This window comes from Stutzerimonas nitrititolerans, assembly GCF_003696285.1.
Lineage (GTDB): Bacteria > Pseudomonadota > Gammaproteobacteria > Pseudomonadales > Pseudomonadaceae > Stutzerimonas > Stutzerimonas nitrititolerans.
The window spans coordinates 55294-167290 of record NZ_RFFL01000008.1 but is presented as its reverse complement, the minus strand read 5'-3'; the positions used below and the strand labels follow the sequence as shown (position 1 = coordinate 167290).

The following is a 111997-nucleotide window of genomic DNA, read 5'->3' as shown; positions in this document are numbered from 1 at the left end:
TGAATATGCGAAAACTTCGCAACCCTCGCGGTGCAGCCCGGCCCGAAGAAGTTCGCCGCCCGCTTCGACCGTATTGCCGACCATCAGGATTTTCCTGGACGCCGACACCGGAGCGAATCGCCTTTCGCATGAATAGTTCATTGCACCTGTGAAACCGCTCAATGTGACCACCTTGCTACTGGCGTGCCCCGCCGAGATGACGTATCGGGCTTCGCAGAAGAAAAATAATTTAACTGCCCGGGAACTTGTGCCGCCCTTTCTGTCCAACCCGCTGGAACTATTCGAGTAACTGCGGCTGACACCCGAGAAAACTGCGCGCACGCTATCAAGCCCGTCTCGAAACTGCCCAATCAGTTCTTCTTAAATTAAATCAAGAGCACTCAGCCGACCTCAAAAGAGATCATTTGATATCTCTTGATTTAATCCATCCTCGCGCCCATGCCTAGACTGGCGGCACGCTAGAGCCGTGCCTGCAATATCAGCAGCGACGATCCGCCCTGGCCAAACAGAACTTCTGCTTACACCAGTGCGTCGGGCCCGCCCAGCCGCGCTAGAACCGGGACAACATCGTTCGCACATGTCTGGCAATTCGAAAGTTCATCATGGCCTACCCGCCCAAAGCCTGACTGTGTTGAAACCGCAGAAGCTTGGACGGCATCACCACAAGATTCCGCAGTTCATCAAGGAAACCACCAACAAGAATCCACGCTTGATAGGTGATTATTTCCTGCGCAACTACCGAATCAGCCTGGAGTTGAGCAAGGTGGATGTACAGGAGGCGAACAACAAGGCGCCGGACTGTATTTATCGCTCGCCCATGGGGAAAGTTGGTTTCTCCATCGATCGCGCGCTGCTCACCGAGGCACTGGAGTGTTATTACGGTGGCACGCTAGTGCCCAGCCAGGAAGCGCCGCCAATAAGCACGTCCGAACAACGGATGCGTAATCGCCTGGGCCTGGATCTGACTTATATATTCGCGCGCTCGATTCTGGGCGGCGAAACCTTCGGCGCACTCGAGCGCTATGAAAACGATTACGAAGAAACCGACTGGGAGTTCGTGGCCGAGTTCGAATACATCAGCCACCTCACCGACAGTCGCTCATCCGTCTTCATTCATCTGGATACCGATCTGGTCGATGAGCTCACCAACCATCTCGCCGGCCCACCGCCGGAGCGCCTGAGCGGCAATCCGGTCGATCACATCAAGCATCTGCCGGTGCGCCTGGACTGCGTCATCGCCTCGGTGCGGATGCCGCTGTCGCAGGTACTCGGCCTGCAGCTCGACGACATCCTCATGGTGCGTCCGCTGGACCGCTACGAGGTGCGCATCAACCAGCAGAAGCTCTTCCGGGGCACCGTCTTCGAAGAAGACGGTGCCTTGTTTCTCACTTCACTTGAAAGCGTGAAATCCCAATGACCGGCCAACTGTCCGAAAACGAATTCGAGAACCTCATCAACGAAGGCGACCTGAGCCTCGACGCAGCCGAAAAGCCAGTCGTCGAACCGACACCGCAGCTGCCATCGCCCCGCCAGGACCTGAGTTTCTTCGGCAAGATCCCGGTCAACGTGACGCTTGAAGTGGCTTCGGCCGAGATCTCGTTGAAAGAGCTGATGGAATGCGACACCAGCAGCGTCATCGTGCTCGACAAGGTCGCCGGCGAGCCACTGGATGTGAAGGTCAACGGTACCCTGTTCGCCAAGGCCGAGGTGGTGGTGATGAACGGCAGCTATGGCCTGCGCATCGTCGAGCTGTCCGGCAACGGCCTGGATGCGCTGACGCAATGAAACAGCGACGCGGGTTGCTGCTGGTCCTGTTGCTGGCCTGCCTGTTCCCCCTGGCCGCACAGGCGGCGGGAGGCGAGATCACCCTGTTCAGCCTGAACGATACCGAGAACGGCCAGGATTTCAGCGTCAAGCTGCAGATCCTGATCATCATGACGCTGCTCGGCTTCCTGCCGGCGATGCTGATGATGATGACCTGCTTCACGCGCTTCATCATCGTCCTGGCCATCCTGCGCCAGGCCATCGGCCTGCAGCAGAGCCCGCCCAACCAGGTGCTGATCGGCATCGCGCTGATCGTCACGCTGCTGGTAATGCGCCCGGTCTGGCAGGAAATTCACGACACGGCCTTCGAGCCTTTCCAGAACGACGAGATCAGCCTGGAGCAGGCGCTGGAGGTTTCCAAGGAGAGCCTTTCCGGCTTCATGCTGGCGCAGACCAACAAGTCTTCGTTGGAAACCATGGTGTCGCTTGCCGGCGAGGAGATTCCGGAGAACCTCGAGGAGCTGGATTTTTCGCTGCTGCTGCCTGCGTTCGTGCTGAGCGAGCTGAAAACCGCGTTTCAGCTGGGATTCATGATCTTCATGCCCTTCCTGGTGATCGATCTGGTGGTCGCCAGTGTGCTGATGGCGATGGGCATGATGATGCTGTCGCCGATGATGATTTCGCTGCCGTTCAAGTTGATGGTGTTCGTGTTGGTCGATGGCTGGGCGCTGTTGATGGGCACGCTGACTACCAGTATTCAGCCGTTCTAGGTGGCGAGATGAGTACGATTGCAGTGCGCCCCACCTGTAGGAGCGAGCTTGCTCGCGAAGCTTTTCCGGCACGGGCGGTTGCGTACGACGCAGCGTTTTCAGGTTGCGACTCACTTTTTTCAGCTTTCGTAGAGTGGAAAACTGCGAAGCATTTTCCACCTGTTGGGGCGCAGGCGACTATGTACGGCGCCACGCTTTCCTCGGCCCGAGCTACAGGTTTCGCCTTGCACGGCGACTCACTTTTTTCAGTCGCCGGTCGGCCGGCCCCAAAAAAAGTAAGCAAAAACGCTTGGCCCTGCATTCGGGTCTCACTGCGCGAGACTTCCCTCACTCCATCCACATTCCGGGGGCCGGCGTACAAGGGCCATCCATGTCCCTTTACGCCTCTCGCGGCATCCATGCCGCTCGCTCCCCTCCACGCGGACTCCGTTCGGCCTTCTGAAAGGGGCGATTCGGTGGCGTCTGCGGGGCCGTGCAGCAAATCATCTGTGTGGCTACGACGTAGGGTGGGTAACGCGAAGCTTACCCACCGATCCTGCCGAGCAAGCTTCGATGGCCGTGCTGATTGCGGTGGAAAATGCTTCGCAGTTTTCCACCCTACAAGCCCCCAGGCGACTCGGTCCTTGATCCCCTTCAGGAGGCCGAGCGCAGGCGTTGCGCAGGGGGGCTCGAGGCATGGATGCCGAGAGAGGCGTAAAGGGACATGGATGTCCCTTCGCGACGACCCCCGGAGCAACACCGGAGCGAGGGAAGTTTTGCGAAGCAAAACCCGGATGCAGGGGTGGCCTTCTTTTTGGTTACTTTTTCTTGGCCAAACAAGAAAAAGTGCCGCGCCGTGCAAGGCGCAACCTGTAGGCCGTGCCACGGAAAGCACGGCGACATATATGAGCGGCCGCGCGAGCACCGTTTCGCGAGCAAGGACTAGGCGCCCCCCTGCGCTCCTAAGAAAGCAAAAGCAAAAGCAGAAGCAAAAGCACGCCGCGTCGTTCAGCGGCGAGCACGGATTCACCTGCCAGGTGCCAAAATGCTGACCCCCGACACCGCCGTCCACCTCGTCTCCAACGCCATCCATGTCATTGTCCTGGTGGTCTGCGTGCTGGTGGTGCCGAGCCTGCTCGGCGGCCTGCTGATCAGCATCTTCCAGGCCGCCACCCAGATCAACGAACAGATGCTGAGCTTCCTTCCGCGCCTGCTGATCACCCTTGGCATGCTGGTCTTCGCCGGTCACTGGATTCTCGGCACCCTCAGCGACCTGTTCGTCGAGACCTTCCGCCAGGCCGGGCGGCTGGTTGGCTGAGCCATGGGCAACGAACCCATCATGCAGGCCGGTCAGTACCTGCAATCGCTGCTCGCCTACTGGTGGCCGTTCTGCCGGATCATGGCCGTGTTCAGCCTGGCGCCGCTGTTCAACCACAAGGCCCTCAGCGTGCGGGTGCGCGTGCTGCTGGCCATGGTACTGACGGGCGTGTTGACCGCCGCCCTGCCCGCCACCCCTGCCATGGATCCGCTGTCGCTCAAGGGTATCCTCACGGCCATCGAGCAGGTCGCCATGGGCCTGCTGCTGGGCCTGGCGCTGTTGCTGGTATTCACCGTGTTCACCCTGATCGGCGACATCGTCTCGACCCAGCTGGGCCTGTCCATGGCGGTGTTCAACGACCCCATGAATGGCGTGTCCTCGGCTTCGATCATCTATCAGGTGTATTTCATCCTGCTGGCACTGCTGTTCTTCGCCATCGACGGCCATCTGGTGACCATCACCATCATCTACCAGAGCTTCGTCTACTGGCCGATCGGCAGCGGCATTCACTTCGACGGCCTGCAGACCATCGCCTGGTCGCTGAGCTGGGTGATTTCCGCCGCGCTGCTGATCGCCCTGCCGATCGTCTTCTGCATGACGCTGGTGCAGTTCTGCTTCGGCCTGCTCAACCGGATTTCACCGGCGATGAACCTGTTTTCCCTGGGCTTCCCCATGGCGATCATCGCCGGGCTGACGCTGATCTACCTGACCCTGCCGAATCTCTCGGAAGCCTACCTGCACCTGACCCGCGAGCTGCTGGGCAACATCGGCGAGATCCTGCGGAGTGGCCGCGATGTCTGAGCAGAACAGCACCCAGGACAAGACCGAAGAGGCCTCCGAGCAGAAGCTCAAGAAGAGTCGCGACGATGGCCAGGTCACCCGCTCCAAGGACGTCGCCACCACAGTCTCGCTGCTGGCGACGCTGCTGGTACTCAAATTCAGCATCGGCTTCTTCTTCGACGGCATGCAGCAGTCGTTCAGCTACTCGTACATCAACTTTCATGAAAGCGAGATGAGCCTCGACGACCTGCAGCTGATCCTGACCCACAACCTGCTGGTCTTTATCAGCGTGCTGCTGCCGCTGCTGATCACGCCGATCCTGGTCATCGCCTTCGCGCTGGTGCCGGGTGGCTGGGTGTTCGCCTCGAAGAACTTCGCCCCCAAGTTCAGCAAGCTCAACCCGATCACGGGGCTGGGCCGGATGGTCGGCGCGCAGAACTGGACCGAGCTGCTCAAGTCGCTGCTGAAGATCGGCGCGCTGCTGGGCGTGGCCATCAGCCAGCTGTACTACGCGGCGCCGCAGCTGATCGCGCTGCAGCGCACCGACATCGCCAATGCCATCGGCAGCGCCTTCTCGCTGACCTTCAACCTGGCCATCTCGCTGTTGTTGGTATTCGTGCTGTTCTCGCTTATCGATGTCCCGCTGCAACGCTTCTTCTTCCTGAAAAAAATGCGCATGACCAAGCAGGAGCGCAAGGAAGAACACAAGAATCAGGAAGGCCGCCCCGAAGTGAAGGCGCGCATCAAGCAGCTGCAGCGCCAGCTGTCCCAGCGCCAGATCAGCCGGGTGATCAAGGACGCCGACGTGGTGATCGTCAACCCGACGCACTACGCAGTGGCCCTGAAATACGACCCGAAGAAGGCCGAGACGCCTTTCGTCATCGCCCGCGGCGTCGATGAAACGGCGCTGTACATGCGCAAGCTGGCTCAGGCCAAGGGGCTGGAAGTGGTCGAGCTGCCACCGCTGGCGCGCGCGATCTACTTCAGCACCCAGGTCAACCAGCAGATTCCCGCACCGCTCTACACCGCGGTCGCTCACGTGCTGACCTACGTCCTCCAGCTCAAGGCCTGGAAGCAGGGCCGGCGCGCCAGGCCCAGCCTGGCCAGTGATATCCACATTCCCGAAGAATTGTTCAACCGAGCCCGAACATGAGCCTGATACAGAAACTGACGCCGACTTTCAGCAGCGGACGGATAGGGATTCCACTGATCATCCTGTCGATCCTGGCGATGATCATCCTGCCGCTGCCCCCGCAGCTGCTGGATGCGTTGTTCACGTTCAATATCGCCATGTCGATCCTGGTGCTGCTGGTCAGCGTGTCATCGCGAAGTCCGCTGGACTTCTCGTTGTTCCCCACGGTAATTCTGATCACGACACTCATGCGCCTGTGCCTGAACGTCGCTTCGACACGGGTGGTGCTGCTCGAGGGGCATACCGGCACTGGCGCCGCGGGTAAGGTGATCGAGGCCTTCGGGGAAGTGGTGATCGGCGGCAACTTCATCGTCGGCCTGGTGGTGTTCGTTATCCTGATGATCATCAACTTCATCGTCATCACCAAGGGCGGCGAGCGGATCTCGGAAGTTACCGCGCGCTTCACCCTGGACGCCTTGCCCGGCAAGCAGATGGCCATCGATGCCGATCTCAACGCGGGGCTGGTAACCAACGAGGAAGCCAAGGCGCGACGTCAGGAAGTAGCCAAGGAAGCCGATTTCTATGGCGCCATGGACGGCGCGTCGAAGTTCGTTCGGGGTGACGCCATCGCCGGCATCCTGATCCTGCTGATCAACCTGTTCGGCGGCTTCGCCATCGGCGTCTTCGTCCATGGACTGGCCGCTGGCGAAGCCTTCAAGCTCTACGCCCTGCTAACCATCGGTGACGGCCTGGTAGCGCAGATTCCGGCGCTGCTGCTGGCCACTGCGGCAGCCATCATCGTTACCCGGATCAACGAGTCCAGCGATATCACCAGCCAGGTGCGCCGCCAGTTGCTGGCCAACCCCGCCTCGCTGTACACCGTGGCTGGCATCCTGTTCGTCATCGGCCTGGTTCCGGGCATGCCGCACCTGGCGTTCATCGGCTTCGCCGCGCTGATCGCTTTCATCGGCTGGCGTGTATCGAAGCATGAACCGCCGGCTACCGGCACCGACCTCAAGGAAATCCAGGCCATCGGCCAGGCGATGGACAAGGAACGCGCGCAGAGCCTGGCCTGGGAAGACATTCCGCTGGTCGAGCGCCTGTCCATCTCTCTCGGCTACAAGCTGGTCGGGCTGGTCAACGAAGCCTCGGGGGCGCCGTTGCCGGCGCGGGTGCGCGGGGTGCGCCAGACGCTGTCCGAACACCTGGGCTTCCTGCTGCCGGAAGTGCAGATCCGCGACAGCCTGCGGCTGAAGGCTTCGCAGTACGACATCTTCATCAATGGCGAGAAGATCGATGGCGCCGAGTTGCACGCCGACCGCCTGATGGCCATCCCGTCGCCGGAACTCTATGGCGAGATCGATGGCATTCTCGGTACCGATCCGGCCTATCGGATGCAGGTGGTGTGGATCCAGCCGGCGGACAAGTCGCGCGCGCTGAACCTCGGCTACCAGGTGATCGATTGCGCCAGCGTGATCGCCACGCACCTGAACAAGGTGGTGCGTGAACACCTGCCGGATCTGTTCAAGCACGACGACGTCGAGCACCTGATGCAACGCCTGACGCTGCAGGCGCCGAAGCTCGCCGAAAGTCTCAAGGGCGCGCTGACCTATACCCAGCAGATGCGCGTATACCGCCAGCTGTTGCAGGAAGAAGTACCGCTGCGGGATATCGAAACCATTGCCAGTACGCTGCTCGAATGCAGCGAGACCACCAAGGACCCGGTGCTGCTGGCCGCCGACGTGCGCTATGCGCTGCGTCGCAGCATCGTTTCGATGATTGCCGGAGATCGTCGTGAGCTGGCGGTATTCGTGCTGGAAAACGCGCTGGAAAACACCCTGCTCAATGCCCTGGCCATCGCCCAGCAAGCCGGCCAGGTCAGCCTGGACAACATCCCGGTGGAACCGAGTCTGCTCAACCAGTTGCAGAACAGCATGCCGGTGGTGAAGGAAAAGCTGCGCAAGGACGGTCACCCGCCGATCCTCACGGTGATGCCGCAGCTGCGTCCGCTACTGTCACGTTACGCGCGGGTGTTCAGCCCCGGTCTGCATGTGCTGTCGCAGAACGAGATTCCTGATCGGGTCGGTGTGAATATTCTCGGCACGCTGGGCTGACGCACCGCTCGCCAGTCAGCCAAGCGCCGGCTCAGCGGCGCTTGGGCAGCATCTCCGCAACCAGGTCGACAAAGGCCTGGCTCGGTCGGTCGAGGGCGAACCCCATCTCGAACGAGTCGCGGCGCGGAATCTTGCGGACCCACTGGCAGTTCACCACCACGTCCAGCGCACGCAGCTTGTCGCGGTGATCAGGCACGTGCAGGCACATCTCGTAGCATCCACCGACCTCCAGCGGCTGACTGGCGACCAGTCGCAGACCGCCCACGGACAGGTCGGCGACATACCCCAAGGGATCGCCGCTGAGTCGATTCGTCACCTGAATCCGGCTGAGATGGCGGAACGTCAGGCGGCTGTGTTGGCGCATTTCGGGTCCCCGCAGAAGAGTTTCCCCACCGCACCAGGCGCGAGTATTCGCCAAAGTGCCGATGGTGTTCCCCTGCAACAAGCGACCTGAAAGGAGTTTCCCTTAAGTGCCGCGCGGAACGGCGCTCTAACGCTCCGGCTTCTGCTTGCCGCGCTGGCGATCCCGCTGCGCGTCGTCCTCGCTGACCTCGTCGGCCATGCCGGGCGGTACGTTGTAGGCGCCACCCGGAACATCATGGCGATCACCGCCGGCGGCTTCGCCCTGGCTGGGTCCGCGCGGGCGCTCGGGGCGATCGTCGAGGGTTTCTTTGCCATCTTCTTGCTGCTTCATGCGGCCTCCCATTGCGGTTGCAGGCTAATTGCGGGCCGGCGGCGGCCCTTCAGGTAGGAAGGCGCACCTGCGCAGAAGTTGCAGCGAAGCGAGCGCGCAAGCCGGCCATTCGGCGGGCAGGCTGAACTAATCCTCGCGGCGGGCGGCCAAATTTCGTACTGGGGTTTTCCCGCTGTCATCCCGTGTGAACCATGCAATTGACCCGAAGCCTGCCAGCCGACGTCCGACCTGTTTCGCTCCTGGAGCCCACGGCGTCGAAGGATCTTTATTTCGCGCTGCTCGAAGAGCCGAAGCAGGACGCCGTGCGCCACCGAGCCGCGGATTATCTGCGTGACCAGTTGGAAGTTGCCGCCGATCTACCTTGTGATCTTCCGGCCGACCCGGCCGGGCTAGGCGACTGGCTGGGCGGGCATACCGAAAGGATCGGCCGGCAGTACCAGGCCTATCTGGACAGTCGGCGTGCCGGCGCGCCCCGACGCTATTTTTCCAGCAAGGCCCATGCACTGCATTTCCTGCGCGGGGTGGCGCCAACCAAGCTGGTCGACGGCGCCTGGCTCTACGGCCTGCTGCAGCGCTGGGACGAACCGCGTTTCCAGGCATTGATCCAGACCTATCTGGAAGAGCTCGGTGAGGGTCTGCCGGAAAAGAACCACGTGGTGCTCTACCGCAAGCTGCTCGCCAGCCAGGGCTGCGACGACTGGCAGGACCTGGACGAGGAGCACTTCGTGCAGGGTGCGATCCAGTTGGCCCTGGCCGAGTGCGCCGAGCAGTTCCTGCCGGAGGTGATCGGTTTCAACCTCGGCTACGAACAACTGCCGTTGCACCTGCTGATCACCGCCTACGAGCTGACCGAGTTGGGCATCGATCCCTATTACTTCACCCTGCACGTCACGGTCGACAACGCCGACAACGGCCATGCCAGGAAGGCCGTGCAAAGCCTGCAGGCCGCTTGGCCGCAGGTGGGCGACAGTGCCGAATTCTATCGTCGCGTCGGTAATGGCTATCGCCTCAACGAACTGGGCGCCAGCACCCTGTCGGTGATCGAGGGCTTCGATATCGACCGCGAGGTGCGACGCATCCTCGAGAAGAAGGCGGCCGTCGGGCAATTCGTCCATTCCGATTACTGCCGCTTCGAGGGCCGCACGGTGAACCAGTGGCTGGCGGCGCCGACGCTGATCGAGCAGTTTCTCGACATCATGCAGCGGCGCGGCTGGATCAAGCGCGGCCAGGACCCGCAGGCCAGCCGCTTCTGGCAATTGATCACCGGTGAGCAGGCACCAATGTTCGGCGTGTTCAGCTCCCACGAACAGCAGCTGATCCATGACTGGATCGCCGGCGACTGGCTGGCCGAGCAGTCGCCCAAAGCAGCCAGGCCGCCGCTCAGGCCGGCGCAGGGACAATGCGACGACCGGCACCCACAGCAGCGCCGTGCGGACAACGATTTCGACCAGGAGGCGCAGCTGCTGGAACAGCAACTGGCCAGACTGCCCAGCCGCGAGGCGCGCATGCGTCATCTGCTGCCGCTGCTGGCCCCCACCCTTCATCACAGCCACGCCGGCCTGCTGGCCACGCGGCTGTTTACCGGGCTATTCAACTGAAGGCGACATACGCCAGGGAATCCAATGATCTCGGAAAAAGCACAGGATCAGGCGCTGCTGCATCTGGCCCAGGCGCTGCGCGAGCGTGGCTACCACTTCATCACCCCCACGCCACTCACCCACGAGCGGGTCAATCAGCGGCCTGAGAATGCTCTGGCCGAGGACCTGCCCGACGTGTTCGGCTGGAGCCGGCCGTTCCAGCGCGAACTGCTGCCGCCGGCGATCTTCAGCCTGATGGAACAGGCCGGCGTGCTCGAAGCCTGCGGCTCGCGCTGGCGCAGCCGGGTACGGCTGTCGAGCCTCGACGGCCAGCTGTTCGTGCATTCGGCATTTCCCACCGAGGCAGCGGATGCGGTGTTCTTCGGCCCGGACACCTACCGTTTCGCCAGTGCCATCCAGGCGCACCTGAATCTTCATCGGGGCAACATCGGGCGCGCCGTAGACATTGGCTGTGGCTCCGGTGCGGGAGCCGTCCTCACCGCTCTGGCGCGACCCCAGGCCGAGGTACTGGCGGTGGACATCAACCCCGCCGCGCTGCGCCTGACCCAGGTGAATGCCGCGCTGGCCGCGGCGGACAACCTGCAAGCGCGGCACAGCAACCTGCTCGATGCCGTCGACGGCGAGTTCGACCTGATACTGGCCAACCCGCCCTATCTGGTCGATCCGACCGAGCGCGCCTACCGCCACGGCGGCGGCCCGCTGGGTGCCGGGCTGTCGCTGGCCATCCTGGAAAGCGCCATCACGCGCCTGGCGCCGTGCGGCAGTCTGCTGCTGTATACCGGTGTGGCGATGGTCGACAACAAGGACCCCTTCCGCCAGGAAGTCTGCCAGCGCCTCGAAGGTCGTCCCCTTGAATGGCGCTACCGCGAGGTGGACCCGGACGTGTTCGGCGAGGAACTGCTGGGAGGCGCCTACACCCGCTGCGACCGCATCGCCGCCGTGGTGCTGGAAGTGACGCGACCTGGGAGCTGACCTTGGGTTACGCGTGGATAAGCCTTCGGCATTATCCACCCTACGCTTGACCGAGCGTAGGGTGGAAAATCGCGAAGCGTTTTCCACGCGTACCAATCCCTCAAACCGGCAGCAGGTAGAGGCAGATCGACAGGGTAACCAGCGAACCCAGCGTCGACAGCAGCACCACCCGCGACACCCGCGAGCCTTCGCGGCCATAGAACTCCGCCAGCATGTAGGGCCCGGTGCCGGTGGGTAGCGCACTCAGCAGCAGGGCGGAGTAGACCCACAGCGGCTCCAGCTCGAACACCACCGCGGCGAAATACCAGGTCAGCGCCGGTTGCACGATCAGCTTCAGCAGCACCAGCGGCCAGACCCCGCGCACCGGGCCGCTGGGCTGCGGCTGGGCCAGAAACAGTCCGAGCGATACCAGGGCGCAGGGCGCCGCCGCAGCGCCGAGCAGGTCCAGCAGGGTTTTCGGCCCGCTGGGCAACTCGAGCCCGCCGAAGGCCCAGGCGCCGCCGAGCAGGGGCGCCAGCACCAACGGATTCATCGACAGCGAGCGACTCACCTTGGCCAGGGTCTTCGCTATGCCCTGCCCCGCGTGCAGCCCCATCTCGACGCAGGCCAGGGCGAGGGCGAACAGCACACAGACCACGATCAGGGAGGCGACCAGGGCCGGTTGCAGCCCCGCCTCGCCGAGAATCAGCAGGCACAGCGGAAAGCCGACATAGCCGGTATTGGCATAGGAGGCGCCCAGCGCATCGAGGCTCGCATCCACCAGCGGCTGTTTCTGCATTACGCGATACAGCAGGGTAAAGGCGAACACGCCGAGGCAGCCGATGGAAAAGGCGGCAATGAAGCCGGGCTGCCATACCTCGGCCCAGGTGGAGGTCGCCGTGATCTTGAACAACAGCGCCGGCAGCCCCAGCCAGACTACGAAGCGATTGAGTTCCGAGGCCGCAGAAGGCCCCAGGCGATTGGTGCGACGGCACAGATAGCCGAGAAAGATCAGCGCAAAGACAGGCAGGACGACGTTGACGACCGAGGACATGGAATCTCGACTGCAGCTTGAGCGACGCGCACGTGGAAAGGTGCAAGCGACCGAAACGGCCGCTCACCTTAGCAAAAAATCCGCTGCTCAAGTCCTGCGTTTCGCTGCCCGTAGGGCCGAATTCATTCGGCCACCTGTGCAGAGGCCGAACAAGTTCGGCCCTACGACAGCGGTCAGTGCAACGGCTGCGAATACCCGTTGGGCTCGGCGCGGGCGGCGGCGAACTCGGCCCCGACGCTGCCGCGCACCTGTTCCGGCCCGGCGGCAAAGCCACTGCGGTCGCTGTAATCCCACTCGGTCACCGGCACCCGTTCGGCATCCAGCGCCTTGGCGCAACTCAGGTCCAGCGCGGTGATGCCGGCCACCGCACCGGCTGCGATGGCGGCGTTGGCCGGTTCGCGCCCATGCTCGATGCTCCATCCGAGGCCGGCCAGGTCCAGCGCATCGCCGCCGACGCGGCCATAGATCCAGGGCTTGGGATCATCGGCCATGAGAATGCCGATTCCGGTGGCGATCTCGCGCACGCCGCAGGCGCGGATCATGCCTTCGGAGCCGGGCATGCCGATGAACCGCGACACCTGCCTGGGCGCCAGCAGCTGCACGACGCCCAGGCCGATGCTGAACCAGCCGAGCCCTCGCGCCAGCGAGCGCGCCGAGTGGTTGGGACGGGTGACTTGACGTGGAATGCTCATGAAATCTCCTCGCTTGACCGCCTCCACAAAAGCGGAGAACGGCATCTTGCAGGCCTTGTGAAAACGTAGCGAGCGAAGGTCAGGCAAGGCGCAACGACCAGCGGGAGTAACAGCCGAAGGCTGGCCCGAAGGGCGAACGCAGCGAGTCAAAACAGGCGAAAAAGCGGAGTTTACGGCTTGTAGATGAGCATTTTGAGCCTGTTCTTAACGCAGCATCACCGAGCGCAGTAGTTTTCACATGGTCTGTCGGTCAGGGTTTGAGAACTACCTTGATGCAACCGTCATGCTTGTCGCGGAAGGTCTTGTACATCTCCGGCCCCTGCTCGAGGCTGACGCTGTGGGTGATGACGAAGCTCGGGTCGATCTGGCCTTCCTGGATGCGCTTGAGCAGGTCGTCGGTCCAGCGGTTGACGTGGGTCTGGCCCATGCGGAAGGTCAGGCCCTTGTTCATCGCCGCGCCGAACGGAATCTTGTCGATCAGCCCGCCATACACACCGGGAATGGAAATGATTCCGGCCGGGCGGCAGACATAGATCATCTCGCGCAGCACGTGCGGGCGGTCCGACTCCAGCATCAGCGCCTGCTTGGCGCGGTCGTACATGGAGTCGATGGAGCGCGCCGCATGCGCCTCCATGCCCACCGAGTCGATGCACTTCTCCGGACCCTTGCCGCGGGTCAGCTCCTTGAGCCGATCGAGCACGCTTTCTTCATCGAAATTGATAGTGATGGCACCGCCAGCACGAGCCATAGACAGCCGCTCGGGCACGTTGTCGATGCAGATCACCTGTTCAGCGCCCATCATCACCGCGCTGCGGATGGCGAACTGGCCCACCGGCCCCGCGCCCCAGATCGCCACCGTGTCGGTGGGCTGGATGTCACACTGCGCCGCGGCCTGCCAGCCGGTAGGCAGGATGTCGCCGAGGAACAGCACCTGCTCGTCGGTCATGCCATCGGGAATCACCACCGGGCCGACGTCGGCGTAGGGCACGCGCACGTACTCGGCCTGACCGCCCGCGTAGCCGCCGGTGAGGTGGGTGTAGCCGTAGAGCCCGGCAGTGGTGTGGCCGAACAGTTTGTCGGCGATGTCCTTGTTGCGGTTGCTGCGCTCGCACACCGAGAAGTTGCCGCGCCGACACTGGTCGCACTCGCCACAGACGATGGTGAAGGGCACCACCACGCGGTCGCCGACTTTGAGCTTCTTGTTCGCCGAGCCGACCTCCATGACCTCGCCCATGAACTCGTGGCCCATGATGTCGCCGTGTTTCATGCCGGGCATGAAGCCGTCGTAGAGGTGCAGGTCCGAGCCGCAGATCGCGCAGGAACTGACCTTGACGATGGCGTCGCGCGGATCTTCGATGGAGGGGTCGGGTACGTGATTGTCGCAACGGATGTCGTGCTTGCCGTGCCAGCGAAGCGCTCTCATGGGGAATCTCCTGGTCGGGTGTCCGGAAACGCCGCCTGGTGTGCTCCCTCTGCCTCGCTGCTCCTGTGCCGGTCGGCGCTGCTGTCAGATTTTTAGTAAGCAGCGCCACACCATAGTTGCCTGCCTGCCGACGGGCTGCATCTGCTTCAGCGCCGCTCCAGCGCTACCCGCGCATAGCCGTCGCGGTAGCTGGGATACTTCGGCGCCCAGCCCAGCGCCCTGGCCCGCCCGTTGCTGCAACGCTTGCTGCCGGCGCGGCGGGTCATGGACTGTTCGGCCCAGTGCGTCACGCCCAGCCGTTCGCGCAGCCAGTCGACCACCTCGTGCAGCGGCGCCGGGTCGTTGTCCACGCCCAGGTAGCAATCATCCAGCGCCACGCCACGCAGGTCCGCCTGCAGCAGGAAGGCCAGCAGGCCGGCCGCATCGTCGCGGTGGATACGGTTGCTGTACTGCGGCGGCTCGCGGTCGACGCGCAGTCCGGCGCGTATCTGGTTCTGCAGCCAGGGCCTGGCGGGATCGTAGAGGCCGCCCATGCGCACCAGGGTGGCCGGCAAGCCGCTGTTCAGGGCCAGACGCTCGGCCTCCAGCATCACCTGGCCGGTGAAACCGTTCGGCTCGGTGGGCGAGGTTTCGTCGATCCACTCGCCCTGGTTCTGGCCATAGACACCGGTACTGGACAGGAACAGCAGGCGCTTCGGCCGTTGTCCGCGCTGCTCGAGCCAGCCCAGCACATTGCGCAGCCCCTCGACATACGCCTGACGGTAGCCCGGCTCGTCATGCTGGCTGGCCGAGGCGGCATAGACCAGATAGCTCAGTTCGGCATTCGGCCAGTTGCGCGGGCACTGGCCGACCAGCAGGTCGCCCGCCACCGGCAGGATCGGCACCGGCAATCCCGCCGCCTCGCGGCGCAGACCGTATACCGTCCAGCCAGCCCGGCTCATCTGCAGGCCAAAACGACTGCCGACGTCGCCGCAGCCGGCGATCAAGACCGAGGGACGATTATTCATGACGGTTACTCCTTAACCTGCAGACCGCCCAATCGGACCGCATGTTCGAAGTGTACAACCGCCACGATCGGCCGGGCGGAGGCAAGATGCGGTAACGAAAGCGCTGCCGGTTGGTTCGCAGACGAGCAAAGGCTATGCTAGCCCGCACTCTGATGGATACTCGCTATGACTCTGACCGAACTGCGCTATATCGTCACGCTCGCCCAGGAACAGCACTTTGGCCGCGCCGCCGAGCGCTGCCACGTCAGCCAGCCGACGCTCTCGGTGGGCGTGAAGAAGCTCGAGGATGAGCTCGGCGTGCTGATCTTCGAGCGCACCAAGAGCGCAGTGCGCCTGACGCCGGTGGGCGAAGGCATCGTCACCCAGGCGCAGAAGGTGCTGGAGCAGGCGCAGAGCATCCGCGAGCTGGCCCAGGTGGGCAAGAACCAGCTGGCCGCACCGCTCAAGGTCGGCGCCATCTATACCGTCGGTCCCTACATGTTTCCGCACCTGATCCCGCAGCTGCATCGCGTGGCGCCGGACATGCCGCTGTACATCGAAGAGAACTTCACCCATGTGCTGCGCGACAAGCTGCGCACCGGCGAGCTGGACGCGATCATCATCGCGCTGCCCTTCCAGGAAGCCGACGTGCTGACCAAGCCGCTCTACGACGAGCCCTTCTACGTACTGATGCCCGCCGAGCACCCCTGGGCCAAAAAAGAAACCATCGACAGCGAGATGCTCAACGACAAGAGCCTGCTGCTGCTCGGCGAAGGCCACTGCTTCCGCGACCAGGTGCTCGAAGCCTGCCCGACCACGCGCAAGGGCGAGGCGCCGAGCCACACCACGGTCGAGTCCAGCTCACTGGAAACCATCCGCCACATGGTCGCCTCGGGCCTGGGCGTGTCGATCCTGCCGCTCTCGGCGGTGGAGAGCCATCACTACACCCCCGGCGTCCTGGAGGTTCGCCCGCTGACGCCGCCGGTTCCGTTCCGTACCGTGGCCATCGCCTGGCGCGCCAGTTTCCCGCGGCCGAAGGCCATCGAAGTGCTGGCCGACTCCATCCGCCTGTGCTCGGTGGGCAAACCCCCGGCCATGAAAGACTGACGCATGAGCGAGCTGGCCGCGGTTCCGGTTACCGCGCTCAAGGGCGTTGGCGCCGCGCTGGCCGAGAAGCTTGCCCGGGTTGGCCTGGAAACCCTGCAGGACGTGCTCTTCCACCTGCCGCTGCGCTACCAGGATCGCACCCGCGTGGTGCCCATCGGCGCACTGCGTCCCGGTCAGGATGCCGTGATCGAAGGCATGGTGGTCGGCGCCGACGTGGTCATGGGCCGCCGGCGCAGCCTGCTGGTGCGCCTGCAGGATGGCAGCGGCACGCTCAGCCTGCGCTTCTACCACTTCAGCAATGCACAGAAGGAAGCGCTCAAGCGCGGCACCCAGCTGCGCTGCTTCGGCGAAGCCCGCCCGGGCGCCTCGGGGCTGGAAATCTACCACCCCGAATACCGTGCCCTGAACAGCGAGCCGGCGCCGGTCGAGCAGACCCTGACGCCCATCTACCCCACCACCGAAGGCCTGACCCAGCAGCGCCTGCGCCAGCTCACCCAGCAGACGCTGGCAAGGCTCGGCCCGCACAGCCTGCCGGACTGGCTGCCGGAAGAGCTGAGCCGCGACTATCAGCTGGGCGCGCTGGACGAGGCGATCCGCTACCTGCACCGTCCGCCGCCGGATGCCGATCTGGACGAACTCGCCGAAGGCCGTCACTGGGCGCAGCATCGCCTGGCCTTCGAAGAACTGCTCACCCATCAGCTGTCGCTGCAGCGCCTGCGCGAGAGCGTGCGTGCCCAGCAGGCACCGCAGCTGCCGTCGGCGCGCACGCTGCCGCAGCGCTATCTGAATAATCTGGGCTTCCAGCCCACCGGCGCACAGCAGCGGGTCGGTGCTGAGATCGCCTACGACCTGGCCCAGCCCGAACCCATGCTGCGCCTGGTGCAGGGCGATGTCGGCGCCGGCAAGACGGTGGTCGCCGCGCTGGCCGCGCTGCAGGCGCTGGAGGCCGGCTATCAGGTGGCGCTGATGGCACCCACCGAGATTCTCGCCGAGCAGCACTTCATCACCTTCTGCAAATGGCTCGAACCGCTGGGCATCGAAGTCGCCTGGCTGGCCGGCAAGCTCAAGGGCAAGGCCCGTACCGCCGCGCTGGAACGTATCGCCGGCGGCTGCCCGATGGTGGTCGGCACCCACGCGCTGTTCCAGGACGAAGTGCAATTCAAGCGCCTGGCGCTGGTGATCATCGACGAGCAGCATCGTTTCGGCGTACAGCAGCGCCTGGCACTGCGGCAGAAAGGCATCGACGGCCGGCTCTGCCCGCACCAGCTGATCATGACCGCCACGCCCATCCCGCGCACGCTGGCGATGAGCGCCTACGCCGATCTGGACACCTCGATCCTCGACGAGCTACCGCCGGGACGCACGCCGGTCAACACCCTGGTAATCGCCGACAGCCGCCGCCTGGAAGTCATCGAGCGAGTGCGCGCCGCCTGCAACGAAGGGCGCCAGGCCTACTGGGTCTGCACCCTGATCGAGGAATCCGAGGAGCTCACCTGCCAGGCCGCCGAAACCACCTTCGAAGACCTCTCGGCAGCGCTCGGCGGGCTCAACGTCGGCCTGATCCACGGCCGCATGAAGCCGGCGGAGAAGGCCGCGGTGATGCTGGAGTTCAAGGAAGGCCGGCTGCAACTGCTGGTCGCCACCACGGTGATCGAAGTCGGTGTCGACGTGCCCAACGCCAGCCTGATGATCATCGAGAACCCCGAGCGCCTGGGCCTGGCCCAGCTGCACCAATTGCGCGGACGGGTCGGCCGCGGCAGCGCCGCCAGCCACTGCGTGCTGCTCTATCACCCGCCGCTGTCACAGATCGGCCGCCAGCGCCTGGCGATCATGCGCGACACCAACGACGGCTTCGTCATCGCCGAGAAGGACCTGGAACTGCGTGGCCCCGGCGAAATGCTCGGCACCCGCCAGACCGGACTGCTGCAATTCAAGGTGGCCGACCTGATGCGCGACGCCGACCTGCTGCCGGCCGTGCGCGATGCCGCCCAGGCACTGCTGGAACGCTGGCCCCAGCATGTCAGCCCGCTGCTGGAGCGCTGGCTGCGCCACGGCCAGCAGTACGGCCAGGTCTGACGCTCGTCAGCAAAAACAAACCCCACCAGAGCTGAGGCTATACTGCGCGCAAGGAATAAGACGGGTCACGCCAATGAACGCCGCTGTAGAAACCGAGACTCAGCCAAGCATCCCTCCTCTGATCGCGCAGTTGCTGCAAAAGCTCGAACTGCCCTACGAGACCTGCCAGGACACGCCCGAACTCGCCCCGGCAAGCCGGGTCCAGGCGATATTGCTCGAAGACGCCGCCGGCGCGTTGCTGGTGCTCTTTCCCCGTGACCATCTGCTGGACCTGCCGCGCCTGGCCGAACTGACCGACCGCCACCTGGTGGCCGTGACGCCCGAGCGGCTGTCGCGCATGCTCGACAAGCACAACCTGCAGATACTGCCCGGCCTGCCGCCGCTGACCAGCTCGCCGTGCCTGTATGAAGAATGCCTGCTGGAACAGCCCAGCCTGCTGCTCGAATCCGGGCAGCCCGGCGTGCTGCTGAAGCTCGACGCGGCGCACTTCCGGGCGCTGCTGGGCAAGGCCAGTGCCGGCTGCTTCGCCGCACCCCTGAAGGACATCCAGCCAAACCTGGCCCGCCCCGACGACGACCCTCAGGAAATCACCCAGGCGGTGCAGACCTTCACCACCCGCCGCATCCAGCAGCGCCTGGAAGCCACCATCGAGATCCCGCCGCTGGCGCAGACCGCGCAGAAGGTCATCAAGCTGCGCGTCAGCCCCGATGCCACCGTGGACGACATCACCGGCGTGGTGGAAACCGATCCGGCACTGGCCGCCCAGGTGGTCAGCTGGGCGGCCTCGCCCTACTACGCGGCGCCCGGCAAGATCCGCTCGGTGGAAGATGCCATCGTGCGGGTGTTGGGCTTCGACCTGGTGATCAATCTCGCCCTCGGTCTCGCCCTCGGCAAGAGCCTGAGCCTGCCCAAGGACCATCCCCAGCACGCCACGCCCTACTGGCAGCAGGCGATCTACACCGCCGCGGTGATCGAAGGCCTTAACCGCGCCATTCCCCGTGCGCAGCGCCCCGAGGCAGGCATCTGCTATCTCGCCGGGCTGCTGCACAATTTCGGCTACCTGGTGCTGGCGCATGTCTTTCCGCCGCATTTCTCGCTGATCTGCCGTCATCTGGAGGTCAATCCGCACCTGACGCACAGCCAGGTCGAACATCATCTGCTGGGCATCACCCGCGAACAGATCGGCGCCTGGCTGATGCGTTACTGGGGCATGCCGGAAGAACTGTCCACCGCCCTGCGCTTCCAGCACGACCCGAACTACCGGGGTGAGCATGCCAGCCATGCCAACCTGGTGTGCCTGGCCACCCAGTTGCTACGCAACCGCGGAATCGGTTCCGGCCCACGCAGCGAGGTGCCCCAAAGCCTTTACGACCGCCTGGGCCTCAGCCGCGAGAAGGCCGAGAGTGCCGTAGAAAAGGTGCTCGAAGCCGAGGCGGCCTTGCGCGCGCTGGCGCTGCAGATCCAGCCCGCCGCCTGAACCGCAGCCCGCCGCAGCGTTGTGGACCGGATGCCGTTTCAACCGTTGGCGCGAAAGGTCACCCGGGCGTCGACCAAACCTTCACCGACCCGGCTGAGGCTGACCTCGGCCAGGCCGGCACCCGCGGCCTGCAATTCGTCGAACCAGCGCAACAGGACCGCGTAGGAGGCAGCGGGTAGCGACACCTGCAGATTGCCGTCGTTGCTATTGTCGAAGCTCTCGATCATCAGGCCCTGCTGTTGCGCGCTCTGGGTCACCAGGCCTTGCAACTGCTCCGGTGCCAGCGTCACGACGTTGCTGCGCGACATCTGCCGGGCCAGTTCGGTGTTCTGCTGCAGGTAGCTGTAGAGTTCACGTTCCTGCTGGAGCCAGGCACGCGCTTCGCCGACGCGCTGCTGCGCCGGCTGCCAGAGCAGCAGGTAGCACAGCGTGACCAGGAGAAAGGCGGCCAGCAGGCTCAGCGAAAGGCGTTCGCGCGGCTCCAGGCGCTGCCAGCGTTGCCACCAAGGCGATTCGGTCAGGCGGACGGTGAGTTGCTGGGCGAGCTTCATGCGCGACCTCCGATCAGGATGCGGGCGCTGACGGCATCGCCGTCACGGCTCGCCGAGCCCAGCTCCACGCCCAGGCCGGTCTCGCCCAGGCGCTGGCGCAGTTGTTCCAACGCGGCGAAATCATAGGCGCGCACCTGCAGCGCCAGGTCGCCACGCGCATCGATGTATTCGAGCTGGTCGATGGTGATCGGCAGCCCTTCGGCCATCACCCGCGCCACCTCGTCGAGCAGGCGCATGAATTGCGCCGACGCCGCGCCACCCTGGCCGATGTGCCCGTCGAACTGCGCGCGCAGGTTGACGATGCGTACGTCCTCGGGGAAAAGCTCGGTGTAGAGCGCACGGCTGGCCTCGGCGTACTGCTCGGCCTGGCGCTCCAGATACCAGGACTGCGCCAGGTTGAACCCCAGCTGCACCAGCAGCACCAGGCCGATCACCACGAACAGCGGCTTCCAGCGCCCTAGGCCCTCACCCGCCGCACGTACGGCGAAATCGCCCTGGGCCAGGTCGAGGGCCGCGCTACGCCCGGCGGCCAGGAACCGATAGGGATCGTCCAGCTGCTGGTAGTCGTCCAGCGGCGCAGGCGGCTCTGCCAGCGATCCCCTGGCGTGGACGGGCGGCGGGCATTGTGCGGCCAGTTGCGGCCACTGTGCGCTGGCGAACGCCAAGCGCGCCTCGGGGCTGCCGCCCAGCAGCGCGCGTTCACCGATGAACAGCAGTTGAGTGTCTTCGCGCGGCAGCAGGTCGGCATCGACGTGGATGGCGACGATGTTCAGGCCCAGGGCATCCAGGTCTTCCAACCAATCGGCGAGGGTCTGCCGGCGAATCGCGATGACCCGCCGACGGCCGTCCGCCAGGGCTTCGCCATGGGTCAGGTGCAGCTCATCGACGTTTTCCGCCAGCAGCTCCTCCACGGCGTAGGCCAGCGCCTGGCTGATCCAGCGCGCCTTGCGCGTCGGCAGGTTGACCGCGAAGTAGCTGCAGGCATCGGCCGGCAACACCAGGGTTACAGGCGCTGCGGCCTGCGCCGCGCAGTCACCCAGCGGCAGCCAGGCCCCGCTACCCTCGCGCGGCAGCCAGTAGACCTCGGTCGTGGCATCCAGCCGGGTACCGCTCTCGGCTGGCAGGAACAGGCAGTCCATCGGCTATCGTTCTCCCTCGTCGGATGGGCGGAGCAGCCGTGCGGGCTGCCCCAGGTTGCGCTGCAACACCCGGACTTCACCGTCGTCCTCGCGCTGCAGCAGGCTGACCAGCGCCAGGCGCCGGTCGCCCAGGCGCACATCGCTGACCGCCTGGAAATACTGACTGCTGACGGCCAGGCTGGTGCCCTTCAGGTCGATGCCGCTCATGGCCGGCTGCGCCAGAAACGTGGCGATTTCCCGAAAGCCGCCGCCCCCCCGCGCCTGCACCATCGCCTGGCCGATGCTCAGGCTGAGGTTGTCGCTCAGGGTGGAGAGCACCAATGCGCTGGCGGTATTGACGTTCAGCGGCACATCCGCCGGCAGGGCGCTGACGTAGGGCGCCAGGCGCTGGAAATCTTCCTCGCGCATGTCGAGCAGCAGACGCAATTCGGACAGGTCGCCCAGGCTCCGGCCGGCGGTGCGGTACGGCGGGTCGAGCAGCAGATAGGCATTGTCCTCGGCGCCCTGCTCGCCGCTGGGCTGCTGGTCGGCGTCGAGCCAGTCCACCAGCCGCTCGGCGTAGGGTTCGGTGATGTCCAGACGCAGCAACAGGCGGCGGAACTGCGCCTGGGCGGCGGCGTTGGGCTGCTGGTTCTGCACCAGGCTGTTGAGGTTGAAGCGCCCGGCCAGGTCCTCGATACGAATCTGGATGCGTCCCTGCTCGATCTCGAACGCCGGCTGCGGCAGTGCCCAGGGTTCGAACAGGTGGTCGACGGGGGCCTGCGCCGCGCCGCTCTCGCGGGTGGCGCGCAGGTCGCGGCGCAGGATCGACTGCGCCAGCGCCTCGCCGCCCAGCGCGTAGTGCCAGGCCTGACGAGCCTGCAGCTGGTTGGAGGTGGCGCGGATCGAGAGTTGCTGGCGGGCGATCATGCTGGCGCAAACGACCGTGACGACCGCTACCACGAGCAGCACCGTGATCAGCGCAACACCACGCTGCGCCTTCATTACAGGCTGCCCTCGTCGAACGGCTCGGGCCGGCCCATGGAGTCCGGCTGGATGAACTGCGCCGCCGGCTTCGGCCCATCGGGCAGGCGCAGCAGGCGTGTGAGGGTGCCGTAGCGCTCATGCACCAGCGTCAGCTCCACGGCCAGCGGCATGCGCTGCGCCTGCGCCTCGGGGTTGCCGCGTACCGGGTCGAACGGCGGCCATTCCTCATGCCAGGCACGCTCCTGATCGAGGTAGCGCAGCCGCAGTTCGAGCACGCCGTCAAGCACCCGCTGCACGCGCGGCGCGCTGTCGACATCACGGTCCAGCACGACCCAGTAGAGGCGCTCGAGATGATCGCCGGCATGCCGCCAGCGCACCCGCTGCAGGTTCGCCCGGTTCAGGCCGGTGGGGTTGCGCCAGCCGCTGCGGGTCAATTCGAACGCGACCTCATCCTCGACGCCGGACAACTGGCCGATGAACGCATTCTGCTCATCGCCGAAGCCGTCACGCACGGGCCGCGGGGTGGCCTGTTGCAGGTCGCGCTCGAGCGCCCACATGGCGCGGCCGATGTCGCGCAGCACCTGTTCCTGGGCGCGTACCGCCTCGTCGCTGCGCAGCACCGCCTCGAGCATGCGGTAAGTGCCGAGCCCCAGCAGCGCGAACAGGGCGATGGCGATCAGCAGTTCGAGCAGGGTGAAACCGGCGACCGCGCGGGCCCGCCGCCGGCTCATCGCGCCACCCCGACGAAGCCGTCCAGGCGGGTGACCGCCCGCTCCTGCAACTGTGCCTCGTTACGGCGCTGCTCGGCGGCGGCCACCCAAACGGTGATGCGCAGCAGACCGGGGTCGGCGCTGGCCTGGACTTCACTGAGGATCTGCCACGGGCGACCGGCATACTCCAGCTCGCGGGTCTCGCGTCCGATGGCCGGCGCGGGCTGTTGCAGCTGCAGCTCGGTGAGGCGGTTGTCGGCGATCCAGCCGGCCAGGGTCAGCGCTTCCAGGCGTGCCGCGTTGTTCAGACTGCGCCCCGCGGCAGTCAGCACCACGGCCGCGACGATGGCGAAGATGGCCAGCGCCACCAGCACTTCGAGCAGGGTGAAGCCACCTTCACGGCCCTCGCTATGAACCATCAGCGCCCTCCAGCGGTTCGGCCACGGGCATGCGGAAACCGTCACTGGACAGACGCCAGGCGACTCCTTCGGCGCCTCGGTCGGCAAGGGTCAGGCTGAACGGCGACAGCTCGCCGCTGGAAAGGATCAGCAGTTGTGGCTCCTCAGGCGGTGCACGCCGCTGCGCGCGCTCGCGGGCGTCGGACAGGCCGGCCGGGTCGTCCCGCTCGCGGACGGGGGTCACCAGCCGCAGCGGCGTGCCATCGAGCTCCAGTTGCAGCCGCATCCACTCCGGTACCCGATGCGCCTCGCGCCGATCGGCCTCGAGCCAGCGGCCACTGGCTTCCTCGTAGCGCAGCACCCGATAGCCCTTGTCGTCGATCAGCAGGCCGTATTCGCGGCCATCGAGCACGGCTTCGTCGGCCAACACGGTGATCAGCGCGGCGAGCCGTTGCGCTTCGTCGCGTACTTCACGTGACGAATGGCTGCTGCCGACGGACAGCACCGCCAGGCCGACCAGGCCGCCGAGGATGACGATCACCACCAGCAGCTCGATCAGCGTGAAGCCGCCACGACGCGCCCGCGTCATGGATCAGAGGTCCCAGTTGCCGATGTCCGCGTTCAGGTCGGTTCCGCCCTGCTTGCCGTCGGCGCCCAGGGAATAGAGATCGAACTGGCCCTGGGTGCCCGGTGACAGGTACTGGTAGTCGTTGCCCCAAGGGTCCTTGGGCACACGCTTGAGGTAGCCGTCGCGGTTCCAGTTCTTCGGTTGCGGGCTGCCGCTGGGTTTTTCCACCAGCGCATTGAGGCCCTGCTGGGTGCTGGGGTAGGAAAAGTTGTCCAGCTTGTACATGTCCAGCGCGGCGCCGATGGCCTTGATGTCGCCCTTGGCCACGGTCACCTTGGCCTGGTCCGGCCGGTTCATCACCTGCGGCACCACCAGCGCGGCAAGAATGCCGAGAATCACCACCACCACCATGATCTCGATGAGGGTGAAGCCCTTCTGTTTAGTTTCGTTGAACGTCATTGCGACTAGCCCACCAGTTGATTGAGAGAAAGAATCGGCAGCAGGATGGCCAGCACGATGACCAGCACCACCGCCCCCATGAACACCAGCATGAACGGCTCGAACAGCCCGACCAGCAGGGAAATCTGCGCGGCCAGGTCGTTCTCCTGATTGCGCGCGGTGCGCGCCAGCATCTGGTCGAGTTCGCCGGACTTCTCGCCGGCGGCGATCATGTGCAGCATCATCGGCGGGAATTCGCCGGTGGCCTCCAGCGCACGGGTCAGGCTGCCGCCTTCACGCACGCGTTGCGCCGCCTCGACCACGCGCTCACGAATGCGCAGGTTGCCGATCACCGCGGCGGCGATGCCCAGCGCATCCACCAGCGGTACGCCACTGCGGGTGAGGATCGCCAGGGTCGAGGCGAAGCGCGCGGTGTTGGTCGCCCGCACCAGCCGCCCGACCAGCGGCAGCCGCAGGATGAAGCTGTGCCAGCGCAGCTTGATGCTCGGGTCGCGCAATGCCTGGCGCATGCCGATGGCCAGCGCGACGATGCCCAGCATGATCAGCCAGCCCCAGCGCTGCACCACCTCGCTGACGGCGATCAGGCCGGTGGTCAGCGCTGGCAACTCCTGGCCGGTGTTGACGAAGACCTTGACCACGTCCGGCACCACATAGCCCAGCAGCAGCACCACGATGGCCAGCGAGGCCACCAGCAGGATCACCGGGTAGAGCAGCGCCAGCTGGATCTTCTGCCGCGACTGCTGGCGCTGGTCGGTGTAGTCGGCCAGCTGGTCGAGCACCAGCCCGAGGTGCCCGGCGTGCTCGCCGGCGGCCACCGTGGCGCGGTACAGCTCGGGAAAGGCCGAGGGGTATTCGCGCAGGGAAGCAGCCAGGCTGTGACCTTCCATGACCCGCCCACGCACCGCCAGCAGCATCGACTTGATCTTCTGCGAGCCGGATTGCGCCGCGGCAGCGCGCAGCGCTTCCTCGATCGGCAGCGCGGCCTGCACCAGCGTCGCCAGCTGGCGGGTGACCAGCGCCAGGTCGCGCGCCGAGAGGCCGCGACCGAAACTGAAACCGCCGGTGCCGCTGCTTTCCCTGGCACGGGCCTGCTTGACCTCCAGCGGCGACCATTGCTTGTCGCGCAGCAACTGGCGGGCCTGGCGCGGGCTGTCCGCCTCGATCAGGCCCTTCTGCTGTCGGCCGCGCGGATCCAGCGCGACATACTCAAAGGCCGCCATCAGGCCCGCTCCCACGCAGGGTGGCAAACGCCGAAGGCTTTCCCACCGGGGCTACCTCAAAGCAAAGGTGGAAGATCGCCGCGCGGGTTTTCCGCGCCGCGGCGGCACGCGCCCTATCGAGCGCCCCCCTGCCGGCCGTGCTCATCGGTCGGTGGCCCTGCGGTCACGGGCCGTGCCACGGCGATCGCCGCCCTGTCTGCGATCGCCCTGGCCGGAGCGTCGGTCATCGCTGGTCACACGCAGCACCTCTTCGATGGTGGTCACGCCTTCGAGCACCTTGCGCAGGCCATCGGCACGGATGCTCGGCCCCAGCTCGCGCGCGTGGCGGATCATTTCCTGCTCGGCCACCCGGGTATGAATCATGCTGCGCAGGCTGTCGTCGAACAGCACCAGCTCGTAGATGCCGGTCCGCCCGCGATAACCCAGCTGGCGGCACACATCGCAACCTTCGGCGTGGTAGAGCGTTGGCGCCTCGCTCAGGTCGATGCCGAACAGCGCACACTCGGCTTCGTCAGCGACATAGGCGCGTTTGCAGTCATTACACAGCACCCGCACGAGGCGCTGGGCCAGCACACCGAGCAGCGACGAGGAGATCAGGAAGGGCTCGACGCCCATGTCCACCAGCCGCGTCACCGCACCGATGGCGCTGTTGGTGTGCAGCGTGGAGAGCACCAGGTGGCCGGTGAGCGAGGCCTGCACCGCCATGTCGGCGGTCTCCTGGTCGCGGATCTCGCCGACCATCACCACGTCCGGGTCCTGGCGCAGGATGGCGCGCAGGCCGCGGGCGAAGGTCATGTCGACCTTGGTGTTGACCTGGGTCTGGCCAATGCCTTCGAGGTTGTATTCGATCGGATCCTCGACGGTGAGGATGTTGCGGGTGCGGTCATTGAGCGTGGTCAGGCTGGCGTACAAGGTGGTGGTCTTGCCCGAGCCGGTGGGACCGGTGACCAGGATGATGCCGTGGGGCCTCTTTACCGCCTGCTCCATTCGCTGGCGGTCGCGCTCGCTCATGCCCAGGTGCTGCAGGGTCAGGCGCCCGGCCTGCTTGTCGAGCAGGCGCAGCACCACCCGTTCGCCGTTGGCCGACGGCAGCGTCGATACGCGGATATCGACCTCGCGCCCACCGACCCGCAGGGAAATCCGCCCATCCTGAGGCACGCGCTTCTCGGCAATGTCCAGCCGCGCCATGACCTTGATCCGCGACACCAGCAGCGCCGCCAGTTCGCGCTTGGGCTGCACCACCTCGCGCAGGATGCCGTCGACCCGGAAGCGGATCACCAGCCGCTTCTCGAAGGTCTCGACATGGATGTCGGACGCGTTCTCCCTGATCGCCTCGCCCAGCAGCGCATTGATCAGGCGGATGATCGGCGCGTCGTCCTCCTGCTCCAGCAGGTCCTCGGTCTTCTCGATATGGTCGGCCAGGCTGTGCAGATCCATGTCCTTGCCCAACCCTTCGACCATCAGCATGGCGTCGGAAGAGTCGTGCTGATAGGCGTTGCCCAGCGCCTCGTCGAACGCCTCCGGCGTCAGCCACTGCATGGGCAGGGCGCCACCGGCCACGCGCTGCGCTTCCTGCAGCGCGGTCAGCGGCGCGCCTTCACGGGCGCACAGCCGCAGGCCGCTTTCGCCATCGCGCAGGAATACCCCGTGGCGTCTGGCGAAAGCGAAGGGCAGGCGGGCGGGCGTCAACGTACCTTCGAGGGATGACATAACGGCTTCCTGATTGGGCTCTGTCGGCGTTCGATGGTCACCGCATCGTTACGCCTCGCGTGACGGGCGCGATGTGCCGACACGGCTTCTCGACATCCGTTCCTGAACTGTGACAACAGGCACCGCCGCGGATTCTCCCAAGGATCGCGAAGAGCTTCGGCTCGGTCAGAGAGCCACCCCAGGCCCGCGCATTGGCATTCCGGCGAGCACAACGGCGCACAACAACCGGCAGGACCGACAGCCATGGACTACAAGGAATGCATGACCCCGGCCGGTGGGCTGCGTGCCCGCAGCCTCATCGCGGCACACCGGCACCAAGGTCGGAGATGGCCGGCACCGCTGACGAATACCGCATCGATGGCGGGTCATTCATGATTCGCGCGCCGTGTCGTCACGCTGCAACCTTGTGCCAGGCGCGAGGCCAAAGGTGGCGCCGTCTGCAGCGATACCCGACGGACCGATGGTCATGCTCTGACTATCACGTCGGAAGCAATCAATGATTTAAAACAGTTGTTTGATTTTTTACAGGCTTGCAGAATGCCGCGCCGTAGCAGGCTCTTTTCTGCAGTACGGAAGGCAGGCTTCGCGTTTCGACCCCGTTCATCGAAACGGCGAACGGGTGGAATAGCTCGCCAGGGCCGCGCTCGCCGCACCCTGGTAAAGATCACGCAGGAGAACAACTACAATGCATATCGGTGTTCCTCTCGAAACCCGACCCGGAGAAACGCGCGTTGCCGCGACTCCGGAAACCGTCAAGAAGCTGATCGGCCAAGGGCATCAGGTCACCGTGCAACGTGGCGCAGGCGTACAGGCCAGCGTCCCTGACAGCGCCTACGAGGCTGCTGGCGCGACCATCGGCGATGCCGCAGCGGCGTTCGCAGCAGAGATCCTGCTGAAGGTGAACGCACCGAACGAAACCGAACTGGCGCAGATGCAGCCAGGCACGGTGTTGATCGGCATGCTCAACCCCTTCGACAACGACAACATCGCACGCATGGCCGAACGCGGCATCACCGCCTTCGCCCTGGAGGCGGCGCCGCGTACCTCGCGCGCGCAGAGCCTCGACGTGCTGTCCTCGCAGGCCAACATCGCCGGCTACAAGGCCGTGATGCTCGCCGCAAACCAGTATCCGCGCTTCATGCCGATGCTGATGACCGCCGCCGGCACGGTGAAAGCCGCGCGGGTGCTGATCCTCGGCGCCGGCGTCGCCGGGCTGCAGGCCATCGCCACGGCCAAACGCCTGGGTGCGGTCATCGAAGCCTCGGACGTGCGTCCGGCGGTGAAAGAGCAGATCGAATCGCTCGGCGCCAAGTTCGTCGACGTGCCGTTCGAGACCGACGAGGAACGCGAATGCGCCGAAGGCGTCGGCGGTTACGCCCGGCCGATGCCCGCGTCCTGGATGGCGCGTCAGGCCCAGGCTGTGCACGAACGCGCCAAGCAGGCCGACATCATCATCACCACCGCATTGATCCCGGGCCGCAAGGCGCCAACGCTGCTGCAGGAAGAAACCGTACAGCAGATGAAGCCCGGCTCGGTGGTGATCGATCTGGCCGCCTCACAAGGCGGCAACTGCCCACTGACCGAAGCCGATCAGGTAGTGGTCAAGCACGGCGTGACCCTGGTTGGCTACACCAACCTGGCGACCCTCGTGCCGGCGGATGCTTCAGCGTTGTACGCACGCAACCTGCTGGACTTCCTCAAGCTGGTGATCGATGGCGATGCCCGATTCCAGCTCAACCTCGAAGACGACATCGTCGCCGCGTGCCTGATGTGCCGGGGCGGCAATGTCGTGCGCACCAACGGTTAAGGGAGCCTGAAAAATGGACCTGATTTCGGATGGCATCTACAACCTGATCATCTTCGTGCTGGCGATCTACGTCGGCTACCACGTGGTCTGGAACGTCACCCCCGCGCTGCACACGCCGCTGATGGCGGTCACCAACGCCATTTCGGCCATCGTCATCGTCGGCGCCATGCTCGCCGCCGCGCTGACCGTTACCCCGATGGGCAAGCTGATGGGCACCCTGGCTGTGACCCTGGCCGCGGTCAACGTCTTCGGTGGCTTCCTGGTCACCCGGCGCATGCTGGAGATGTTCAAGAAGAAGGAGCGCGCTGGCGCCAAGGCGGAGTCCAAGCCATGAGCATGAACCTGATCACCCTGCTCTACCTCATCGCTTCGGTGAGCTTCATCCAGGCCCTCAAGGGCCTGTCGCACCCGACAACCTCGCGCCGCGGCAACCTGTTCGGCATGATCGGCATGGCCATCGCCGTGGTCACCACGGTGTTCCTGGTGTTCAAGCTCGGCGCGCAGCTGGCCGAGAGCGCCAGCGCCTGGAGCGGCCTGGGCTTCATCGTCCTCGGCCTGCTGGTCGGTGGTGGCATCGGCACGCTGATGGCCAAGCGCGTCGAGATGACCAAGATGCCCGAGCTGGTCGCCTTCATGCACAGCATGATCGGCCTGGCCGCGGTGTTCATCGCCATCGCCGCGGTACTGGAGCCGCAATCGCTGGGCATCGTCCAGGCCATCGGCTATCCGATCCCGGTGGGCAACCGCCTGGAGCTGTTCCTCGGCGCGGCCATCGGCGCCATCACCTTCTCCGGGTCGGTGATCGCCTTCGGCAAGCTGTCGGGCAAGTACAAGTTCCGCCTGTTCCAGGGCGCGCCGGTGGTGTTCGCCAACCAGCACAAGCTGAACCTCGCTGTCGGCGTGGCGATTCTGGTGCTGGGCCTGATCTACACCTTCAGCGGCAACTTCACGGCGTTCATGATCCTGGTGGCGCTGGCCTTCGTGATCGGCGTGCTGATCATCATCCCCATCGGCGGCGCCGACATGCCGGTGGTGGTGTCGATGCTCAACAGCTACTCGGGCTGGGCGGCGGCGGGGATCGGTTTCTCGCTGAACAACTCGATGCTGATCATCGCCGGTTCGCTGGTGGGTTCGAGCGGCGCGATCCTCTCCTACATCATGTGCAAGGCGATGAACCGCTCGTTCTTCAACGTCATCCTCGGCGGCTTCGGCGCCGATGCCGATGCCGGCGCAGCGACGGCCAGCAAGGAGCAGCGCCCGGTGAAATCCGGCTCGTCCGATGACGCCGCCTTCCTGCTGACCAACGCCGACACCGTGATCATCGTTCCCGGCTACGGCCTGGCGGTGGCCCGCGCGCAGCATGCACTGATGGAACTGGCCGAGAAGCTGACCCACATGGGCGTGACCGTGAAGTACGCGATCCACCCGGTCGCGGGGCGCATGCCCGGCCATATGAACGTGCTGCTGGCCGAGGCCGAGGTGCCTTACGAGCAGGTGTTCGAGATGGAGGACATCAACTCCGAGTTCGGCCAGGCCGACGTGGTGCTGGTGCTCGGCGCCAACGACGTGGTCAACCCGGCGGCGAAGAACGATCCGAAGTCGCCGATTGCCGGCATGCCGATCCTCGAGGCGTACAAGGCCAAGACCGTGATCGTCAACAAGCGCTCCATGGCCAGCGGCTACGCCGGCCTGGACAACGAGCTGTTCTACATGGACAAGACCATGATGGTCTTCGGCGACGCCAAGAAGGTGGTCGAGGACATGGTCAAGGCCGTGGACTGAACCGCACCTGGCTGCACGACCAACCCCTTCCGGCATGCCGGGAGGGGTTTTTCTTTTCCGCTCAAGCCTCTCGCAGAAACACCTTGAAGGCCTGCCACAGTGGACTTCGGTAGCGCTGCGGATGCCATACCAGCGAAAAATATCGGGTCAACGGAAGATCGTTCTCCAACGCCACCAGCTCACCTCGAGCAACCTCTTCGGCCACGCACAGTTGCGACAGACAGCCGAGCCCCAATCCGGCACGTACCGCCTGCTTGATAGCTTCGTGTTGGTTTAGCGCCATGCGGACATGCAAGCGGGGCGTGCGCATACGGGCCGCCGCCTCGAAGATCGCCCGCGAGCCGGAGCCCGACTCGCGCAGGATCCAGGCCTCGCGGCGCAGGTCTTCATCACTCAACCGCCCGGTCACCGCGAGCGGATGCCCTGGTGCGCAAACCACGCACATGTGGTCCTCGCGCCAGACCTCGGCATTAAGTCGCGAGTCATTGCAGGGCCCCTCGATCAGGCCGAGGTCTGCCTCCAGATGCAGCAGGTCGGCAATTACCTCGTCAGAGTTTCGTAGCCGAGTCTGGATCTCCACGCCAGGGTTGCTCTCGGTAAAACGCCCCACGAGCGATGGCACAAGGTGAGTGCCGATGGTGGCGCTGGCGGCAAGCATCAGCTCGCCACGCAATACCCCCTCGGGCTCGCGGGCAGCTTCGACGAAGGTATCCAACTCGTCCAGCAGCCGTTCGGCACGCGGCAGCAGCCGGCGCCCCGCCTCGCTCAGTTGCAAGCGTTTACCAACGCGCTCGAACAACGGCACTTCCAGGCGACGCTCCAACTCGGCCAGCGAACCGCTACTCGCCGACTGCGACAGGCTGAGCTGCTCAGCCGCTCTCGCAAGCGTGCCGCCACGCGCCACAGCGACAAAAACCTGTAATTGACGAAAGCTCACCGCGGCTTGCATGTCGGTTTTTCCGTTTAGTTATATCGTTATAACCATTTTTACACCCTCGACACCTTGCCTCTAATCTGCGCCCATCACAAGCAAGGGCATTCGATCATGTGGCAAGGCCTTATCCTCAGCGCGGCGTTGAGTGTCATGGGTCATCTCGTTATCCAGATTCCCGGTATACGTGAATTGGGCATCAGCCCCTTGGTTGGCACATTGTTGCTGGGCTTTGCCGCCGGCAACTTGCCGGGAGCGGCCAGAGTGGCCACGAGCGCGCAAGCGGGTCTGAAATTTGCCACACGATGGCTGCTACGCGGTGGCATCGTGCTGTTCGGGCTGTCGCTGACATGGCAGCAGATCGCGATGCTGGGACCTCGCATTCTGCTACTCGACGTATTGATGGTCGCGATGGTGATGCTGATCGGCTATCAAATCGGCACCAGGATGCTCGGGCTGGATCGCGAAACGGCCTTGCTGACCTGTGCCGGTAGCGCGATCTGTGGCGCTGCCGCCGTGCTTGCTACCGAGGCGACCATTCGGGCGCGTGCGAGCTCGACGGCCATGGCAGTGGCCACGGTGGTGTTGTTCGGCAGCCTGGCCATGTTCATCTATCCGCTGCTCTATCCCTTGACCGGTTTCGATGAACAGCTGTTTGGTGCCTACATCGGCGCCACTGTGCATGAAGTTGCCCAGGTCGTCGCGGTGGGAGGTGCAGTCGGAGCGGATGCGCTGGACACGGCGGTCATCGTCAAGCTGGTTCGGGTGATGCTTCTGGTACCCTTCCTGCTCCTCGTCGCTCGCTGGTGGTCTTCGTGCAACGAGGACGATAGCCAGGCCATGCGCATCACCATTCCCTGGTTCGCCCTCGGCTTTCTCCTCATGGTGGTATTCAACAGCCTGGTTCGGCTGCCGGACGTGCTGCATCACAACCTGATTCTTGGGGGACAGATGGGCATGACCATGGCGATGGCCGCCCTGGGCTATGAAACCCGTTTTGACCGCCTGGCCGCCTTGGGTATACGGCCATTTATCCTCGCCCTATGCCTGTTCTTTCTGCTGACCGGCTTCGGCCTGATCGCAGTTCGTACGCTGTTGGGAAACTGAGACCCGCACAGTTGCCCGCGCAGTGGCCCGTACAATCGCCCACCTCCCGCCATCTGTACCGCCACGATCACTCGACCCTGTGGCTGTTGCGCGACGCCGCCAAGCGCGATCCTGAGTGACCCGAACGAGGCTATGCAGAACGGAGTGGCATTCATGGAGCGCATCATCACCCGGCCGCTGGCGGGCCCCCAGCCCGCAGAACATTGGCGCGAGCTACGGCTTCTGCTGCGTCTGTGGCGACAACGGAGCCGAACACGCCGGCAACTCGCGGCACTCGACGAACATCTGCTGGCCGATGCCGGCATCAGCAGCAGCGAGCGGACCGAGGAGCTGAACAAGCCGTTCTGGCGCTGACGGTCGTACCGCGCTTTGCAGCCCGCACGGCAGGCTCTATCCTGCATGCCCCTTCGCCTGCCGGGCCGTACTGGAAAGACCATGTTCAGACTCCTGCTTATCCTCACCACATCCGTCACCCTGCTGGCCGGCACCGCCTCGGCATCCAGTTTCATCGCTACCACCGACACCCTCGGCGCTTCGCTGATGAACACCGTGGAAGGCACCTCCGACCTGACCTCCTCCCTCAACGACGACAAGCTGGTGCTGGATGCACGTGACGACGCCGCACGTTTCGTCGCCAGCGCGGGCGAACAGCGAGGCGCGCGCCTGCAGGCCGCCCTGGCTCATATTCGCCATCAGGCGCCCTCCATCACGGCCAGCGACCTGGAGCTGGCACGGGCCATCCTGGCTCGCTGACAGCCTGACAGGGCGAAGAAGCTGGCCGTAGCGCTGGCGTTTCGCTAGCCTTGGCGCCGGATTTTTCTGGCGTCAGGATTGGCATGCGACGGTTCATCTTTGTATTCGCACTCTGTTGTGTCTGCGGCTCCGCCCAGGCGTTCGACACCACCACGGCCGGCGTCGTGGCCAGCGGCTATGTCACCAGCCAGCTGACCAGCCTGCCGTTCGAGAACAAACTGGTCGTCGAGGCCCGCGACGAAGCGGCGAGCTTCGTCGCCAGCGGCGGCCAGGTCCACGGTGTGCGGCTGGAAGCTGCCCTGCGCTGGTTGCGCCAGAGTCGGCCAGAGCTGACCGCCAGCGATCTGGAACTGGCCCAGGCCATTCTCGTCCAATAACGGCCCCATTGAACGAAAACCAACCATGCACAAGACAGTCACTGCCACAGCGGCCGCCCTGGCACTGTTGGCCAGCGCAACCCAGGCACAGACCCTGGTCGCCACCAGCAATATCGTCATCAATGCGGTGGATCGCAGCGTCAACTTCACTTCGGACGTGACCAGCCGGATCAGCGGCATGAAGCTCGTCCTCGACGCTCGTGACGAGGCCGCCAGCTTCGTCGCCAGCGCCGGCGAAATCCGCGGCGCACGCCTGGAAGCGGCCTTCGATTCCCTTCGCAACGAGTTCGCCGAGGCCCGCCAGGCAAGCGATCAGGCGCTGGCCGAAACCATTCTCGCCCTGTGAAAGCGGCCTACGCCTGGCTGCTGGCGACGATGCTGGCCAGCCTCGCCGGCCAGGCTGGCGCGGCGCTGCGGCTGACCCTGGAAAGCCAGGCGCTGCAACCCACCGAACGTGCCGCCTCCCAGATACTGCTCGACGAAGCCCTGGCCGCCCTGCCGCCACGCATGCTGCAACAGCTGGATCGCGACGTGCGCGTGCGCTGGCGGGACAACCTGCCGGAACATGCCTACGGCCGCACCGGCGGCGGCCTCATCGAACTCAACCGCGAACTGTTGCCAGCGCTGGCGGATGGCTCCGCCGCCAACCAGCGCACCGCGCGGGTACATGGCACGGTGCGCCAGGAACTGCTCGCCACGCTGATTCACGAACTGGCCCATCTCTACGACCGTGCCCGTCTGTGGTCGCCGCCGAACAATCGGTTATTGGCCTTCTGTGGCCAGCGCGCCGCCAGCCTCGGCCTGGTCGGCCTGCCGGATGTCTGTCGCGGGCAGACCCAACGCCGTTTCACGCTGAGCGACGATCCACGCTTGCTCGACCTGGCCGGCTGGCCACAACGTGTCGGCAGCCGCGGTGAGCGCGAAGCGCACAATGCGCAGGTCGCGCGCAGCCCGGACCCCTACGAGCTCACCAGCCCGCTGGAATTCGTCGCGGTGAACCTCGAGTACTTCCTGCTCGACCCCGACTACGCCTGCCGCCGCCCGTCCCTGCACCGCTACTTCCGCGAGCATTTCGGTTGGCAGCCCGCCGCCTCCCAAGTCTGTGCCGGGGGTTATCCGATCCTCAACGCCGGCAGCGACTTCGGCCGCACACCGCTGCTGCGCCTCGATCCCGAACGGGTCTACGAGGTGGACTATCTGTTCGCCGAGGCCAACGATGCCTGGGTCAGCCGCTGGGGCCATAGCATGCTGCGGCTGGTGATCTGCGCGCCGGGACGCCCGCGCGGCCCCGATTGCCGACTGGATCTGGACCAGCACCTAGTGCTGTCCTTCCGCGCCTTCGTCGGTGACGTGCAACTGTCCAGCTGGGACGGGCTGACCGGTGCCTACCCGTCGCGCTTGTTCGTCCTGCCGCTGGGCCAGGTGATCGACGAATACACCAAGGTCGAGCTGCGTAGCCTTGCCTCGATTCCGCTCAGGCTGGAACGCCGTGAGATCGAGATGCTGGTCGAGCGCAGCGCCGAGCTGCACTGGAGCTATGACGGCGACTATTACTTTCTGTCCAACAACTGCGCGGTGGAGACCCTGAAGCTGCTGCGCAGCGGCACTGATCGGGCAGAGCTGGCCGCACTCGACAGCATCCTGCCCAGCGGTCTGCTGGAGCTACTGATCGGCCGAGGTCTGGCCGATGCCAGCGTGCTCGACGATCCGCGTGAGGCCTTGCGCCTGGGATATCGCTTCGACTCCTACCGCGATCGCTATCAGGCGATGTTCACGGTGCTCAAGGAGCGCCTGGACCTGCCGCAGGACAAGGTCGAGCAATGGCTCGAGCTACCTGCCAGCGAGCGCCAGCCCTGGATCGCCACGGCCGACCTGCGTGCCAGCGCAGCGCTGCTACTGGTCGAACAGGCCGCCCTGCGCCAGCAATTGCTGCAGGCCCAGGAAGAACTGAAGAAACGCTACCTCAGCGGCCGCGAGCGCGGCGACGCCAGCCTGGCCAAGGCCGACGGTGCACTGCGCGAGATCCTCGCCAGCAGCGGCTACCTGAGCCGCCCGGCCGAACTGCTCGACGACCAGGGCTATGGACTGCCACAGGCCGGCGAATGGCAGCGCCTCGAACAGCAAAGCGGCGAACGCCAGGCGCACTTGAATCAACTCAGCGAGGAACTGGAGCGGGAGGTGCGCCTGCTATTGGGCCACGAACGGCGACTGGAACTGGACAGCATCGAGCGCAACCTGAAACAGATCGGCCAGCATCTACGCACGCTGCACAAGGCTGGCGGGGGGCTGGAGTTGCCGTAGACCGCTCTGCCTGTATGGCCTTAGAAAGCCAGTGTTAATCGAGCGTTGTTGAAATCAGCCCCCGGACCCTTTCGATTGCCCGGATTTCGATCAGCCTTGGGGTGCCGTGCTGGCTCCACGCCGATGAATGTTATCGAAATCGTCACCCCTGGGCGTCGCATGGATGCCCCTGGCCTCCTGGCTGCGGTAGTAGGCCTCGATGCTCAGGGCTGGATCGATCCTGGCGCGCAGGGTGCAGGGGTGTTGCTGCCAGGGATGGCTGGCCAGTTTCTCCCGCAGTTTCCTGGAAGCGGAGTTGCGCTTCCAGCCTTCGAGGGTACGGTCGCGCCAGTAGCGTTCGGGGCGGCCGATGGCGGCATCGTGGGCGGCAGTGACAGGATCGAGATGGCGGCTCTGCTCCAGCACGGGCAGGTCGGGTAACGGCTGCTCGACATCCATATAGCGCTGCAATGTATCCCAGAAGGCGTATAGGTTGGCTTTGTCGAGCCCGAGGCTGTGCATCTTCATGCCCAGGCAGACCTTGGTGTCGGTGTAGCGGTGATGCAGCCAGAGCACGTAGTCATGCCCCCCATGGGGTGTGACCTGCAGTTGCATGACCGGATCGAACTCGTAGAAGGGCGCGACGAAGGGGGAGCGGAAGCGCCTGCCGATGCGCACCATGCCGTCGCGCCGGTTGAAGCCGCTGCCGTCGTGGGTGTAGATCAGGGAATACAGGCCGATCAGCAGGTCGACGCCGATGACTGCCATAAAGAGTACGATCGCACCAAACCAGAATGCGGTTTGTTCGCTCCAATAGCCCCAGAGTGCTCCTTGATCCCAAGCAATGGCTCCGGCTGTGACGACTCCTAGTACTCCCCCGAAAATATAAGCCAGCCAAGGTCTTGATGTGCCATAGAGTATTAAGCTCGCGAACATTGCTATAACGCCCAATATCAGAACGGCATCGTTACTATCAAGAGTCATACTCACCTTGACAGTCCAAGGAACTGAAAATAGCGTTACACAACCAAGGTGCAATATGAACAGGAAGTGTAATAGCTTGCCACTGTTTTCAAAATTCCAGCGTTCAGAGTCACAATAAATCTGCTGTTTACGTTTCTCCCTGGTTTGGCTCTCATAGGCCAGATGATCCTCGCTCATAAGCTGGCCTTCGACTTCCGAGGCCGAATCCAGATTGGCGTAATGCCCCCATTTCAAGGCGGTATCGAACAACCCTTGTTTGTCACGAATCGGGGGCGGGAGAGCAGGCAGTGCACTGCCGCGATAGGCCGCGGGGCCATAGGGTTCTTCGGTCATACTTTGAATTCCACGGTTTCGACCTGCCAATAAGGCACTTCATCGGCCCTGGCGTTCAGTGCCGGAGGCTTGGCGAAGTCGGCTTGATAAGGTTGCCAGGTTTTCGGACTGGGCTGCGGCAACACCAGTTCGTCGGATTGGTCGGTCTCCTTGGCGAGACGGAACTGGCCGAAGACCTTGAGGCGCTGGGTGACCTTCTGCGCATGGCGTTGCAGCGGGCTCAATTCCATCACAGGGAACTGCCTCGGCAGGATATAGAGAATCGCACCGTCGTCCAGGGGCTGTGCAGCCAGCTTGGCCTCGCCGATCGGGCGCCGTTCGGTGCGTTCCGCATTGAAGGCGCCCGAGAGAGGCAGCACGCCCAGTTCCTCTCTGGCGTAGAACTGGAAATGCTGCGCATCGAACATGCTCAGCAGCGGCGAATGGATGCGTACCGCCCAGTCATCGCGCTCGAAGGGCTGAGCCGCAGCGCGGCGGCAGTCCAGGCTGGAGTTCATTGGGCGACGTTGCTGGTTGATGCTGCCGATACCTGCACGGACCCCCGGTGGTACCTGATCCAGCAAGTCGCCCAGGCGGCTGACCTGGATCATGGGCCTGCCGAGAATACCGATCAGTTGCTGGTAGGCGACATGCGGGTCGCTCAAATGGGCGAAACGTTGGTCGTCGCCGAATACTCTGTCGACCAGGTTGGTTTGGTTGTGACCCTTGCCAAATGGCCCGTTCTTCATCAGGGCCTCGATATCGCTGTCGACCAGCCAGCCGGCCAGGATACTGCCGCCGATAAATAGCACCGCTCCCGCCACCAGCACCACCGGGTTGATGCACATTCCCAGGGCATAAGCCGTCCAGGCCGCACCGCCCGACGCCGCTACGCCATAGGCCAGGGCTGCATCGCGGTCGCCCTGGTGCCAGGCGCGTTTGGCATCCCAGGCGGAAATAACAGTTGTCGCGAATATGGCCCACCCTGAGAAAGCACGCAGTATTGGTAGGCGGGAACTACCCGTCTGCTTGGCGAGATTAGTGGCCCAGCGGGTGGAGATTCTGGAAACATTGAAGCGAGGTTTATTCAGGGCCGTTACGAGTTGGTTTTCACCGCCAAGAATAAATTTGGACAGGTTGCCTGAGGCAACGCCGAGATCAGCCAGAGCGGAAAATTTACCGAAGGTATAGCGTGCCTCCCCATCCCCCGCTTCCCTTTGCAGACTCGCCATCTCAGCCTGCGCACTTAAGTTGTACATGGCGCAGGCCACTGCAACCAACGGAAGAGAGGGAGACTGCGCGGCAGTATCCAGCTTGCTGGCGACCGCATGCCTCCAAGCGCTGTACTTGACCACCTCGGGATGGTCGGCAGGTGCGGCCAAGATAACGCCACGGCCATGATTCGGCAGTCCCTGCCCCACCTGGCGCGGGCTGGTGGAGCCGACGATCCGCCCTTCAGGGTTGGTGACGTTCATGTACAGGTAGTTCTTGCGCGTGAGGGCCGCCCGCTCCGTGGCGGTCAGGCCGTTTCTCAATCCCTCGCCCTCGACGCCGATGATTCTCAGGTTCGATGCCTTGGCCTGGGCCTCGGTTACCAGTTGCACGCCGTGCCAGCTTGGCGAGAGCTTATCGAGCACGCCGAGTGTCGGTGCGAACAGGCGGTTGAACTGGATGGCCACCGTTACCTCGGCGACATTCAGGCGCTGAACCTGGGTCAGCACGGCCATGGAGAAGGTGGTCATGAAGTCGTCGATCAGCGCATGCAGGTTCTTGTAGACCAGACCCTTGTCCGTATCCTGCGGGTCGATGTCGGCGACATGCAGCAGGCTGCTCATGCCCATGTGTTCCGGGTCGGGTTCGCGCGCTTGCGCTGCCAGGGCGACGAGCCGTTGCACGACCTCGGGCAGGGCGCCATCCGCCTGTGCCAGGAATGGCCGGGTAATGGGATGGTGGCCGGTCAGGAGGCGCTCGCTCAGTTGGGCAATGCGGGGTAGCAGCGAATTGCTGGACCCGGCCTGGGACAGCGCATCGACGTGTTCTGGCAGTTTTCCCAACGTGGTGAATATGTCGCTGAACAGTTGATAGGGTTCTAACAGGCGCTCATCGTGAGTGTATTGCCAATCCCACAGACTCGCTGCCAGCGGCACGTCCGATAGAAGGCTGACGAGATGTTGAAGTTGCGTGGCGAGATGGTTTCGAACCAGGCTGCGTTCGCCTTCGAATACCGTGTCCTGCAGTTGTTCGAGATGCAAATGTTTCTTGAACTTGCCCAGAGGGCTGTTCACGCTTTGCATCACCGAACTATATAGCGCATGGGCGTATTGGCCGTTCGGACGATGCGGCACCAACGCATTGAGGGTAAGCAGGTAGGATTCCGCCAGGCGCGCTTGCGCACAGGCATGCCTGAGTGCGAACAGTGGGTCATCCAGCATCAACCCGACCAGCCTGGGATAGGCGCGCATATTGCGTTCTGCCAACACATCCTCGCCGGCTTCCAATGCTGGCAGTGGCTGCGGGGGTAGGCTCTGGGTTGCGGCCGCCAGCTCCTCCATGCGCATCTGCATGCGGCTGCTCATTTCGTTCGAGGGGATGCCACTCAGGCCGGGTGTGAACAGGGAGGGATCGCCCAGCAGGCTCTCGATGCTGAAGTCACGAGCTCTGTAACCTTCCGTCTGGGCGCTGATCACTACGGCAGGCATGGCTTGTGTGGGGCGCCATTGCCCTTGGCCGACAACGGCTGCCGACCAGGCGAACCCCACATTCTGCGCGCGGCTTTTAATTCGGTTCTGATCAGCCTCCAGCCATTGGATGTATTCCCACGTCCAGGGCTTTTCGCTGTAGGCCATCAGATAGTTGTTAGCGACGGATTGCCCCTGTACCAGGATGGGGAACAGCAGAACCTGCTGCTGTTTGCCTACGGGTTGACGATCATCGGCAGGTGCTCCGCTCTCGGCCTGTCTACGCCAATGAGCAAGATCGACATCCTTCATGTTGCCTTGGCCGTCGCATAGCACTTCGCGCCAGAGCTTTCCGCCCTGAAATACGTATATACGACCCGCGCGTGGCAACGCTCCCCTGGGTGCCTCGTTATAGACGTTATGACCTGGCAGCCTCGCCAACGGCATGATGGCCAAGAGCGTGTTCTGCTGAATATTTTCTTCTTCTTCATGGCTGCGCATGTCCACGGCGATGGGCAGAGAAAGTTCTCCGCCGTCTTCCCGTTCAATGCTCAGTGCAAGCCTCTTTCGTTGCGTATTCTCATAGTGGGTACGTTTGCGTACGCCTTGCTCGATGGGTTGATCCTTCAACTCGCTCATGCCTCGTCCTCCGGGTCAAGCAATTTGACTTGCCCGCCTTGTGCCGGATCGCCCCAGACGTCGACGATCAATTGCTCAGGCCCCTTAGCGCCTTTTTTTATTGGTGAGGACGGCAGGTTTAGGTTGGCAATACCGGTTTTCTCACCTATTGGCGCTGTATCTGCAGGTTTGGGTAAAACCGGAAAAATCGGAGCCGCTCCCGATCCCTTGCCCGGGCTCCCTCCCGAATTCACCTTGATCACCGGCCCCGCCATGGTCACGCCGCTGGCGTCGAGCTTCACGAAGCTGCCACCTGCCTTGAAGGTCAGTTCGCTGCCGGCTTCGAGGACGACCTTGAGGCCGCTGGAGAGATGGATTTCATTGCCGGCTTCGACGAACTGGCCAGTGCCGATCTTGACGTGCTGGCTATCGCCTATGGTGAGGTGGTCGTTGGCTCCGATTTCGGTCTTGCGGTCGCCGTGAGTGGTGCGGTGTTCTTCACCCTGGAATTCGCTGTAGGCGTTGGCTTCCACCGTATCGTGGCGCTCAAAGCCGACGCGGACCTTCTGGTCGTGCTGGATGTTCTGGTCCCAGTCGCGCTGGGCATGCACGTAGATCTGCTCGGCGCCCTTGCGGTCCTCGATGCGTAGTTCGTTATAGCCACCGCCACCGGGTGAGCTGAGGGTCTTGAAGACCGATTTCGTCTTGTTCGCCGGCAATTCGTAGGGTGGGACATGTTCGGCGTGGTACAGGCAGCCGGTCACCAGCGGTTGGTCGGGGTCGCCTTCGAGGAAGGTGACCAGTACCTCCATGCCGATCCGCGGGATGGCGATGCCGCCGTAGCGGTCGCCGGCCCAGCTCGAGCTGACGCGCAGCCAGCAGCTGGATTTGTCGTCTGCAAGGCCTTCACGGTCCCAGTGGAACTGGACCTTCACGCGACCATGTTTATCGCAGTGGATTTCCTCGCCGGCAGGGCCGGTGACCACAGCGGTCTGGCTGCCGAGGATGCGTGGCTTGGGATGCTGGAGGGGTGGATGGAAGGGATCGCTCCAGGGCGTGGCGGTGAATTGGTTGCGGTAGCCTTGGGTGAAGTTGTTATCCCCCTCTCCCCTATGCCGGGCGCCCCAACCCTCTCCCGCCAGGGGAGAGGGAGTTTGATTGTGCATAGTCGAGAGATTGGTGATGGACTCTTCCAGCACCTGCGGCTGTTTGCCTTGGTGGTGGATTTCGGTGAGCAGCCAGAGCTGATTCCAGTCGCTGCGTGGGTGCTCCACCAGCTCGAGGAAATGACCGCTGCACAGCCTTGGCTGGTCGCTTTCGCCTTCGGCCAGCTGGAAGTCGTGACGGTGGCGTTCCAGGGCGCGTTGCGCCAGGTGTTTGCCACGGCCGCGGTCGGTGAAGCGGCCGGGGTAGTCGTAGTCCTCAAGGTCCGGGGTGAACTCGCTGGTGAAGGCGCTTTCCAGCAGCAGGCGCGGTTTCTCGAAATCGTAGTCGCGACGCGTGACGCGGCTGGGACGGGTCTCTACTCGCAGGCCGAAGCGCTTGATCACCGGCTCGTCGGCAACCAAGCCGGAATCCTGCTGGTAAGGCACGGGCGCGAGCTTTGGAAAGACTGTCTGGTCGTCACCGAACACCAGCACATGGCCGGCTTCGCTGTGCTGGAAGTGATAGTGAATGCCCTCTTCCTCGCACAGCCGCTGGATGAAGTGCAGGTCGCTCTCGTCGTACTGCACGCAATAGTCGCGCTCGGGATAAATCACCGGCCCCAGCTCGAACCGATGTCCGAGCCCAGCCGGAATGCCATGCTCCTCCAGTATCTGGGCGATGATCTGCGGCACGCTGAGCTGCTGGAAGATGCGCTGGTTCAGCCGATGCGCCAAGTAGGCCAGCTCGGGTACCAGTGACAGGCTGTAACGCGTCAGGCGCTTGCCGGATTCACTCTGGGCGATGCGGTGGATCAACCCATGGATTCCCGTGCCCGCATGCCCGAGCGTGAGGAAGGCCGGCTGGTGCAGCAGGGTTTCGAGGTCAAGGTCGGAGCGTTCACTGACCAGCTCGAGATCGAATCGGTAGGGTTGGCTGATGGCTTCGCGGCCGCTGAATTCGAGCACCTTCAGGTCATGCTCGAGACCTTCGATGGCCAGCGTGAAGTGGGCCTGGTTGGCGGGGGCGAACATGCGTGTTCCTCTTGGATCAATCCATTGATCGGCGCGTGGCGCGGTGAGGGGTGTCGATGTACCACAGAGGCGCCGCTCTGGAATGCGCACTGTCCGCATTCCAGAGCGGCGTAACCCGTTTCTGGAGACTGCTTCGCAAAACGACTTCGGCCAGGCGTGCCCGGCCGAAATCGCTGATCACTCAGCCGGCGATCGGGGTACGCCAGTCATCGGAGCCGGAGGTGCCGGAGACTTCATGGGTCCAGACGATCTTGCGGTAGGTGAAGTACACGTCTTCCAGATGGGTGAAGTGGGACATGTTCGGGTCCTGGCAGTTGGGCATGCGCGACTGCACGTCGACGATCACCGCATCTTCCAGTTCGATGGTGTAGTAGTGCTCCTGGGTGCCGGTCGAGGAGGTGCGGTACCACTCCAGACGGCACTTGTTCAGGCGTTCGCCGGACGTCAGGGCATTGAAGATCAGCGGCGAGGACTTGTCGAAGACCTTGGTGATCATCAGCGGCTTGTGCACGCGCTGGCCGGTGGGCTGACCCGACTGCGGATCGCGCGGAATGATGACCTGGTGCTGGAATGCCTGCACCAGAATCTGATCTTCATGACCTTCCTGGAAGATATTGCCGACCGAGTCCTCGGTGAAGGTACCAGCGGTGATCAGACCTTGTTTGGTGCCTTCGAGGGAAAGATACGCGGGGGTTGGCATGAGTGCTCTCCTTTGCCTGGTTTATGCCGGAATGGCAGAGAAGACATAACAAGGAGCGTGCCAGGAATATTTATTCCTTATGAATCAATGGCTTGGCTAAAGCGACCCAGGCGGGGCAAGACCGCTTTGTGCGTAGCATCACAGAAAGCTGCGCAACTTCTTGCCCAGTGCAGTGCAGAAAGTTGCGCAATCAACGCCACGCCTTTGGTCATCCGCCTCGAAGCACGCTGTCCACAGGTTATCCACAGATATGCTGCGCAAGATACTGCGCAATCTACCGAAGATCGCATTCTTCCGTTCGAAGGAAGCCTTTCTCTCGCGGAACTTTTCTCCAGGCAAAAAAAACCTCGAACTTCGTTGGGGGAGGGGGAAGTTCGAGGTTGAATCCGGACCGCTAGGGCGAGGTCCAGAGATCTGCCAACACTTAACACAACAAGGAGCATCGAAGGGCTTTCACACCCTTCGTAGCCTAGGACTCGACCCTATAGCCGGAAGTTCAATACATCGCGAAAAAACTTCCGGATACCTCCATCCAACCCCGCGCGCCCTTCAGTGCGCCTCATCCCAGTTAGCGCCCACGCCGGTTTCCACCAACAGCGGCACGTCCAGCTCGGCGGCCTGACTCATCAGCGGGCTGATGGCGTCGCGTACCTGATCCAGCAGGTCCTCGCGCACCTCCAGCACCAGTTCATCGTGTACCTGCAGAATCACCCGGGCATCCAGGCCGCTCTCCTGCAGCCAGCCATCCACCGCGATCATGGCGCGCTTGATGATGTCCGCCGCGGTGCCCTGCATGGGTGCGTTGATCGCGGTGCGCTCGGCGCCCTTGCGCATGGCGCCGTTCTTGGAGTTGATCTCGGGCAGGTAGAGGCGACGGCCGAACAGCGTCTCGACGTAGCCCTGCTCGGCGGCCTGGGCGCGGGTGCGCTCCATATAGGCCAGCACGCCGGGATAACGGGCGAAGTAGCGATCGATGTATTCCTGCGCTTCCTTGCGGCCGACGTCGATCTGCTTGGCCAGGCCGAAAGCACTCATGCCGTAGATCAGACCGAAGTTGATCGCCTTGGCGCTGCGCCGCATGTCGGTGGTGACCTGCGCCAGCTCGACGCCGAAGACCTCGGCGGCAGTGGCGCGGTGGACGTCCAGGCCGTTCTGGAAGGCATGCAGCAGGCCCGCATCCTGCGCCAGGTGCGCCATGATGCGCAGCTCGATCTGCGAGTAGTCGGCCGCCAGCAGCTTGTAGCCGGGCGCGGCGACGAAGGCCTGGCGGATGCGCCGCCCTTCGGCCGTTCTGATCGGGATGTTCTGCAGGTTCGGGTCGGACGAGGACAGGCGCCCGGTCGCCGTCACCGCCTGGTGATAACTGGTGTGGATGCGCCCGGTGCGCGGGTTGATCTGCTGCGGCAACTTGTCGGTGTAGGTGCCCTTGAGCTTGCTCAAGCTACGGTGCTGCATGATCACTTTTGGCAGCGGATAATCACGATCGGCCAGTTCGGCCAGTACGCTTTCGGCCGTCGAGGGCTGGCCACCGGCGGTTTTCGACAATACCGGGCAGCCGAGCTTTTCATAGAGGATGGCGCAAAGCTGCTTGGGCGAGCCGAGGTTGAATTCCTCGCCGGCGAGTTCATAAGCCTCGCGCTCCAGAGCAACGAGCTTTTCGCCAAGTTCCACGCTCTGCTGGCCAAGCAGCTGTGCGTCGACCAAGGCGCCGTTGCGCTCGATGCGCGCCAGCACCGGCACCAGCGGCATCTCGATCTCGCGCAGAACCTCGAGTAGCGAGGGCGTCGCCTCCAGCTTGCCCAGCAACGTTTGATGCAGGCGCAGGGTGACGTCGGCATCCTCGGCCGCGTAAGGCCCGGCCTGCTCGATGGCGATCTGGTCGAAGGTCAGCTGCTTGGCGCCCTTGCCGGCGATGTCCTCGAAGCGGATGGTGCCGCGGCCGAGGTACTTCAGCGCCAGGCTGTCCATGTCGTGGCGGGTGGCGGTGGCGTCCAGCACGTAGGATTCGAGCATGGTGTCGTAGGCCTGGCCGCGCAGCTCGATGCCGTAGTGCATCAGCACGTTCATGTCGTATTTGCCGTGCTGGCAGATCTTCTGCTTGTTCGGATCTTCGAGTAGCGGCTTGAGCGCAGCGAGTACCGCATCGCGATCCAGCTGCTGCGGTACCCCCATGTAGGAATGACACAGCGGCACGTAGGCGGCCTTGCCGGTCTCGATGGCGAAGGAAACCCCCACCAGTTGCGCCTGCTGCGCGTCGATGCTGGTGGTCTCGGTATCGAAGGCGAAGCAATCGGCGGCCTGCAGACGGGCCAGCCACGCGTCGAACTCAGCCTGTTCGAGTATCGTGTCGTACTGCGCCTCGGCCTGGATCGAGCAATCCTCGGGGGCGACTTCGCAATTCTCGCCCGCCGCCTTGGCCTCGCGCAGCAGCTCGTCGAGCCACTGTTTGAACTCCAGTTCGCGGTAGAGCGCGATCAGCGCCTCGCGGTGCGGCTCGCCGGGCATCAGGTCGGCCACCTGCACATCCAGCGGCACATCGATCTTGATGGTCGCCAGCTCGTAGGACATGAAGGCCGCCTCGCGGTGCTCCTCCAGCTTGGCCCCCAGGGATTTGGCGCCACGAATCGGCAGCGCCGCGACCTGGTCGAGGTTGTCGTAGAGGCCCTTGAGTCCGCCGGAAATGCCGTTGAGCAGGCCGCAGGCGGTTTTTTCGCCGACGCCGGGCACGCCAGGAATGTTGTCGACCTTGTCGCCCATCAGCGCGAGGAAATCGATTATCAGCTCCGGCCCGACACCGAACTTGGTGCGTACGCCTTCGATGTCGTAGACGCTACCGGTCATGGTGTTGACCAGGGTAACGTGCGGGCAGACCAGCTGCGCCATGTCCTTGTCGCCGGTGGAAATCACCACGTCGCGCCCCAGCGCCGCGCATTGCCGCGCCAGGGTGCCGATCACGTCATCCGCCTCGACCCCCTCGACGCAGAGCAGCGGCAGGCCCAGCGCGCGCACGCTGGCATGCAGCGGCTCGATCTGGCCGCGCAGATCATCCGGCATCGGCGGGCGGTGGGATTTGTATTCGGCGAACAGCTCGTCGCGGAAGGTCGGGCCCTTGGCATCGAAGACCACGGCGAAGGGGCTGTCCGGATATTGCCGGCGCAGCGACAGCAGCATGTTCAACACGCCCTTCACCGCGCCGGTCGGTTTGCCGGTGGAGGTGGTCAGCGGCGGCAGGGCGTGGAAGGCGCGGTAAAGGTAGGACGAACCGTCCACCAGAACGAGGGGCGTTTGACTCATGAGCGGGATCAACCTTTTCGACGGGCCCCCAGCTAGAATGCACGGGACCGATCACTGGAAAAGGGACAAGGTTATCATGCGCGCTCTCAAACACCTGTTGCTCGCCAGCATGCTCACGGCCGTACCGCTGAGCGGTTTCGCCCAGGAGTCGGTGGATGGCGACCCGGACGTGACCATTCGCCAGGAAGGCGACCGTACGGTGGAGGAATACCGGGTCAATGGCTTCCTCTATGCTGTGAAGGTCACCCCCAAGCACGGCAAGCCCTATTTCCTTGTGCGCGCCGATGGCGACAGCAACTTCGTCCGCGCCGACAAACCGGACATGCTGATCCCCGCCTGGGAAATCTTCAGCTGGTAACAGCGCGCAATTCTTGAAGGAAGGCCACCATGTCGGTATTCACGCCGCTCGAGCGCCACGAACTGGAAGCCTTCCTGGCCCCCTACCGGCTGGGCCGTCTACGCGACTTCCAGGGCATCGTCGCCGGCACCGAGAACAGCAATTTCTTCGTCAGCCTGGAACAGGGCGAATACGTACTGACGCTGGTCGAGCGCGGGCCGGTGCAGGATCTGCCCTTCTTCATCGAACTGCTCGAGGTGCTGCACCAGGCCCGCTTGCCGGTGCCCTATGCGCTACCGACCGCCGAGGGGGAGGCACTGCGCTCGCTGGCCGGCAAGCCGGCACTGCTGCAACCGCGCCTGCCGGGCAAGCACGTCACCGCAGCGAATGCCGCCCACTGCGCCGAAGTCGGGCGACTGCTGGCGCGCATCCACCTGGCGACCCGCGAGCGGATCCTCGAACGCCCCAGCGACCGCGGGCTGGACTGGATGCAACGGGAAGGACCGAGCCTGGCGCTGCGCCTGCCCGAGGAGCAACTGCCGCTGCTGCGTGACGGGCTGGCGGAGATCGCCGAACTGCGCACGAAGATCCTCGCGCTGCCCAAGGCCAACCTGCATGCCGACCTCTTTCGTGACAACGTGCTGTTCGAAGGCAGCCACCTGACCGGCGTGATCGACTTCTATAACGCCTGCTCGGGGCCGATGCTCTACGACGTGGCGATCGCCGTGAACGACTGGTGTTCGCACCCCAACGGCGAGCTCGACCAGACCCGCAGCGAGGCCTTGCTGGCCGCCTATTCCAGCCTGCGCCGCTTCACCCCGGCGGAGGCCGAGTTATGGCAGCCCATGCTGCGTATCGCCTGCCTGCGCTTCTGGCTTTCGCGCCTGATCGCCGCGCAGGCGTTTGCCGGACAGGACGTGCTGATCAAGAATCCCGAGGAGTTCTGCCGCCTGTTGGCCGCGCGCCGGCAGGCGCACAGCGCTCTGCCATTTGCGCTGTAGCCTGATCCAGCGAGATAGCCTCCGGGCACGCCGTCTCGATGGCTTCGCTGAGCTGACGCAGGCAGATGTCCAGGGCCAGCTCCCGATGGCGGGTTTGCGACTTCGGGCTCTCGGCGAAAGCATCCAGCATATCCTGTGGGTCCTCGCTACCGACCAGCATGCCGTGCTGCACGGTAAAGGTGCGCCCCTCGAGCGAGAGCCTCACCGGGTCGCGCCCTACCAGCGATGCGCCACGCGCCAACAGACTATCGATATGCTCGCGCAAGGCGTGGTACTGGCGCTGATCCCGCTCATGACACGTCATCGCTTGTCTCGCTCCCTGGTGTTTGTCGTTCAGCGCCAAAATCAGACGGAACGCCGGCGAATTTCTTCGACTTCCAGCAGTTCGCCCGAATCCGGCAGCTTCACCTGGCCCACTACGTCGTCCCAGGCGAACAGCCGATGGTCATGACTAAGATGGCAATGCCCAGCGAAGTATTCGGGGTCCGAGACCCACACGCTTACCAGTTCCCGGGTGAGCTGCCCGTCGGCGCCGCGATGGCTGAACTCCATGTCGAACAACACCGGCGAATCGGCGGTTGCACCCGGTTCCGCGGCGCATCGTTCGCTCGGTTGAACGTCGGGTCCTTTGACAGCTGAAAGGTGGAAGCCTTGCGGTCCAAGAGGTCGGCCATTGATATCCAGGCCGTCCTGGGCGAGCAGATCGCGCATGGTTCTGGCTTCATCAAGATGGTGCCCGGCTTTCGCGATACGAAAGCGCTGGCGAGCGCGCTCCAGCAACGAGGCCGTGACCAGGGGGCCCACCGATCGAGACTGGTTTTTCATGACGCCCTCCATGGCATCGAATTCAAAAAAGCGCTTATCCCGCACGGGAGTTTGATATCGGAATGATATCAAACGTGATGCATTCATCATTCTTCATTTGACAGATGCGACACATCGACGCAGCCAGACTCAACGAGAAGCTCTGGCGCAAGGCCTCGAACGGAGGGCGAGACGTCGCCGCCGGCCGAGCGCGCCGCCAAATGGTCGAAACGTTCGATGAACCCAACGCCATTCGTGGTGTCTGTCAGCAGATGAAGTCGGCGGCTGGCTCGTGAGCCTTGGGTTTCATGGAGCACGGTGCCGGTCTTCCGGCCATCTTCCATGCATCACCGTCATTCCCGCCTTCGCTGCAACGGAGCCCGGTCAGAGGCTCGGCATCTGCTTGTCTTCACTTGTGATCTGTCCCTTATATGAAGAGCACCATGTTTTCCATTCATCACCTTTCTCAGCGTCTTTTTCGTTCCCGCTCGTTCCCGAACCGCGTATGGCAGCTGGCCCTTTGCACCGGTTTGCTCGGCTTCTTCGGCGCCGCTCAGGCACAGGAGACAGCCAGCAACGAACGCTGGGTCAGCGATAGCCTGAATACCTACGTACGCAGCGGTCCGACGGATGGCTACCGCATCGTTGGCACCCTGACCTCCGGTGAGAAGGTCGAGCTGCTGGGCACCCAGAACGACTACAGCCAGGTCCGTGGCGAGTCGGGCAGCGTCGTCTGGATCCCCAGCCGCGATCTGCAGGAGGTGCCCGGCCAGGCCGAACGCCTGCCGCAACTGGAGCAACAGGTGGCCGAGCTCAGCGAGCAACTGCGTACCATCGACGACAGCTGGAAGGCCCGCGTCCAGGGCATGCAGGAAACACTGGATTCGCGCAAGGCGCACATCGACGAGCTGGAAGCGCGCCGCCAGGCCCTGGATGCCGAACTGACCCAGGCGCAATCGGAGCTGCGTACCACCCAGGCGCGGCTCGGCGATGAGAACAACCAGCTCCTGATGCGCTACATGGTCTATGGCGGCAGCATCGCCGGAGCCGGGCTGCTGGCCGGCCTGATCCTTCCGGCCATGACGCGTGGACGCAAGCGCAACGATCGCTGGTTCTGATCCACGCCAGCGCCAACCCGCTCGCAAAAACGGCGACATGCAGGGCAACAGGCTTGCGGCGCAGCCTGCGTTTACGCCAAAGTCCGGGTCCGGCTGATAGCCGCCGACCCGGCCTTGTGACGTCACCGTCAGCCCTGGACCGACATCGAAAGGAATCGATGAATGCTCTCCATCTACCAGCTCAAGCCACGCTTTCAGAATCTGTTGCGCCCATTGGTGCGGCGTCTCCATGCACTCGGCATTACCGCCAACCAGGTCACCGTCGCTGCCCTGGTGCTGTCGCTGCTGGTCGCCGGCAGCGTCGCCCTGTGGGCGGAGCAGACCTGGCTTTTCGCATTGATCCCCCTCTGGATGCTGGCGCGCATGGCACTCAATGCCATCGATGGCATGCTGGCACGCGAATTCGGCCAGCAATCCAGACTGGGTGCCTATCTCAACGAGCTCTGCGACGTGGTCGCCGACAGCGCCCTGTATCTGCCCTTCGCCCTGCTGCCAGGCGTTTCGGCGATGACCGTGGTGCTGGTCGCCCTGCTCGCGCTGTTCAGTGAATACGCCGGCGTACTCGGCCCGATGGTCGGCGCGTCGCGCCGCTACGACGGCCCCATGGGCAAGAGCGATCGTGCCTTCGCCTTCGGCGTGCTGGCCACCGGCGTGGCCTGCGGCTGGTTGCCGGCAAGCTGGGTCAACGGCGCCTTGCTGCTGATAGCCGCCCTGGCGCTGTACACGCTGGTCAACCGTGTACGCCAAGGCCTGAACGAAACGCCGGCCTGACTCCTTGCAAAGATGTTCACGGCGCATGTCCCTGCGCCCCGTCAACCGCCGATACCCCGAGGAACCACCGATGATCGGCTATTTGTCCGCTTTCCTGCTCACCTCCGTGGCGCGTCTGCTCACCGGCGCGCGCAGCCTCTGGCTGGGCTGTGCACCGACCCGCACTCAGCGTATCTACTTCGCCAACCACACCAGCCACGGCGATTTCGTGCTGCTCTGGGCCTCCCTGCCACCCGCGCTGCGGAGGCGGACCCGACCGGTAGCCGGCGCGGATTACTGGCAGAAGGGACAGTTGCGCCGCTTCATCATCAACCGCGTGTTCCATGGCGTGCTGGTCGACCGTGAGCGCCGCGACCCTTCGGCCGATCCCTTGCAGCCCATGCTCGATGCGCTGGATGAAGGGCATTCGCTGATCATGTTTCCGGAGGGCACGCGCAATCTCGAAGAGGGTTTGCTGCCCTTCAAGGGCGGGCTCTACCGTCTCGGCCAGGCGCGCCCCACCGTGGAGCTGGTGCCGGTATGGATCGCCAACCTCAACCGCGTGATGCCGAAGGGCCGTTCGCTACCCTTGCCGCTGCTGTGCACGGTCAGTTTCGGCGCACCGCTGAGCATCGGCGAGAACGAAGACAAGGACGCCTTCCTGGCCCGCGCGCGTCAGGCGCTGCTGGAACTGGCACCGGAGGAAGCCTGACATGGATAACAACACTCTCATGCTGTTCGCCGGAATCGGCGCCCTCCTCGCCCTGGCATCGCTGATCGGCTTCGTGCTCAAGCGCCGCAGCGGCGATGCCGAAAACCCGGTGATCGACAACCTCAACGCGCGCATCAACGCCTGGTGGGTAATGGTCGCGGTGATCGGCATCGCCTTCTGGCTTGGCCATACGGCCGTGGTGATCCTCTTTTATCTGGTTTCTTTCTTCGCCCTGCGCGAATTCATGACCCTGGCACCGACCCGGCGCAGCGACTACCCGGCACTGGCCGCGGCGTTCTATTTCGTGCTGCCGATGCAATACCTGCTGGTCGGAATTGGCTGGTACGGCCTGTTCGCGATCTTCATTCCGGTGTACATCTTCCTGCTGCTGCCGATCCTCGCCTCGCTGGGCGGCGACACCACGCGCTATCTCGAGCGCGCCGCGAAAGTGCAATGGGGCCTGATGATCGCAGTGTTCTGCGTGTCTCATGTGCCGGCGCTGCTGACGCTGGAAATCGCCGGCTTCGAAGGCCGCAACCTGCTGCTGATCGCCTGGCTGGTGATGGTGGTGCAGCTCTCCGACGTGCTGCAGTACGTCTGCGGCAAGCTGGCCGGCAAGCGCAAGATCGCGCCCAACCTGTCGCCATCGAAAACCGTCGAAGGCTTCGTCGGCGGCATCGCGCTGGCAACGCTGATCGGCGCGGCACTGTTCTGGATCACGCCTTTCACCTTCTGGCAGGCGGCGCTGATCGCACTGGCGCTGAATCTGCTCGGCTTCTTCGGCGGGCTGGTGATGTCGGCGATCAAGCGCGACCGCGGCGTGAAGGACTGGGGACACATGATCGAAGGACACGGCGGCATGCTCGATCGACTCGACTCGGTGTGCTTCGCCGCGCCGATCTTTTTCCATACGCTGCGCTACTGGTGGGGATGAATTTCTATCCGCGCACCTGAGCGGCGCCGCCGCTTCCACGAATTACCGGCGCGTGCCGCTGTCTGTGTTCTGGCGGAGGCTTGCTTGGCGCAGCCGTACCTGTCATACGAGGCGGGGTAAGATGGCGAGCACGAACCATGCTTGCCATCCCGCCGCGCAGGCGAAAGGCCTGCCGAGCAGCGATCGACGCTTCACCATCCTGATGCACCGGCTTTGCGCCGTGCATTGTTTTCAGGGAACCCCTAATGATCTCAAGACCCGTAACCACCGCCTCGGTCAGCGCCAAAGGCAGCCTCGAAGCGCTTTCCCAGCGCGAAATGCACCAGCTCAGCGAGGCCGGTGCGAGCAGTGTCTACACGCTGTTCCGCCAGTGCGCCCTGGCCATCCTCAACACCGGCGCGCACATCGACAACGCCAAGACCATCCTCGAGGCCTACGAGGATTTCGAGGTACGCATCCATCAGCAGGATCGCGGCGTACGGCTGGAATTGATCAATGCACCGGCCGATGCCTTCGTCGATGGCGAGATGATCGCCAGCACCCGCGAGATGCTGTTCAGCGCGCTGCGCGACATCGTCTACACCGGCAGCGAGCTCGGTGCTCCGCGCATCGATCTGAGCAGTTCCCAAGGCATCACCGACTACGTATTCCATCTGCTGCGCAACGCCCGCACGCTGCGGCCCGGTGTGGAGCCGAACATGGTGGTGTGCTGGGGCGGGCATTCGATCAGCAGCGAGGAATACCAGTACAGCAAGCGGGTCGGCCATGAGCTGGGCCTGCGCAACCTGAATATCTGCACCGGTTGCGGTCCCGGCGTGATGAAGGGGCCGATGAAGGGCGCCACCATTGCCCACGCCAAGCAGCGGCTCATCGGCGGTCGTTACCTGGGCCTGACCGAACCCGGCATCATCGCCGCCGAGGCGCCCAACCCGATCGTCAACGAACTGGTGATCATGCCGGACATCGAAAAGCGCCTGGAAGCCTTCGTGCGCGTCGGTCACGGCATCATCATCTTCCCGGGCGGCGTCGGCACCGCCGAGGAGTTTCTCTACCTGCTCGGCATCCTGCTCCACCCGGACAACCAGGACCTGCCGTTCCCGGTGATTCTCACCGGCCCCAGGGACGCCGCCCCTTACCTGCAGCAGTTGCATGACTTCGTCGGCGCCACCCTGGGCAGCGATGCCCAGAGTCGCTACCAGGTCATCATCGACGATCCGGTGGCCGTGTCACGGCAAATGAATGCCGGCCTGAAAGAGGTCGGCCTTTTCCGCCGCGAACGCAACGATGCCTTCCACTTCAACTGGCTGCTGAAGATCGACGAGGGCTTCCAGCACCCCTTCGACCCCACCCACGAGAACATGGCGAACCTGAAGCTGAGCCGCGACGTACCGGCCCACCAGCTGGCCGCCAACCTGCGCTGTGCCTTTTCCGGCATCGTCTCGGGCAACGTGAAGGACAAGGGCATCCGCCGCATCGAGCAGTTCGGCCCTTATGAAATCCATGGCGATACGGCGATCATGCAGCCGCTGGATGAGTTGCTGAAGGCCTTCGTCGAGCAGCACCGCATGAAGCTGCCGGGCGGTCGCCCCTATGAGCCCTGCTATCGCGTGGTGACCTGAGTCCGCCCGCTCGACCGGCGACATGCCGGGAGAAATGGAAACGCCGCCACCGGCTGCAACCGGTGACGGCGTTTTCGTTGCGGCCTGATCAGCCGCGGATGTTGTAGATGTCCTTCTCGTTCAGCTCGGCATAGTCGTAAAGGCGCTTGAGATAGGCGCTCTGCTGCTCCCACACCTTGCTGGCCACCGGATCGGCGGCAGCGGAAGCATCGACCACCTCGGCCGCCACTTCCTTCAGACGCGCCAGCACCTCGTCAGGCAGGCGGCGTACTTCGACGCCCTGTTCGCGCAATTGCTCCAGCGCTTCCATGTTCTGCGCGTTGTAATCATCGAGCATGTCGCCGTTCACATCGCGGGCGGCGGCACGAACGATTGCCTGCAGATCGGCCGGCAGGGTTTCCCAGGCCTTGATGTTCACGTCCAGCTCGAAGGTCACGTTGGGCTCCTGCCAGCCCGGGGTGTAGTAGTACTTGGCCGCCTTGTGCAGCCCCAACGCCATGTCGTTGTATGGACCGATCCACTCGGTGGCATCGATGGCGCCGGTCTGCAGCGAGGTGAAGATCTCGCCCGCCGGCATGTTCACCACGGTACCGCCCATCTTGGTCAAGACTTCGCCGCCCAGGCCGGGCGTACGCATCTTCAGGCCACGGAAGTCCTCGACCGAGTTGATCTCCTTGTTGAACCAGCCCGCCGTCTGCACACCGCTGGCACCACAGGCCATTGGCAGCACGCCGAAAGGCTTGTAGACCTCTACCCAGAGCTCCATGCCACCACCGCGATGCAGCCAGGCGTTCATTTCCTGGGCATTGGGGCCGAAGGGCAGCGCACAGAAGAACTGAGCAGCCGGCACCTTGCCCTTCCAGTAGTAAGGTGCACCGTGGCCCATTTCAGCCGTGCCGCGCGAGACCGCGTCGAAGACTTCCAGTGCCGGAACCAGCTCGCCCGCGGCATAAACCTTGACCTTGAGCCGGCCGTTGCTCATCTCGTTGACCAGCCTGGCGAAACGCTCGGCGCCGACACCGACACCGGGAAAGTTCTTCGGCCAGGAGGTCACCATTTTCCAATTGAAGGTCTGCTGTTCCGCAGCCGGGTTGGCGCCTGCGGTTCCCGTGCTTTCCTCCTTGCATCCGGCAAGAGCCGTGGCTGCCAGGCCCACGCCTGCAGCCGCAAGAATGTCACGACGTTTCATGCTGTTACTCCTTGTTATTGTTTGTTATTTCGCAACGACCAAACGCTGTTGGTTAATCAACCCGACGCGCTGAACGACATCACGACAGCGACATAAACTGCGCCTTAAGAACCGACAAGGCAATCAGCAGACTTTGAAGCGATGATCAAAAGGCTCAACTGTCAGCTCGATTAACATTAGTGGCTCGGCCCGTTCAAGCCTAGCCCAGGCGACTAAAGTCGTAAGCCATTGCTGCGAGAACTCGCACCTGCATAAAATCCGACTCTCTCAACACTTAACAATAAGAAGGACGTACCAATGTCCGATACTCCCCCACCCTTGCTGCGCCTTGCCGGCATGGTCGATCGGCTGAACCTGCTGTTCGGCAAGGCCTGCGCCTGGTTAACCCTGTTCCTGGTTCTCGGTACTGCACTCGTCGTGATATTGCGCTATGGCTTCGGCATCGGTGCCACGGCGCTGCAAGAGGCCGTGCTTTATGCCCACGCGCTCGTATTCATGGGGGCAACCGCGTGGGTTCTGCAACGCAACGGTCATGTCCGCGTCGACATCTTCTATCAGAAGTTCGGGCCGCGTAGCCAAGCGCTCGTCGAGATGTTCGGCACGCTGTTCTTTCTGTTGCCGGTATGCCTGTTTCTCGGCTGGGCCAGTTGGGATTACGTGAGCAACTCCTGGGCGACACTGGAGGCATCCAGCGAAACGGGTGGCCTCAAGTTCGTATACCTGCAGAAGAGCATCATTCTGGTACTGGTCGTTTCCCTTGTACTGCAAGGAATCTCCGACTTGATCAAGTCCATCTATCGGCTCGCTGGTCGCCTGCCTACTTCCGAGGTGACGCATGGTTGAGTTGATGGCGATTCTGCTGTTCGTTTGTATCTGCGCCGCGCTGATGGCCGGTTACCCGGTCGCCTTCACGCTGGGCGGCGTATCGTTGCTCTTCGCCGGTATCGGCATACTCACCGGAACCTTCGACGGCGGTTACCTCAGCGCCCTGCCGAACCGTCTGTTCGGCATCATGAACAACCAGACGATGCTGGCGGTTCCGTTGTTCGTGTTCATGGGGGTGATGCTGGAGAAAAGCCGCGTCGCCGAAGACCTGCTCGAGTCCATGTCGCGCCTGTTCGGCACGCTGCGTGGCGGGCTGGCCATTTCCGTCTGCGTGGTCGGCGCGCTGCTGGCCGCCAGCACCGGGATCGTCGGCGCCACGGTAGTGACCATGGGACTGCTGGCGCTGCCCACCATGCTGCGCCGCGGTTACGATCCGGCGATCTCCACCGGTACTCTGGCCGCGACCGGTACGCTCGGACAGATCATCCCCCCTTCGATCGTGCTGGTGCTGCTGGGCGACGTGATGTCCAGCGCCTACCAGCAGGCGCAGTTGAAGATGGGCATCTTCTCGCCCAAGACCGTATCGGTCGGCGACCTGTTCGTCGGCGCCCTGCTGCCCGGACTGTTACTGGTCGGTCTCTACATCGTCTACATCATCACGATCGCGGTATTCCAACCGAAGAAGTTGCCAGCCCTGCCGCAGGAAGAACTCGGCCCCATCGAGTGGGGCAAACTCTCCTATGCGCTGGTGCCGCCGCTGCTGCTGATCGGCGCCGTGCTGGGCTCGATTCTCGCCGGCTACGCAACGCCCACCGAAGCTGCGGCACTCGGTGCACTCGGCGCCATGGTGCTGGCGCTGTACAAGGGCAAGCTGAACTTCACCCAGTTGCGCCAGGTGGCATTCGGCACCACCGAAATCACCGCCATGGTGTTCATGATCCTGATCGGTGCGTCGCTGTTCTCGCTGGTATTCCGTGGCTTCGGCGGCGAAGCCATGGTCGAGCACGTGTTCGATCAGTTACCCGGTGGCGTGCTCGGCGCATTCTTCCTGGTCATGCTGGTGATCTTCCTGCTCGGTTTCATCCTCGACTTCATCGAGATCATCTTCGTGGTGGTGCCGATTGTCGGTCCGGTACTGCTGGCCATGGGGCTGGACCCTATCTGGCTGGGCGTGATGATCGCCCTGAACCTGCAGACCTCCTTCCTGACGCCGCCATTCGGATTCGCGCTCTTCTACCTGCGTGGCGTCACGCCCCCATCGGTGCCGACCAGCACCATTTACAAAGGCGTGGTGCCCTTCATCCTGCTGCAGATATCGCTGCTGGTGATTGCGTATCTGTTTCCGGGGCTGATCACCTGGCTGCCTGAGCTGGTATACGGCAAGTAGCGACCGACCAACGCCCGTCTCCGACGGGCGTTTCGATTCATGCGCATGGCATCCGGCTACAATCGGCCCAGCCCGTACCCACCAGCCAAGCCAATGCCGACCTCGTCACCCCTTTGCGCACGTTTTCATGCCCTGGACGCCTTTCTCACCCGTCATCAGGCGCTCTGGCGGCCCCGCCCGTTCACCGAGCACTTCCTGCCCTGGGAGAGTACCCATCCTGAGCTGGCCGCCTGGCTGCGCCGCCGCTCGCTGGCCGACGCCGAAACCGCCCACAACCAGCCTGCAAGGCTTCCTGCACCCGCCCCCTTTCCGGAGCTGGCCGCCACCGCCACTCGCCTGAGCCGCATAGAGGAACTCCCCGCGAGCGAGCCTCCGCTGACCGACAGCCGCCAGAGCACCGACGTTCCAGGCCGCAAATGGCTACAGATCCAGGCGTTCGCCGCCTGCCTGCAGTTCAGGGAGAAACCTCGCCACTGGCTGGACTGGTGCGCGGGCAAGGGTCACCTCGGTCGCCAGCTGGCCCGCGGGGGCGCTGCACTGACCTGCCTGGAATGGGACCCGGCGCTGGTCGAGGACGGCGCCCGCCTGAGTGCGCGACTTGGCATCGCAGCCAACCACCAATGTCAGGACGTGCTCGCCGCAGACACCACCCAGCACCTGCAAACAGAACACACGCCCGTCGCCCTCCACGCCTGCGGCGACCTTCATGTGCGGCTGCTGCAGCTGGCCATCGACAAGCAATGCCGACAGCTCGCCATAGCACCCTGCTGCTATAACCGCACGCGTCTGGATCATTATCAGCCGCTGTCTCGCACCGCGCAGTCCTCGTCGCTGCGGCTGTCACGCGACGACCTCGGCCTGCCGCTGAGCGAAACCGTCACCGCCGGCGCCCGTGAAAAACGCAACCGCGACCAGTCGATGGCCTGGCGCCTGGGTTTCGACTTGCTCCAACGCAACCTGCGCGGGCAGGACGAATATCTATCAACGCCCTCGCTGCCTAGCGCCTGGCTGAAGAAGAGCTTCGAAGATTACTGCCGCGACCTGGCCGAGCTGAAACAGCTGCCCGCACCCGGCAGCGAAGACTGGCAGGCACTGGAACGCCAAGGCTGGCAACGCCTGGCCGAAGTGCGCAATCTGGAACTGCTGCGCAGCCTGTTCCGCCGCCCGTTGGAACTCTGGCTGCTGCTCGACCGCGCCCTGCTGCTGGAAGAACAGGGCTACCATGTCCGCCTCGGCAGCTTCTGCCCGAGCGAACTCACCCCCCGTAATCTGCTGCTGCTCGCCGAGCGGCCAGCCACCGCAGAAAACAGCCGCAAGTAACTGGCAACAAACGGTTTACTCGCCGCGAGCAATGGCTACCTACATGAGGAAAAAGCAGAGCACTTCAAAGATCGCCGAATACAAGCTCTGGAAGCACAACTTACAGAGCAATTGAAGCAGCTCGATACTCTCAAGAACGACAAAGAATTGAGCGAGAGATGGAGTTCGAGGAAAAACTACGGGCACTGATGGCCGAGTATGGTGTGAGCCTGCGCAGCCTCATTTCCATGCTCGATCCGCAGCCAAGCACAAGCGCCGCCTTGCCTGCCAGCCGTAGCGGAGCCAGGAAAGAACGCAAACTGAAAGTCTATAAACACCCCGAATCCGGCGAGATAGTAGAGACCAAGGGCGGTAACAACAAAGTGCTCAAAGCTTGGAAGGCAGAGTACGGATCGGATGTCGTTGAAGGCTGGCTGCAGCAGTAGAAGACACAACCCCCATGGCAGTCCGTACGCTATGTTTGAGAATAAACGACGATTCTCGTAGGGGCGGAACTGCCTTGGCTACACAATGAATTCGGTAGCCATATCATATAAAGCAGGGCAAAACGCTTCAAATCGCGGCCCGGCGGTGCTGCTGCATACGCTATAATCTGCGGGTTTCAATCTTCACCAATTTCCCATCTATAAAGCGCAGAAAATTGTGCGCCCCGTTATTCGGACCGTACACCCAAGTCTCTACCGTCACCGCTCCCCTTGGCAAATTACCATCAGGCTGGACTGTAGGGTTCACAACCTCCTTATCGGATGGCTCTCCGCACTTCGTCAACACCTCGTACGAACTCGCCCCTGTGGCAATTATTCCCTCGTTACACCTCATGGTTTCTGCGTAGGTTTGGCCTGCCCCCAAAAGCGCACTAATAAGAAATATAGGCGAAGCAAATTTCATCTCTTCCTCCTTACCTGCTTAGAAGGGGCAACCCCTTCTAAGCATTAGTCTATGCAATTAGGCTTAAAGTCAACCCGCAGTTTTTATGATTTGGAGCAAAACAGACTGTGGAGCCGATTCTGCAGAAACAACCGAAATCGTTGTATTCGCTCCTGCGGCAGAAACTGCCTGCTGTAAATTGTTAGAAGTTAACTGGGCGCCGTTGAATGTCGCTGAAAACATTTTACTATCCCCAGCAGCGTCAATTGCATCAAGCAGCTGAGCAATATTGGTCGCTTGCGCGGTATTTACCGATATCGTAGTTTTTGAGCCAGCATTATTCACCGCTTGAATCAGATTATCAGCTGTAGATTGTGCGCCATTGAAATCCGCACTGACAAATATGCCTTGAATAAGGCACATCAGGACCATTGCACGATCCTGATTAATAAATGTTGAGCCGAGTCTCATTTCCAGGCTGCTCCACTGCATTCACCGTCGAGGATAGTTCATCAAACTCGATAACCGAGCTTCTTTGCCCCTTGGTGAAACATTAGCATTTCAATGGCAACAATATTTGTTACCTATTGGAGAGGCTTCTCGAAACGCGCCGGCGCGGTGAGTAATTCAGTCGTGGCCTTTGTCGATCAACTCAAATGCCAGGCCTGCCGCGGTCGTATCTTGCAGATACTGAACAACAATCTCTGCGTTGGGATGAAATGCCTGGCCCAAGCGATACGCATCCCATCCTCCAGTGACTCCGATCGGAGGTGGCAGCTTTACAGGTCCCTTCGTCTGGTAGGGATCTCCCAGCAAATCTCGAACACCTGACTGATTCATTCGATGCGTGAACGGAGTGGGCAGCTCACCGGTGTATAGCTCGTCGCCTTGCACCAGTGCCGCCAAGGTGATGACCACCCTTTCCAGTTTTTTCGTCTCAGCCCAGAACCACAATTCGATACCTGGTGCCGGCTTGTGGATAAGGTCCTCGTTTCGCCCTTCAGTGAACAGGGGTACGGGTGAGCCTTGAATGAGGCTTTCGGAAACAAGCTCGTCATAGGTACGGCCGAGCCCTCTGGCCAAGCGATTGATTGTGACCGCATCCATCAGTACCACCCCTGCTCTTCGTTGATTTCGTGCATCCTCGCCCTGGCCACTTCCAAGTCTGCGCCTGCGAAACCCTCTTCAAGCATATAGGGCTTGATCGCGTTGAAGTTATTATCCAGAGCTGTACGGAGGTCATCAGCATCTTGTAGTTGCTTCGTCTCCGTGTTCCTGCCCCCGTAGGTTTCGCTGAATTTCTGGTGAACCCTTGCCGGGATTGCGACACCTGCGACTTTCTTCAAATACTCTTCCACCTGTTTCGCAGTCAAAGTCCTGAAGTTGTTCTGCAGGTAACGCCGAATGGCTGCCTGAGAGGGCATATGGTCCACGTGAAGACCATTGCGGGGCCTGCCGCTGAATGCGCCAAAAGTGTCCACCTCCAGCGGCTTGACTGCCGGCTTGGCAAATACGAGGTACAGAGGAGGCACGCCCGAATCAGCAGGGAAGGTGATGATCACGTCCTGCCAGGTCAGATCATCCTCGGCCGGGAACACCTCGATCTCGCTATCGGCGTCTTCCGCGATGGGGTGTACCAGAACGTTATCCAGCGCTTCAGTTACGCCTGGATATGTCGTAGGCGCACTCACGACCGGCCCCTCGTTTGGCGTCCAGATGATGGTTACGCCACCGAGCTGGGCTTCCATTGCTCGTTTGCCGTCGCTCCAGCGCGCGTCTACAACCGGAACGCTCCCGGTTTGGGTATGCAGACCGTAGGCCCGCACAATCCCATCTGTCCCTCGACGGAATTGAAAGCGTACGCGGGTTGACGCAGCGCTCAGCCCTCGCAGCTCATCTTCGCTGTAAAGAGTGCCGTCGCCCATGTTGGACGGCCACAGAGCCAGCAACAAAGTGCTGGCTGCCGTCCCGGCCGTCATCGCGGTGCCTCGAAGTCCCCAGCCCCCCAGCCCTTCGAATATGGACTGCCCAGCCACCCGCCCCAACGCCACCGTGCCGGCGGCGGCCGCGCCTCGATCGCTGGCGACCACGGAGCTCTTTTGCTCGACCGTGCCAAGCAAGGCGATACGCCCGAAGCTATCAGCAGGCTCTACGGTCGTGCCCGCTGTGGTGGATCCACGCGGCACACTGCAGGATTTGGCGAATACACATTGGCTCGAGGCAAGACCGCGCACAGCATGAGTGGGAATATCGGTGGTGAACTGATTGGTGTAGGTGCCTTCTCGGATCGCCCTGGCCCAAATCTCGGTTGCAGCCTCCGCCCGCACGGCTAAGTCCGGCGCGATACCAATCGAGCCTCCCGTGCCGGCGACAACACTCCCTTGGGTGGCGATCAGCCGATTACTTCCGAACGGACAGCCGCATTTGACAGCGTGCCCCTCGGTAGCCACGGCAAGGTGTTCGTCAATGACGGTAGGGTTGCCCTCGGCGATGAAGCCCATGCTCTTGCAGGCCGGGCACCATACGGGATCACTGATCCTGGCAGCTTTTCGGAACTCAACAGTGTGTGTGGAAGAGCCAGCCACCACGATACCGCCGGTGCTGGTGGGGTCACCTTCCCTGATGACTAAAGCCATGATCGTCCTTGAGGCCTTGGTAGGAAGGAACGAGCCTAGCAAGCGACATCGGGTAAAGCGCAGGGCAGGTTCACGATTCACGACCCGCTTGGCGGCGGAATGTCGGATTTTGTGATGGCAGCTTGACACCCCGACTTTCCTTTGCCACATTTCGCCCCGGAGGATTCGTGTGCCCCGTGACGTTTGGATGGGGACGGAGCCAACTGCTCAGGAGTGCGATACACCGAGAGCAGGAATGCAGAATTTTTGAGCGCATCGGTTTACAGGGCATAAGCAATCGCTATAATGGCGGCCCTTCTAAGCCGGTATAGCTCAGCTGGTAGAGCAACTGACTTGTAATCAGTAGGTCCCGGGTTCGACTCCTGGTGCCGGCACCATAGACACAACGACTCAGGCTCACCGAAAGGTGGGCCTTTTTCGTTTTCAGCGTCGCGTCATCGCTTCGGTGCTTCCTTTCTCAACGCGCCGAACGCTCATCCTGGCCTCAAGAGCCAAACCGCACACCGATGGCCGTGTCATCTGCTCTGCCATACTCTTCACGTCCCCTGCTAGTGTTAATCCAGTGGTTATGACACGACAGCCGCCGTGTCGGAGCCTTTCGCGATCTTTAACCGACAGGCTCGCTCGTTCATTCGTCGCCCTGCGGTTGCACCTGGTTGCACCTGCATTTGCGCCTCGGCTATCGTCGCGAATTCCGGTCATCTTCACGAGGACACATCCATGGCCACTACCACCCTCGGCGTCAAGCTGGACGAGGCGACTCGCGACCGTCTCAAGGAGGCTGCGCGCAAGATCGACCGCACCCCGCACTGGCTGATCAAGCAGGCGATTTTCAGCTACCTCGAAACCCTCGAGAACGGCACCCGCATGCCGGAGCTGAGCGCGCTGGCGCAGCGTATCGGCGAGGGTGACGAAGAGGCGCTGGAAGCCTTGGCCGAGCCGGCGTACCAGCCATTCCTCGAATTCGCTCAGAGCATCCTGCCGCAATCGGTGCTGCGCGCCGCGATCACCGCCGCTTATCGCCGCCCGGAGCCGGAGGTCGTGCCACTGATGCTGGAACAGGCGCGGCTCCCCGCCGAGCAAGCCAAGGCCAGCTACGACCTTGCCTATTGCCTGGCGGAAAACCTGCGCGAGCAGAAGGGCGCAACCGGGCGCGCCGGTCTGGTGCAGGGGCTGCTGCAGGAGTTTTCGCTGTCGTCCCAGGAAGGTGTGGCGCTGATGTGCCTGGCCGAGGCGCTGCTGCGCATCCCGGACAAGGGCACGCGCGATGCGCTGATCCGCGACAAGATCAGCACCGGCAACTGGCAGCAGCACCTGGGCCAGAGTTCGTCGATGTTCGTCAACGCGGCCTCCTGGGGCCTGCTGATCACCGGCAAGCTGGTTTCCACCCACAACGAGACCGGGCTTTCCAGCTCGCTCAATCGCCTGATCGGCAAGAGCGGCGAGCCGGTGATCCGCAAGGGCGTGGACATGGCCATGCGCCTGATGGGCGAGCAGTTCGTCACCGGCGAAACCATCGCCGAGGCTCTGGCCAACGCCAGCAAGCTCGAAGCCAAGGGCTTCCGCTATTCCTACGATATGCTCGGCGAAGCCGCGCTGACCGAGCTGGATGCACGCGCCTATCTGGCCTCCTACGAGCAGGCCATCCATGCCATCGGCAAGGCTTCCCACGGTCGTGGCATCTACGAAGGGCCGGGCATCTCGATCAAGCTTTCGGCGCTGCACCCGCGCTACAGCCGCGCCCAACACGAACGGGTGATGGACGAGCTGTACCCGCGCCTGCTGGAGCTGACCCGGCTGGCACGGCGTTACGACATCGGCCTGAATATCGACGCCGAGGAAGCCGACCGCCTGGAGCTGTCGCTGGACCTGCTCGAACGCCTGTGCTTCGAGCCCGAACTGCGCGGCTGGAACGGCATCGGTTTCGTCATCCAAGCTTACCAGAAGCGCTGCCCCGCCGTCATCGACTACCTGATCGACATGGCCCGCCGCAGCGGCCACCGCCTGATGATCCGCCTGGTCAAGGGCGCCTACTGGGACAGCGAGATCAAGCGCGCCCAGCTCGACGGCCTGGAAGGCTATCCGGTGTACACCCGCAAGATGTACACCGACATTTCCTACATCGCCTGCGCACGCAAGCTGCTGGCGGTGCCGGATGCCGTCTACCCGCAGTTCGCCACCCACAACGCCCATACACTGGCGACCATCTACCACCTGGCCGGCCCCAGCTATTACCCCGGCCAGTACGAGTTCCAATGCCTGCACGGCATGGGCGAGCCGTTGTACGAGCAGGTGGTGGGCAAGGTCTCGGAGGGCAAGCTCAACCGCCCCTGCCGCATCTACGCCCCGGTGGGCACCCATGAAACCCTGCTGGCCTACCTGGTGCGCCGCCTGCTGGAGAATGGTGCCAATACCTCCTTCGTCAACCGCATCGCCGACCAGTCGGTGTCCATCGCGCAACTGGTCGAGGACCCGGTGGTGAGCGTCGAGCAGGCCGCAGCCCGTGAAGGCAGCCTGGGACTACCGCATCCGCGCATCCCGCTGCCGATCGAGCTGTACGGCGAGGTGCGCACCAATTCCAGCGGCCTCGATCTGTCCAACGAGCACCGCCTGGCCTCGCTGTCCAGCGCGTTGCTCAGCCATCACGAGTGGAGCGCGCGGCCGATTCTGGCTGGTACCGAGAGCAGTGGCGACTGGGCCGAAGTGCGCAACCCGGCCGATCTGCGCGACCTGGTCGGCCGGGTACAGCAAGCCAGCCCCGAGGACGTCAGCCACGCACTGGACGCCGCCCAGGCCGCCGCACCGATCTGGCAGGCCACCCCGCCGGCCGAGCGTGCCGCCGTGCTGGAACGCGCCGCCGACCTGATGGAAGCGCAGCTCCAGCCGCTGATGGGCCTGCTCGCCCGCGAAGCCGGCAAGACCTTCAGCAACGGCATCGCCGAGGTGCGCGAGGCGGTGGACTTCCTGCGCTTCTACGCCATGCAGGCGCGCGAGGACTTCAGCAACGACAGCCATCGCCCGCTGGGGCCGGTGGTCTGCATCAGCCCCTGGAACTTCCCCATGGCGATCTTTACCGGCCAGGTGGCCGCCGCGCTGGCGGCGGGCAATACCGTGCTGGCCAAGCCCGCCGAGCAGACGCCGCTGATCGCCAGCCAGGCCGTGCACTTGCTGTTGCAGGCCGGCCTGCCGGAAGGCGTCCTGCAGCTGCTGCCCGGCGATGGCGGCGTGGTCGGCGATGCGCTGGTACGCGACGAGCGCATCCGCGGCGTGATGTTCACCGGCTCCACCGAGGTTGCCGCGATCATCGCGCGCAACCTCGCCGGGCGCCTGGATGCCCAGGGTCGACCGCTGCCGCTGATCGCCGAAACCGGCGGCCAGAACGCGATGATCGTCGACTCCTCGGCACTGACCGAACAGGTGGTGCTAGATGTCGTTTCCTCGGCCTTCGACAGCGCCGGCCAGCGCTGCTCGGCGCTGCGCGTGCTGTGCGTGCAGGAGGACGTGGCCGAGCGCGTGCTGACCATGCTCGAAGGCGCCATGGCCGAACACTGCGTCGGCAACCCGGACCACCTGGCCACCGACATCGGCCCGGTGATCGACCGCGAGGCCAAGGACAACATCGACAAGCACATCGCGGCCATGCGCGGCAAAGGCCGCCGCGTGGTGCAGAAGGCTCGCCATGCGCCGGATCAGCTGGCTCGCGGCACCTTCGTGGTGCCGACCCTGATCGAGCTGGAAAGCCTCGACGAGCTGCAGCGGGAAATCTTCGGCCCGGTCCTGCACGTGCTGCGCTACCCGCGCGAAGAACTCGACCAACTGCTCGACCAGATCAACGCCAGCGGCTACGGCTTAACCCTCGGCGTGCACACCCGCATCGACGAAACCATCGCCCAGGTGACCAGCAAGGCCCATGTCGGCAACCTCTACGTCAACCGCAACATCGTCGGCGCTGTGGTCGGGGTGCAGCCGTTCGGTGGCGAAGGCCTGTCCGGCACCGGACCCAAGGCCGGCGGGCCGCTGTATCTGTATCGCCTGTTGACCACCTGCCCGGCCGATGGCGCCGCCGCGACCTTCGCCCGCATGGATGCTCAGAGCAACATCGAACGCCAGGGCCAGGAGCGACCCGTTGCGGGCCATCGGGCCGCGCTGGATGCCTTCCGCCAGTGGGCCAAGGGCCGCAACGAGGGATTGAGCGAGGCCTGCGAGCGCTTCGCCGCGCTGTCGCAAAGCGGCGTGACCCGTGTGCTGGTCGGCCCGACCGGCGAGCGCAACAGCTACACCCTGCTGCCGCGCGAACGCGTGCTGTGCCTGGCCGATGACGAGCAGGATCGTCTCGTCCAGCTGGCGGCGCTGCTGGCCGTCGGCAGCAAGGCCGTCTGGCCCGATGACGAAAGCACCCGCGCGCTGCGCCTGCAGCTACCGGCGCCGGTGCAGAATCGCATCGAAAGCGTCGCCCAGTGGCAGGACGAAGGCATCGCCTTCGACGCCGTGCTGCATCACGGCGACAGCGATCAGCTGCGCGAAGTCTGTCGTCAGGTGGCGACGCGCCCCGGCCCCATCGTGGCGGTGCATGCCTATGATCGCGGCGATCGCGCGGTGCTGCTCGAGCGCCTGCTGGTGGAGCGCTCGCTGAGCGTCAACACCGCGGCGGCAGGTGGTAATGCGAGCCTGATGAGCATCGGCTGAGGCATTTCGCGGTCAGCCCGCGCGGCGGCTCGGAGTGGCCGCGCGGGCTGCGGATGAACGACCCTGGAGCAGCTCAGGATTGGCTGAGGCTCTCCAGGCTCACCACGTCCGGTTCGCCCGTCTCCTGGCGTGCCGCACCACTGCGCAGATACCAGAAATACGCCAGCTGCGCGCACCCCCAGCCCAGCAGCACGCCCAGCGTATTGGCGAGCATGTCACCCGCCGAAGCGGTACGGTGCGGCTGCAGACCTTGGGCGATTTCGATCGCCAGCGCGGCACTCAGGCTGGCCAGCACCGCCCAGAACAGGCGCCAGCGCGGAAACGCCAGGCGCAGGGTGAACATCAGCGCGGCGAAGCCGAGCAGATGGTGCAGCTTGTCCTGTTGCTCGAACACTTGTGGAACCGGCTCGGGTTTCAACCCACTGAACAGAATGACCGCCAGCACGGCGATGAAAGGCACTACGCGCAAGACATATAAGGGCAAATCGGAAACTCGCTATGGTTGCTCGGCTGAAAGCCCGGAAAACAGGGCGATGATACTGACGAGGCGGCGGGTGATCAGCCCCGCGCTCGCCTGCGTACCGACGGTGCCCGCTATTGAGGACGAATGCCCTCGATAGTTTCATCCCGGTGTCAGACACGCGACGAGCCGGCATCGGCGTTCACTGTGCTCGATGTAGCCAGGAATTGCCGGCACGCTGGCTTCTACGACGGGTCCAGCGATAATGCCGAGGAGCAGGCGGAGACACCCTCCTCGCTCCCTCATTCCACGCCCGACAAGCTTTAACCGAGTAGGACATTTCATGCCACGCACCGCCCTTCTCGTTCCCATCGCCCTGCTGGCGGTGGCCATGGTTTCGATCCAGAGCGGCGCCTCCCTGGCCAAAAACCTGTTCCCGCTTGTTGGCGCCGAAGGCACCACGGCCCTGCGCCTGGTGCTCGGTGCAATCATCCTGTCGCTGGTGATGCAACCCTGGCGTGCACGGCTGGACCTGCGCAAGTGCCGGTCCCTGCTGGCCTATGGCCTGGCGCTGGGTGGCATGAACCTGATGTTCTACATGTCGCTGCAGCGCATTCCCCTCGGCATTGCCGTCGCCCTCGAGTTCACCGGCCCGCTGGCCCTGGCGCTGTTTTCGTCGCGCCGCCTGCTGGATTTCGTCTGGGTCATTCTGGCCATAACCGGTTTGTGGATGCTGCTGCCAACCGGGGCCACGCAGCATGCCATCGACCCCGGCGGCGCGGCGCTGGCGCTCGGCGCCGGGGTTTGCTGGGCGCTATACATCGTCTTCGGGCAGAAAGCGGGCGCCGAGCATGGCCGTCATACCGTTGCCCTCGGCACCTGGGTCGCAGCCCTGCTGGTGCTGCCCATAGGGGTCTGGCATGCGGGTGGCGATCTGCTGTCGCTGGACCTGCTGCCCATCGCGCTGGGCGTCGCAGTGCTCTCCTCGGCCCTGCCCTATAGCCTGGAAATGGTCGCCCTGACCCGCCTGCCGGCACGCACCTTCAGCATCCTGATGAGCCTGGAGCCAGCCGTCGCCGCGCTCTGTGGCCTGGCGTTCCTCGGCGAGCGGCTGCTCTGGGGCCAATGGCTGGCCGTGGCCGCTATCATCGTTGCCTCCGCCGGCGCGGCCGCCACCATCAGGCCCAAGAAATGACCATCGCCCCTGCTCGATCGGCAATGCATGGGGCACGGCCTGCCGACTCCAGCAGGCTACAAAGCGCAACGACTCCCGCCCTGCCAAGCTGCTAGGATCAGCTCGACGCCTTCAGAGACCGCCCTTTCGATGCCGCAACCGCCTTCGCCACCCGGCCAGCTCCAGCGCCAGCCTGCAGACGCGGGACAGCCAGCGCGGCTGGCGATTCTCGGCGACTGGACCCTGGCGCACTACACCGCGCTCAAGCGCGAGGTCGAACGGGCCGCCGCGCCGCTCGACGGCGAACAGTCGATCGATCTCGACGGGCTGGGCGAGCTGGACACGGCCGGCGCGGGCTTGCTGGTGGAGTTGCTCGGCGTGCGGCGCGTCATGCAGCTGGGTTCGGCCCGCTTGCCGAGCGAACGCCTGGCACTGCTGCAGCTGGTAGCTGCGGCGCTGGACGGCCCGCCCACTCCGGCGGAGCCGAAAACCTCGGGGCTGGCCGACGTGCTGGCGGATATCGGCCGTACTCTGGTCAATCTGTGGAACCAGCAGAAAACCCTGCTCGGCTTCATCGGCCTGACCCTGCAGACGCTGTTCGTCACGCTCTGGCGCCCACGGCGCTGGCGGCTTACCTCGCTGGTGGCGCATATCGAGCGAACCGGCCTGGACGCCATGCCCATCGTCGCGCTGCTGACCTTTCTGGTCGGCGCGGTAGTGGCCTTTCTCGGCGCCACGGTGCTGGCCGACTTCGGCGCCAGCATCTACACGGTCAACCTGGTGGCCTTCGCCTTCCTGCGCGAATTCGGCGTGCTGCTGGCGGCGATCCTGCTGGCCGGGCGCACCGCCAGCGCCTTCGCCGCGCAGATCGGCGCGATGAAGGCCAACGAGGAAATCGATGCGATCCGCGCCCTCGGCCTGAACCCGGTGGAACTGCTGGTACTGCCACGGGTGCTGGCAATGCTGATCACCCTGCCGGTACTGACCTTCGTCGGGATGCTCTGCGGCATCGTCGGCGGGCTGGTGGTCTGCGCGCTGGCGCTGGATATCTCGCCGGCGATGTTCTTCACCATCCTGCAGCGCGACATTTCGCTGAACCATTTTCTGGTCGGCCTGGGCAAGGCGCCGCTTTTCGCCTTCCTGATCGCGGTGATCGGCTGCCTGGAAGGCTTCAAGGCCAGTGGCAGCGCGCAGTCGGTGGGCGAACACACCACCTCCAGCGTGGTGCAATCGATCTTCGTGGTGATCCTGCTGGATGCGATCGCCGCGCTGTTTTTCATGGAGATGGGCTGGTGAATGCGGCCGATGCGGTGATCGAAGTTCGCGGCCTGGCCAACCGCTTCGGTCGCCAGAGCGTGCACGAAAACCTCGACCTGGATATCCGTCGCGGCGAAATCCTCGGCGTGGTGGGCGGCTCGGGCTCGGGCAAGTCGGTGCTGCTGCGCAGCATCGTCGGCCTGCGCCGGCCCAATGCGGGCAGCGTGCGGGTGTTCGGCGAAAACCTGCTGGAGCTGCCGACCCGGCGCCGCTCGGAAATCGAGCGGCGCTTCGGTGTGCTGTTCCAGCGCGGCGCCCTGTTCACCTCGCTCAACCTGCAGGAGAACGTCGCCCTGCCGCTGATCGAACACGCCGGCCTGGCGCGCGACGACGCCGAATACCTGGCCCGGCAGAAACTGGCGCTGGCCGGCCTGCCCGCCGATGCCGCCTGCAAGTATCCCGATCAACTGTCCGGCGGCATGATCAAACGCGCCGCGCTGGCACGCGCCCTGGCGCTGGACCCGGAGGTGCTGTTTCTCGACGAGCCCACCGCCGGACTCGACCCCATCGGCGCCGCAGCCTTCGATCAGTTGCTGCTGACCCTGCGCGACGCGCTGGGCCTGAGCGTGTTTCTGGTCACCCATGACCTGGATACGCTCTACGCCATCTGCGACCGTGTCGCGGTGCTGGCGCAAAAGCGCGTGCTGGCGGTCGATACGCTGGCGGCCGTGGCCGCCACCGATGATCCCTGGATTCGCGAATACTTCCATGGCCCGCGTGGCCGCGCCGCGCAGGCAGCGCAGAAGCAGGAGAGGTTCTGATGGAAACCCGTGCCCATCACGTCCTGATCGGACTCTTCACCGTACTGGCGGTCGGCAGCGCGCTGCTGTTCGCGCTGTGGCTCGGCAAGTCCAGCATGGATCGTGAGTACAGCTACTACGAAGTCGGCTTCAACCAGGCGGTGAGCGGCCTGTCGCGCGGCAGCGCGGTGGAATACAGCGGCATCAAGGTCGGCGACGTCACCGACCTGTGGCTCGAGCCCGACGACCCACGCAAGGTTCGCGCGCGCATTCGCGTGTATGGCGGCACACCCATCCGGCAGGACACCCAGGCGCGCCTGGCGCTGGCCAACATCACCGGTAGCATGATCATCCAGCTGCACGGCGGCACACCGGACAGCCCGCGTCTGGAGGGCGATCGCCGCGATCCGCCACTGATCATCGCCGATCCGTCGCCGCTCGCCGCACTGCTGGAGAATGGCGAAGACCTGATGAGCAACATCAACAACCTGCTGGTCAGCGCCAACAAGATCTTTTCCGAGGAAAACACCACGCGGCTGAGCCAGACCCTGGCGCATCTCGAACAAGCCACCGGCGTGCTGTCCGACCAGCGCGGCGACCTCGCCGGTGCCTTGCGCCAGTTCAGCCAGCTGGGCGAACAGGCCAACAGGGTGCTCGCCGATATCAGCCAGCTGACCCGCAACACCAACGGTCTGCTGGACGAACAGGGCCGCAGCCTGCTCGACAGCGCCGAGCAATCCATGGCGGCGTTGGAGCGCGCCACTTTGCGCCTGGACGGTCTGCTGGCCGACAATCAGGGCGCGCTGAACAACGGCCTGCAAGGCTTCAACGAACTGGGCCCGGCGATCAACGAGTTGCGCACCACCCTGGGCGCGCTGCGCCGCGTGACCCAACGCCTGGAAGACAACCCGAGCGGCTTCCTGCTCGGTCGGGACAAGCTGCAGGAGTTCACCCCATGAGGGCATCTCTAAAAACTATCTACGTTGCCATCGCTGCGTTGAAAACGGGCTCAAAATGCTCATTTACAACACGTAAACTCCGCTTTCTCACCCGCTTTCGCCTTGCGCTGGCTGCCTCGCCTACGTTTTTGGAGGTGCCTATGAAATGCCTTGGTCCGCTTCGTCACCTCGCCGTGCTCGCCCTCGTCGGTAGCCTTGGCGCCTGTGCATTGCTGCCGGAAGGCGAGACCCTGCGGATCTTCCTGCTACCCGGCGAAGCGCGCACGGCCCCGCAAGGCGTCGCCGTACCGCTCGATCTGACGTTGCAGATCGCCACCCCGAACGCCAGCCGGGCGTTGTCCAGCGCCCGCATCGCGGTAGTGCCGCAGCCCAACCAGCTCAGCAGCTACCGCGGCGCGCGCTGGAGCGATGCGGCACCGCAACTGCTGCGCGACCGCCTGATCGAAGCCTTCCAGCAGGACGGCCGATTGCCTTCGGTGGTCAACGAGGACGCCAATCTGTATGCCGACCTCGGCCTTTTCAGCGATCTGCGTGCCTTCCAGAGCGAGTACGTCGACGGCGTTCCGCAGGTGGTGATCCAGTTGCAGGCCCGGCTGGTGAGCCGGCATGACCAACGCACCTTCAGCACCCGACGCTTCGAAGTGCGCCAGCCCAGCGCCGACTCGAGCGTGGAAAGCGTGGTCGAGGCGTTCGGCCGCGCCAGCGATGCGCTGAGCCGGGAGCTGATCGCCTGGACGATCGCCCAGGCGCGGCAACGCGACGCCGACTGACGGCGCCCTAATCGCGGCGGAATTGATCCAGGTAAACACGCGTTGGGCTTCAGCGGCCTAGGATTGCTTAACAGGCCGTTGAAAACCTGGCAGAGGCGGGTTTTTCAACAGCCTGCCAACGATCTCGGTTCGCAGGAGCAATTCCATGAGTCAGGCACACCGTTCAACGTTGCGCAGGATCCTGGTGATCACCGCCGTGCTCGCCGTCGTGGCGCTGCTGGCCTGGCTGGAAATGCGCCCGAGCGGCCTCGGCGAGGGCTTCGCCAGCGGCAACGGGCGGATCGAGGCCACCGAAATCGACGTGGCCACCAAGCTGGCCGGCCGAGTGGTCGAGATCAACGTCGACGAAGGCGATTTCGTTCAGCCCGGGCAGGTACTGGCGCGGATGGACACTGAAGTGCTGCAGGCGCAGCTCAAACAGGCCGAGGCCCAGGTGCGCCAGGCGGAAAACGCCATCCTCACCGCCCGCGCCCTGGTCGCCATGCGCGAGAGCGAAAAGGCCACCGCCGAGGCGGTCGTCCATCAGCGGCAGGCCGAGCTGACCGCCGCCACCAAGCGCCACCAGCGCACCGCGGTGCTGGTGGAACGCAACGCCATGGCTCGCCAGCAACTGGACGATGACGTTGCCGCCAAGCAGAGCGCCCAGGCCGCGCTGGCCGCCTCCCGCGCGCAGGTACTCAGCGCCGAGGCCGGCATCGCCGCGGCGAAATCCCAGGTGATCGAGGCCGAATCCGCGCTCGAGGCGGCCAGGGCCAGCGTTGCGCGGCTGCAGGCCGATATCGCCGATAGCCAGCTGAAGACCGACCGCGTGGCCCGCGTGCAGTATCGCGTGGCGCAGCCCGGCGAGGTGCTGGGTGCCGGCGGCAAGCTGCTCAACCTGGTCGACCTGGCCGACGTCTACATGACCTTCTTCCTGCCCGAGCGCCAGGCGGGCCGTGTCGCCATCGGCGCGGACGTGCATCTGGTGGTCGATGCGGCACCGCAGTACGTGATTCCGGCAAAGGTCAGCTATGTGGCCAGCGTCGCGCAGTTCACGCCCAAGACCGTGGAGACCGAGAGCGAACGGGAAAAGCTGATGTTCCGGGTCAAGGCGCGGATCGATCCGCAACTGCTGGAGAAGCACCTGGAGCAGGTCAAGACCGGCTTGCCGGGCATGGCCTACCTGAAGCTCGACGCCGCGGCCGAGTGGCCTGAACACCTGCAGATCAACGTCACGCCATGAGCGATTCCCCGTCTGCGGTGGTGCACGTCAGCGAGCTGACGCTGCGCTACGGTGCCACCTGTGCACTGGACGACGTCAGCCTGGAAATCCCGGCCAACCGCATGGTCGGCCTGATCGGCCCCGACGGGGTCGGCAAGTCCAGCCTGCTCGCGCTGATCGCCGGGGCGCGCCGCATCCAGCAGGGCCAGGTCCGGGTGCTCGATGGCGACATGGCCGACAAACGCCATCGCCGCCGGGTCTGCCCGCGCATCGCCTACATGCCGCAGGGGCTGGGCAAGAATCTCTACCCGACCCTCACCGTGTTCGAGAACCTGGATTTCTTCGGCCGCCTGTTCGGCCAGGATGCCGAAGAGCGCCGCCAGCGCATCGCCGATCTGACCCACAGCACCGGTCTGGCGCCCTTCACCGAGCGCCCGGCCGGCAAGCTGTCGGGCGGCATGAAGCAGAAGCTGGGGCTGTGCTGTGCGCTGATCCACGACCCGGACCTGCTGATCCTCGACGAACCCACCACCGGCGTCGACCCACTGGCGCGCAGCCAGTTCTGGGAGCTGATCGCGCGCATCCGCGGCAACCGTCCCGGCATGAGCGTGCTGGTGGCGACCGCCTACATGGACGAGGCGCAGCGTTTCGACTGGCTGGTGGCCATGGACGAAGGCCGCGTGCTGGATACCGGCACGCCGGCCGAACTGCTGGCGCGCACCGCCAGCGAGGATCTGGAGTCGGCCTTCGTCGCACTGCTGCCTGAAGCCAGGCGACGTGGCCATCAGGCGCTGGTGATCCCGCCGCGCGTGCAACACGAAGGCGCGCCGCAGATCGCCATCGAGGCCCACGACCTGACCATGCGCTTCGGCGATTTCGTCGCCGTGGATCGGGTCAACTTCCGCATCGAGCGCGGGGAAATCTTCGGCTTCCTCGGTTCCAACGGCTGCGGCAAGTCGACCACCATGAAGATGCTCACCGGCCTGCTGCCGGCCAGCGAGGGCGAGGCGTTCCTGTTCGGCCAGCCGGTGGACGCCAGCGGCATCGATACGCGCCGCCGGGTCGGCTACATGTCCCAGGCGTTCTCGCTGTACGGCGAGCTGACGGTGCGCCAGAACCTCGACCTGCATGCGCGGCTGTTCCACATTCCGGCGGCGCAGCGGGGCGAGCGGATCGAGCAGATGCTGGAGCGCTTCGAGCTGACGACGGTCGCCGACAGCCTGCCCAGGGACCTGCCGCTGGGCGTGCGCCAGCGCCTGTCGCTGGCCGTGGCGGTGATCCACAAACCGGAAATGCTGATCCTCGACGAGCCCACGTCCGGCGTCGACCCGGTGGCCCGCGACGGTTTCTGGAGGCTGCTGGTGGAGCTGTCGCGCGAAGACGGCGTGACCATCTTCATCTCCACCCATTTCATGAACGAAGCGCTGCGTTGCGACCGCATGTCGATGATGCACGCCGGCCGTGTGCTGGACAGCGACACGCCGCGCGGACTGATGGCCAAGCGCGGCTTGCCGACGCTGGAAGAGACCTTCATCGCCTACCTGCAGGACGCCACCACCGATGACGCCCAGCCAGAGGCCACGCCAGTTGCCGCCGTCGTTCCGGCAACCGGCACGGGCAGCGAACGGCAGGCGCGCTTCAGCCTGCGCCGCCTGCTCAGCTACAGCCAGCGCGAAGCCACGGAGCTGCGCCGCGATCCGATCCGCGCGACCCTGGCGATGCTCGGCACCGTGCTGCTGATGTTCATCATGGGCTATGGCATCAGCCTGGACGTGGAGGACCTCGGCTACGCCGTGCTGGACCGCGACCAGACCACCACCAGCCAGGCCTATGCGCTGAACATCGCCGGCTCGCGCTATTTCACCGAGAAGGCGCCGCTGCGCGACTACACCGAGCTGGATCAGCGTCTGCGCAGCGGCGAGATCAGCCTGGCGGTGGAGATTCCGCCGAACTTCGGCCGGGACCTCAAGCGCGGCAATACGCCCCAGGTCGGCTTCTGGGTCGACGGCGCGATGCCGACCCGCGCCGATACCATCCGGGGCTACGTCCAGGGCATTCACCTCAGCTACCTGCAGCAGCTAAGCCGCGAAGCCACCGGCAACGCGCCGCAAAGCCAGGTGGACATCGCCCTGCGCTATCGCTACAACCCCGACGTGCAGAGCCTGCCGGCCATGGTGCCGGCGGTGATTCCGCTGTTGCTGATGCTGATCCCGGCCATGCTCACCGCCCTCGGCGTGGTGCGCGAGAAGGAGCTGGGCTCGATCACCAACCTCTACGTCACGCCGGTCACGCGGCTGGAGTTCCTGCTGGGCAAGCAGCTGCCCTACGTCGCCATGGGCATGGTCAATTTCTTCATGATGGTGGCACTGGCCGTGCTGGTGTTCGGGGTGCCGATCAAGGGCAGCCTGCTGACGCTGGTACTGGGCGCGCTGCTCTACGTCATCTGCGCCACCGGCCTGGGCCTGCTGATGTCGTCGATCCTCAACAGCCAGATCGCGGCGATCTTCGGGACCGCCATCGCGACGCTGGTGCCGGCGGTGCAGTTTTCCGGGCTGCTGCATCCGATCTCGGCGATGGAGGGCGCCGGCGCCTTCATCGGCAATATCTACCCGACCAGCCATTTCCTCACCATCAGCCGCGGCGTGTTTTCCAAGGCGCTGGGGCTGGCCGATCTGTATCCCTATTTCATCCCTCTGTTGCTGGCCATCCCGGTGCTGATCCTGCTCAGCGTCGCCGGCCTGAAGAAGCAGGAGAAGTAGATGCGCAAGCTGTCGAACATCCTGCAGCTGGGCATCAAGGAGCTGCGCAGCCTGTACCGTGACCCGGCGCTGGTACTGCTGATTCTCTATGCCTTCAGCCTGGGCATCTACTCCAGCGCCACCGGCGTGCCGGAAGCCCCGCACCGGGCGGTGATCGGCGTCATCGACGAGGATCGCTCACAGGTCTCGACACGCATCATCGACGCCTTCCAGCCACCCTATTTCCTCGAGCCCGTGCCCATCGACCTGGCGCAGATGGACAGCGGCATGGATGCCGGGCTCTACACCTTCACCCTGGATATCCCGCCGAACTTCCAGCAGGACCTGCTCGCCGGACGCCAGCCCTCGATCCAGCTCAATGTCGATGCGACGCAGGTCAGCCAGGCCTTCACCGGCGCCGGGCACATCCAGCAGATCATCAATGCCGAGGTGACGGCGTTCCTCGCCCGTTATCGCAGCGACACCGCGCTGCCCGTCGAGGCGGTGGTGCACATGGCCTTCAACCCGAACCTGGTGCGCGCCTGGTTCGGCGCGGTGAACGAGGTGATCAACCAGATCACCATGCTCTCGATCATCCTCACCGGCGCCGCGCTGATCCGCGAGCGCGAGCACGGCACCATCGAGCACCTGCTGGTGATGCCGGTGACGCCGTTCGAGATCATGAGCGCCAAGGTCTGGTCCATGGGCCTGGTAGTGCTGGTGGCCTCGGCGCTCTCCCTGCGCCTGATCGTCGAAGGCTGGCTGCAGGTGCCGATTCAGGGCTCGCTCCTGCTGTTCGCCTGCGGCGTGGCGTTGCACCTGTTCGCCACCACCTCGATGGGCATCTTCTTCGGCACGCTGGCGCGCTCGATGCCACAACTGGGTTTGCTGGTCATCCTCACGCTGATGCCGCTGCAGATCCTCTCCGGCGGCATGACACCACGCGAGAGCATGCCGGAGATCGTCCAGAACCTGATGCTGGCGGCACCAACCACACACTTCGTCGAGCTGGCCCAGGCGATCCTCTTCCGCGGCGCCGGGGCGGATATCGTCTGGCCACAGCTGGTGGCGCTGGTGGTGATTGGCGGGGTGTTTTTCGTTGGGGCGTTGTCGCGGTTGCGGAGGTCGTTGCGGTAGGACTGGACAAAGCATGGCTTAAGCCAGACCGGGAGGTAAGTATGGATACCGGACTGGCAAGATTGGTATAGCAGTTCGATTTGGAGCTTCGGTGCTAAACCGATTACCGAGTGTGCTGATACACCTGGTTTCGGCCCCCCGGCCGAGTCACTTTCTCTTTGCTCGCGCGAAAGAGAAAGTAACCAAAGAGGAAGCGCGCCCGACATCCGGCCGCGGCGACGCCGGGGTTCCCTCCTGACGGGGAACTGGCTCCGAGTCGCTTGAAAGATTGTTGGTGTTGCTTGGGCTTTGCTTCTTTTTGCACGAACCAACAGGCGCCACCAACCGCCCCTTTCAGGAGGGTGAGCGGAATCGTTGCGTAGAGGGGCGAGCCGCAGGGATGCGGCGAGAGTCGTAAAGGGCCAAGGATGGCCCTTGTACGACGACCCTCGGAGCGGCGATGGAGCGAACGAACCCCGGCGCAGCCGGGGCCGGATGCAGGGGCAAGCGTTTTTGGTTACTTTTTTCGCGACTGAAAAAAGTGACTCGCCCAGCAGGGCGAAACCCGCGCCATCGAGCAACTCGATAAACGATCACGAAAGCGAAACTTTCATTCAACCACCCAATCTTGCCAGTCGGTGTCCGCCCCAGACCTCATTCAGAATCCGCCTCGCCCCATCCGAACACCTCCAGCACCCCGCCCGCCTGGCTTTACGCCACTACACTCATGTTTACTCCGGTAACATAACGGTCACCCGGCCGACCACGGTGCTCGGGAATTTTTGTATCGACGGCCGGTCTATCCTGCCGACATGCTAAGAGCCTGCCGCTCAGCAGCGCGCCAAGGAAGCCAATCATCATGCGCATTCTCGTCACCGGCGGGGCCGGGTTCATCGGCTCGGCCCTGATCCGCCATCTCATTCGCGACACCGAGCACAGCGTGCTCAACCTGGACAAGCTCACCTACGCCGGCAACCTCGAATCCCTGGCGGAAGTGGATGGCGATACGCGCTATCAATTCCTGCAGGCCGACATCGCCGATCGTGAGCGGATTAGCGAAGCGCTGCTGGAGTTCCAGCCGGACGCCATCATGCACCTGGCCGCCGAATCCCATGTCGATCGCTCCATCGACGGTCCTGCCGAGTTCATCCAGACCAATATCGTCGGCACCTACCAGTTGCTGGAAGCCGCCCGCGCCTACTGGCAGAGTCTGCCGGAAGGCCGTCGTGAAGCCTTCCGCTTCCACCACATTTCCACCGACGAGGTGTACGGCGACCTGCACGGCGTCGACGACCTGTTCACCGAGACCACGCCCTATGCGCCCAGCTCGCCCTATTCGGCCAGCAAGGCTTCGTCCGACCATCTGGTCCGTGCCTGGCAGCGCACCTACGGCCTGCCGGTGCTGATCACCAACTGCTCGAACAACTACGGCCCCTATCACTTCCCCGAAAAGCTGATCCCATTGGTGATCCTCAACGCGCTGGATGGCAAGCCGCTGCCGGTCTACGGCGACGGCGCCCAGGTACGTGACTGGCTCTATGTCGAGGACCACGCCCGCGCGCTGTTCAAGGTGGTCAGCGAAGGGAAGGTCGGTGAGACCTACAACATCGGCGGCCACAACGAGCAGAAGAACATCGACGTGGTGCGCGGCATCTGCGCGCTGCTGGAAGAGCTGGCGCCGAGCAAGCCCGAAGGCGTGGCGCGCTATGAAGACCTGATCACCTTCGTCAAGGATCGCCCCGGCCACGACCTGCGCTACGCCATCGATGCCGGCAAGATCGAGCGTGAGCTGGGCTGGGTCCCGCAGGAAACCTTCCAGACCGGCCTGCGCAAGACCGTGCAGTGGTACCTGGACAACCTCGAATGGTGCCGTCGCGTACAGGATGGCAGCTATCAACGTGAGCGCCTCGGCGCCCTGGAGAACATCGCATGAAGGGAATCATCCTTGCCGGCGGCTCCGGCACCCGGCTGCACCCGATCACCCTCGGGGTATCCAAGCAGCTGCTGCCGATCTACGACAAACCCATGGCCTACTACCCGATCTCGGTGCTGATGCTCGCCGGTATCCGCGAGATCCTGGTCATCTCCACACCACAGGACCTGCCGCAGTACCGCAACCTGCTGGGCGACGGCAGCCAGTTCGGGGTCAGCTTCAGCTATGCCGAGCAGCCCTCGCCGGACGGCCTGGCCCAGGCCTTCCTGATCGGCGAGGAATTCATCGGCGACGATTCGGTGTGCCTGATCCTCGGCGACAACATCTTCCACGGCCAGCATTTCACCGAGAAGCTGCAGCGCGCCTCGGCGCAGAAAAGCGGCGCCACGGTGTTCGGCTACTGGGTCAAGGACCCTGAGCGATTCGGCGTGATCGACTTCGACGAGAACGGCAAGGCGCTGTCCATCGAGGAGAAGCCGCAGCAGCCCAAGTCCAGCTATGCGGTCACCGGCCTGTACTTCTACGACAACGACGTGGTCGAGATCGCCAAGACGATCAAGCCCTCGCCGCGCGGCGAGCTGGAGATCACCGACGTCAACAATGCCTACCTCAAGCGTGGCGACCTCAACGTCGAGCGCTTCGGTCGCGGCTTCGCCTGGCTCGACACCGGTACCCACGACAGCCTGCTGGAAGCCTCGCAGTACGTGCAGACCATCGAGCATCGCCAGGGCCTCAAGGTCGCCTGCCTGGAGGAAATCGCCTACCAGCACAAGTGGATCGACCGCGAGCAGCTGCTGCGCCGCGCCGATGCGCTGGGCAAGACCGGCTATGGCCAGTACCTGTTCAAGATCGCCGGGGAACACCCATGAAGGTCATCGAAACCAGCATTCCCGATGTGCTGATCATCGAACCGAAGGTCTTCGGCGACGAGCGTGGATTCTTCTACGAGAGCTTCAACGCCGCAGCCTTCGAGGCGGCGACCGGGCTCAAGCGCAGCTTCGTCCAGGACAACCATTCCAAGTCCCAGCGCGGCGTGCTGCGCGGCCTGCATTACCAGATCCAGCAGCCCCAGGGGAAACTGGTGCGGGTGGTGGCCGGCGAGGTGTTCGACGTGGCCGTGGACCTGCGCCGCAGCTCGCCGAGCTTCGGACGCTGGGCCGGCACCCACCTGAGCGCCGAGAACCAGCGCCAGCTGTGGATTCCCGAAGGCTTCGCCCATGGCTTCGTGGTCCTCAGCGAGAGTGCCGAGTTCCTCTACAAGACCACCGACTACTATGCGCCGGAGCATGAGCGCAGCCTGTTGTGGAATGACCCCGAACTCGGCATCCAATGGCCGATCGAGCAGGCGCCGCAATTATCCGGCAAGGATGCGGCAGGCAAACGCTTGAGCGAGGCAGACCTGTTCCCATGAAGATCCTGATCACCGGCAGCAAGGGGCAACTGGCTCAGGCCCTGCAAACCTCGCTTGCGGGTGAAGGCACCGTATTGGCGCTGGGGCACAACGCCATGAACCTGGCCGATCCAGAACAGATACGCCAGCAGATCGGCCTGCTACGCCCGGACCTGATCGTCAACGCGGCCGCCTACACGGCCGTGGATCTCGCCCAGGAGCAGGCCGAGCTGGCCTATGCGGTCAATGCCACCGGCCCGCGGGTGCTGGCCGAAGAGGCCGCCAGGCTGGGGGTGCCGCTGATCCACTATTCCACCGACTACGTCTTCGACGGGCGCAAGCCGCAGCCCTACAGCGAAGACGACGTGCCGCACCCCCTGAGCGTCTACGGTGCCAGCAAGCTGGCCGGCGAGCAGGCGATTGCCGCGGTAGGCGGCGAGCACCTGATCCTGCGCACCAGCTGGGTCTATTCGCTGCAGGGCCGCAACTTCCTGCTGACCATGCAGCGACTTTTGCAGCAACGAGACTCGCTCACCGTGGTCAGCGACGAGATCGGCGCGCCGACCTGGGCGGGCACCATCGCCCGCGCCACCGCGCAGCTGATCAACGCCCGGCGCAAAGGCCACGGTGAGTTCAATGGCCTGTACAACCTGACCGCCAGCGGCGAAACCTCCTGGTACGGGTTCGCCCGCTCGATCGCTGGCCACCTGCGCCAGCAGGATCGCCTGTGCGCGGAAATCGAGCCGATCGCCTCGAAGAACTACCCGACCGCGGCCGAGCGTCCGCTCAATTCGCGCCTCGACTGCTCACGCCTGCAACGCGACTGGGACATCCGGCTCCCGCATTGGGAGGCTGCCCTGCAGGAATGTCTGGCCCAAACCCGTTGCTGCCAACCGGAACAGCCGCTGCCGGCCACCCAGAGCGTCTGAACGGACGACGCCAGGCGACGCCTTGCCTGACGAGGGCCGACAGATACAGGCGCCCTCGACGCTGCGAATGTGCATAATCGTGCCGGACCCACAGGCACACACGCATGACCGCACCCGTAACTCCGCGTCGCCCCCGCTGGCGCAACCTGGCCTTGCTGGCCCTGCTGCTGGCGCCGCTGCTCTGGCCGTTGCAGCAATTGGCCGAGCGTTATTACAGCAACGAGCTGATCGAACAGAATCGCCAGACGCTCGATCTCTATGTCGCCAACCTGCTGGGCATCCTGAGCCGCTACGAAGTATTGCCGCGCATCCTCGGTGACCTGCCCGCGTTGCGCGCCGCCCTGCATGGCGCCGAAGAGCCGGCGGTGCGCGACAGCGCCAATCGCCTGCTGAAGAAGCTGCACCGGCAGACCGGTGCCGATGTGATCTACCTGATGGACCTGGAAGGCACCACGCTGGCCTCCTCCAACTGGGACGACCCGGACAGCTTCGTCGGGCGCAACTTCGCCTTTCGGCCGTACTTCCGCCAGGCCATGGAAGGACAAGGCCGGCTCGGACGCTTCTTCGGCCTCGGCAATACCTCCGGCAAGCGCGGCTACTACTTCGGCGCCGCTGTGTACGACGATGAAAAGGCCATCGGCGTGCTGGTGGTCAAGGTCGACCTGGACCACACCGAGACGCTCTGGGGTAATACGCCGGAACGGCTGCTGGTGACCGACAACTTCGGCGTGGTGATCCTGACCTCGCAGCCGGAGTGGCGCTTTCGCGCCACCCGCGGGCTGGAGGAGGACGAACGCGAACAGATCCGCTTCGATCAACCCTACACCACACTCAATCCGCGGCACCTGACGCTGGATATCGATTCCTGGCTGATCCAGAGTCGCGAACTCAAGGAGATCGACTGGACGGTGCGCATCCTGGCGCCCGTCAGCCTGGTCGAGCGACCGGTGCGCACCGTGGTCGCCATCGGTGCCGCGACCCTCCTGGCGCTGCTGCTCTGGCTCGGCCTGTTGATGCAGCGCCGGCGGCATTTCATCGAACGTCTGGCGCTGGATACCCGCGCCCGCCAGCAGCTGGAACAGCGCGTTCAGGAGCGCACCCGGGACCTTGAGGCGCTGAACCGGCGGCTGAAGGTCGAGGTGCTCGAGCGCGAGCAGGCCCAGCAGGAACTGGTCCGCGCCCAGGACGAACTGCTGCAGGCTGGCAAACTCTCGGCGCTGGGCACCATGAGCGCCAGCATTAGTCACGAGCTCAACCAGCCGCTGGGCGCCATCCGCAGCTATGCCGACAACGCCGGGGTGCTGCTCGATCAGCAACGCAACGAGGAGGCGCGCGACAACCTCAAGCTGATCAGCGAGCTCACCGCGCGAATGGCCTCGATCATCGCCCACCTGCGCGCCTTCGCCCGCCGCGACCGCCATGCGCCCGAGCGCGTGGCGTTGCAACCGGCGCTGGACGATGCCCTGGCGCTGCTGGCCAAACGTCGCCAGGCGCTGGGCGTCGAGCTGATTCGCGACCTGCCGGAAGCGACCCTCTGGGTCCAGGCGGGCGAGACGCGCCTGCGGCAGATCCTCTCCAATCTGCTGGCCAACGCCCTCGACGCGCTGAAGGAGCGGCCGCCGGAGCGGCGCATCTGGCTGCGAGCCGAGCGCAACGAAGGCGGTGTGCTGCTGACCCTGCGCGACAACGGCCCCGGTTTCAGCACTGAGGCGCTGCAGCGCGCCCGCGAGCCCTTCTTCACTACCAAGACCAGTACCCAGGGGCTGGGCCTGGGCCTGGCCATCTGCGATACCCTTGCCCGCGCCCTGGATGGCGAGCTGACCCTGGCCAACCATCCCGAAGGCGGCGCCCAGTTATGTCTTTACCTGCGCAGCGCCGATCCGGGCGTGACCTTTCCGAGCGAGGACTGAACCGCATGAGTCAGATCGATTCCCAGACCCAGGTGTTGCTGGTCGACGACGATCCCTACCTGCGCAAGGCGCTGAGCCAGACCCTCGATCTCGCCGGGTTGCGCGTACTCGGCCTGGACGACGCCCGCGGCCTGGCGGCGCGATTGCCGGCGGACTGGCCGGGCGTGGTGGTCAGCGATATCCGCATGCCGGGGCTGGATGGCCTGCAGCTGCTGCAACAGCTACAGGACCACGATGCGGAACTGCCGGTGTTGCTGATCACCGGCCATGGCGACATCCAGCTGGCGGTGCAGGCGATGCGCGCCGGCGCCTACGACTTCCTGGAAAAGCCTTTTCCCAGCGAGGCCCTGCTCGACAGCGTGCGCCGGGCCCTGGCCCTGCGCCAGCTGGTGCTGGACAACCGCAGCCTGCGTCTGGCCCTGGCCGACCGCCAGCAACTGTCGGCGCGCCTGCTCGGCCAGTCACCGGCCATGCAGCGCCTGCGCGAGCAGATCGGCGCATTGGCCGGTACCCAGGCCGACGTGCTGATCCTCGGTGAAACGGGTGCGGGCAAGGAAGTCGTGGCGCGGGCCCTGCACGACCTGTCCAGCCGTCGCGACGGCCCCTTCGTCGCCATCAATGCCGGTGCGCTGGCCGAATCCGTGGTCGAGAGCGAGCTGTTCGGCCACGAAGCCGGCGCGTTCACCGGCGCGCAGAAACGCCGTATCGGCAAGTTCGAATTCGCCAACGGCGGCACCCTGTTCCTCGACGAGATCGAGAGCATGAGCCTGGACGTGCAGGTCAAGCTGCTGCGCATGCTGCAGGAGCGCGTAGTCGAGCGACTGGGCGGCAACCAGTCGATCAGCCTGGATATCCGCGTGATCGCCGCCACCAAGGAGGATCTGCGCCTGGCCTCCGACCAGGGCCGTTTCCGCGCCGACCTCTACTACCGGCTGAACGTCGCCCCGCTGCGTATTCCGCCGCTGCGCGAGCGCAGCGAAGACATGCTGTTCCTGTTCCAGCATTTCACCGAGACCGCCGCGAGTCGCCATGGTTTGCCGGTCCGCGAGGTGCGTCCCGAACAGCGCGGCCAGCTCTTGCGCCACACCTGGCCCGGCAATATCCGCGAACTGCAGAACACCGCCGAACGTTTCGCTCTGGGCCTGCCACTGGGCCTGGAGCCTGTCGACGAAGTACCCCACGCACCTGCCGAGGCGAGTGGCGCGAGCCTGGGCGAACAGGTGGAAGCCTTCGAGCGCGCGCTGATCGCCGCGGAACTGGCGCGTCCGCACGGTTCGCTGCGCAGCGTCGCCGAAGCGCTGGGCCTGCCCCGCAAGACCCTGCACGACAAATTGCGCAAGCATGGCCTGAGCTTTACCGAAGCTGGCGGAAGTTCGCCCGAGGATGGCGATTGACTGGCGGCTTTCCGCCACATTCTTTTCAGCTCCGTTGTTGGCGACGACTGGAGCCTGGGGCTTTCTTCCGATGCTGCTAGGTTTAAAACGGCGAATTAGAGGTGTCGCCGGAAAATTAGCGGCAGCATTCCGGCGCAAGCCGGGTACACTTCGGCGGCCAAGGGTAGCGCGATGGCCATGTGGCACAGCGTTTGCTCTTGTAACAAGATGAGCCGGCAAAGCGGATCGCAGTTGGCATATCGGCGTTCCACCGATGATGCCTGGTTCGTCCAGCCGGTTATTGCCGGGCTGCCTCTGATCCGGGCAGCTCATTCACAACAAGAGGAAAAACAACAATGTTCAAACTGACTGCCAAGGCGCTCGCGTGCGCCCTGTCGCTGAGCATCGCGGGCATGGTCCAGGCGGCCGATCCGATCAGCATCAAGTTCTCCCACGTGGTTGCCGAAAACACGCCGAAAGGCCAGGGCGCCCTGCTGTTCAAGAAGCTGGTGGAAGAGCGTCTGGCTGGCAAGGTCGAGGTTCAGGTCTACCCGAACTCCTCGCTGTTCGGTGACGGCAAGGAAATGGAAGCGCTGCTGCTGGGCGACGTTCAGCTGATCGCGCCTTCGCTGGCCAAGTTCGAGCACTACTCCAAGGGCGTTCAGGTATTCGACCTGCCGTTCCTGTTCGACGACATCGAAGCGGTCGATCGCTTCCAGAAGGGCGAAGCCGGCCAGAAGCTGCTGCGCTCCATGGAAGACAAGAACATCACCGGTCTGGGCTACTGGCACAACGGCCTGAAGCAGCTGTCGGCCAACAAGCCGCTGCGTGAGCCCAAGGATGCCCGTGGTCAGAAGTTCCGCGTACAGGCTTCCGCCGTGCTCGACGAGCAGTTCAAGGCGGTGCGCGCCAACCCGCGCAAGATGAGCTTCGCCGAGGTGTATCAGGGCCTGCAGACTGGCGTGGTCAACGGTGCAGAGAACCCGTACTCGAACATCTACTCGCAGAAGATGCACGAAGTACAGAAGTACATCACCGAGTCCAACCACGGTCTGCTGGACTACATGCTGATCACCAACACCAAGTTCTGGAACGGTCTGCCGGATGACGTGCGTGGCGAACTGGAAAACATCCTGGTCGAAGTCACCGCCGAGGTGAACAAGCTGGCCGACGAGCTGAACAAGGGTGACAAGCAGCGCATCCTGGATGCCGGCACCACCGAGATCATCTACCTGACTCCGGAAGAGCGTAACCTGTGGCGTGAAGCCATGAAGCCGGTCTGGAAGAAGTTCGAAGGCGAGATCGGTGCTGACCTGATCAAGGCCGCCGAAGCTGCCAACCAGGGCGCGTAATGCCCATGGAGGGGTGGGTATCCCCACCCCTCTGCTTCACCACCGGTGATACCGACAGATCAGTGAAAAGCCAGGCAACTGCCGAGCCGAAGTCCCGACGGGCCCGGAGCCGCAGCGCCGATGTGATCGGGAGCCTGCTGTCTCGGTGGTATGAAACAGGCTTTCGTCGAGTGCTTTTTACTGCTCTGTCTCCAGCCGGACCCGGCTGGGCATGACGCGCGCTCCGCGCTCGGCTACCGCACATAAACCGCAATCCATCGGGAGATGTCATCCATGAACGCCCTTCGGCGCGTCTGGGACCACTTCGAGGAAGGTTTCATCGCCTTCCTGCTGGGAGCCATGACACTGGTGACGTTCGTCTACGTCATCCTCAACAATGCCTACACCCTGTTCTACAACCTGGCGGACCGTTATCCGGCAGCCGAGGATTTCTTCTTCGCCATCGGTGATTTCATCATCGGGCTGGCGCAGGCGATGACCTGGAGCAACGCGCTGACCAAGGCGCTGTTCGGCTGGCTGATCTTCTTCGGCCTGGCCTATGGCGTGCGCACCGCCGGCCATATCGGTGTCGATGCGCTGGTCAAGCTCGCGCCGCGCCATGTGCAACGCATCATCGGCCTGATCGCCTGCGTGGTCTGCCTGGGCTATGCGGGGCTGCTCAGCGTCGCCAGCTTCGAGTGGATGCACACCTTGTTCAACGCCAACATCGGTGCCGAAGACCTGGGTCATGTCGGCATCAAGCAGTGGCATATCGGCATGATCGTGCCTTTCGGTTTCACCTTGATGTTCATTCGTTTCGCCGAGATTCTCGTGCGCATCCTGCGTAACCAGCAGACCGGCCTGGGGCTGGCCGACGAGGCCGCCGACGCGGTCAAGCTGACCGAGCACGAGGAGCACAAGTAAATGACCATTCTGTTTCTGTTCGCGGTGCTGTTCGCGCTGATGTTCATCGGCGTGCCGATCGCCGTCTCGCTCGGCCTGGCCGGCTCGCTGACCATCATGCTGTTCTCCGAAGACTCGGTCCGCTCGCTGGCGATCAAGCTGTTCGAGACCTCCGAGCACTACACCCTGCTGGCGATTCCGTTCTTCCTGCTGGCCGGTGCCTTCATGACCACCGGTGGCGTGGCACGGCGTCTGATCGACTTCGCCAACGCCTGCGTGGGCCATATCCGTGGCGGTCTGGCGATCGGTGCGGTGATGGCGTGCATGCTGTTCGCCGCCCTGTCCGGCTCCTCGCCGGCCACCGTGGCCGCAGTAGGCTCCATCGCCATCGCCGGCATGGTGCGTTCGGGCTATCCACGCGAATTCGGTGCGGGCATCGTATGTAACGCCGGTACCCTGGGCATCCTCATCCCGCCGTCGGTGGTGATGGTGGTCTACGCCGCCGCCACCGAGCAGTCGGTGGGCAAGCTGTTCATGGCCGGCGTGATCCCGGGCATCCTGCTCGGCGTCGCGCTGATGGTTGCGATCTACATCATCGCGGTGAAGAAGAACCTGCCGGCGCTGCCGCGCGCCTCCTTCCGCGAGTGGCTTTCGGCTGGCCGCAAGGCCCTGTGGGGTCTGCTGCTGATGGTGATCATCCTCGGCGGCATCTACTCCGGCATGTTCACCCCCACCGAAGCCGCCGCAGTGGCTGCGGTCTACTCGGCCTTCATCGCGCTGTTCGTGTACAAGGACATGACCATTCGGGAATGCCCGAAGGTGGTGCTGGATTCGGCCAAGCTGAGCATCATGCTGATGTTCATCATCGCCAACGCCATGCTCTTCGCCCATGTGCTGACCACAGAGCAGATCCCGCAGGCCATCACGGCATGGGTACTGGCAGCGGGTCTGGAGCCGTGGATGTTCCTGCTGGTGGTGAACATCGTGCTGCTGGTGGCCGGCGCCTTCATGGAGCCGTCGGCAATCATCCTGATCCTGGCGCCGATCCTCTTCCCAATCGCCGTCGAGCTGGGGATCGACCCGATCCACCTGGGTGTCATCATGGTGGTGAACATGGAGATCGGCCTGATCACGCCGCCCGTGGGGCTGAACCTGTTCGTGACATCAGCCGTCACCGGCATGAGCGTCGCCCAGGTGATTCGTGCCGCCATGCCGTGGCTGATGATCCTGCTCAGCTTCCTGATGGTGATCACCTACATCCCGGCGATCTCGCTGGCACTGCCGAACTGGCTGGGCATGTAAGCCCGGTCGAGGCTTCACTTTCCTTTTTTCGCCCGGCTTATGCCGGGCTTTTTTTCGTCTGGAGGAATGTCGGGATAGCGATGGGAGGCCTGGAAAGATGATCGCTCCCATGCTCTGCGTGGGAGCGCCGTCACCGGGTGCAAGTGCCCTCAAGGGTTCCCATGCAGGAGCGTGAGGAACCATCAGAACAGTACAGCGGAGCTCAGCCGCTCGTCAGCATCAGAGTCCCAGCACATCCGCCGGCCGGCGGCGGAACCAGCCCGTCAGTGACAGCCGGTCGGTCTGGGTGACCAGAACCTCATGGGGAAAACGGTCGGAGAGAAATACCACCAGGCTGCCGGCCAGCGGCGGAATGTCGAGCTGCGAGCCATCTTCGAAATGCATGCGCAGGGCACCACCATCACCCTCCTGCCAGTCCGGGTTGAGGTAAGCCACCGCGGTGACGCAACGGCTGTCGTCGTCACGGAAACGATCCAGGTGCGTCTTGTAGAACGCTCCGGGCGGGTACAAGGCAAAGTGGCACTCGAACTCTTCCAGGCCCAGGAACAGGGTCTGGTTGAGGCTAAGGCGCAGTTCGTCCATCAGCGCAAGATAGCGGTCGCATACCGCCGATTGTCTCTCTTCCAGCCACTGGATGTGATCGCCGCGAATGCCCTCGCGAACCTCCATGGCCTCACCTCGACCGATGCCTGCCGGCGCCAGTGCGCCCTCGGTCTCGCGTCTGCGGCACTCCGCCGCCAGTTCATGGGTCAGATCAGAAGGAAGGAATGAAGCCTGCAGCGACCAGCCGCGCTCGGCCAGGTCGTCGATGATGGTATTGAACGGCAAATAAGTGACTCCCGAAGAGTTGGTAGCGGAGTCTAACAGCAGCACTTCACGGCTCGACAGACGACCGTCGGCGCATCGAAAATAAACCGCCCGCCAGACAGGAGCTTCCATGCGCGCCCTCTTAGCTTGTGTGTTACTGACCTTCAGCTTCGCCAGCCTGGCCGACAGCTACATCGACCTCTACGAGACCGCCGGCTGGAAGGACCAGCGGGCCAACTTCGCCGACGCCCTGACCGCCGCCCAGCAACGCTACAAGAGCACCTTGCCACCCGCGGTGTTCCAGGCCCTGGTGAACAACAGCAATCGCCGCTTCGCCGCCGATGCCATCGACCGGCGCGCGTTGCAGGCCCTGCGGGAAAACCTGCAGGAACCCCAGCCGGCATTGGCGTTCTTCCAGTCGCCGCTGGGCCGCAAGATCGTTGCCTCGGAGGTGCTGGCCGGCCGCAGCGAGCAACTGGCGAAGTACGAAAACGGCCTGCCGAGGGTCGAGGCCGGAAGTAACCGGCAATTGCTGATCCGTCACCTCGCCCAGGCATTGCCCGCCAGCGAGGCCGGTGCCGAAGTCAGCCTGGCACTGGCCGGAGTCGCCGCCGACAGTCTCGACCAGATGCTGCCGGGCATCCTCGGCGGCGGGCAGACGCAAAGCCTGCTGGAAAGCCAGCGCGAGCGTCTGATCCAGCAGATGGAAAGGGATCTGGACAACACCCTGCTGCATGTCTACCGCGACCTGTCGGATGCCGAGCTGGAGCAATACCTGGAGTTCGCCAGTTCCAGCGAAGGCAAGGCTTACTACCAGGCGGCGTTGCAGGCATTGCGGGCCGGCCTCGCCGTCGGCCAGAGCAGCGCCGCGCTGACGGCGGGGCAGTAGGGTCGTTACTGCAATCGCTCACGCAGAAAGTCGAAGTAATACTGGCGCAACGCCTCGCGCTCGTTGACCAGGTGATGACGGGCGTCCGGCAGCCGGAGTATTTCCGGTGCGGCGAACTTGCTTTCCAGTATCGGCAGGTTGTGCCGCCAATCCACGGTCAGGTCCGCCTCCCCCTGGATGATCAAGGGCGAATGCAGACTGTCCGGCGCCTGTTCGATACGCGGAATCCAGCGTGACAGCGCACCGACCCAGCGGGTGGGCAGGATATTCGGCTGCAACGGATCACGACGCTGCACGAAGTCGAGAAAGGCCGGGTCGCCGGAGTTCTCGCTGAACGTACGGGGAATCTGCTGCACGAAGCGCCGTACCAGCTCGTAGCTGACCCGCGACCGCAGCCAGGCCCGTGGGCGGATCAGCGGTGCCAGCAGGATGCTGCGCCCCAACTCCGGGTTATCCGGATGATGCAGCAGATGATCGATGGCGATCGCGCCACCGGTACTCTGCCCCAGCAGGTGCCAGGGCCGGGGCAGCTGCAGCTGGCGCGCCTGTTCGAACAGGCCCTCGAGCACCGCCTGATACTCTTCGAACTCATCGATGCTGGCGCGCGGCCCGCTGGACAACCCGTGCCCCGGCAGATCACAGCCCAGCACCGCGAAACCCATCGCCAGGCCCCAATCCACCACGTGCCGGTACAAACCCATGTGATCGTAATAGCCATGCAGGATCAGCAGCGTGGCATGCGGCTGCTCTGGCCACCAGGCCTGCGCGACGATGTCGTAGTCATGCACGCGAAACCGCCCCAGGCGGTGCTGGACGTCAGGCCGATGCGGCAGGTCGAGGCCGTAGTAGGCCTGGTATTCGAGGGTTTCGGCGGATGCATCGACAGCCTGCGACAACGAGGTCAGACCGTTGCGCAGACGCTCGGGCTGGATACGCGAGGACATGGGCATACTTTTCGGATTGCTTTGCTCCGGGATATTCAGCTCTGCGCCGCGCCATGGCAAGCTTGCCCACCCGCAACCCGAGTTCCGCCATGAGCACCCGCCGCAAATACCTGCTCGCCACGCTGATCGTCCTGCTCTGGGCCGGTGCCATGCTCGCCGCCTTCCAGTGGTTCGAGGCGCGCTACCTACGCACCTTCGAGGGCGAGCGGGCGGAGCTGTTTTCCGGCGATGCGCTGCAGCTGCCGCTCGAGCTGCAAGGACCGGGCCTCGTGCGTTTCGTGCACTTCTGGGATCCGGGTTGCCCCTGCAACGTGGGCAACCAGCAGCACCTGGAGGAGTTGCTCGAGCGCTTCGCCGGGCAGCCGGTGAGCTTCCATGAAGTACGCCGGCCGGGCAGCACCGGCCGACTGCCGCCTTCGCTCCAGGCCCTGCAGCCGTTGCCGGGCCTGGTCGGCGCCGAACAGCTGCCAGCCAGCCCGGCGGTAGGCATCTGGGACCAGAGCGGCGAACTGGTCTACATCGGCCCCTACAGCGAGGGCGCCGTGTGCAGCTCGGACAACAGTTTCGTCGACCCCATCCTCGAAGCCGTGCTGGCCGGCCGCAAGGTGCGCGCCACCCATTCGCTGGCGGTGGCCTGTTTCTGCGATTGGCAGAGCGGTGAAAGCCCTTGATCGAACGGAATGGAGCAGCGCCTCGAACGACAACCTGAACCGACCTGGGTACCGGTGATTCCGGAAAATCTTGATCACGATCAAATGATAATGATTTTCAATTGATCGAAAATGGCTTCCACCGGCCCTGCGGCCGACGATTCCACTGGGAGCCTTTCGATGATTTTCCGCCTTCACCCTCTGGCCCTGGCTTGCCTCGCCGTCAGTTCATCCGTCCTCGCCGCACCGCAGGAAACTGCCCCGCTGGAACTGCAGGAAACCGTCGTCACGGCCAAGGGCTACCAGGCTGCCACCCAGGATATTCCGCAGGCCATCGAAGTGCTGCAGGCGCGGCCGACCGAAACCGGCGGCCCGGCCGGCAGCCTGTTCCGCGGCAAGCCGGGCCTGGCCGTGCACAGCGACGGCGCCTGGGGCCAGAACCCGGTGCTGCGCGGCATGAAGAAGGAAAGCACCGTGCTGATGGTCGATGGCGTGCGCGTCAACTCGGCGCAGCCACAGGGCTCGCTGGCCTCCTTCCTCGACCTCGGCCTGCTGGAGCGCGCCGAAGTGGTGAAGGGACCGAGTTCGGTGCTCTATGGCAGCGGCGCGATGGGCGGGGTGGTCAACCTGATCACGCCCGAGGCGCGCTTCACCGAACAGGATCAGACCAGCGGGCGCTTCGGCCTGTCCGCCAGCAGCGTCGATGAAGGCTTCAACGGCGCGGCCTTGTTGCGCGACTCCAGCAGCGAGCATGCACTGGTGCTTGGCGTCGCCGGACGCAAGCTCAACGACTACGACAGCCCCAGCGGCACAGAGGAACGCACCGGCTACAGCTCCGACAGCCTGCTGCTCAAGTACAAGCAGCGCCTGAGCGAGGATGTCAGCGTCAACCTCAACGTGCAGCGGCATACCGACCGCGACGTCTGGTATCCCGGCTCCGCCCGCATCGGCACCCCGGCCCTGCTCGGCACCGTGACCATGCATTCGCCGGAACAGCGCCGCGAACTCTACCAGCTGGGGCTGGAGAACCGCCTCGGCGAAGGGACGCTGAACACCGAAATCTACCGCCAGGAGGTCTACCGCGAGATTCGCGCCTATTCATCGAACCTCGACCGCAACCAGGTGCGCAACGACGTCAGCTTCATCACCCACGGCCTGCGCACGTCATATCTGGTACCGGTCGGCTCGCATCTGCTGACGGTCGGCGGCGAAGGCTGGAAGATGACCGGCGATCCGGAGCGACACATCCATAACAATCCGCCGCTGTTCAACAATGACCAGCGCAACGACCCCTTCAAGGATGGCGAAGTCAGCTCCTACGGGCTGTTCCTTCAGGACGAGTTCCAGCTCGGCCGCACCGCCATCGTCGCCGGCGCCCGCCTGGACCGCGTTACTGGCGACGCCAAGCAGAAGGGCGCGGCACAGACCAGCGGCCTGAGCAGCAGCGACAACAACCTCTCTTGGTCGCTGGGCGCTACCCACCCGCTGACCGAGACCCTCAACCTCTACGCCAACATCGGCCAGGCCTACCGCGCGCCCGACCTGCGCGAGCGCTTCGAGGATGCCGCCCGTGGCGACGGCTACTACCACGTCGGCAATCCCCAGCTGGACCCCGAGCGCTCCACCAGTTTCGAGATCGGCCTCAAGGGCCACGGCAGCGACTTCGACTATCGCCTGGCGGCCTTCCATACCCGCATCGACGACTACATCGCCGGCCGCGTGACCGGGATGAACGCACCCAACGGACTGCCGATCAAACGCACCGAAAACCTCGACGAAGTGGTGATCTACGGCCTTGAAGGTGGCGCCAGCAAGGCCGTCGGCGCCTTCGTGGTGGACGGCAGCTTCACCTGGCTGCGCGGCGAGAACAAACAGGACGACGAAGCGCTGTACCAGATGCCAGCCCACGAGCTGACCCTCGGCATCGGCCAGCCCGCCGAGCGTGGCTTCTACTGGCACGCCCAGCTGCGCGCCGTGGCCGAGCAGGACCGTGTCGCCACCCGCTTCTCCAACGGCACCGAGGACGACACGTCCGGCTTCGTCACCGCCGACGCCAGCCTCGGCTGGGGCTTCGGCAAGGTCGGCGTGCTGCAGACGGCCAACCTCGACGCCAAGCTGACCAACCTGTTCGACAAGGCCTACCACGAACACCTGGCCGACGGCGTCAGCGGCTATGAGCTGGAGGCACCGGGCCGTGGCATCACCCTGGCGTTGAGTGGGAGCTTCTGAACATGAACACTGCCATCCGTCTGTTGTTGACCGTCCTGCTGTTCGTCTGTGCGCCGGTCATGGCGGAAAAGCTGCCGCGCCTGGTGCTGGCCGGCCCCTCGTCCTCGGTTTCCAACCCGCTGATCCACATGGTCGAATCCGGCGCGCTGGACGATCTCGCCGACAAGGTCGAGTTCGTCAGCTGGCGCGATCCGGACCAGCTGCGGCTGATGGCGCTGAACGGCCAGGCCGATGTGCTGGCCATGCCGGTCAACGTCGCGGCCAATCTCTACAACCGCGGCGCCAAGCTGCGGTTGCTCAACGTCTCCACCTGGGGCCTGCTCTGGCTGGTATCGCGCGACCCGGGGCTGACCCGCATGGCCGATCTGCGCGGCAAGGAAGTCACCATGCCGTTTCGCGGCGACATGCCGGACATCCTGTTCGGCCTGCTGGCCGAGCGTGAAGGCCTGAACCTGCGCGAGGACCTGCGCCTGCGCTACGTCGCCACCCCCATCGATGCCATGCAGCTGCTGCTGACACGCCGTACCGATCACGCGCTGCTGGCCGAGCCGGCCATCTCCATGGCGCTGCGCAAGGCCAATTCCGGTGCGCTGAGCCTGGTGGCGCCGGAGCTGCACCGCAGCCTCGACCTGCAACAGGAATGGGGACGGTTGCTGCAGCGCGAAGCGCGCATTCCCCAGGCCGGCATCGCCCTGATGGCCAGCATCAAGGACAACCCGGCCGTCGCCGAACGCATCGCCGCCGCCTACGCCGAATCACTGCAATGGTGCGCTGAGCATGCCCAGGCCTGCGGCCAGCAGGTGGTCGGACACCTGAAGATGCTCGACGCCGAAGCCATCAGCGACTCGCTGGCGGTGGCACAGATGGAGGCGGTGCCCGCCGCCCAGGCCCGGGAAGAAGTCGAGTTCTTCTTCGAACAGCTGCTGCAGAAGAACCCGGCACTGATCGGCGGCAAGCTTCCAGCGGCGGATTTCTACGCGCCTGCGCCGGCCCGGCCATGAGCCTGCTACGCAGCTGGCTGGGCAGTCTGCCGGGCTACTTGTGGAGCGGCTGGGGCGCGCTGGCCAGCCTGTTTCTGCTGCTCGGCGCCTGGGAAGCGGTAGCCGTCTACTACGGCCCGCTGGTATTGCCGACGCCGCTGGAGACGTTTGCCCGCCTGCAGCAGCTCTTCGAGGAAGGCGCCGCCGGGACGGACCTGCTGATCACCGCGCGCCGTGCGCTGCTCGGCTTCACCCTGTCGGTGCTGGTGGGCAGCGTGCTGGGGCTGGCCGCCGGGGTCTCGATGACCGCCTCGATGATGTCGCGGCCGCTGGTTACCGTGCTGATGGGCATGCCGCCCATCGCCTGGCTGGTGCTGGCGATGCTCTGGTTCGGCGCCAGCGACGGCACGCCGGTGTTCACGGTGTTCATCGCCAGCTTCCCGCTGGTGTTCGTCGGCGCCTTGCAGGGCACCCGGACGCTCGATAACCAGCTCAAGCAGGTGGCGCTGGCGTTCCGTCTGCCGCGGCGCATGCTGTTCCTGGATATCTACCTGCCGCACGTGGTGTCTTACCTGTTTCCTGCCTGGATCACCGCGCTGGGCATGTCCTGGAAGATCGTGGTGATGGCCGAACTGCTGGCCACCCAGGATGGCGTCGGCGCCGCGCTGGCCGTGTCGCGCTCGCACCTGGACACCAGCGCCACCATGGCCTGGATCGTGGCGGTGGTGGCCTTGCTGCTGGCGGTGGAATACCTGCTGCTGGAGCCCATCAAGCGCGAAGTCGAGCGCTGGCGCGAGGTGCCGTCATGAAGCGATTACAGGTGCACGCCCTGGCCCATGCCTTCGGCCGCGACGAGATATTCAGCGACATCGAATTCGGCCTGAACGCCGGTGAAGTGGTCGCCCTGGTCGGACCTTCCGGCTGCGGCAAGACCACTCTGCTGCACCTGTGCGCCGGCCTGCTGGATGTGCAGGACGGGCAGATCGAGAACGGCTTCGCCAATCCCGCCAGCATGTTCCAGCAACCCAACCTGCTGCCCTGGAAAACCACCCTCGACAACATTGCCCTGGGCCTGAAGGCCCGCGATATCGGCAAACGCGAGCGGCTGCTGCGGGCCGAAGCCTTGGCGCTCAGGCTGGGCCTGGCGCATGGCGACCTGGGCAAGTTTCCGCACCAGCTGTCGGGCGGCATGCAGAGCCGCGTTTCGCTGGCCCGGGCGCTGGTGCTGCAGCCGGACCTGCTGCTGCTCGACGAACCCTTCGCCGCGCTGGACATCGGCCTCAAGGAAGAACTCTATGCCCTGCTGCTGGCCGAGCAATCCGCCAGCGACATGGGTGTGCTGATGATCACCCACGACCTGATGGAAGCCGTGCGCCTGGCCGATCGCATCCTGGTGATGGCCGCGGAGCCAGGGCGCATCGTCAGCCGCCTGGCGCTCGACCTGCCGGCGGCGCAACGCGACGATGCCTGGATCTATCGACAGACCGCCGAACTGCTGCAGCTACCAGCAGTGCGCAACAGCTTCGGGCTGACCACGCGTTCGGCCGGCGCCGTTGCGGCACATCACGACAGTGCCCTGCGCGAGCTATCGATCACATCCTCACCAGCCAGGGCGCGCTCAAGATGCTGAAGCTCTCCTCTCGACAGCTGACCGACTGGCCTGTGCTGCTGTGCAGTTTCCGCCCGCTGTTCCTGGTCACCGTGCTGCTGGCGATGCTCGGCATCACTCTGTGGCTGGGCTTTCTCGGCCTGGGCACGCCGCTTCCGCCAGTGCCCGGCGGCCCGCTGGTGTGGCACGCCCACGAGCTGCTGCTTGGCTTCGGCCTCGCCGCGGTGGCGGGGTTCGTGCTGACGGCTGTGCCCGAATTCACCGCGACGGCGCCCTTCGGGCGGCGCGTCGGGTTGACGTTCGTGTCGCTCTGGCTGGCGGCGCGTCTGACGTTCTGGTTGTCCGGCCCGCTCGGACCATGGCCCGCGGCACTGTGCAACCTCGGCTTCGCCCTGGCCCTGCCGCTGCTGCTCACGCCACGCCTGCTGGGCGATCCACTGCGACGCCAGTGGGGTTTCTTCGGCGGCCTGAGTGCGCTGGCGCTGGTCACCGCCGGTTTCTATTTCGACGTGCTGCGCGGGGTCTATCCCATGCGCTGGCTGCATGCCGGCATCGGCGTGCTGATGGTGCTGATCGTGGTCGCGATGAGCCGCATCTCCATGCGCATCGTCAACGATGCCATCGAGGCGCGTCGCAACGCGGGGCATGAGGTGGACGAGGACTACCGTGCCCGGCCACCAAGGCGCAACCTGGCGATCTTCTGCATCGCGCTGTTCAGCCTCGGCGAATGGCTGGCGCTGCCCGGCGCGCTCAACGGCTGGCTGGCCTTGGCTGCTGCGGCGGCGGTGTTCAACCTGCTGAACGACTGGCACGTCGGCCGCGCGCTGCTCGAACGCTGGGCGCTGATGCTCTACAGCGTCTACTGGCTGATGGCCCTGGGTTATGCCGCGCTCGGCGTGGCGTTGCTTTTCGGTGAGATTTCCACCAGCGCCGGGCGACACCTGCTGACGGTGGGGGCGATGGGGGTATCGATTCTTGCCGTGCTGTGCATCGCCGGGCGCACCCACAGCGGCTACGCGCTGGATACGCGGCGCTGGGTACCGGTGGCCACGCTATCGCTGGTGCTGGCGGCATTGTTGCGGGCGGGTTCGGGACTGCCGGGCATGCCGGCGCAGGCCATGATCCTGCTCGCCGGCCTCGGCTGGCTGGGCGCTTTCATCCTCGCCTGCCGCTATCTCGGCCCCGTCTGGCTGCGTCCACGTCCCGACGGTGGGCTGGGCTGCGAGGAACCGCTGGACGAGCACGCCACAGGCTCCGGCTGCCGGACCTGAACGCGTATCACTCCTTGCGGCTGAGCAGCGCCGGCAGTTGCTGGCTCAACTTCTGCACCTTCAGCGGTGCGCGGATGAAGCCGTGCTGGCGGCCATCCGGGCCGATGATCACCAGATTGCCGCTGTGGTCGACGGTGTAGTTCTCGCGGCTGGTATCGCCGGGGATGAAGGGGATGCCGACGCCGTTGGCGAGCGTCTGGATATCGTCCAGCGTGCCGGTCAAGCCAAGGAAGCCTTCGCCGAAGAATTCCAGGTACTGTTTGAGCTGCTCGGGCGTGTCACGCGCCGGATCGACGCTGACCAGTACCGGGCGCAACTGCTCGCGCACCTCATCCGGCAACTGGCTACGCAACTGACGCAGCTCGGCCAGGGTCGCCGGGCAGATGTCGGGGCAGAAGGTGTAGCCGAAGAACAGCAGCGTCCACTTGCCCTCGAGCTGGTCCACCTGCACCGGTTCGCCGTCCTGGTTGGTCAGGGTCAGCTTCGGCACGTCGCGTCCTTGCGGCAGAATCACGATGCCGGCGTCGAGCATTTGAGTCGGGTCGACCTGCCGTTCGCTATTGAGCACCCGGTAAACCGTCAACCCGATGACCAGCGCAACCAGCGCGACGAGGATGAATACGGTTTTCTGGATGCGAGTCATGGGTTTCCCTGTTGATTGAACGGCTTCAGATATTCAGCAGCAGATAATGATCAACCAGCAGCGCGATGAACAGCGCAAACAGGTACCAGATGCTGAATTTGAAGGTCCTGATTGCCGCATGGGGGCGGCTGTCGCGGTACAACACCACAGCCCAGTAGAGGAAACGCGCACCCAACAGGGCGGCGGCGGCCAGGTACAGCGGGCCGCTCATGTGGATGGCGTAGGGCATGAAGCTCACCGCCAGCAGCGCCACGGTGTAGAGCAGGATGTGCACCTTGGTGTAATGCTCGCCGTGGGTCACCGGCAGCATGGGGATGTTGACCTTGGCGTATTCGGCCTTGCGATGGATGGCCAGCGCCCAGAAGTGCGGTGGCGTCCAGGCGAAGATGATCAGCACCAGCAGCAGCGGTTCGGCGCTGACCTGACCGGTCACCGCGACCCAGCCCAGCAGCGGCGGCGCCGCTCCGGCCAGGCCGCCGATGACGATGTTCTGCGGCGTCGCACGCTTGAGAAAGCCGGTGTAGATCACCGCATAGCCGATCAGCGAGGCCAGGGTCAGCCAGGCCGCCAGCGCGTTGGTGAAGGCCAGCAGCAGGAGCAGCCCGGCCACACCGAGGACGAGGGCGAAGGTCAGCGCGGCCGCGGGCGATACCCGTCCTTCGGCCAGGGGCCTTTTGTGGGTACGCGCCATCACCGAATCGATCTGCCGGTCCACCACATGGTTCACCACCGCCGCGCCACCGGCGCACAGGGCGATGCCCAGGTTGCCGAACAGCAGCACCGTCCACGGCACCCCCGCGCGGGTGGCGAGAAACATGCCCACCAGCGATGTGATGAGCATCAGCAGCACCACCCGCGGCTTGGTCAGCTCCAGGTAGTCGCGCCAGGTGGCCCGGGCACTGCGTTCGCCGAGTAGAGTCGCCATGGGGGTTCTCCTTATGGTCAGGCGCGGGGCAGGTCGAGCCGCCCCAGGCTGTTCGAAACGGATCGATGGCTGGCGGCAGCGACAGGCGATGCGAGGCGCAGCCGGTAGTTGACCAGCACCAGCACCAGCAGCAGCGCGGCGCCACCGCCGTTATGCGCGACCGCCACCGCGAGCGGCAGGTTGAACACCACGTTGCTGATGCCCAGCCCGACCTGCAGCGCCAACGCGGCCAGCAGCAGCCCGGTGAGACGACCCAGGCCGTGCCGCCAGAGCAGACCGGCGAGCACCAGCAGCACCAGCGTCACGCTCAACGCGCCGAGCCGGTGGGTGACGTGGATGGCGGTACGTGCCTCGCCATAGAGCAGGCCGCCGAGGTAGTTCGGACCGATGTCGTGCTGGGTCGGGTCGAAGCCCCTGACGAAATCCATCTGCGGCCACCATTCACCGTGGCAGGTGGGGAAGTCGGTGCAGGCCACCGCCGCGTAGTTGCTGCTGACCCAACCGCCCAGCGCAACCTGGCCGATCACCAGCAGCATCGCGGCGAAGGCGAACAGCCGCAGCCTGGGCGGAACGGGTGCGGCCAGCGCCGGCAAGCGCCCGGACAGCCGCAGGCACAACAGGAACAGCAGACTCAGGGTGGCGAAGCCGCCCAGCAGATGCGCGGTCACCACTTGCGGCCATAGCTGCAGCGTGACCGTCCACATGCCGAACGCCGCTTGCGCGATCACCACGCCGAGCAGCAGCAACGGCAGTTTCACCGGCCGTCCGGGCTCATCGCGGCGACGCAGCGCCTGCACCGCCAGCCCAAGGATCACCAGCCCCAGGGCGCCGGCAAAGTAGCGATGGACCATCTCGTTCCAGCCCTTGTGCACCTCCAGCGGTGCCTCGGGGAAGCGTTCGGCGGCCAGCGCCTGCTTGTGCTCGCTCATCGGTACGGCGAGAAAACCGTAGCAACCCGGCCAGTCCGGGCAGCCGAGGCCGGCATGGGTCAGCCGCGTGTAGGCGCCCAGCAGCACGACCACCACGGCCAGCAGCGTGGCGAATACAGCGAGGCGATATCCGGGGCGTGATGTTGGTGGCATGAGGTCCTCTTTGTGAAAAACCGGGGGAGATGCTGTTCCCGAATCCAATGTTGGGCTTGGCTACTTCCCCTCTCACTCCAGCCCGCTGCCCGAGAGGAGATGGGGTTGGTTCGGTATTGCTTCCGGCTGTTCGTCAGCCTATTTGCGAAATCTTCAGCAGGTACTTCAGGTCATCGAGAATCGCCTTGCCGTCGGCCTTGGCGTCGTAGCGCAGCACCAGATTGCCGTGGGGATCGACGATCCACAGCTGCGGTCCGGCAGGTGCTTCGGGGTTCGCCGAATAGGCAGCGGTATCCAGCGGATAGCGCGCCAATTGCGGATACTCGCGTTCGAGACGCTGTGCGTAATCGGGCTCCAGCGCCTGGCTGGTGGCCAGCGCATGGCCGGCGCGCCCGGCCTCGCGGGCCAGGCCGATGTTGATCTGGCGGGCCAGGTAGACCAGTTGTCGGCATTCCTCGTTGCAGCCATGCGGTGCGGTGACCAGCAACTCCCAGTGCGGCTTGCCGGTGGCCGTCACGCCGATGGCATCGCGGCCCTGGCCGTTGGCGATCAACGCGCCGTCATAGCTGCGGCTTTCCGGCACCCAGAAATCGAAGCGGTACATGGCTGAGGCGAGCAGCATCGGCCCCAGCACCACGGCGATGATCAGCAGCAGCTGCAGGCGCCCGCGGCCGCGCCGCGGTTCAGGACGAGCGAGGGTCGGATTCATGGTTGGCATGACGGGTCTCCCGTGCCTGATGCACCCCGAAATAGATGAACAGCCCCAGCAACGCAGCGGCCAGGGCAAACCACTGCACCGCATAGCCCAGGTGCTGCGTCGGGCTCATGCTGGTGATCGGCCAGTCGGCACGGTAGGCCGCCGGCCCCGGTTCGAGGCGCAGCTCGTAGGCGACGCCGTCGCGCCCGAGCGCCTCCCATAGCTCGGCGATGTCCACGTAGTTGATCAGTCGCGGCCAGCCATCGGCCATGCCGCGATTGAGCACGAAGGGTTCGCCCGAGGGCGCATAGACCCACGCCGCCAGTTTCAGCGACTGCGGCGGCGTGTCGAATTGCGGTGCGATGCGTCGGTCAGGCCAGGGAATCCAACCACGGTTGACGATGACCCAGCGCCCGCTGGGCTGGTCCTGAAAGGCTTGCAACAGCTCCACCCCGACCTGACCGTCGCGTGTGCGGCTATCGAGTAGAAAACTGTGCTCGGCATCGAAGCTGCCCTGCAGGTACACACGGCTGTAGGCCGGGTTCACCATCTGCTCCAGTTCGGCCGGAGAGAGCGGCTCGGCCTGCGCCTGCGCTGCCTGGCGTTCCAGCATGTCGCGCTTCTGCTCGCCGCGTTCGAGCTGCCAGAAGCCCAGCCAGAGCAGCACCGGCAGCAACATCAGCACCAGCAGCGTCGGCAACAGCCCCGGCCGGAAGCGGCTCATGGCCGGCGCTCCGACGGTCGCGTCTGCATTCGCTCTGGTCTGTGGATACGGCTGGCTATACTCCACCCCCATCACCCCTGTCGTGGATCCGCCCATGCTCAAGGCGGTTATCGTTGTTCTCTTAGTCGCCACGCTGATCAGTCTGTTCAGTGGCCTGTTCTTCCTGGTCCATGACGCGGGCCGGACGTCTCGTGTCGTCATGACCCTGTTCGTTCGCGTCTTACTCAGCGCGCTGATCGTCGCGCTGATCGGCTGGGGCTTCTATTCGGGCCAGCTGCGGCCGGTGCTTGGCTAGAGCACGTAGACGAAGATGAACAACCCCAGCCAGACCACATCCACGAAATGCCAGTACCAGGCGGCCGCCTCGAAACCGAAATGGTGCTCGGCATTGAAATGCCCCCGCAGGATGCGCACCAGCATCACCGTCAGGATGATCGCGCCAATGGTGACGTGGGCGCCGTGAAAGCCCGTGAGCATGAAGAAGGTGGCGCCGTAGATGCCCGAGCCCAGCGTCAGCCCCAGCTCGCTGTAGGCGTGGACGTACTCCTCGATCTGCAGGATGAGGAAGGCCGCGCCGAGCAGAACGGTCAGCCCCAGGCCGAGCTTGAGCTGCTTGCGGTTGCCCTTCTTCAACGCATGGTGCGCCCAGGTCAGGGTGAAGCTGGAGCTGACCAGCAGGATGGTATTGATCAGCGGCAGGCCCCAGGCGCTGATGGTGCCTGCCGGTGCCGGGTAGAGTTTCGGATCGGGGTTGTTGAGCAGCGGCCAGCTGTACTCGAAACCGGGCCAGAGCATGTTGCTGACGCCCTTGTCGCCTTCGCCGCCGAGCCAGGGGCCGACCCAGTAGCGGATGTAGAACAGCGCGCCGAAGAAGGCGGCGAAGAACATCACTTCGGAGAAGATGAACCAGGTCATGCCCCAGCGGAACGAGCGGTCCATCTGCGGGCTGTAGAGGCCCGAACGGCTCTCGCGTACCACGGCGCCGAACCAGCCGAACATCATGTAGGCGATCAGCAGGGCGCCGATGAAGAAGATCAGCGGCCCGTGGGACTCGTCGCGCTCGGCCGTGAGGTCGTTGAACCAGTGGCCCAGGCCGTAGACGGTAACCAGCAACGCCAGGGTCGCGACGATCGGCCATTTGCTCTGGGCGGGAACGTAGTACTGCTCATGGCTTTCGGTTGGATGATGGCCTTCTATGCGCTGATGGCTCTCGGTGCTCATTGCAGACTCTCCTTGGCCGGAGTCGCGGACAAGGCGGCGACCGGTGGCTTGCTGGACGTGATGTCGAACAACGTGTAGGCGAGGGTCAGGTGGTGCACATCGGCCGGCAGATCGCGGTCGACGATGAAGCGCACCGGCATCTCGATACGCTCGCCCGGTTGCAGCACCTGCTGGGTGAAGCAGAAACATTCGGTCTTGTGGAAAAAGGCCGCGGCTTTCGAGGGCGAGACGCTGGGCACGGCCTGGGCCGTCATCGGCTTGTCGGTGGGGTTGTAGGCGATGAAGCGGATCTCCTGGCTGGCGCCGGGGTTCACCCTGACCTGATCATCGACCGGGCCGAATTCCCAGGTCATCCCGGCGGCATTGGTGGCGAGAAACTGCACGCGCACCTCCCGCGCCTCGTCCACCGTCTGCGCGCCCTGATAGGCGCCGGCCGTCTTGCCGTTGATGCCGAAGGCCTTGCACATCACATCGTAGATCGGCACCAGGGCGAAGCCGAAAGCGAACATCGCCACCACCACCAGCAGCAGGCGGCGGACCAGACGGGCAAGCGGTAGCTCAGTATTCATGAGGCTTCCCTCCAGCGTTCGACGGCCGGTCGTCAATCATGCTTCGGACCCGTCCGATGCTCGTGCAGCGTGTGCGCATCCGGCGGCGTGGTGAAGGTGTGATAGGGCGCCGGCGAAGGCACGCTCCATTCCAGCCCTTCGGCACCGTCCCAGGGCTTGGCCGCGGCAGCAGGGCCACCGCGGATGCACTTGATGACGATGAACAGGAACAGCAGCTGGGTGGCGCCGAACATGAAGGCGCCGACCGAGGACACCATGTTGAAGTTGGCGAACATCATGTTGTAGTCCGGGATGCGCCGCGGCATGCCGGCCAGCCCGACGAAGTGCATCGGGAAGAACGCCAGGTTCATGCCGACGAAGCTCATCCAGAAGTGCAGCTTGGCCAGGGTTTCGTCGTACATGTGGCCGGTCCACTTCGGCAGCCAGTAGTAGGCCGAGGCGAAGATGCCGAAGATCGCGCCGGGCACCAGCACGTAGTGGAAATGCGCTACCACGAAATAGGTGTCGTGGTACTGGAAGTCCGCCGGGGCGATGGCCAGCATCAGTCCGGAGAAACCGCCGATGGAGAACAGGATGACGAAGGCCACGGCGAACAGCATCGGTGCCTCGAAAGTGAGCGAACCGCGCCACATTGTCGACACCCAGTTGAACACCTTCACGCCCGTCGGCACGGCGATCAGCATGGTCGCGTACATGAAGAAGAGTTCGCCGGTCAGCGGAATGCCGACGGTGAACATGTGGTGCGACCAGACGATGAACGAGAGGAAGGCGATGGCGCCGGTGGCGTAGACCATCGAGGTGTAGCCGAACAGCGGCTTGCGCGAGAACGCCGGGATGATCGAGCTGACCGCGCCGAACGCCGGCAGGATCATGATGTACACCTCGGGATGGCCGAAGAACCAGAACACATGCTGGAACAGCACCGGATCGCCGCCGCCCGCCGCGCTGAAGAAGCTGGTGCCGAAGTGGATGTCCATCAGCATCATGGTCACCACGCCGGCCAGCACCGGCATCACCGCGATCAGCAGGAAGGCGGTGATCAGCCAGGTCCAGACGAACAGCGGCATCTTCATCAGCGTCATGCCCGGCGCGCGCAGGTTGAGCACCGTGGCGATGACGTTGATCGCGCCCATGATCGAGCTGATGCCCATCAGGTGGATGGCGAAGATGAAGAAGGTCACCGACTCCGGCGCGTAGGTCGTCGACAGCGGCGCGTAGAAGGTCCAGCCGAAGTTCGGCCCGCCGCCCTCCATGAACAGCGTCGAGACCAGCAGGCCGAAGGCCGCCGGCAGCAGCCAGAAGCTGAAGTTGTTCATCCGCGGCAGGGCCATGTCCGGCGCGCCGATCATCAGCGGGATCATCCAGTTGGCCAGGCCGACGAAGGCCGGCATCACCGCGCCGAACACCATCACCAGGCCGTGCATGGTGGTCATCTGGTTGAAGAATTCCGGCTGCACGATCTGCAGGCCCGGCTGGAACAGCTCGGCGCGGATCACCATGGCGAAGGAGCCGCCCAGCAGGAAGGCGCAGAAGCTGAACCACAGGTACATCGAGCCGATGTCCTTGTGGTTGGTGGTCAGCAGCCAGCGCGAGAGGCCCTTGGCCGGGCCGTGATGATGGTCGTGCCCGGCATGACCATGGTCGTCGATCACTGCACTCATCGCCATCTTCCTCTTATTGGGTGGCTTCTTCGGCCTGTTTGAAGTCGAGCACGTCTTTCGGCGTGACCATCTCACCGGTGTTGTTGCCCCAGGCGTTGCGCTCGTAGGTGATCACCGCGGCCAGGTCGACTTCCGAAAGCTGCTTGCCGAAGGCCGCCATGGACGTGCCGGGCTTGCCGTTGACGACGATATCGATATGCGCCTCGATATCAGCGGTAGTGATCGGCGAGCCCTTGAGCGCAGGGAAGGTCGGCGGCATGCCTTCACCACTGGCCTGGTGGCACGCCACGCAGCTGGTCTGATAGACCTTCTCGCCACGCGCCACCAGCTCCTCGAGGGTCCATTCCTTGCTGGTCAGCTCGGCCAGCTTGGCAGCTTCGGCCTTCTTCTCGCCGAGCCAGGCGGCGTAGTCTTCCGGTGAACGGACATCCACCACCACCGGCATGAAGCCATGGTCCTTGCCGCACAGCTCGGTGCACTGGCCGCGGTAGATGCCGGGCTCCTCGACACGGGTCCAGGATTCGTTGATGAAGCCGGGAATCGCATCCTTCTTCACCGCCAGCTCCGGTACCCACCATGAGTGGATGACGTCCGCCGCCGTGATCAGGAAGCGCACCTTGGCCCCGGTCGGTATCACCAGCGGCTCATCGACCTCCAGCAGGTAATGCTCACCCTTGGGCGCCAGGTTGTTGATCTGGTCGCGCGGGGTGGTGAGATTGCTGAAGAACTCCACGTCCTCGCCCAGGTACTTGTAGTGCCACTTCCACTGGTAACCGGTGATCTGGATATCGACGTCGGACTCGGTCGAGTCGTAGATGTGGATCAGCGTTCGAGTCGCCGGAACCGCCATGCCGACCAGGATCAACAAGGGAATGACCGTCCAGAGCACCTCGACCTTGGTGTTCTCGTGGAAGTTTGCCGAGTGCAGACGCTTGGAGCGGCGGTGCGCGATCATCGAATAGATCATCACGCCGAACACCAGCGCGCCGATCACCACGCAGATCCAGAAGATCGCCATGTGCAGGTCGAAAACGGAGCGGCTGACATCGGTGACACCGGCTCGCATGTTCACGTCCCAGGCAGCATGGGCCTGACCGAACAATAGCCACAGCCCGAGACTCATCCAGAACTTTGGATGTCGAGACATTGCGGGTTCCCCTTATGGTTCTTGTTATCCCGCCGACCGCTTCGCTCCGCCGAGAATCGGCTGATCCGGGCCTGAAGCCATGGCCGCGGTGGTTTCAGCTACGTTCTCGATCGGACCGATCTGCTCTGGCTGTGCCACCGAGACCCCAGTGGCCAATCCTTCGCCTGCACGCACAGTCGGATTGCACTCAGTACCCCTACGTTTCGGAGTATAGACAGCGATCGCCCAGTCGCAATTCAAGAGCCGTCCGCTGCCGCTTCGGCCCGCGCCGCGCCGCCGTCGTTCTTCTTCACGCCGCGAATGTTCATCGCCGCCAGACACACTTGCAGGGTGATCAGCGCCCAGGCACCGGCATGCCAGCCCCAGATGACCCAGAGCAGGTTGCTGGTCAGAAAGCACCAGAAACCGACCGTCCGCCGACCCGGCCGCAGCGAGCCGATCAACCACGCCGCGATCACGGTGACCACCATCGCCGGCCATTGCAGCAGGTCGATCCAATCCACTCTTGCCTCCAGCCAAAACGGAGCCCTTCGTCCCGTCATAGTTGGTGCCGTGGCGCTGCGCAGAGTTCCGAAGCGGCGTGCACGCGATGCGTAGGGTGGAAAACTCGCGTAGCGATTTTCCACGCGTCCAGTCCAGAGCCCGAACGCGCCCAGCGCAGGACCAGGCGCCCGCGTGGATGGCTTCGGCCATCCACCTACGCAGATCAGGCTCCGCACGCGTCTATAACAGGCTCATCTGTTGGCCGGGCGGGGCGAAGCGGCTGCAGTCCAGCCCGAAATTCTGGTCGCGACGGTTGTAGCCCAGGCGCCTGCAGGCCAGCCGGAAGCGCTGGGCAAGCAGCTCGGCGAACTGTCCCTCGCCGCGCATGCGGCTGCCGAAACGGCTGTCGTTGTTTCGGCCGCCGCGCGACTGGCGCACCAGACTCAGCACGTGCCCGGCGCGCTGCGGGAAGTGCTCGGCGAGCCAGTCCTCGAACAGCCCCGCCAGCTCGTGGGGCAGGCGCAGCAACACGTAACCCGCCGACGCCGCCCCAGCTTCGCGGGCGGCTTCGAGCATGCGCTCCAGCTCCATGTCGTTGATCATCGGAATCATCGGCGCGCACATCACGCTGACCGGCACACCCGCCTGATGCAGGGTGCGCAACACGCGCAGACGCGCCGCGGGCGAGGCGGCGCGGGGTTCCATGATGCGCTTGAGCTCGTCATCCAGCGTGGTCAGGCTGACCGAGACGCTGACCAGCCGCTGTTCGGCCAAGGGCACCAGCAGGTCCAGATCACGCAGCACCAGCGAACCCTTGGTGATGATGTGCACGGGGTGCCGGTAGCGCAGCAGGATTTCCAGCGCCTGGCGGGTCAAGCGCTGCTCGCGCTCCAGCGGCTGATAGGCATCGGTGTTCACGCCCAGCGCGATGGGTTGCGGCACGTAGCCGGGCTTGCTCAGCTCCTGCTCCAGGCGTTCGGCGAGATTGGTCTTGGCGATCAGCCGGGTCTCGAAGTCGATGCCCGGCGACAGGTCCCAGTAGGCATGGCTGGGTCGCGCGAAACAGTAGATGCAACCATGTTCGCAGCCACGGTAGGGATTTACCGAACGATCGAAGCCGACATCCGGCGACTGGTTGCGGGTGATGACGGTCTTGGCCGTCTCGCTGCGTACCTCGGTGGCGCGCGTCGGCGGCACCTCCTGCTCCCAGCCATCGTCGTAGGCCTCGCTCCGGGTCGGGGCGAAACGGTTGTGCGGGTTGCTGGCGGTACCGCGACCGCGTGGCGTGGGCTGAGGCATGATCGGCATTCCAATACTGTTCATGCATACAGTATAAAAGAATGACCAGCCTCTGCTGCAGCTTCCGACCAGCGTCGTTCGACGCCAGGAATCGCGCCGGCTGAGACACCGAAGCGAGAGAACGAAACGACCGCCGGTCGGAGAAGCTGAACGTTTGCAGACGGGGCCGAACGAAGCCTTCACCCAATAAAAACAACAATCACGGCTGAAAAGGCCGTTGCGGAGAGCGCAATGCATCTCAACGGATCTTTGCACGCCCGGGAAAACAATTTCGATTTCCTGCGTTTCTTCGCGGCTTCGCTGGTGTTGCTGGTCCACAGCTATCCGCTGACCGGGCGCCGACCCGAGGAGCCGATCGAGCTGCTGACCGGCTACGAAAACGGCGGGTCGTTCGCGGTGTCGATCTTCTTCGTCATCAGCGGCTATCTGATCACCTCGTCCTGGCTGAACAGCAGCAGCCCGACGAGCTTTCTGATCAAGCGGGCGTTACGCATCCTGCCGGCGCTGGCCCTGGCGGTGTTGCTGTCGGTCTTCATCATCGGCCCGCTGGTGACGACCGAAAGTACGGGTGACTATTTCGCCTCATCGACCACTTGGGCGTATCTGCTGAACATCTTCCTGGCCACGCATTACGAGCTGCCTGGTGTCTTCGATCAGAACATCTACCCCGACGTGGTGAACGGCTCGCTGTGGACCCTGCCACTGGAAGTCATGATGTACATAGGCGTGCTGGCCATGGGGCTGACCGGCATTCTCAACCGGCGCCTGATAGCGCTGCCGATCGCGTTTTTCGCGGTGGGTCATTTCTGGCTGGTCGGCTGGCTCGGGATCACCTCGTTCCTGGTGCAGAACATCTTCCAGCTGGGCCTGTTCTACTACGCCGGGTCGGCGATCTACCTGTACCGCGACAGCATTCCGTGGCGCGGCTGGATCGCCGGCATGCTGGTGCTCGCACTGGTACTGACCTTCCACAGGCCCATCGGACCAGTCGTCTACGCCGTAGCGCTGCCCTACCTGGTCATCTACCTGGCCTATGCGCCGTTGCCCTGGCTCGCCCGGTTCGGCAAATACGGTGACTTCTCGTACGGCATGTACATCTGCGCCTTCCCTTTCCAGCAACTGACGGTCTACCTGCTGGGCCACGAGATCGGCATCTTCTGGCTGACCCTGATCAGCTTCGTCCCGACGCTGGTGCTGGCTGCACTGTCATGGCGCCTGATCGAGGCGCCTGCGATGAAGCTCAAGCGCCTGTTCGCACGTCCCGCACCAGCCGGTACCGCGCCGGAAATAGTGAAGTAAGGCCCCGCACGGCTGGATCACGCGCCCGCGTACAGGCTCACTCGTAGCGGCGTCAGTGGCGGCGACGCGCTTGTACGCCCCGGTAGTCGGCAGCCGTGCTGTCGCTGAGCTGGATGGTCCCGCGCTGCGCCAATTGCCGGGCGCGCCAGTAGAGGAACAGGTCGGTGGCGAAGAAGCCGTCGCAGCGGCTCATCACCTCGGCCATGGCTCGGGCCAGCGGCATCCAGTCGGCGCCACAGGCCGCCAACAGCTGACCATCGATACGCGCATGATCCTCGGCTGCGAAACGCCCATCGGCCCAGCGCCGAATCGCCCCGTTGTCCTGCACGGCGGCACGCCACTGGCTGGCGAGCTCGGCGGTCCTCTTAGGCCCGACGGCACGCGGCTGATACAACGCCACCAGCGCTTCCGGCGCATGCATGGACACCGCCATGCGCGGACCGACGCGACTGTCGCCGGTGCCACATGGGACTTCCCGGAACGGCAGCGACGAGCCTTCCAGGGCTGCCGCCACGCGGGCCAGCAGCAGCTGTTCGGAAGCGCTGTCACCGTGCCAGACCGTCACCGGGCGCGGCTGGCTGGCCAGCCCTGCCAGCCACTCGGCATCATCGGCGAGGCCTGAGGCGAAATCCGGGCGTGGTGCCAGAGCGGCCGGCCAGACGCCTTCCCAGAACGCCACGCGCCCCGCACAGGGTGGAGATTCAATATCGGCAAGCGGCCCGACGGCCAGATCGTCGCGCAGGACCCGCACCGCTTCGCCGTCGCCTTCGCCCAGCAGCCGCCGAACGCTATCGGCGGCAAGATCGCCACAGGTGAGATGCCACATGACGAGGCTCCCGGTCGATCAGTCGGTTTTTTTCTTCAGCTTCGGATTGGGGAAGAACTGCACCGCTTGCACCTGTGGATCGGCCGTCTTCGGCTTGATCTGGTTGACCCGCGTGCCCAGCTCCGAAGGCACCGACTGGCCCTGTTCATTGAGCGTGTCGGCATAGCCGCAAACCACGCATTCGCGGTGCGGAACGCCATCGACGTCCCACATCTTGATGCTGTCCGCCGCGCTGCATGCCGGGCATACGGCGCCGGCGATGAAGCGCTTGGTGGTGACCTTCGATTCTTCGCTCATGCCACTTTCTCCGACAGGCCCAGATGGCGTAGCAGCGCGTCGGTGGACGGCTCGCGGCCACGGAAATCGACGAACAGCACCATCGGCTCCTGCGAGCCGCCACGGGCCAGGATGGCCTCGCGGAAGGCGCGGCCCGTCTCGGGATTGAACACGCCTTCTTCCTCGAAGCGCGAGAAGGCATCGGACGACAGCACTTCGGCCCATTTGTAGCTGTAGTAACCGGCCGCGTAACCGCCGGCGAAGATGTGCGCGAAGCTGTTGGGGAAGCGGTTGCTGGCCGGCGGACGCATCACCGAAACCTCGTCGCGGACGCCTTCCAGCACCTCCAGCACGCTGCGACCATCGCCGTGGGTGGCGTGCAGTTCGAAGTCGAACAGCGAGAATTCCAACTGGCGCACCATCATCATGCCGGACTGGAAATTCTTCGCTGCCAGCATCTGGTCCAGCTTGTCCTGGGGCAGGCGTTCGCCGGTCTGGTAATGACCGGAAATCAGCGCCAGGCCCTCCGGTTCCCAGCACCAGTTCTCCATGAACTGGCTGGGCAGCTCGACGGCATCCCAGGCCACGCCGTTGATGCC

The 111997-nt window shown here is 64.2% G+C and carries 105 protein-coding genes, 1 tRNA gene and 1 pseudogene (2 of these 107 running past the window's edge); 60 read left to right on the top strand and 47 right to left on the bottom strand.

Features of this window, described 5'->3' with window-relative positions; translation table 11 throughout:
- On the bottom strand, positions 1-84 hold the beginning of the coding sequence (locus EA795_RS12070; RefSeq protein WP_376745304.1) for a sigma-54 dependent transcriptional regulator. 1245 nt of this gene lie to the left of the window's left edge; only the first 84 of its 1329 coding nucleotides appear in the window; the start codon lies at positions 82-84; its stop codon lies beyond the left edge, outside the window.
- A 493-nt stretch (positions 85-577) separates the two neighbouring features.
- Between EA795_RS12070 and EA795_RS12065 the strand changes: the two genes are divergently transcribed.
- The 7 genes from EA795_RS12065 (at position 578) to EA795_RS12030 (ending at position 7857) form a co-directional block, all read left to right on the top strand.
- Positions 578-1417 carry a FliM/FliN family flagellar motor switch protein gene (locus tag EA795_RS12065; RefSeq protein ID WP_043942479.1) on the top strand — a complete coding sequence of 280 codons (840 nt, stop codon included), beginning with the start codon at positions 578-580 and terminating at the stop codon, positions 1415-1417.
- Positions 1414-1785: a flagellar motor switch protein FliN gene (gene fliN / locus EA795_RS12060; protein ID WP_014851077.1), complete on the top strand. Its 372-nt coding sequence runs from the start codon at positions 1414-1416 to the stop codon at positions 1783-1785. Before EA795_RS12065 ends, fliN begins: the two co-directional genes overlap by 4 nt.
- Entirely contained in the window at positions 1782-2534 is a 753-nt protein-coding gene (gene fliP, locus EA795_RS12055) for a flagellar type III secretion system pore protein FliP (RefSeq protein WP_014851076.1), read from the top strand. Before fliN ends, fliP begins: the two co-directional genes overlap by 4 nt.
- A gap of 1024 nt (positions 2535-3558) precedes the next feature.
- Entirely contained in the window at positions 3559-3831 is a 273-nt protein-coding gene (locus EA795_RS12045; RefSeq protein ID WP_014851075.1) for a flagellar biosynthetic protein FliQ, read from the top strand.
- Positions 3832-3852: 21 nt separating this feature from the next.
- Complete coding sequence (gene fliR / locus EA795_RS12040; protein WP_043942478.1) at positions 3853-4632, top strand: flagellar biosynthetic protein FliR; 780 nt, start codon at positions 3853-3855, stop codon at positions 4630-4632.
- Entirely contained in the window at positions 4625-5764 is a 1140-nt protein-coding gene (flhB, locus tag EA795_RS12035; protein ID WP_014851073.1) for a flagellar type III secretion system protein FlhB, read from the top strand. The genes fliR and flhB overlap by 8 nt, the downstream gene beginning before the upstream one ends.
- Positions 5761-7857 carry a flagellar biosynthesis protein FlhA gene (locus EA795_RS12030; RefSeq protein WP_122077524.1) on the top strand — a complete coding sequence of 699 codons (2097 nt, stop codon included), beginning with the start codon at positions 5761-5763 and terminating at the stop codon, positions 7855-7857. The genes flhB and EA795_RS12030 overlap by 4 nt, the downstream gene beginning before the upstream one ends.
- Before the next feature lie 31 nt (positions 7858-7888).
- On the opposite strand, the gene EA795_RS12025 is transcribed toward EA795_RS12030, so the two are convergent.
- Positions 7889-8221: a PilZ domain-containing protein gene (locus tag EA795_RS12025; protein WP_014851071.1), complete on the bottom strand. Its 333-nt coding sequence runs from the start codon at positions 8219-8221 to the stop codon at positions 7889-7891.
- A gap of 126 nt (positions 8222-8347) precedes the next feature.
- Positions 8348-8551, bottom strand: a complete 204-nt coding sequence (locus tag EA795_RS12020; RefSeq protein WP_122077523.1) for a hypothetical protein — start codon at positions 8549-8551, stop codon at positions 8348-8350.
- Between the two features lie 191 nt (positions 8552-8742).
- On the opposite strand from EA795_RS12020, the gene EA795_RS12015 reads away from it, so the two are divergent.
- On the top strand, positions 8743-10149 hold the full coding sequence (locus tag EA795_RS12015) for an iron-containing redox enzyme family protein (protein ID WP_122077521.1): 1407 nt from the start codon (positions 8743-8745) through the stop codon (positions 10147-10149).
- Between the two features lie 24 nt (positions 10150-10173).
- On the top strand, positions 10174-11121 hold the full coding sequence (locus EA795_RS12010) for a methyltransferase (RefSeq protein ID WP_122077519.1): 948 nt from the start codon (positions 10174-10176) through the stop codon (positions 11119-11121).
- Positions 11122-11221: 100 nt separating this feature from the next.
- Here the strand turns inward: EA795_RS12010 and EA795_RS12005 are convergent, their stop codons facing one another.
- The 4 genes from EA795_RS12005 to EA795_RS11990 all read right to left on the bottom strand — a co-directional run bounded on the left by EA795_RS12005 (position 11222) and on the right by EA795_RS11990 (position 15276).
- Positions 11222-12154 carry an AEC family transporter gene (locus EA795_RS12005; protein ID WP_014851067.1) on the bottom strand — a complete coding sequence of 311 codons (933 nt, stop codon included), beginning with the start codon at positions 12152-12154 and terminating at the stop codon, positions 11222-11224.
- 173 nt (positions 12155-12327) lie between these two features.
- Positions 12328-12846, bottom strand: coding sequence for a hypothetical protein (locus tag EA795_RS12000; protein ID WP_014851066.1), 519 nt, complete (start codon positions 12844-12846; stop codon positions 12328-12330).
- Between the two features lie 250 nt (positions 12847-13096).
- Positions 13097-14269: a zinc-dependent alcohol dehydrogenase gene (locus EA795_RS11995; protein WP_122077517.1), complete on the bottom strand. Its 1173-nt coding sequence runs from the start codon at positions 14267-14269 to the stop codon at positions 13097-13099.
- A 146-nt stretch (positions 14270-14415) separates the two neighbouring features.
- A complete protein-coding gene (locus tag EA795_RS11990) occupies positions 14416-15276 on the bottom strand; it encodes an NAD-dependent epimerase/dehydratase family protein (RefSeq protein WP_122077515.1) in 861 nt (286 codons plus the stop codon).
- Positions 15277-15441: 165 nt separating this feature from the next.
- Here EA795_RS11990 and EA795_RS11985 point away from each other — a divergent pair, with 165 nt between their 5' ends.
- From EA795_RS11985 to EA795_RS11975, 3 genes are all read left to right on the top strand, one after another.
- Positions 15442-16362, top strand: a complete 921-nt coding sequence (locus tag EA795_RS11985; RefSeq protein ID WP_014851063.1) for a hydrogen peroxide-inducible genes activator — start codon at positions 15442-15444, stop codon at positions 16360-16362.
- A gap of 3 nt (positions 16363-16365) precedes the next feature.
- Positions 16366-18438, top strand: a complete 2073-nt coding sequence (gene recG, locus EA795_RS11980; RefSeq protein ID WP_122077513.1) for an ATP-dependent DNA helicase RecG — start codon at positions 16366-16368, stop codon at positions 18436-18438.
- A gap of 73 nt (positions 18439-18511) precedes the next feature.
- Positions 18512-19915: an aminoacyl-tRNA deacylase and HDOD domain-containing protein gene (locus EA795_RS11975; RefSeq protein WP_122077511.1), complete on the top strand. Its 1404-nt coding sequence runs from the start codon at positions 18512-18514 to the stop codon at positions 19913-19915.
- 38 nt (positions 19916-19953) lie between these two features.
- On the opposite strand, the gene EA795_RS11970 is transcribed toward EA795_RS11975, so the two are convergent.
- The 9 genes from EA795_RS11970 to gspE all read right to left on the bottom strand — a co-directional run bounded on the left by EA795_RS11970 (position 19954) and on the right by gspE (position 27636).
- Entirely contained in the window at positions 19954-20466 is a 513-nt protein-coding gene (locus EA795_RS11970) for a type II secretion system protein M (protein ID WP_122077509.1), read from the bottom strand.
- Positions 20463-21605, bottom strand: a complete 1143-nt coding sequence (gene gspL, locus EA795_RS11965; RefSeq protein WP_122077507.1) for a type II secretion system protein GspL — start codon at positions 21603-21605, stop codon at positions 20463-20465. Before gspL ends, EA795_RS11970 begins: the two co-directional genes overlap by 4 nt.
- Before the next feature lie 3 nt (positions 21606-21608).
- The gene (gene gspK, locus EA795_RS11960) at positions 21609-22589 is read right to left on the bottom strand and encodes a type II secretion system minor pseudopilin GspK (RefSeq protein ID WP_122077505.1); all 981 of its coding nucleotides are present in this window, start codon (positions 22587-22589) and stop codon (positions 21609-21611) included.
- On the bottom strand, positions 22589-23302 hold the full coding sequence (gene gspJ, locus EA795_RS11955) for a type II secretion system minor pseudopilin GspJ (protein WP_122077503.1): 714 nt from the start codon (positions 23300-23302) through the stop codon (positions 22589-22591). The genes gspK and gspJ overlap by 1 nt, the downstream gene beginning before the upstream one ends.
- Positions 23299-23700, bottom strand: coding sequence for a type II secretion system minor pseudopilin GspI (gene gspI, locus EA795_RS11950; RefSeq protein ID WP_014851057.1), 402 nt, complete (start codon positions 23698-23700; stop codon positions 23299-23301). Before gspI ends, gspJ begins: the two co-directional genes overlap by 4 nt.
- Complete coding sequence (gene gspH / locus EA795_RS11945) at positions 23690-24268, bottom strand: type II secretion system minor pseudopilin GspH (RefSeq protein ID WP_122077501.1); 579 nt, start codon at positions 24266-24268, stop codon at positions 23690-23692. The genes gspI and gspH overlap by 11 nt, the downstream gene beginning before the upstream one ends.
- A gap of 3 nt (positions 24269-24271) precedes the next feature.
- The gene (gene gspG / locus EA795_RS11940) at positions 24272-24706 is read right to left on the bottom strand and encodes a type II secretion system major pseudopilin GspG (RefSeq protein WP_014851055.1); all 435 of its coding nucleotides are present in this window, start codon (positions 24704-24706) and stop codon (positions 24272-24274) included.
- A 5-nt stretch (positions 24707-24711) separates the two neighbouring features.
- On the bottom strand, positions 24712-25926 hold the full coding sequence (gene xcpS, locus EA795_RS11935; RefSeq protein WP_058076280.1) for a GspF family T2SS innner membrane protein variant XcpS: 1215 nt from the start codon (positions 25924-25926) through the stop codon (positions 24712-24714).
- Positions 25927-26067: 141 nt separating this feature from the next.
- Positions 26068-27636 (bottom strand): type II secretion system ATPase GspE, encoded by a 1569-nt coding sequence (gene gspE / locus EA795_RS11930; protein WP_122077499.1) that lies wholly within the window; start codon positions 27634-27636, stop codon positions 26068-26070.
- Positions 27637-28321: 685 nt separating this feature from the next.
- On the opposite strand from gspE, the gene EA795_RS11925 reads away from it, so the two are divergent.
- From EA795_RS11925 to EA795_RS11915, 3 genes are read left to right on the top strand one after another with little or no spacing between them, the layout of a single operon-like run.
- Positions 28322-29443, top strand: coding sequence for a Re/Si-specific NAD(P)(+) transhydrogenase subunit alpha (locus tag EA795_RS11925; RefSeq protein WP_014851052.1), 1122 nt, complete (start codon positions 28322-28324; stop codon positions 29441-29443).
- Positions 29444-29456: 13 nt separating this feature from the next.
- Positions 29457-29777: an NAD(P) transhydrogenase subunit alpha part 2 gene (locus EA795_RS11920; protein WP_014851051.1), complete on the top strand. Its 321-nt coding sequence runs from the start codon at positions 29457-29459 to the stop codon at positions 29775-29777.
- Complete coding sequence (locus EA795_RS11915) at positions 29774-31225, top strand: NAD(P)(+) transhydrogenase (Re/Si-specific) subunit beta (RefSeq protein ID WP_122077497.1); 1452 nt, start codon at positions 29774-29776, stop codon at positions 31223-31225. The genes EA795_RS11920 and EA795_RS11915 overlap by 4 nt, the downstream gene beginning before the upstream one ends.
- A gap of 61 nt (positions 31226-31286) precedes the next feature.
- Here the strand turns inward: EA795_RS11915 and EA795_RS11910 are convergent, their stop codons facing one another.
- A complete protein-coding gene (locus tag EA795_RS11910) occupies positions 31287-32174 on the bottom strand; it encodes a LysR family transcriptional regulator (protein ID WP_122077495.1) in 888 nt (295 codons plus the stop codon).
- Positions 32175-32270: 96 nt separating this feature from the next.
- Here EA795_RS11910 and EA795_RS11905 point away from each other — a divergent pair, with 96 nt between their 5' ends.
- From EA795_RS11905 to EA795_RS11880, 6 genes are all read left to right on the top strand, one after another.
- Positions 32271-33263 carry a YeiH family protein gene (locus tag EA795_RS11905; protein ID WP_122077493.1) on the top strand — a complete coding sequence of 331 codons (993 nt, stop codon included), beginning with the start codon at positions 32271-32273 and terminating at the stop codon, positions 33261-33263.
- A 153-nt stretch (positions 33264-33416) separates the two neighbouring features.
- On the top strand, positions 33417-33617 hold the full coding sequence (locus tag EA795_RS11900; protein WP_122077584.1) for a DUF1127 domain-containing protein: 201 nt from the start codon (positions 33417-33419) through the stop codon (positions 33615-33617).
- An 81-nt stretch (positions 33618-33698) separates the two neighbouring features.
- Positions 33699-34016, top strand: a complete 318-nt coding sequence (locus EA795_RS11895) for a DUF2388 domain-containing protein (RefSeq protein ID WP_014851046.1) — start codon at positions 33699-33701, stop codon at positions 34014-34016.
- An 83-nt stretch (positions 34017-34099) separates the two neighbouring features.
- Positions 34100-34393, top strand: coding sequence for a DUF2388 domain-containing protein (locus EA795_RS11890; protein ID WP_014851045.1), 294 nt, complete (start codon positions 34100-34102; stop codon positions 34391-34393).
- 25 nt (positions 34394-34418) lie between these two features.
- Positions 34419-34739 carry a DUF2388 domain-containing protein gene (locus EA795_RS11885; protein ID WP_014851044.1) on the top strand — a complete coding sequence of 107 codons (321 nt, stop codon included), beginning with the start codon at positions 34419-34421 and terminating at the stop codon, positions 34737-34739.
- A 29-nt stretch (positions 34740-34768) separates the two neighbouring features.
- Positions 34769-36694 (top strand): DUF7844 domain-containing protein, encoded by a 1926-nt coding sequence (locus tag EA795_RS11880; RefSeq protein ID WP_122077582.1) that lies wholly within the window; start codon positions 34769-34771, stop codon positions 36692-36694.
- A gap of 90 nt (positions 36695-36784) precedes the next feature.
- On the opposite strand, the gene EA795_RS21580 is transcribed toward EA795_RS11880, so the two are convergent.
- The 5 genes from EA795_RS21580 to polA all read right to left on the bottom strand — a co-directional run bounded on the left by EA795_RS21580 (position 36785) and on the right by polA (position 47436).
- The gene (locus tag EA795_RS21580) at positions 36785-37441 is read right to left on the bottom strand and encodes a hypothetical protein (RefSeq protein ID WP_122077491.1); all 657 of its coding nucleotides are present in this window, start codon (positions 37439-37441) and stop codon (positions 36785-36787) included.
- A gap of 545 nt (positions 37442-37986) precedes the next feature.
- The gene (locus EA795_RS11870; protein ID WP_122077489.1) at positions 37987-41286 is read right to left on the bottom strand and encodes a hypothetical protein; all 3300 of its coding nucleotides are present in this window, start codon (positions 41284-41286) and stop codon (positions 37987-37989) included.
- Positions 41283-43442: a type VI secretion system Vgr family protein gene (locus EA795_RS11865; protein WP_122077487.1), complete on the bottom strand. Its 2160-nt coding sequence runs from the start codon at positions 43440-43442 to the stop codon at positions 41283-41285. Before EA795_RS11865 ends, EA795_RS11870 begins: the two co-directional genes overlap by 4 nt.
- 181 nt (positions 43443-43623) lie before the next feature.
- The gene (locus EA795_RS11860) at positions 43624-44142 is read right to left on the bottom strand and encodes an Hcp family type VI secretion system effector (protein ID WP_003284174.1); all 519 of its coding nucleotides are present in this window, start codon (positions 44140-44142) and stop codon (positions 43624-43626) included.
- A gap of 549 nt (positions 44143-44691) precedes the next feature.
- Entirely contained in the window at positions 44692-47436 is a 2745-nt protein-coding gene (gene polA, locus EA795_RS11855; protein ID WP_122077485.1) for a DNA polymerase I, read from the bottom strand.
- A 76-nt stretch (positions 47437-47512) separates the two neighbouring features.
- On the opposite strand from polA, the gene EA795_RS11850 reads away from it, so the two are divergent.
- Both EA795_RS11850 and EA795_RS11845 read left to right on the top strand, forming a co-directional pair.
- Positions 47513-47794 (top strand): DUF2782 domain-containing protein, encoded by a 282-nt coding sequence (locus EA795_RS11850; RefSeq protein WP_014851038.1) that lies wholly within the window; start codon positions 47513-47515, stop codon positions 47792-47794.
- A 29-nt stretch (positions 47795-47823) separates the two neighbouring features.
- Positions 47824-48774, top strand: a complete 951-nt coding sequence (locus EA795_RS11845; RefSeq protein WP_122077483.1) for a homoserine kinase — start codon at positions 47824-47826, stop codon at positions 48772-48774.
- Here the strand turns inward: EA795_RS11845 and EA795_RS11840 are convergent.
- From EA795_RS11840 to EA795_RS21045, 3 genes are all read right to left on the bottom strand, one after another.
- Positions 48698-49078 (bottom strand): hypothetical protein, encoded by a 381-nt coding sequence (locus EA795_RS11840; protein ID WP_349771813.1) that lies wholly within the window; start codon positions 49076-49078, stop codon positions 48698-48700. The two genes, EA795_RS11845 and EA795_RS11840, sit on opposite strands and share 77 nt — an antisense overlap.
- 41 nt (positions 49079-49119) lie before the next feature.
- Positions 49120-49599 carry a hypothetical protein gene (locus EA795_RS11835; RefSeq protein WP_122077481.1) on the bottom strand — a complete coding sequence of 160 codons (480 nt, stop codon included), beginning with the start codon at positions 49597-49599 and terminating at the stop codon, positions 49120-49122.
- 86 nt (positions 49600-49685) lie between these two features.
- Complete coding sequence (locus tag EA795_RS21045; protein WP_158601304.1) at positions 49686-49922, bottom strand: hypothetical protein; 237 nt, start codon at positions 49920-49922, stop codon at positions 49686-49688.
- A gap of 99 nt (positions 49923-50021) precedes the next feature.
- Between EA795_RS21045 and EA795_RS11830 the strand changes: the two genes are divergently transcribed.
- From EA795_RS11830 to ppnN, 5 genes are all read left to right on the top strand, one after another.
- Entirely contained in the window at positions 50022-50696 is a 675-nt protein-coding gene (locus EA795_RS11830; protein WP_058076294.1) for a TIGR04211 family SH3 domain-containing protein, read from the top strand.
- Between the two features lie 162 nt (positions 50697-50858).
- Complete coding sequence (locus EA795_RS11825; protein WP_058078060.1) at positions 50859-51467, top strand: CDP-alcohol phosphatidyltransferase family protein; 609 nt, start codon at positions 50859-50861, stop codon at positions 51465-51467.
- A 70-nt stretch (positions 51468-51537) separates the two neighbouring features.
- Positions 51538-52158 (top strand): lysophospholipid acyltransferase family protein, encoded by a 621-nt coding sequence (locus EA795_RS11820; protein WP_014851031.1) that lies wholly within the window; start codon positions 51538-51540, stop codon positions 52156-52158.
- 1 nt (position 52159) lies between these two features.
- The gene (locus EA795_RS11815; protein ID WP_058078061.1) at positions 52160-53092 is read left to right on the top strand and encodes a phosphatidate cytidylyltransferase; all 933 of its coding nucleotides are present in this window, start codon (positions 52160-52162) and stop codon (positions 53090-53092) included.
- A 245-nt stretch (positions 53093-53337) separates the two neighbouring features.
- Positions 53338-54711 (top strand): nucleotide 5'-monophosphate nucleosidase PpnN, encoded by a 1374-nt coding sequence (ppnN, locus tag EA795_RS11810; RefSeq protein ID WP_122077479.1) that lies wholly within the window; start codon positions 53338-53340, stop codon positions 54709-54711.
- Between the two features lie 88 nt (positions 54712-54799).
- On the opposite strand, the gene EA795_RS11805 is transcribed toward ppnN, so the two are convergent.
- Positions 54800-55900, bottom strand: coding sequence for a TRAP transporter substrate-binding protein (locus tag EA795_RS11805; protein ID WP_122077477.1), 1101 nt, complete (start codon positions 55898-55900; stop codon positions 54800-54802).
- A gap of 297 nt (positions 55901-56197) precedes the next feature.
- On the opposite strand from EA795_RS11805, the gene EA795_RS11800 reads away from it, so the two are divergent.
- The 4 genes and pseudogenes from EA795_RS11800 (at position 56198) to EA795_RS11785 (ending at position 59857) form a co-directional block, all read left to right on the top strand.
- A complete protein-coding gene (locus tag EA795_RS11800; RefSeq protein WP_014851027.1) occupies positions 56198-56743 on the top strand; it encodes a TRAP transporter small permease subunit in 546 nt (181 codons plus the stop codon).
- A complete protein-coding gene (locus EA795_RS11795; protein WP_014851026.1) occupies positions 56736-58112 on the top strand; it encodes a TRAP transporter large permease in 1377 nt (458 codons plus the stop codon). Before EA795_RS11800 ends, EA795_RS11795 begins: the two co-directional genes overlap by 8 nt.
- Before the next feature lie 93 nt (positions 58113-58205).
- Positions 58206-59432 (top strand): methyltransferase, encoded by a 1227-nt coding sequence (locus EA795_RS11790; protein ID WP_122077475.1) that lies wholly within the window; start codon positions 58206-58208, stop codon positions 59430-59432.
- A 43-nt stretch (positions 59433-59475) separates the two neighbouring features.
- Positions 59476-59857 (top strand): annotated as a pseudogene (locus EA795_RS11785) (histone-like nucleoid-structuring protein, MvaT/MvaU family).
- A 160-nt stretch (positions 59858-60017) separates the two neighbouring features.
- Here the strand turns inward: EA795_RS11785 and EA795_RS21630 are convergent.
- From EA795_RS21630 to EA795_RS11770, 4 genes are all read right to left on the bottom strand, one after another.
- Positions 60018-60251, bottom strand: a complete 234-nt coding sequence (locus tag EA795_RS21630) for a DUF2845 domain-containing protein (protein ID WP_432813941.1) — start codon at positions 60249-60251, stop codon at positions 60018-60020.
- Between the two features lie 138 nt (positions 60252-60389).
- Positions 60390-60791, bottom strand: coding sequence for a hypothetical protein (locus EA795_RS21040; protein WP_158601303.1), 402 nt, complete (start codon positions 60789-60791; stop codon positions 60390-60392).
- 135 nt (positions 60792-60926) lie between these two features.
- Positions 60927-61406, bottom strand: a complete 480-nt coding sequence (locus tag EA795_RS11775) for a DUF6392 family protein (RefSeq protein ID WP_122077471.1) — start codon at positions 61404-61406, stop codon at positions 60927-60929.
- Positions 61406-62935, bottom strand: a complete 1530-nt coding sequence (locus tag EA795_RS11770) for an S-type pyocin domain-containing protein (RefSeq protein WP_122077469.1) — start codon at positions 62933-62935, stop codon at positions 61406-61408. Before EA795_RS11770 ends, EA795_RS11775 begins: the two co-directional genes overlap by 1 nt.
- A gap of 301 nt (positions 62936-63236) precedes the next feature.
- Between EA795_RS11770 and EA795_RS11765 the strand changes: the two genes are divergently transcribed.
- Positions 63237-63312: transfer RNA gene (locus EA795_RS11765), tRNA-Thr, on the top strand.
- A gap of 343 nt (positions 63313-63655) precedes the next feature.
- Positions 63656-67621, top strand: a complete 3966-nt coding sequence (putA, locus tag EA795_RS11760; RefSeq protein WP_122077467.1) for a trifunctional transcriptional regulator/proline dehydrogenase/L-glutamate gamma-semialdehyde dehydrogenase — start codon at positions 63656-63658, stop codon at positions 67619-67621.
- Between the two features lie 73 nt (positions 67622-67694).
- Here the strand turns inward: putA and EA795_RS11755 are convergent, their stop codons facing one another.
- A complete protein-coding gene (locus EA795_RS11755) occupies positions 67695-68105 on the bottom strand; it encodes a VanZ family protein (RefSeq protein ID WP_240645005.1) in 411 nt (136 codons plus the stop codon).
- Between the two features lie 319 nt (positions 68106-68424).
- Here EA795_RS11755 and rhtA point away from each other — a divergent pair, with 319 nt between their 5' ends.
- The 17 genes from rhtA to dctM all read left to right on the top strand — a co-directional run bounded on the left by rhtA (position 68425) and on the right by dctM (position 89167).
- Positions 68425-69276, top strand: coding sequence for a threonine/homoserine exporter RhtA (gene rhtA, locus EA795_RS11750; protein ID WP_058077337.1), 852 nt, complete (start codon positions 68425-68427; stop codon positions 69274-69276).
- A gap of 129 nt (positions 69277-69405) precedes the next feature.
- Complete coding sequence (locus tag EA795_RS11745; protein WP_122077463.1) at positions 69406-70551, top strand: ABC transporter permease; 1146 nt, start codon at positions 69406-69408, stop codon at positions 70549-70551.
- Positions 70548-71333, top strand: coding sequence for an ABC transporter ATP-binding protein (locus EA795_RS11740; protein ID WP_122077461.1), 786 nt, complete (start codon positions 70548-70550; stop codon positions 71331-71333). Before EA795_RS11745 ends, EA795_RS11740 begins: the two co-directional genes overlap by 4 nt.
- Complete coding sequence (locus tag EA795_RS11735) at positions 71333-72271, top strand: MlaD family protein (protein WP_122077459.1); 939 nt, start codon at positions 71333-71335, stop codon at positions 72269-72271. The genes EA795_RS11740 and EA795_RS11735 overlap by 1 nt, the downstream gene beginning before the upstream one ends.
- 140 nt (positions 72272-72411) lie before the next feature.
- On the top strand, positions 72412-73041 hold the full coding sequence (locus EA795_RS11730) for an ABC-type transport auxiliary lipoprotein family protein (RefSeq protein WP_122077457.1): 630 nt from the start codon (positions 72412-72414) through the stop codon (positions 73039-73041).
- Between the two features lie 145 nt (positions 73042-73186).
- Entirely contained in the window at positions 73187-74263 is a 1077-nt protein-coding gene (locus EA795_RS11725; protein WP_058076306.1) for an HlyD family secretion protein, read from the top strand.
- Positions 74260-77001 carry a ribosome-associated ATPase/putative transporter RbbA gene (gene rbbA, locus EA795_RS11720; protein WP_122077455.1) on the top strand — a complete coding sequence of 914 codons (2742 nt, stop codon included), beginning with the start codon at positions 74260-74262 and terminating at the stop codon, positions 76999-77001. Before EA795_RS11725 ends, rbbA begins: the two co-directional genes overlap by 4 nt.
- Complete coding sequence (locus EA795_RS11715; RefSeq protein WP_014851015.1) at positions 77002-78117, top strand: ABC transporter permease; 1116 nt, start codon at positions 77002-77004, stop codon at positions 78115-78117.
- An 838-nt stretch (positions 78118-78955) separates the two neighbouring features.
- On the top strand, positions 78956-80029 hold the full coding sequence (gene rfbB, locus EA795_RS11710) for a dTDP-glucose 4,6-dehydratase (protein ID WP_115027291.1): 1074 nt from the start codon (positions 78956-78958) through the stop codon (positions 80027-80029).
- Positions 80026-80898 carry a glucose-1-phosphate thymidylyltransferase RfbA gene (gene rfbA / locus EA795_RS11705; RefSeq protein ID WP_122077453.1) on the top strand — a complete coding sequence of 291 codons (873 nt, stop codon included), beginning with the start codon at positions 80026-80028 and terminating at the stop codon, positions 80896-80898. The genes rfbB and rfbA overlap by 4 nt, the downstream gene beginning before the upstream one ends.
- Positions 80895-81440, top strand: coding sequence for a dTDP-4-dehydrorhamnose 3,5-epimerase (gene rfbC / locus EA795_RS11700; protein WP_122077451.1), 546 nt, complete (start codon positions 80895-80897; stop codon positions 81438-81440). Before rfbA ends, rfbC begins: the two co-directional genes overlap by 4 nt.
- Positions 81437-82348: a dTDP-4-dehydrorhamnose reductase gene (gene rfbD, locus EA795_RS11695; RefSeq protein ID WP_122077449.1), complete on the top strand. Its 912-nt coding sequence runs from the start codon at positions 81437-81439 to the stop codon at positions 82346-82348. The genes rfbC and rfbD overlap by 4 nt, the downstream gene beginning before the upstream one ends.
- A gap of 104 nt (positions 82349-82452) precedes the next feature.
- Entirely contained in the window at positions 82453-84258 is a 1806-nt protein-coding gene (locus EA795_RS11690; RefSeq protein WP_122077447.1) for a sensor histidine kinase, read from the top strand.
- On the top strand, positions 84255-85652 hold the full coding sequence (locus EA795_RS11685) for a sigma-54-dependent transcriptional regulator (RefSeq protein WP_376748955.1): 1398 nt from the start codon (positions 84255-84257) through the stop codon (positions 85650-85652). Before EA795_RS11690 ends, EA795_RS11685 begins: the two co-directional genes overlap by 4 nt.
- Before the next feature lie 335 nt (positions 85653-85987).
- Positions 85988-86983, top strand: coding sequence for a C4-dicarboxylate TRAP substrate-binding protein DctP (gene dctP / locus EA795_RS11680; protein WP_122077445.1), 996 nt, complete (start codon positions 85988-85990; stop codon positions 86981-86983).
- Positions 86984-87256: 273 nt separating this feature from the next.
- Positions 87257-87886 carry a TRAP transporter small permease gene (locus EA795_RS11675; protein ID WP_122077443.1) on the top strand — a complete coding sequence of 210 codons (630 nt, stop codon included), beginning with the start codon at positions 87257-87259 and terminating at the stop codon, positions 87884-87886.
- Positions 87887-89167: a C4-dicarboxylate TRAP transporter large permease protein DctM gene (gene dctM / locus EA795_RS11670; RefSeq protein WP_058076316.1), complete on the top strand. Its 1281-nt coding sequence runs from the start codon at positions 87887-87889 to the stop codon at positions 89165-89167.
- A gap of 219 nt (positions 89168-89386) precedes the next feature.
- Here the strand turns inward: dctM and EA795_RS11665 are convergent, their stop codons facing one another.
- Positions 89387-89995 (bottom strand): 2OG-Fe(II) oxygenase, encoded by a 609-nt coding sequence (locus EA795_RS11665; protein ID WP_122077441.1) that lies wholly within the window; start codon positions 89993-89995, stop codon positions 89387-89389.
- A 109-nt stretch (positions 89996-90104) separates the two neighbouring features.
- Between EA795_RS11665 and EA795_RS11660 the strand changes: the two genes are divergently transcribed.
- The gene (locus EA795_RS11660) at positions 90105-90863 is read left to right on the top strand and encodes a DUF2059 domain-containing protein (protein ID WP_122077439.1); all 759 of its coding nucleotides are present in this window, start codon (positions 90105-90107) and stop codon (positions 90861-90863) included.
- A gap of 5 nt (positions 90864-90868) precedes the next feature.
- On the opposite strand, the gene bipL is transcribed toward EA795_RS11660, so the two are convergent.
- Positions 90869-91807 (bottom strand): phospholipase BipL, encoded by a 939-nt coding sequence (bipL, locus tag EA795_RS11655; protein ID WP_122077437.1) that lies wholly within the window; start codon positions 91805-91807, stop codon positions 90869-90871.
- A gap of 89 nt (positions 91808-91896) precedes the next feature.
- Here bipL and EA795_RS11650 point away from each other — a divergent pair, with 89 nt between their 5' ends.
- The 6 genes from EA795_RS11650 to EA795_RS11625 all read left to right on the top strand — a co-directional run bounded on the left by EA795_RS11650 (position 91897) and on the right by EA795_RS11625 (position 98546).
- Entirely contained in the window at positions 91897-92478 is a 582-nt protein-coding gene (locus EA795_RS11650; RefSeq protein WP_122077435.1) for a DUF6436 domain-containing protein, read from the top strand.
- Positions 92479-92637: 159 nt separating this feature from the next.
- Positions 92638-94686 (top strand): TonB-dependent receptor plug domain-containing protein, encoded by a 2049-nt coding sequence (locus EA795_RS11645; protein WP_122077433.1) that lies wholly within the window; start codon positions 92638-92640, stop codon positions 94684-94686.
- A 2-nt stretch (positions 94687-94688) separates the two neighbouring features.
- Positions 94689-95687, top strand: a complete 999-nt coding sequence (locus EA795_RS11640; RefSeq protein ID WP_122077431.1) for an ABC transporter substrate-binding protein — start codon at positions 94689-94691, stop codon at positions 95685-95687.
- A complete protein-coding gene (locus EA795_RS11635) occupies positions 95684-96475 on the top strand; it encodes an ABC transporter permease (protein ID WP_014850999.1) in 792 nt (263 codons plus the stop codon). Before EA795_RS11640 ends, EA795_RS11635 begins: the two co-directional genes overlap by 4 nt.
- Positions 96472-97296 (top strand): ABC transporter ATP-binding protein, encoded by an 825-nt coding sequence (locus tag EA795_RS11630; RefSeq protein WP_122077430.1) that lies wholly within the window; start codon positions 96472-96474, stop codon positions 97294-97296. The genes EA795_RS11635 and EA795_RS11630 overlap by 4 nt, the downstream gene beginning before the upstream one ends.
- A complete protein-coding gene (locus tag EA795_RS11625) occupies positions 97290-98546 on the top strand; it encodes an NnrS family protein (RefSeq protein WP_122077428.1) in 1257 nt (418 codons plus the stop codon). Before EA795_RS11630 ends, EA795_RS11625 begins: the two co-directional genes overlap by 7 nt.
- Before the next feature lie 7 nt (positions 98547-98553).
- On the opposite strand, the gene EA795_RS11620 is transcribed toward EA795_RS11625, so the two are convergent.
- The 5 genes from EA795_RS11620 to EA795_RS11600 form a co-directional block, all read right to left on the bottom strand.
- A complete protein-coding gene (locus tag EA795_RS11620) occupies positions 98554-99189 on the bottom strand; it encodes an SCO family protein (protein WP_122077426.1) in 636 nt (211 codons plus the stop codon).
- Positions 99190-99214: 25 nt separating this feature from the next.
- Positions 99215-100114 carry a heme o synthase gene (cyoE, locus tag EA795_RS11615; protein ID WP_122077424.1) on the bottom strand — a complete coding sequence of 300 codons (900 nt, stop codon included), beginning with the start codon at positions 100112-100114 and terminating at the stop codon, positions 99215-99217.
- A 17-nt stretch (positions 100115-100131) separates the two neighbouring features.
- Positions 100132-101196: a COX15/CtaA family protein gene (locus tag EA795_RS11610; RefSeq protein WP_122077422.1), complete on the bottom strand. Its 1065-nt coding sequence runs from the start codon at positions 101194-101196 to the stop codon at positions 100132-100134.
- A gap of 133 nt (positions 101197-101329) precedes the next feature.
- Positions 101330-101905: a PA_0111/PP_0108 family redox-active disulfide protein gene (locus EA795_RS11605; protein WP_122077420.1), complete on the bottom strand. Its 576-nt coding sequence runs from the start codon at positions 101903-101905 to the stop codon at positions 101330-101332.
- Positions 101880-102617, bottom strand: a complete 738-nt coding sequence (locus EA795_RS11600) for an SURF1 family protein (protein WP_122077418.1) — start codon at positions 102615-102617, stop codon at positions 101880-101882. Before EA795_RS11600 ends, EA795_RS11605 begins: the two co-directional genes overlap by 26 nt.
- 94 nt (positions 102618-102711) lie before the next feature.
- Between EA795_RS11600 and EA795_RS11595 the strand changes: the two genes are divergently transcribed.
- Entirely contained in the window at positions 102712-102912 is a 201-nt protein-coding gene (locus EA795_RS11595) for a twin transmembrane helix small protein (protein WP_122077580.1), read from the top strand.
- Here the strand turns inward: EA795_RS11595 and EA795_RS11590 are convergent.
- The 6 genes from EA795_RS11590 to EA795_RS11565 form a co-directional block, all read right to left on the bottom strand.
- Complete coding sequence (locus EA795_RS11590) at positions 102909-103838, bottom strand: cytochrome c oxidase subunit 3 (protein WP_058077316.1); 930 nt, start codon at positions 103836-103838, stop codon at positions 102909-102911. The two genes, EA795_RS11595 and EA795_RS11590, sit on opposite strands and share 4 nt — an antisense overlap.
- Entirely contained in the window at positions 103835-104407 is a 573-nt protein-coding gene (locus EA795_RS11585) for a cytochrome c oxidase assembly protein (protein WP_122077416.1), read from the bottom strand. The genes EA795_RS11590 and EA795_RS11585 overlap by 4 nt, the downstream gene beginning before the upstream one ends.
- Positions 104408-104439: 32 nt before the next feature.
- Entirely contained in the window at positions 104440-106068 is a 1629-nt protein-coding gene (ctaD, locus tag EA795_RS11580) for a cytochrome c oxidase subunit I (protein WP_014850988.1), read from the bottom strand.
- Positions 106069-106081: 13 nt separating this feature from the next.
- Positions 106082-107215: a cytochrome c oxidase subunit II gene (coxB, locus tag EA795_RS11575; RefSeq protein WP_014850987.1), complete on the bottom strand. Its 1134-nt coding sequence runs from the start codon at positions 107213-107215 to the stop codon at positions 106082-106084.
- Between the two features lie 236 nt (positions 107216-107451).
- Positions 107452-107757: a hypothetical protein gene (locus EA795_RS11570; RefSeq protein WP_376748235.1), complete on the bottom strand. Its 306-nt coding sequence runs from the start codon at positions 107755-107757 to the stop codon at positions 107452-107454.
- Positions 107758-107938: 181 nt separating this feature from the next.
- Positions 107939-109006: a PA0069 family radical SAM protein gene (locus EA795_RS11565; RefSeq protein WP_122077414.1), complete on the bottom strand. Its 1068-nt coding sequence runs from the start codon at positions 109004-109006 to the stop codon at positions 107939-107941.
- Between the two features lie 222 nt (positions 109007-109228).
- On the opposite strand from EA795_RS11565, the gene EA795_RS11560 reads away from it, so the two are divergent.
- Entirely contained in the window at positions 109229-110296 is a 1068-nt protein-coding gene (locus EA795_RS11560) for an acyltransferase family protein (RefSeq protein WP_122077412.1), read from the top strand.
- A gap of 52 nt (positions 110297-110348) precedes the next feature.
- Here the strand turns inward: EA795_RS11560 and EA795_RS11555 are convergent, their stop codons facing one another.
- The 3 genes in view from EA795_RS11555 to prlC are tightly spaced (at most 18 nt apart) and all read right to left on the bottom strand, a layout consistent with a single transcriptional unit that may run on beyond the window.
- Positions 110349-111122 carry a DUF1835 domain-containing protein gene (locus tag EA795_RS11555; RefSeq protein ID WP_122077410.1) on the bottom strand — a complete coding sequence of 258 codons (774 nt, stop codon included), beginning with the start codon at positions 111120-111122 and terminating at the stop codon, positions 110349-110351.
- An 18-nt stretch (positions 111123-111140) separates the two neighbouring features.
- A complete protein-coding gene (locus tag EA795_RS11550; RefSeq protein ID WP_014850982.1) occupies positions 111141-111419 on the bottom strand; it encodes a YheV family putative zinc ribbon protein in 279 nt (92 codons plus the stop codon).
- Positions 111416-111997, bottom strand: partial view of an oligopeptidase A gene (gene prlC, locus EA795_RS11545; protein ID WP_122077408.1) — the 3' portion only. 1467 nt of this gene lie beyond the right edge of the window; 582 of the gene's 2049 nt are visible here — the last part of the coding sequence; the start codon falls outside the window, past its right edge; it ends in the stop codon at positions 111416-111418. Before prlC ends, EA795_RS11550 begins: the two co-directional genes overlap by 4 nt.

Bases quoted from the DNA above. Each gene is read 5' to 3' on its own strand.
- EA795_RS12065 (WP_043942479.1), top strand. From the start codon at position 578: ATGTCTGGCAATTCGAAAGTTCATCATGGCCTACCCGCCCAAAGCCTG.
- fliN (WP_014851077.1), top strand. From the start codon at position 1,414: ATGACCGGCCAACTGTCCGAAAACGAATTCGAGAACCTCATCAACGAA.
- fliP (WP_014851076.1), top strand. From the start codon at position 1,782: ATGAAACAGCGACGCGGGTTGCTGCTGGTCCTGTTGCTGGCCTGCCTG.
- EA795_RS12045 (WP_014851075.1), top strand. From the start codon at position 3,559: ATGCTGACCCCCGACACCGCCGTCCACCTCGTCTCCAACGCCATCCAT.
- fliR (WP_043942478.1), top strand. From the start codon at position 3,853: ATGCAGGCCGGTCAGTACCTGCAATCGCTGCTCGCCTACTGGTGGCCG.
- flhB (WP_014851073.1), top strand. From the start codon at position 4,625: ATGTCTGAGCAGAACAGCACCCAGGACAAGACCGAAGAGGCCTCCGAG.
- EA795_RS12030 (WP_122077524.1), top strand. From the start codon at position 5,761: ATGAGCCTGATACAGAAACTGACGCCGACTTTCAGCAGCGGACGGATA.
- EA795_RS12025 (WP_014851071.1), bottom strand. From the start codon at position 8,221: ATGCGCCAACACAGCCGCCTGACGTTCCGCCATCTCAGCCGGATTCAG.
- EA795_RS12020 (WP_122077523.1), bottom strand. From the start codon at position 8,551: ATGAAGCAGCAAGAAGATGGCAAAGAAACCCTCGACGATCGCCCCGAG.
- EA795_RS12015 (WP_122077521.1), top strand. From the start codon at position 8,743: ATGCAATTGACCCGAAGCCTGCCAGCCGACGTCCGACCTGTTTCGCTC.
- EA795_RS12010 (WP_122077519.1), top strand. From the start codon at position 10,174: ATGATCTCGGAAAAAGCACAGGATCAGGCGCTGCTGCATCTGGCCCAG.
- EA795_RS12005 (WP_014851067.1), bottom strand. From the start codon at position 12,154: ATGTCCTCGGTCGTCAACGTCGTCCTGCCTGTCTTTGCGCTGATCTTT.
- EA795_RS12000 (WP_014851066.1), bottom strand. From the start codon at position 12,846: ATGAGCATTCCACGTCAAGTCACCCGTCCCAACCACTCGGCGCGCTCG.
- EA795_RS11995 (WP_122077517.1), bottom strand. From the start codon at position 14,269: ATGAGAGCGCTTCGCTGGCACGGCAAGCACGACATCCGTTGCGACAAT.
- EA795_RS11990 (WP_122077515.1), bottom strand. From the start codon at position 15,276: ATGAATAATCGTCCCTCGGTCTTGATCGCCGGCTGCGGCGACGTCGGC.
- EA795_RS11985 (WP_014851063.1), top strand. From the start codon at position 15,442: ATGACTCTGACCGAACTGCGCTATATCGTCACGCTCGCCCAGGAACAG.
- recG (WP_122077513.1), top strand. From the start codon at position 16,366: ATGAGCGAGCTGGCCGCGGTTCCGGTTACCGCGCTCAAGGGCGTTGGC.
- EA795_RS11975 (WP_122077511.1), top strand. From the start codon at position 18,512: ATGAACGCCGCTGTAGAAACCGAGACTCAGCCAAGCATCCCTCCTCTG.
- EA795_RS11970 (WP_122077509.1), bottom strand. From the start codon at position 20,466: ATGAAGCTCGCCCAGCAACTCACCGTCCGCCTGACCGAATCGCCTTGG.
- gspL (WP_122077507.1), bottom strand. From the start codon at position 21,605: ATGGACTGCCTGTTCCTGCCAGCCGAGAGCGGTACCCGGCTGGATGCC.
- gspK (WP_122077505.1), bottom strand. From the start codon at position 22,589: ATGAAGGCGCAGCGTGGTGTTGCGCTGATCACGGTGCTGCTCGTGGTA.
- gspJ (WP_122077503.1), bottom strand. From the start codon at position 23,302: ATGAGCCGGCGGCGGGCCCGCGCGGTCGCCGGTTTCACCCTGCTCGAA.
- gspI (WP_014851057.1), bottom strand. From the start codon at position 23,700: ATGGTTCATAGCGAGGGCCGTGAAGGTGGCTTCACCCTGCTCGAAGTG.
- gspH (WP_122077501.1), bottom strand. From the start codon at position 24,268: ATGACGCGGGCGCGTCGTGGCGGCTTCACGCTGATCGAGCTGCTGGTG.
- gspG (WP_014851055.1), bottom strand. From the start codon at position 24,706: ATGACGTTCAACGAAACTAAACAGAAGGGCTTCACCCTCATCGAGATC.
- xcpS (WP_058076280.1), bottom strand. From the start codon at position 25,926: ATGGCGGCCTTTGAGTATGTCGCGCTGGATCCGCGCGGCCGACAGCAG.
- gspE (WP_122077499.1), bottom strand. From the start codon at position 27,636: ATGTCATCCCTCGAAGGTACGTTGACGCCCGCCCGCCTGCCCTTCGCT.
- EA795_RS11925 (WP_014851052.1), top strand. From the start codon at position 28,322: ATGCATATCGGTGTTCCTCTCGAAACCCGACCCGGAGAAACGCGCGTT.
- EA795_RS11920 (WP_014851051.1), top strand. From the start codon at position 29,457: ATGGACCTGATTTCGGATGGCATCTACAACCTGATCATCTTCGTGCTG.
- EA795_RS11915 (WP_122077497.1), top strand. From the start codon at position 29,774: ATGAGCATGAACCTGATCACCCTGCTCTACCTCATCGCTTCGGTGAGC.
- EA795_RS11910 (WP_122077495.1), bottom strand. From the start codon at position 32,174: ATGCAAGCCGCGGTGAGCTTTCGTCAATTACAGGTTTTTGTCGCTGTG.
- EA795_RS11905 (WP_122077493.1), top strand. From the start codon at position 32,271: ATGTGGCAAGGCCTTATCCTCAGCGCGGCGTTGAGTGTCATGGGTCAT.
- EA795_RS11900 (WP_122077584.1), top strand. From the start codon at position 33,417: ATGGAGCGCATCATCACCCGGCCGCTGGCGGGCCCCCAGCCCGCAGAA.
- EA795_RS11895 (WP_014851046.1), top strand. From the start codon at position 33,699: ATGTTCAGACTCCTGCTTATCCTCACCACATCCGTCACCCTGCTGGCC.
- EA795_RS11890 (WP_014851045.1), top strand. From the start codon at position 34,100: ATGCGACGGTTCATCTTTGTATTCGCACTCTGTTGTGTCTGCGGCTCC.
- EA795_RS11885 (WP_014851044.1), top strand. From the start codon at position 34,419: ATGCACAAGACAGTCACTGCCACAGCGGCCGCCCTGGCACTGTTGGCC.
- EA795_RS11880 (WP_122077582.1), top strand. From the start codon at position 34,769: ATGCTGGCCAGCCTCGCCGGCCAGGCTGGCGCGGCGCTGCGGCTGACC.
- EA795_RS21580 (WP_122077491.1), bottom strand. From the start codon at position 37,441: ATGGCAGTCATCGGCGTCGACCTGCTGATCGGCCTGTATTCCCTGATC.
- EA795_RS11870 (WP_122077489.1), bottom strand. From the start codon at position 41,286: ATGAGCGAGTTGAAGGATCAACCCATCGAGCAAGGCGTACGCAAACGT.
- EA795_RS11865 (WP_122077487.1), bottom strand. From the start codon at position 43,442: ATGTTCGCCCCCGCCAACCAGGCCCACTTCACGCTGGCCATCGAAGGT.
- EA795_RS11860 (WP_003284174.1), bottom strand. From the start codon at position 44,142: ATGCCAACCCCCGCGTATCTTTCCCTCGAAGGCACCAAACAAGGTCTG.
- polA (WP_122077485.1), bottom strand. From the start codon at position 47,436: ATGAGTCAAACGCCCCTCGTTCTGGTGGACGGTTCGTCCTACCTTTAC.
- EA795_RS11850 (WP_014851038.1), top strand. From the start codon at position 47,513: ATGCGCGCTCTCAAACACCTGTTGCTCGCCAGCATGCTCACGGCCGTA.
- EA795_RS11845 (WP_122077483.1), top strand. From the start codon at position 47,824: ATGTCGGTATTCACGCCGCTCGAGCGCCACGAACTGGAAGCCTTCCTG.
- EA795_RS11840 (WP_349771813.1), bottom strand. From the start codon at position 49,078: ATGACGTGTCATGAGCGGGATCAGCGCCAGTACCACGCCTTGCGCGAG.
- EA795_RS11835 (WP_122077481.1), bottom strand. From the start codon at position 49,599: ATGAAAAACCAGTCTCGATCGGTGGGCCCCCTGGTCACGGCCTCGTTG.
- EA795_RS21045 (WP_158601304.1), bottom strand. From the start codon at position 49,922: ATGGAAGATGGCCGGAAGACCGGCACCGTGCTCCATGAAACCCAAGGC.
- EA795_RS11830 (WP_058076294.1), top strand. From the start codon at position 50,022: ATGTTTTCCATTCATCACCTTTCTCAGCGTCTTTTTCGTTCCCGCTCG.
- EA795_RS11825 (WP_058078060.1), top strand. From the start codon at position 50,859: ATGCTCTCCATCTACCAGCTCAAGCCACGCTTTCAGAATCTGTTGCGC.
- EA795_RS11820 (WP_014851031.1), top strand. From the start codon at position 51,538: ATGATCGGCTATTTGTCCGCTTTCCTGCTCACCTCCGTGGCGCGTCTG.
- EA795_RS11815 (WP_058078061.1), top strand. From the start codon at position 52,160: ATGGATAACAACACTCTCATGCTGTTCGCCGGAATCGGCGCCCTCCTC.
- ppnN (WP_122077479.1), top strand. From the start codon at position 53,338: ATGATCTCAAGACCCGTAACCACCGCCTCGGTCAGCGCCAAAGGCAGC.
- EA795_RS11805 (WP_122077477.1), bottom strand. From the start codon at position 55,900: ATGAAACGTCGTGACATTCTTGCGGCTGCAGGCGTGGGCCTGGCAGCC.
- EA795_RS11800 (WP_014851027.1), top strand. From the start codon at position 56,198: ATGTCCGATACTCCCCCACCCTTGCTGCGCCTTGCCGGCATGGTCGAT.
- EA795_RS11795 (WP_014851026.1), top strand. From the start codon at position 56,736: ATGGTTGAGTTGATGGCGATTCTGCTGTTCGTTTGTATCTGCGCCGCG.
- EA795_RS11790 (WP_122077475.1), top strand. From the start codon at position 58,206: ATGCCGACCTCGTCACCCCTTTGCGCACGTTTTCATGCCCTGGACGCC.
- EA795_RS21630 (WP_432813941.1), bottom strand. From the start codon at position 60,251: ATGAGGTGTAACGAGGGAATAATTGCCACAGGGGCGAGTTCGTACGAG.
- EA795_RS21040 (WP_158601303.1), bottom strand. From the start codon at position 60,791: ATGCAGTGGAGCAGCCTGGAAATGAGACTCGGCTCAACATTTATTAAT.
- EA795_RS11775 (WP_122077471.1), bottom strand. From the start codon at position 61,406: ATGGATGCGGTCACAATCAATCGCTTGGCCAGAGGGCTCGGCCGTACC.
- EA795_RS11770 (WP_122077469.1), bottom strand. From the start codon at position 62,935: ATGGCTTTAGTCATCAGGGAAGGTGACCCCACCAGCACCGGCGGTATC.
- putA (WP_122077467.1), top strand. From the start codon at position 63,656: ATGGCCACTACCACCCTCGGCGTCAAGCTGGACGAGGCGACTCGCGAC.
- rhtA (WP_058077337.1), top strand. From the start codon at position 68,425: ATGCCACGCACCGCCCTTCTCGTTCCCATCGCCCTGCTGGCGGTGGCC.
- EA795_RS11745 (WP_122077463.1), top strand. From the start codon at position 69,406: ATGCCGCAACCGCCTTCGCCACCCGGCCAGCTCCAGCGCCAGCCTGCA.
- EA795_RS11735 (WP_122077459.1), top strand. From the start codon at position 71,333: ATGGAAACCCGTGCCCATCACGTCCTGATCGGACTCTTCACCGTACTG.
- EA795_RS11730 (WP_122077457.1), top strand. From the start codon at position 72,412: ATGAAATGCCTTGGTCCGCTTCGTCACCTCGCCGTGCTCGCCCTCGTC.
- EA795_RS11725 (WP_058076306.1), top strand. From the start codon at position 73,187: ATGAGTCAGGCACACCGTTCAACGTTGCGCAGGATCCTGGTGATCACC.
- rbbA (WP_122077455.1), top strand. From the start codon at position 74,260: ATGAGCGATTCCCCGTCTGCGGTGGTGCACGTCAGCGAGCTGACGCTG.
- EA795_RS11715 (WP_014851015.1), top strand. From the start codon at position 77,002: ATGCGCAAGCTGTCGAACATCCTGCAGCTGGGCATCAAGGAGCTGCGC.
- rfbB (WP_115027291.1), top strand. From the start codon at position 78,956: ATGCGCATTCTCGTCACCGGCGGGGCCGGGTTCATCGGCTCGGCCCTG.
- rfbA (WP_122077453.1), top strand. From the start codon at position 80,026: ATGAAGGGAATCATCCTTGCCGGCGGCTCCGGCACCCGGCTGCACCCG.
- rfbC (WP_122077451.1), top strand. From the start codon at position 80,895: ATGAAGGTCATCGAAACCAGCATTCCCGATGTGCTGATCATCGAACCG.
- rfbD (WP_122077449.1), top strand. From the start codon at position 81,437: ATGAAGATCCTGATCACCGGCAGCAAGGGGCAACTGGCTCAGGCCCTG.
- EA795_RS11690 (WP_122077447.1), top strand. From the start codon at position 82,453: ATGACCGCACCCGTAACTCCGCGTCGCCCCCGCTGGCGCAACCTGGCC.
- dctP (WP_122077445.1), top strand. From the start codon at position 85,988: ATGTTCAAACTGACTGCCAAGGCGCTCGCGTGCGCCCTGTCGCTGAGC.
- EA795_RS11675 (WP_122077443.1), top strand. From the start codon at position 87,257: ATGAACGCCCTTCGGCGCGTCTGGGACCACTTCGAGGAAGGTTTCATC.
- dctM (WP_058076316.1), top strand. From the start codon at position 87,887: ATGACCATTCTGTTTCTGTTCGCGGTGCTGTTCGCGCTGATGTTCATC.
- EA795_RS11660 (WP_122077439.1), top strand. From the start codon at position 90,105: ATGCGCGCCCTCTTAGCTTGTGTGTTACTGACCTTCAGCTTCGCCAGC.
- bipL (WP_122077437.1), bottom strand. From the start codon at position 91,807: ATGTCCTCGCGTATCCAGCCCGAGCGTCTGCGCAACGGTCTGACCTCG.
- EA795_RS11650 (WP_122077435.1), top strand. From the start codon at position 91,897: ATGAGCACCCGCCGCAAATACCTGCTCGCCACGCTGATCGTCCTGCTC.
- EA795_RS11645 (WP_122077433.1), top strand. From the start codon at position 92,638: ATGATTTTCCGCCTTCACCCTCTGGCCCTGGCTTGCCTCGCCGTCAGT.
- EA795_RS11640 (WP_122077431.1), top strand. From the start codon at position 94,689: ATGAACACTGCCATCCGTCTGTTGTTGACCGTCCTGCTGTTCGTCTGT.
- EA795_RS11635 (WP_014850999.1), top strand. From the start codon at position 95,684: ATGAGCCTGCTACGCAGCTGGCTGGGCAGTCTGCCGGGCTACTTGTGG.
- EA795_RS11630 (WP_122077430.1), top strand. From the start codon at position 96,472: ATGAAGCGATTACAGGTGCACGCCCTGGCCCATGCCTTCGGCCGCGAC.
- EA795_RS11625 (WP_122077428.1), top strand. From the start codon at position 97,290: ATGCTGAAGCTCTCCTCTCGACAGCTGACCGACTGGCCTGTGCTGCTG.
- EA795_RS11620 (WP_122077426.1), bottom strand. From the start codon at position 99,189: ATGACTCGCATCCAGAAAACCGTATTCATCCTCGTCGCGCTGGTTGCG.
- cyoE (WP_122077424.1), bottom strand. From the start codon at position 100,114: ATGGCGACTCTACTCGGCGAACGCAGTGCCCGGGCCACCTGGCGCGAC.
- EA795_RS11610 (WP_122077422.1), bottom strand. From the start codon at position 101,196: ATGCCACCAACATCACGCCCCGGATATCGCCTCGCTGTATTCGCCACG.
- EA795_RS11605 (WP_122077420.1), bottom strand. From the start codon at position 101,905: ATGAATCCGACCCTCGCTCGTCCTGAACCGCGGCGCGGCCGCGGGCGC.
- EA795_RS11600 (WP_122077418.1), bottom strand. From the start codon at position 102,617: ATGAGCCGCTTCCGGCCGGGGCTGTTGCCGACGCTGCTGGTGCTGATG.
- EA795_RS11595 (WP_122077580.1), top strand. From the start codon at position 102,712: ATGCTCAAGGCGGTTATCGTTGTTCTCTTAGTCGCCACGCTGATCAGT.
- EA795_RS11590 (WP_058077316.1), bottom strand. From the start codon at position 103,838: ATGAGCACCGAGAGCCATCAGCGCATAGAAGGCCATCATCCAACCGAA.
- EA795_RS11585 (WP_122077416.1), bottom strand. From the start codon at position 104,407: ATGAATACTGAGCTACCGCTTGCCCGTCTGGTCCGCCGCCTGCTGCTG.
- ctaD (WP_014850988.1), bottom strand. From the start codon at position 106,068: ATGAGTGCAGTGATCGACGACCATGGTCATGCCGGGCACGACCATCAT.
- coxB (WP_014850987.1), bottom strand. From the start codon at position 107,215: ATGTCTCGACATCCAAAGTTCTGGATGAGTCTCGGGCTGTGGCTATTG.
- EA795_RS11570 (WP_376748235.1), bottom strand. From the start codon at position 107,757: ATGACGGGACGAAGGGCTCCGTTTTGGCTGGAGGCAAGAGTGGATTGG.
- EA795_RS11565 (WP_122077414.1), bottom strand. From the start codon at position 109,006: ATGCCGATCATGCCTCAGCCCACGCCACGCGGTCGCGGTACCGCCAGC.
- EA795_RS11560 (WP_122077412.1), top strand. From the start codon at position 109,229: ATGCATCTCAACGGATCTTTGCACGCCCGGGAAAACAATTTCGATTTC.
- EA795_RS11555 (WP_122077410.1), bottom strand. From the start codon at position 111,122: ATGTGGCATCTCACCTGTGGCGATCTTGCCGCCGATAGCGTTCGGCGG.
- EA795_RS11550 (WP_014850982.1), bottom strand. From the start codon at position 111,419: ATGAGCGAAGAATCGAAGGTCACCACCAAGCGCTTCATCGCCGGCGCC.